The organism is Pseudomonas sp. H3_C08 (assembly GCF_054669455.1).
On record NZ_CP162803.1, the window covers coordinates 5,583,187 to 5,697,917 of the forward strand.

The following is a 114,731-nucleotide window of genomic DNA, read 5'->3' on the forward strand; positions in this document are numbered from 1 at the left end:
AGTGTTGTTAAGACGACGAAACAGGCGCAGATATTGGATCCACGGCAAATCCATCAACAGAGTTATCCACAGGCTGTAACGTTTTGAGTGCGTTCGGCGAGCAGCAGTAAGTTACGCGGTGTGAGTGAGGTGTCGCAAAAGGTGCCGAGGCGTACGACGTATCCCTGTTCTTCGAGGAAAAGCGCCCGATCCAGATTCAGCCAAAGCTCCAGCGGTCGTCGGAACAATCCGCGAAGCAATTCTAGGTTGCGAACTTCGGCCAACCGCTGCCAACCAGCTGCTTCGAGTGCGGGCCAATCTGGCGAACCGATTGTGGATAACTCTTTCAGCGCTGCCAGATCACCGCAGTAATCGGCGAAGGTTTTGTCCAACCAGGCGCTGGGCAGGGACGGGGTGGGCAGGTATTCGTCAATTCCACGTACTTGCCGTTGCAGCAAATCGAAAGCCAAGCGCCGGGCCATGGAGGTGTCACGCTGACGTCGGACCCGTGCACCGGCGGTGACAGTTTCGCTCATGGGTAGAGCCAGATCTTCGAGCGAGAGCTGTAGGGCGGATCGCAAACCGACGGAGGACAACGCCTGGTACTCGTTGCGACTGATGCGGTTGTAACAGCAGGGCGCGATCGCCATTTGCTGGCAGTCGGCAGCGCTGGCCAGTTGCATCAAGCGCACATGCAGATCACCACAGGCGTGCAGGGCGACCGGGGTGTGTTGAGCGCTCAAAACGGTCGAGGCGTCTGTGGCCAGCACATCCTGTTCGACATGCAGCGCGTGCAGGAGATGGCGCTGGTTTAACGCCTGACCGCTGGCGACCAATGCCGGATCGTATTCAACGCAGGTCAACTGTTGGCCATCACTCAACAACCGCCGGCCCAAATGCCCCTTGCCGGAACACCAATCGAGCCAGTGCGTCGGTTGCGAGGAAAAAGACAAACGACTGGCAAACGCTTCAATCTGCTGCCACTTGCGCCCCGGTACATCGACTTTCAAGCGATGCGCCGCAGCTTCCAGCGCATGCCCCGGCAACTGACCGACATCGCTCAGCTCAGCCGATATCGCTGCCAATGAAGCAAATGGCTCCGGCGCTTCGGCAAGATCAGCAGGTTGGTTGTGTGCGTTTTCTGCATCGTCCAGCGACCGTCCTCGTAGCCACAAGGCCAACTTCGGGTAGGACGCTTCCCAGGGAAGCTGCAGATGAGTGAACGGACGAGGTTTCCACAGCGCCTGATGCTCAATCAAAAAAGCATCCAGCGCGGTGAAGCGGGCGAGTAACTCCTCGCCCGTCAGCACGCAGGAGGAGTCAACGCCCTTGGCAGGCATCGACGCGCAACCATCGCTCCAGCTGTTTGAATGCCTGAACGAGAACAAACGACATCAGCAGGTAGATGACGCCTGCGGTGAAGAACATATCCACGGTGAGGTAGTTGCGGGCAATGATCGTGCGGGTAATGCCGGTGAGTTCGAGCAAGGTCACCGTGCTCGCCAGAGAACTGGCCTTCAACATCAGGATGACTTCGTTGCTGTAGGCCGGCAGGCCGATGCGCGCGGCGCGCGGCAGGACGATATAGAACAATGCCTTGGCCTTTGACATGCCCAGTGCACGCGCGGCTTCGATCTCGCCCGGCGGGATCGCTTGAATGGCGCCACGCAGGATTTCGGCGATATAGGCGGCAGTATGCAGGGTCATCGTGGCGACAGCGCACCAGAAGGGTTCTCGCAAATACGGCCACATGAAACTGTCGCGTACGGCGTCGAACTGAGCCAGGCCGTAGTAGACCAGAAACAGTTGTACGAGCAACGGAGTGCCACGAAAGAAAAAGATGTAAGCGTAAGGAAATGCGCGAACAAACCAGAGCTTGGAGGAGCGCGCGATGCCCAGAGGAATCGCCAGCAACAACCCGAGAATAACGGCGATGCCCACCAGTTCGAGTGTCAGGACGGCGCCCTGAAAGAACTTCGGCAGCCACTTATAGATGACTTCCCATTCCATTACGTCGCCCTCACGAAGCCACGGGCGGCGCGTTTTTCCATGAAGTGCATGGTGGCCATCGCCAATATGGTCAGGCCCAGATACATGACGGCTGCGACCAGATAGAAGGTGAATGGATGCTTGGCGAAGGTCACGGCGTTCTGCGCATTGCGCATGATTTCTTCCAGGCCGATGACCGACACCAGAGCGGTATCTTTCATCAGGATCATGAACAGATTGCCCAGGCCGGGCAGGGCGATGCGCCACATCTGCGGCATGATCAACCGGGTGAAGATCCGCCATTTCGACAGGCCCAGGGCCTGACCGGCCTCACGGTGTCCTTTCGGAATGGCCAGGATGGCGCCACGAAATACCTCCGTGGCATAGGCGCCGAAGCAAAGTCCAAGTGCGGTTACGCCCGCCACAAAGGGGCTTAGCGCCAGGTCTGGATTGCCAAAGTATTCGCCAATGGCATTCATCGTCTTGACGGTGCCGAGGTAGATCAGCAGAACCCAAAGCAGCTCCGGCACACCACGTACGATGGTCGAGTAGGTTTCGCCAAGCCATTGCAGCGGCTTGTACGGGGAAGTCTTGGCCAAGGCGCCGAGCAGACCGAGCACCAGCCCCAGGCACAGGGCGGTGAGAGCCAGTTGGACGGTCATCAGCGCGCCGGCAGCGAGGGCCGGGCCGAATCCGTAGAGGTCGATAATCATGGGTTTCTGTTCAAATTGCGGCAGGCAAAGTCGGGAGCCGGCGCCGTGCAATCACGGCGCCAGTCCCACAGGTCAGGATCAATAGATGCTGAACGGGAAGTACTTGTCGTTGATCTTCTTGTAGGTACCGTCGGCGACGATTTCCTTCAGGGCAGCGTTCAGCTTGTTGCGCAGTTCGTTGTCACCCTTGCGCACAGCGATGCCGATCTTGTCGCTTTCTAGAACCGGGTCGCCCTTGAACTCGTAGTTCTTGCCCGCGTCGCTTTTCAGCCAGTCGTAGTTGGCGTACTTGTCGGCGAGGATCGCGTCGACACGACCGGACGTCAGGTCGAGGTAGGCGTTTTCCTGGGTGTCATAGAGTTTGACGTTGAGATCGCTGCCGTAGTTGTCTTCCAGCCAGGTGCCGGCCAGCGTGGCACGCTGGGTACCGATGGACTTGCCCTTCAGCGAGTCCTTGTCGGTTTTGAAGTCGACGTTTTTCGGTGCAATGAACTGCAGTTTGTTCGAGTAGTACGGGTCGGTGAAGTCGACCGCGCCCTTGCGCTCGTCGGTGATCGACAGCGACGAGATCAGGAAGTCGAACTTCTTCGCGTTCAGGGCCGGGATGATGCCGTCCCAGTCGGAAGTGACCACGGTGCACTCGACTTTCATCTTCGCGCAGAGGGCGTCGCCGATGTCTTTGTCGAAGCCGACCACGTTGCCGCTGGCGTCTTTGTTGTTGAACGGCGGGTAAGCCGCTTCGATGCCCATCTTCAGTGTTTCGGCCATGGCACCGGCGCTGAACGCCAGGGTGACGGCGGCGGCCAGGAAGACCTTTTTAAAATTCTGCATGCATGTTGCTCCGTTAGCGGTTGCTGGACATGAATTGTTTGCAGCGCGCCGAAAGCGGGTTTTCGAACACCTGCTGAGGCGATCCTTGCTCTTCTATAAGGCCCTGATGAAGGAACACCACTTCGCTGGAGACCTGACGGGCGAAACCCATTTCGTGGGTCACGAGCAGCATGGTACGGCCTTCTTCGGCCAATGCGCGGATGACACTAAGTACTTCCTGAACCATTTCCGGGTCAAGCGCCGAGGTGGGTTCATCGAACAGGATCACCTTCGGTTGCATCGCCAGCGTGCGGGCAATCGCCGCGCGTTGTTGCTGGCCACCGGACAGTTGCGCCGGGTAGGCATGGCGCTTGTCGGCGATGCCGACCTTGGCCAGCAGCGCTTCGGCGACTTCGATGGCTTCGGCCTTGCTCTGGCCGAGCACGCGACGCGGTGCCTCGATGATGTTGTCGAGGATGCTCATGTGCGGCCACAGATTAAAGTTTTGAAACACAAAACCAATCTCGGAACGCAGGCGGTTGATCTGTTTGCCGTCGGCGGCAATCAGTTCGCCATTTTTGGCGGATTTGAGCTTGAGTTCTTCGCCGGCCACCAGAATCTGGCCCTGATGTGGATTTTCCAGCAGGTTGATGCAACGGAGGAACGTGGACTTGCCGGAACCTGAGGAACCGAGGATCGAGATCACATCGCCGTCGCGGGCGGTCAGCGAGATACCTTTGAGTACCTCAAGCTGTCCGTAGCGTTTGTGCAAGTTGCGGATTTCAAGCGCGGGCGTGGCCTCAGCCATGTGCGTTCCTCATATATGTTGCGCTCCAGCTGTTGGATGGCCTTCCTGGCGAGGCGGCCAAGCTAGCATAGCGTTTCAATGGCAGCCAACAGCGCTACGAGCGGTTAACGGGTGGCATGTGGCAGGTTGTCGCATCGGCACAGCAGACTGTCGCCCCATCAACAACCGAACGGGTGTTTGATCGTGCAAACCCGTGGGTGTCGCGTAAAAAAAGGCGCGATGTTGCCAGCTTTGGCGGGGTGTTGGAAGCGCTATCCGGCCGAACGTTCCTGAATCGCCCTTTTATTGTGCATCCCACACTTTTTCGGTGTGTTTCTGGTGCGCTGTTTCGTTTGAAAAGTGAGTCGCAGGGTAACGCTCTGGCGGATTGCCATTAAATCCAAGGACTTGCGATGACTGTCCGGTCTCGCGCAAAACCGCAGCCCTGAAGAGTTTGAAACATTTTGGCGCATTTATTGCGTGCAGAATACGGAACGCCCCGTTGGTTTCTTTTTACGAGAAAGAAAATGCCAGACGGGCCGGACGCAATCGCTTTCCTCGCAAAGGTAGTTTCGATGAGCAGTACCCCAAGCTCCAATGGCCTCGAACAGGGGCTCAAACCGCGTCATGTGACCATGTTGTCGATCGCCGGTGTAATCGGCGCCGGTCTGTTCGTTGGCTCCGGCCACGCCATCGCTGCCGCCGGCCCTGCCGTGCTGCTGGCCTACGCCGCCGCCGGTACCCTGGTGGTTTTAGTGATGCGCATGCTCGGCGAAATGGCCGTTGCCTCGCCGGACACGGGCTCCTTCTCGACGTACGCCGACCGTGCCATCGGGCACTGGGCCGGTTTCACCATCGGCTGGCTGTACTGGTGGTTCTGGGTCTTGGTGATTCCACTGGAAGCCAACGCCGCCGCAACCATTCTCCATGCGTGGTTCCCTGATGTCGGCATCTGGGCATTCGCGCTGGTCATCACCTTGTTGTTGACCGTCACCAACCTGTTCAGCGTAAAGAATTACGGCGAGTTCGAATTCTGGTTCGCGCTGATCAAAGTGCTGGCAATCATCGGCTTCATCATCCTCGGCCTTGCGGCGATCTTCGGCTTTCTGCCGAACAGCCAGGTCAGCGGCGTTTCGCACCTGTTCGACAGCGGCGGCTTCCTGCCCAACGGCATGGGCGCGGTACTGGGTGCGATCCTGACCACCATGTTCTCCTTCATGGGTACCGAGATCGTCACCATCGCGGCCGCGGAATCGAAGAACCCGGGCAAGCAAATCTCCAAGGCCACCAACTCGGTGATCTGGCGGATCGGCCTGTTCTATCTCGTGTCGATCTTCATCGTTGTGGCCTTGGTGCCGTGGAACGATCCTACGCTGGCCAATCTCGGTTCCTACCAGACTGTGCTTGAGCGCATGGGCATCCCGAACGCCAAGATGATCGTCGACATCGTGGTACTGGTCGCGGTGACCAGTTGCCTGAACTCGGCGCTGTATACCTCGTCGCGCATGCTCTTTTCCCTCGGCAAGCGTGGCGATGCACCGGCCATGGCGACCCGCACCAACAAAAGCGGCACACCTTACTGGGCGGTCATGCTGTCCACCGGCGCTGCGTTCCTCTGCACCTTCGCCAACTACGTGGCCCCGGCGGCGGTGTTCGAATTCCTGCTGGCCAGCTCCGGCGCGATCGCACTGCTGGTGTACCTGGTGATCGCTTTCTCGCAACTGCGTATGCGTAAACAACGCATGGCGCGCGGCGAGAAAATCGTCTTCAGCATGTGGCTGTTCCCGGGCCTGACCTACGCGGTGATCATCTTCATCGTCGCAGCCCTGACCATCATGCTGTTCCAGGAAGCGCATCGCGTGGAGATCCTCGCGACTGGTTTGCTGAGTCTGATGGTGGTGGCTGCCGGTCTGTTGGTGGCACGCCGTCGCAAGCTGGAAAAACGTGGCGCGGTGGTGTTGAACTGATCCGTTACGCGTAACGCAAAACGGCCGCTGTCAGTGATGACGAGCGGCCGTTTTTGTTTCTGCTAACGGTTTCGAAATATTCTGCGCTTCAGATCCGAATCAGCTTTGCTCTCGCGAGAGCATGAAGTCTGAGCTGCATTTCTCTCCGTCGAACCATTCATCCCAAGTTGGTTGTTTGAGAGATTTAACAGGGTCGCTCTCGAGGTTCGCTGCTGAGTCTTCTGCTTTCGGGATCTGCCCGTCCTCGCGTGAGTCTGCTGTCTTCATCTGACTTCCTTTTCCTGATCGTGCGTGGACGTGAAGCGGAAAAAATTACTCGGACTTGGGTTCGGTGTCTTCAACCGACTTGCCATAAGCATCCAGCGCAACCCCGAAATCGGTGATGAACTGCGGTTCGCTCAGCCAGGCCTGGGCCTCTTCGATCGTTGCGCCTTCGGCCCACATGCGGTAGTCGATCAACATGTCGGCGGCCAGGTGAGTGGCGGCCATGCCTTCATTGTCGGCGTTTTCCATGTCCAGCAACTCTGGATGGTCAACGATGACGAACGCCAGTTCGCGCAGCAGGGTCAGCAGCATTTCGTTGCGGCTGACGGCTTCGGCGTCGCGCATTTTGCTGAACATCGCCAGGGTGTATTCCGGGATCGGCTCGGCGAGGTGGTCGAGGTCTTCGTCCTGTTCCAGCGGCTTGCGGCCGACCATACGGATTTGCTTGGCTTTGGCCTTGGCGCGTTTGGCGCGTTTCTGTTGCTTGTTCAGGGATGCCATGGGAACTCAGTTCTTCTGTTGGGTTTGCGCGGCGATCGCGTCGGACGCCGCCACATAGTCGGCCTGGAAGGCCGGGGATTCGATCCACGCCAGCGCGCCGGCCTCGTCGGTTTCCTGCGACCACTGGCGATACTCGATCAGCGCGGCGAGGATGAAATCCATCGCGCCTTCTTCGCCTTCCTGCTCGTAGACCAATTCCAGCAGCGGGTCTTCGAGGAACGCGGTGCACAGCGCTTGCTGGCTGATCTTCTCGGCGTCGATCATTTTCTTGAACAGCTCGGTCAGGTCCACCGATTCGAAGTCGATGCGATCATCGTTCGGGTCCAGCTCGACCGGCGCTTCGGCGCGTTTGGTACGGTTCTGTTTGGCCTTGGCTTTGGCCCGGGTGGCGCGTTTTTGCTGCTTGTTGGCGGAGGCCATGATGTGTTCCGTCGTGCGTTGAGAGGGGCTCAGCTGCGTGGCACTTGCCGCCCGGGAGTATCGGGGGCCAGTTCTCCGGTTTGCAGCCAGGTCAGAGCGATGGGCCATAGTGTGGCTTGGTATGCGCTGCGAAAAAAGGCGAAATGTCCGACTTGTTGTTCGCCGATGTCCTGCGGCTCGATGCGCAGGTGGTTTTTTTCAGCGTTGTCGAAGTAGCCGAGCAGGCGTTCGATGGCTGGAAGGGTGCCGTAGGGATCGTCGCTGATGCTGATGGCCAAGGTCTGCGCACGGACATTGGCGAAGGGCAATTTTGCATTTTTCGCCAACATCCTGCGGCCACTGGGACGCCGTTCATAGCGGGCGGCAGGCGTGCTCCAGTCGCGCACTACACCGGCCGGCGTATCTTCCAGCCAGCCAAGACGTTTGCCCGGGAAGTAACCGCAGACCAGCGTCAGCAGTGGCATCAACACATGCCATTTGCCGAACATTCGCCAGCGCTGTTCGGGGGCGTAATCGCGCCAGTAGGCGAACTGGGCACCGACGGTGACCAGCCGTCGGATAACCTTTCCCGACTCACCGAGGCCAGCGGCGCAGCCACCAAAACTGTGGCCGACCACATCGATCGGCTGACCGGGAAATTGCCGTTGTGCGCGTTTGAGCATCGCCTCGAAATCCAGCGCGCCCCAGTCTGTCCACGAGGCCTCAAGGCCTTTCATTGAGTCGGGTCGAGATTCGCCGATGCCACGGTAGTCGAAGATGATCACGTCGAAACCATTGGCGAACAGATAGGCCGCGAAACGCGAGTAATGGCGACAGCGCACGGACGTGGCGGCGTTGATGATCACCACCGGGCGCTGAAGGTCGGGCAGGGCATGGCGCCAGGTGAAACCGCCAAGGACAAAACCGTCGGCGGCTGTTTCCTTGAAGGCTTCATTTTGCAGCTCGGCGGCCAATAGCGGCTTGCGCTGCACAGCTGGCAATGGAGGCGTGTCCTGAAAACTCATGGCGCTCGACCTTCGCGGGTAGCTGGCAACAATAGTCTCAGTGCATCCAGCGGACAATCCGCAGCGCTTATTCAGTGGACTCGGTGAGCAAGCGTTCCTCGATCAATGCTTGCTCTCTTTGCAGCTCCGCTCGCAGTTCTTCCACACTTGGCAGCACCGTTTTATAGCTGCTGGCAAACAGTTGCTCACTGCCTTTGAGTATTGAGTAGCGCGCGACGGCCTCGTTGTCCTGTGAACACAGAATGATCCCTACAGTGGGTTTGTCGCCTTCACTGCGCTTGAGTTCGTCGTACATGCGCACGTACATGTCCATCTGTCCGACATCACGCGCACTGAGCTGGCCGCGTTTGAGATCAATGATCACGAAGCATTTGAGCAAGTAGTTGTAAAACACCAGATCGATGTACAGATCCGAGCCACCGGCGCTGATGCGTTGTTGTCGAGCGACAAAGGAAAACCCTTTGCCCAGTTCAAGCAGGAAGCTCTGCAGGTGATCGATGAGCGCTTGTTCAAGTCCTGTTTCGTTAACCTTGCCCGGAGAGGGCAAGCCTAGAAACTCGAGAATCACGGGGTCGCGGATGAACTCTCGGGGATTGCAGTTCATCGCTGCGATGTTGGTGGTAGCTTCCTCGATCACGCCGGCCTTGTCCTGGCTCATCAGCAGGCGTTCGTAGTAGAGCGTATTGATCTGGCGATCCAGAGCGCGGCTGGACCAGTTGAGGGTGGCGCACTCATCCATGTACCACTGGCGAGCCTTGTCACTTTCAACCCGCAGGAGCCTGCGATAGTGCGTCCAGCTCAATTCGGGACGCAGTGCGTCTCGAGTTGGGAAGGTCTGATAGAAAAGGCGCATCTTGCGCAGGTTGGTCTCATCAAATCCCTTCCCGAATTGAACCGTCAGATCCTTCGCCAGTATGGCCAGCAACTGCTTGCCATACCCCGCTCGCCGGGCGCCGTCCTGTTCAAACTCAACAATATGCCGGCCAATCTGCCAGCAGGTCTGAACCTGAATCGTATCGACCACTCGCAGCACTTTTTGCCGTGCCTGACGGATCAGTTCGCCAAGATCGCCCAGCAATGAATCGATTTTCGGGTCTTGCAGGTCAGCAGGTTTCAGCTGGCTCATCGAATTTTCCGCATCATTGAAAACAGAAGAGCCAGCATGCCGAGAACCGCTTGCGAAGGATGTCGGCCGAGCCTTGGAAGCCAGCAGGAAGACGGGATGGGTGTTGCAGGAAGTTGCTGGCCAGGGACGCTTTTGCGGGTTTTAGTCTGTAGTCCATTTCGTACACATCCCAAGTTCGAATCATTCTGAAACGTCACCCTCCTGCACTGAATCCAATACAGGGTAACGATTGGGTTCTGTCAGAGCCCGGGAGTCGCCATCATGAAAAGTGTCCTTTCCTGCCTGCTACCTGTCGTCGCGGTTGCTGCATTGTTATTTGCCGCGACGGCGCAAGCCGCCAGTCTTGAGCCTGTCGACAGCGCAGGCGTGCAAGTTCAACAGCAGCAACAAAACGGTATCAGCTATCTGGCCGGCGGGGTCGGCGAGGATGAAGCAAAAGCCATCCAGCAAACCGTCGGCTACAACCTGCACATGACCTTTTCGGTGGGCATGCAGAACGAGTACACCTCCGACGTCGATGTGACGATTGCAAATGCTGCAGGACAAAATCTGCTGGTTCTCAATCAGACCGGCCCGTTGCTGTACGCAAAATTGCCGACCGGCAAATACACCGTGGTTGCCACACGCAAGGGAGAGGTGCGGCGCGATGTGACCGATGTTGCAATCGGTACTGCGCGCAATCTGGTGTTTCACTGGAGCGACAGCGATTAATCACGGGTGCCAGGCGCGGAGGGCGCGGTTGATTGTGCGTACAATCGCGGCCCTCACGCTTTATGGTCAGAAGGATGTTGGCATTGAAAGGGATTTTGCTTTTTGGCTCCGTGGCGAGCCTTGTTGCGTTGTTGGCCGGTTGTGGAACGATGACGGGGCGCTTGAGTGGCGCCTCGCCAGAGCCTTACTACAAGGGGGTCGACGGTAATTTACGCCTGCTCGGCGTGAGGGATGACGACGGCAAGCCAACAGCGGTGATCTGTTATGTCACGATCGTTTGCCCTTTGATAACTGTCGTATCGCTACCGGTAGATGCCGCCGTGGATACCGTTCTGTTGCCCATCGACTACGTCAATACGCTCTGAAACCGCTCACCTGATTATCGTCGTATGCGCTTGCCTTTGGGCTTCTCCGCCGGCTCCTGCACTTTGCGATAAATCCATAGGCCGAACACCCCGGCAGCCAGCAGAAACACGGTTCCTAGGCTTTGCGAGACAAACTCGATCCAGAACCGTCGTGGTTGCACAGCCAGGTGATAAGTGTGCTTGGGGCCGCGGTTGGTGGTGGTGATGGCGCCGCTGATCCAGCTGTCGATCAGTATGTAGATCGATGCACAGAGGGCGAAGGCAATCAGTACGCCGACGAGCACGGTCAGCCAGAAGCTTGTCCGGCTCTGGCGATACGGCGGCGGATGGGGCAGGGGAATGCGGGTTCTTTTCTGATTCATGAAGTGTTACTGCAAACGTCCTTTTGCGCTCAGGAAACGGCGGTCTCTTGATGTTGCTCAGTCAGGTTTTGCCGTCCGTCAGAGGGTCGCCCGGCGAGGTGTGCGCTTTCGGCAATCACCTTGAGGATCTCGATCACTCCCGGAGTCAGCGCAGTGCCAAGGCAGATGCGCACACCCGTGGTTGCATGCCCGTCGGCGAAGAAGATGCCGTTGCCGGCCACGTGGCAGCCGCGTTCGCTGGCTAAATCCTGCAATGCCGACATGTCGGTGTGTAGCGGCAGTTCAATCCAGTGGATGAACCCTCCACGCGGCGGCACGTATACGGTGCCCGCAGGGAAATCCGTACGCACCAGCGCTTCGACAAAACTGGCCAGCGAAGACAGTTGCGAGCGGAGTCTGGCGCAGTGCTCTTCCATGTAGCCGCGCCCGATAAATTCGTTGAGGACATTTTGCGCAAGGCTGGAAACCGCCAGATTGCGCGAAAACATTTGCGCCAGGATGGCATTGCGGTACTTGCCAGCCAGACACCAGCCGACGCGATAACCCGGCGCGATGGTCTTGGAGAACGACGAGCAGTAAATCGTCTGCCCGCTGGTGTCGTAGCTCTTGATGGCGCGGGGGCGATCGCCTTCCGGCACCAGGTCGAAGAAGATGTCGTCCTCGATAATCGGCACGTCCGCTTCGCGCGCGATCTGTGACAGCCGTGCGCGAGTCTCGTCGGGCATGATGAAACCTCGCGGGTTCTGCAGGGTTGGGTTGAGAAAGATCACCGCGACCTTTTTCAGCTTCAACGCTTCTTCGAGGTGATCGACATCGAGACCGAGTTTGCCGTGCGTGCGGATGGGCAAGGCGCGCATGCCCAAGCGTTCGATGGTCTGCAGGATGCCGTAATAAGTCGGCGTTTCGATGGCGACCGTAGCGCCTTTCGATGCGACGGCTTCAAGTGCCAGCTCCAGAGCAATGGTGTCGCCCGACGTCACCAGAATATCGTCCGGCCCGCAGACCACGCCGCGGGTCAGCATAAGCCCGGCGATGCGTCGTCGCAGTGCCGGCAGACCGGGTGGTGCGACCAGTCCGGTCAGCGAGTTGTCAGCTTTGCCAGCCAATACCGACAGGCACTTGTTGAGCAGCACGTTGGGTGTCAGGTCGCTGTGCAACACCGCTGAATTCAACGACGCGGTGGTGCGCGAGGCCGCTTGGGAGAGCATCGCGACCACCGCATGATTGACGTTGACGGTGACACTGGAGAAGTCAAAACCCCTGGCGGGTTTTGCTTGTCCGGAGGCTGAGACGAAGTAGCCGATACGCGGTTTGGTCGAAACGTAAGCATCGGCTTCCAGATCCGCCAACGCGCGCTGAACGGTGGTGATGCTGGTTTCAAACATTCGCGCCAGCGTACGGATCGAGGGCAGTTTCGCTCCGGCTGCCCATTCACCGCTGTCGATCTGACGAATAATCCAGTCCTTGACTATCCGCCAGCGCTTGTCCGGTAGATCAAACCTGTCCATAAGTTCTCTGTGATGTTTCGAAACAATTCAGAGAAAGTAGAGCAAAACGATCCCCGTTGCAGCAACTATGACGATGTTGAGCGCAACCAGGCCGAAGGCGAATCGGATCAGGTTGTTTTCTTCATGCCGATTGGCGCCCGCCAGCCCGGTGATCAGCGACAGGATCGACAGCGACCCCAGCGCGCCATGCCCGGCGGCACTGTTGACCATCGCGGCCAGCCAGGCACCGTGTTCGCTGCTCAGCGCGGCGATGGACGGCATGACGAGGGTGTTGCCGCCGACGTTGGAACCGGTGACGTAACCGGCGAGCCCCGCCAGCACTGCGATGGTTGGCGCCAGGGAAATCCCCGACAACGATTGCAGTGTGCGCTGTGCTTCGACGAGGAAACCGGCGTTGACCATCACCTGCGACAGCAGCAGGAACAGGAAAATCGTCGTGACCGGAAATTTCGCCCGGTTGAACAGTGCTCGCCACGGGAAACCTGCGGCGGCGCTTTGCTTGATTGCCATCAACAGCGTAACGATCAATAGCGCGAGCCCCGGGGAGGCCAATGGCTTCCACGAAACATGCTCGCCTTTGATGATCCACAGCCCATCCCAGCCCGACAGGACGAACAGCCCGCGTGACGCAACGATTACCCCCAGCAAGGCCAGATAGGGCCAGGCTGCGTTCGGCCAGCGCACCAGTTTCTTCCGTTGTGCATAAGAGATCCCCAGGCCGACGCAAGCCACCGCCAGACCGGCCAGCACACCGGAGACTTCCGGGCCGATCCACAGGTTGATGGAAAACAGCACCGCGACGAACAGCGCCGTCACCACGATCAGTCCAAGCCACGGCGAAACCGTGCGGATGCCACCCTGCCACAGAGCAATCGCCGCCAGGCAGAGGAACACTGGCGCACTGATCAGCGCCGAATGACTGCCAAGGGTTTGTGCCGGCAAGTGCGCCAACAGCGCGCCGATCACGGTGGCCAGACCCAGTGTGCCCCACGGCATGATGACCATCCCGGCGAGGGCGATTTTCATCCCCGACTGGCGGGTGAACAGCCCCATCAGCAACGGCACGGTTGCGATCAGCGAAACGCCGAAACCGGTCATTGCTTCAAGCAGCGGTGCGAGGCCGAGCACGATGAAGATGACTTGCGCCGGCGGTGTCCAGCCGAGCTCTTTGACCCAGGCGCCGATGGCCTGCGGCGCACCACCGCGCTCGACCAGGATGACGAAGGCCAACCCCGGGATGATCACGCACGCCGTGCTGAGAAACAGGATGGTGGTGTCCTGAAAGATCGCCGTGCTGATTGCCGCCGACACCGGCCCGGCTGCGCCCAAGGCCCACAGCACGAGCACCAGCACTACGCCGGCCAGTGCCGCTTGCACTGGCGGTCGGCGGACGATCAGGATCAACGCGATCACCAGCGCGATCGGTGACATTTGCAACAAGAGAGAACTCATACCCGGTTTTCCTTAACTTAATCGTGAGTCTGCCCGCTGTACTCGGTCGCCCGCATGGACGCCCGCTCACAAAAAGTCTGATACCACTCGGTCAGGCGTGCTTGAGCGGAAAAGTCCGAGAGTTGGCGAAAGGCGATCCAGTCGAGCGCGGTCGCCAGGGCGATGTGGCCGAGGGTGATCGGGCCATTGAGGTCGACGTGTTCCTCGATGAAGCGGTAAGCCTCCTTGAGTTTGAACGCCTGACCGTCGGCGTAGGCCGGATAGCGCAAGGCCTCGGGGCGGCGCTCGACTTCCCAGCGCAGCTTGATGCCGACATCGCACATGCCCTGCGCCAATGCTTGCAGACGCAGCGCCTTGTAGCGCTCAGGGCCGTTTGCCGGGATGAGTTTCGGCCCGTCGCTCAGGTCGTCGAGGTATTCACAGATCACGATGGAATCGAACAGCGCCGTGTCGTCAGGCAGGATCAGCACCGGCACTTTGCCCAGCGGATTGGCCTTGTAGATGGTCTCGTTTGGCGACGTCGGGCTGGTCTCGTGATGGATCACTTCCAGGCTCGACGCGATGCCCAGTTCGTGAGCCAGCACCAGCACCTTGCGGGCGTAGGGTGAATGCGTCTGGTAGAAAAGCTTCATGCTGAAGTCCCTGTCTCAAGGATGGCAGTGGCTGCTCGATGGGCGTCCATGAACAGACGCGAAGGCGCGCCCGCCGAGGTGACGTAGTGGTTGTAGTAGCAAGAACCTTCGGCGAGCGGGCCGAGTACCCAAATGTTGCGCACCGGTTCGCCGGCGCTCGATTTCGGGTGGCACGCGGCGTCGACATCGATGCCGTCGATGCCCGGTTCGTCGGTTCTCGGGCGGATCAGGCCCAGTCGCGCCAGATCACGCACCGGCGCGCAGTCGCTGTTGCTCACGCCGCTGCTCTGGACATAACCGGCGACGCGTTTGAAGTCGTTGATCGCAGGACGCGAGCCGGGCTTGAGGAATGTCAGCAGACCGGCGTCACACAGGGCGAGCAGGTCGGCGTGGCGCTCTTTTTGCGGGCCCGCAACGAGGCGGTTGATCGCCTTGTGCCAACGGCCATAGAACTGCCGATGCGACGCGTCGGTCAGCCCGTCGAAATCGACGGCCTCACGCAGGCGGTCACGCAGATCGCGCCAGACTTCGATGGCGGCTTTGATCGCCGATCCTCCGCGCCCCAGTCGCGACTCGTGCAAATCGGCTTCGAGGGTGTCGTAGATCCAGGCGTGATAGTTGTAGGTCTGCACGTCGTCCGGCAGTGCATGCCAGATCAGCGCTTGCGGATCGATCGAGCCGCTGGTCGCTTCGTACTCACGCAGTAACGTCTCACAGGCGACAACCCCGGGTTCGCCAGCAACGCTAACGGCCCTGAGTCGCTCCAGCACCTGCTCTGGCGCTGATGGGCTGTGTACGACGGCGACGGCCGCCGCCCGCATCTCCAGCAGCATCAGCGGCAGGATGTCCTGTTCGAAGTCCAACTGTCGGTTATTGCTGCTTGCCCGCAGGGATTCGATGCGCGCACTCGTCAGCAGTACGGCGCGATGGCGCGGGCATTCAATCAGACCGTTGGGCCGGGTGCGAAACGGCAGCCCTTCCCGCGACTGGATAAAGATCACCGGCTCCTGGCCCGAGGGCTGATAGGCGTGACTGCCGTCGGCCATGCGCCTGTAGCGACCGCCCCTGCCGGAGGTCAGCGCCGCCAGGGTGTCCATCGCACCCAGCCCGAGCCCTTCGACCAGCACGGTTTCGCCCGGCTCGATGGTGGCGAGGCTGCCGGGCAGCGGATAGACATCATCAACGCGGTTGCGATCCGCCGAGCGCAGGCGACCGGTATGGCCGACCGTCAGAATCAGCCGATCCACGGTGACCGCAGCCCCCGAAGCGGTCTGCAGCAGGTATTGCTGACCGGCGTTGCTCTCGACTGCGGTGACGGCCTGCTGATGCAGGTTCACGCTCACCCAGTGCGGTGCCGTCGCGAGGATTTGCGCGAAGGCATCCGCCAGATAGGCGCCGAGCAAATGGCGTGGCAGGAAGTCCTGCGGCTCAACGTCACGGCCGTCGGCGGCGAGCAGTCCGCTGTCCGCGTCGACCTTGATGCGCTGCTCGTGGCACCACGTCAGGAAATCCGCGCCCGGCCGTTCCCGCGCACCCGTCAGGTCTCCGAATGCCGCTGCGTCGGGAAAAACTCCGAGCTGGCCAGCGACTGTGTTGAGCAACAGATAGTCCGGTTGATCCGGCCAATGCGCGCCGCTTCCGAGCACGTTCGGATCGAAAATATCGATGACGACTGGCTGCTCCGCAAGCGTTTCAGCAAGGCTTAACAGACGTTCGAAAATCGACAGCCCGCGTGAGCCGCAGCCCACCAGGCCGATGTGCAGAGGCGCCTTCACCATCTGCGCTCCTCCCCGAAGAAGGATGGGATGGCGACCGCCGAACCGTCCTTGACCGCGATGTCGTGGATCATCCGGCCAATTGCCAGATCGAGGATGCCCATGCCGAACGGCGAATAAATCAGCGGCTTGTCCGTGGCAACCTGCAGGTCGCCGCGAATCAATTGCCCGACGGTGCCGGTAACGAAATCACGATGCCCGTACTTTTGCTCGGCCAGATGCGGCGAGGTATTAGCTTTCAGGCAATGGGTCACGTCGTCAAAGTAGTTGTAACTTTCTTCGATGATCTCTGCGCCGATATCCCGCAGCGAGATGTTCAGCACGATCTGCCCCGGGCGGAAGGTGCCGCTGCCGTTGACGTAGGGTTCGCCGGCACTGGTGGCGAACACCACGATGTCGGCGCTCAGTGCCTCGTCCAGCGACAACAGCTGTACATCCGGCACCCCGAGCTGTTTGCCGAAGGACGACAGCGCTTGCGCTGACTCTGCGTTGAGGTCGTGAATACCCACGCTGTCGAACGACCAGTCATCGGCGATGAACGTCTCAAGGATGTTCCGCGAAATCACCCCGCCGCCAATGATCGAGAGTTTCTGTGCGCTCTTGCTCTGGCCATTCAGCCACCAGGCACCGAGCACCGCCGACGCTGCGGTGCGCACGGCACTGATCAGCGCGCCTTCAAGCAGCGCGTAGGGATAGCCGGTGTCCGGATCGTTGAGGATCAGCACCGCCGAAGCGCGCGGGATGCCCGACTTGATGTTGTCGGGATAGCTGGCAATCCACTTGATCCCGGAGACGGACTGATCGCCCTCGCTGTCGACGATCGCCGCCGGCAAGGCAATGATCCGGTTCGCCGGTTGCGCCGCAAAACGCAGGAAGTAGCTATCCGGGTTAACGGTTTCGCCGCGCTCGTGGGTCAGGTAGGTCTGGGCGACCATGTCGATGGTTTCGTGACGCAGTCCTTTGAGAATGTCCTTGACGACGGCGCCTGGGATGACATGGAACGGTTGAATCGGGTTCTGTGTGGTCATGGGGATTACGCCGAAAGTGCCAGAGCGATTTCTGGGAAGAGTGATTGCAAAGCGCTTGCGCCGATTCGCTGGGTGACCCAGTCATCGGAGTAGATGGTTTCGAGGTAGCGCTCACCCATGTCGGGGGAGATCGCCACAACGACATCGTCAGGACGGATGTGCGGCGCCCATTGCTGGATGCCCGCCAGGACAGTGCCGGTGGAGCCACCAAAAAGCAGGCCGTAGCGTTGCGCCAGCCAGCGGCAGACCTTGATCGTCTGTTCCTCGGCGATCGATACGAAGTCGTGAATCCCCGACGGCTCGAAGATCTCTGGCAGACGGCTGGTACCCAGCCCCGGGATATGCCGCGTACCGCCCGGCAGACCGAAGGTCACCGAGCCGACCGTATCGACGGCAATCACTTTGGTGTGCGGATGGTGTTCGGCGAAGTAGTTCTTGCAGCCCATCAAAGTACCGGTGGTACCGGCGCCGACGAACAAGTAGTCCACGTGTGGAAACTTATGGGCGATGGACTTCGCGGTCGCTTGATAGTGAGCGAGGGGGTTGGTCGGGTTTTTGTATTGATTGAGCCAGATGTAGTCGGAGTTCTCTGCGACCAGTTGCTCGATCAAACGGATACGCGAATTCAGGTAGCCGCCGTTTTCGTCACGCTGATCGACCATGATCATTTCGGCACCCAGTGCCTGCATGAGTTTTCTGTTCGGCGCAGAAATGTTCGGGTCGATCACACAGACAAACTTGTACCCCTTGGCGGCGCAGACCATGGCCAGCGCGACCCCCAGATTCCCCGAAGAAGACTCGACCAGGCGGGTCTTATGGTGAATCCGGCCCTGGTTTTCCAGATCCGTGATCAGGGCATGTGCGGTTTTGAGCTTGATCGATCCGGCAGGATTCAGTCCTTCGATTTTCAACTGAATCGTTGCGCTGCACAGATCGCCAATCTGCACATAACTGTCTTCATTGATAAGTTGCTTGATCATACGTCGTCCGTTTCGCTCTTTTGCCGGGCGCACAGGGGCGCCAGCATTCATCCTGGAATGTTTGAAAAGCAGTAAATGCAGTTCGCCTGTTGGGTTTGTTTTTAGATTTTTTAGCTGGACAGGAAGTGACCTTGCGGTGGACGCCGATCTATTCAAAAAATCAGGTTTTGCGCTCTGAGGGCTTCAGAGGCCCAGAGTGTTGCGGGGCGCAAAGTAGAGCCAGTCATTGGCTCGCCAAGGCTTGGAGGAATACTGGCGAATTTTCCTACACGGGGAGAGATACAGATTTTGGGTATTTTTCAGTACAGGCGGGTTTGAGGTGTATCGAGAGGAGGGCGTTGCGGGGCGCAGAGAGAGGCGTGATCAAATCGCAGGCATAAAAAAACCCTGAATCTTGCGATTCAGGGTTTTCGGTATTTGGTGCCCAGAGACGGAATCGAACCGCCGACACGGGGATTTTCAATCCCCTGCTCTACCGACTGAGCTATCTGGGCAACGGGGCGCATTAAAAGGGTTTTTCGGATTTACGTCAACGACTTTTTTAAAATTTCTTAAATTAATTCCGTCGCTTACGATCCGGCCCCCGATTTTGCAGGGTTTACTCAGCAGGCGGAACGTAGCCTTCGGCCTTGGCGTATTCCTCACCGGAGAAGTACTTGTCCATTTCGCCCTGAAGATATTTGCGGTCTTCGGCGTTCATCATGTTCAGACGCTTTTCGTTGATCAGCAGGGTTTGGTGTTTCTGCCAGTCAGCCCAGGCCTTGGCCGAGACGTGGTCAAAAATATCCTGACCTTTGGCGCCCGGGAAAGGGGCGCGGTCCAGCGCGGGCAATTCTTCTTTGTACTTGCGGCACATTACGGTGCGGGTCATGGCGACTCTCCTGCATTCAAGACGACGGCCGCGCGTTCGAGCAAGGTTTTGACCGGGGCGGCGAGGCCCAGGCGCGGCGGGGTGGCGAGGTTATACCAGAGCCAGTCGGCCTCGGCCACGTGATGGGCGGCCTCCTGCACCTGAACCAGCCAGGGTTCGATGGACAGCTGGAAATGGCTGAACGTGTGAACGAGGTTCGGCAGCGCCTGCTGCTCGCCCATGGTCAGCGAGTGCTGATCGGCGAGATGTTGCAGGTCATCTAGGTCGTCGAGTTCCGGCAGGCTCCACAGACCGCCCCACAAACCGCTCGAGGGGCGACGGTAGAGCAGAATCGCGCCGTCGCCGTTGGCGAGCATCGGCATCAGCGTGCGCTTCTGCGGAATGGCTTTGCGCGGCTTGGGAATCGGGTAGCGGGTTTCCAGGCCGAGCATGTGCGCTTCGCAGCCACGTTCCAGCGGACACAGCAGGCAGCTCGGTTTGCTACGCGTGCACAGTGTGGCGCCGAGATCCATCATCGCCTGGGTGTAGGCGTTGACCCGATCCTGCGGCGTAAAGCGTTCAGCGGTGGCCCACAGTTGTTTGGCGACCTTCGGTTCGCCGGGGTAGCCCTCTTGCGCGGTAAAGCGTGCCAGCACGCGTTTGACGTTGCCGTCGAGGATCGGCGCGCGCAGGCCCATGCTGATGCTCGCGATGGCGCCGGCAGTGGACAGACCAATGCCTGGTAGATCGGTAAGCTTTTCAACGTCACGCGGAAACTCGCCAGCGTATTGGCTGACGACGATCTTCGCAGTCTTCTGCAAATTGCGCGCGCGGGTGTAGTAACCCAGCCCGGTCCACAGGTGCAGCACTTCGTCTTCGGGGGCTTCTGCCAGCGCTTCGACCGTCGGCAGCGCGGCCATGAAACGGTCGAAGTAATTGAGCACGGTGCTGACCTGGGTCTGCTGCAACATGATCTCCGACACCCACACCCGATACGGGTTGATGTTCTGCTGCCAAGGCAGATCGTGGCGGCCGTGGCGGTCGAACCAATCCAGCACCGCCGTGGAAAATTGCTCCGCTCTCATCGCTTGAACAGCCCCTTCAATGCGTTTTTCAGTTCCGGGCTGACCTTGTCACCGAGTTTTTCGTCGATTTTTTCACTGAGCTTGTCGCCGGCCAGTTTGGTCGCGACCTGACCTAGACGATCGTTGTCGACACGGCAGGCCTTGGCGCCCAATTCCAGCGGGCCACGGCAGCGCAGTGGCCATTCGATGCCGACGAATTTTTCGCCGACCTGACAAGCCGGATCCGGCATGGCGCTGGTGTCGCCCTCGACGATGATGCCGACGCGATAGTCCATGCCTAGCACGCGCAAGTCGATGTCGCCGTCACCGTTGACGGTCATGCCGGGGATGCGCACTTTCAGGTCCGGGTTGCTGGCAATGCCATTGCGGAAAGTCAGGTTGCCCTTGAGTTCCTGGAATGGCGTGTCTTTACCGCGTGGTTCGCCGCTGAGGGTTTTGCGGTTAAGCGTGGCGATGCCTTTGCACAGTTGCTGTTCAAGATTGGCGTTGAGCAGCACGCCGTTGTTGATCACGAAGCTGGCGTTGCCGTTAAGCGTATCGATCAGTGCCTGCTGGCTGTTGCCGCTGCCAGTGACATTGCTGGTGAGGGTTACCAGGCCTTTGACGGGCGGGTTCTTGCCTTGGCTTTCGAGGATTTTTTCTACAGGCACGCGATTGAGCTTGGTCTGCAGGTTCAGCACAGGCGCGCTCGGGCGTACATCGAGGGTGCCATTGGCGGCGAAACCGCCGTTGTACAGTTCGCCGCTCAGGTTGGTCAGGGTCAGCAAGCCGCCTTGGCCGGTGGCTTTCAGTGCGGCGTTCTGGATCGGCAGTTTGTCGAGGGTCAGTTGGCCGAAGGTCAGATCGGCATCGACGTCGAGTTTGGCCAGGCGTTCAACCGGCAACAGGCGCTCGGTGCTCCAGGCGGTTTTGCTCGGTTTGTCCGGCAGTGGGGTAGAGCCGGCACCGGCCATGGCATCGGCTTCGGTGCTGGCGACTTCGGCCTGACGCACTTGCGTGGCGCTGTTGGCTTGTGCCGATTTCGGCGGCAGGTAGCGGTCAGCGTTGAACGTATCGGCCTTGAGAATTGCCCGCAGCGATTGCTTGGCGAAATCCTCGACGGCGATGCGGCCGCTGAAGCTGCTGTCGTCGAGTTTCAGATTGATATTGTCGAACGCGATGCTGGTTGGCGTGGCGGCAACGCGGCTGACCAATTCGACTTTGCTCAGACTGCCCTCGGCCATGGCCGGCAGTTTCTGACCGATGCTGTCGACGAATTTCGCCAGATCGAACTGGGCGATGGAGAGCCCGCCAGTGATTTGCGGGGTCTTGTCGAGGTCATTGGCTTTCAGCTCACCCAAGGCGCGCAACTGGTTGGCAGAGATCTTGATACCGGTCCATTCGGCGACGTTCGCCGCTTTATCCAGCGATAACTGGCCCTGAGCTGCGAAGGTCATGGTCTTGCCTTGCAACGGATCGCCGGCCAGTTCGCCGGACAGCTTCATGTCTTCGAATTTGTAGCGCTGCAGTGCGCGCTCGATGCGCAGCTCGCCAGTGAGCTCGGTACGCACGCGCAGTACCGGCTGGTTGGTGCCGAGGAATGCCGTGGCTTTCACCGGAATATTCGTCGAATCGTGTACCGGGCCGGTGCTCAACTGGATGCTTTCGGCGCTGAATTGCTTGCCGGTCAGCTCGTCGTTGTATTCAACGCGGGCGTTGTTGACGGTCAGGCTGTCGATGTCGAGGCGGATCGGCTGTGGCGGTTTTTCCGGTTGGGCAGGGGCTTGTGCAGTGGCTGCGCTGGCCGGTGCCGGGCTGCCGGCAGGTGCGGCGGCTGTCGGCACCTTGCCGATGTCTTCCCAGTTGCCGTGGCCGTTTTTGTCGCGTTTCAGGCGCAGGTTCAGCCCTTCAACGCGGACATCGCTCATTTGCACTTCGCGGCGCAACAGCGGCAGCACCCGCACGGACAGGCCGAGCATCTGCAAATCGGCATACGGTTCAGTCGGATTGATCAGGGTGGCAACGCTGGCCTCGTGCAGTTCCAGGCCGAGCCACGGGAACAGGCTCCAGCCGATGTCGCCATTGAGCGTCAGCTCGATGTGGGCCTTGTCGCGGGCTATCTGGCGAATCTCGTCTTTGTAATCGTTGGGATCGAAGAGGTGGGTCAGGGCAAAACCTGCCGCCACAATGATCAGCAACAATCCGAGAAGTACCAGACCCAGGATTTTGCCGAACGCTTTCATGGGCGAGTCCTTGTAGTTAGTCGAATTCGTAATTTAGCCGGGGAGTATAGCGCTGCAATTGCCCGGTTCGGTGTGGCTTCATGTTGCCAGTACCTCCAGCGGGAGGTGTAACTTCGCTGCGATTGCCAAGGCTTCAGGATGCCCGGCAGGCGCCAGCAGACGCAGTTCAGCCCCCGCTTGCGACGCCATTTTCTGCGCTTGGTTCACCAGCCGTTCAGCAACCCCACGGCGACGGGTAACTTTTCGTACGCATAAATGGGACAAGTACCAAACGTCGTGGTGCCTCTGTAGACGAGCGGCACCGAGCAGGCGGTCGTTGAAACGCCCGGCAATAAAACTTCCCTCGGCGAGAGTGCGGTCGATCAGATTGTTTTCACCGGAAAACGGCGCAAACAGCCAGTCCGGCGCGTCGCGATAAATCTTCCGCAAATCCTCCTGATCCTGATAATTGGCGGCGTTCAGCGCTTGTACGACGATTGGCATGGCGTTTTCCTGAGTGATACGAGATCAGACGACAGAAAAAAGGTGATATCAGTTTGGTTTTTCTGTCACGTGCAAATGGTAACCTTCGCCCGTTCGTCCGTCCTTCTGCGACTTAACGTCGCGCCTTCAAGGAGCTTCACCCAAAAAAACGGTCATGCCTGCGTGCATAAAGGCCGGGGGTGAACAGTGGCTGGCGAACCATACTAATAATTGGGGGATACACAATGAGCACGAGCATCACGGCGGACGGCCTCAAAGCCGATCAGCCCGCGTTCCTGTCCAAGGAACGCATCATCGCCAAGCCCGGTTTCAACCGTTGGCTGGTGCCACCGGCCGCTCTGGCCATCCACCTGTGCATCGGCATGGCCTACGGCTTCTCGGTGTTCTGGTTGCCGCTGTCCAAGGCGCTGGGCGTCACCGCTCCGGTGGCTTGCGCACCGGACATGAGCTTCATCACACAGGTCTTTTCCTCGCAATGCGACTGGCCGATCTCGATGCTCGGCTGGATCTACACGCTGTTCTTCATCTTCCTCGGCTGCTCGGCAGCGATCTGGGGTGGCTGGCTGGAACACGCCGGGCCACGCAAGGCCGGCGTTGTATCGGCGCTGTGCTGGTGCGGCGGTCTGCTGATCTCGGCGCTGGGTATTTATACCCACCAGATCTGGCTGATGTGGCTCGGTTCGGGCGTGATCGGCGGTATCGGTCTGGGTCTGGGCTATATCTCGCCGGTCTCGACCCTGATCAAGTGGTTCCCGGACAAGCGCGGCATGGCTACCGGCATGGCAATCATGGGCTTCGGTGGCGGCGCGATGGTTGGTGCACCGCTGGCAACCGCGCTGATGAGCCACTTCGCTTCGCCAACCGGTGTCGGCGTCTGGCAGAGCTTCGTCGCCATGGCCGCGATTTATTTCGTGTTCATGATCGGTGGTGCTCTGGCTTACCGCGTTCCGCCAACCGGCTGGAAACCTGAAGGCTGGACCGCTCCGGCGAAGAAAGCCTCGAACTCGATGATCACCCACCGTCACGTGCACGTGAATGTGGCGTGGAAAACCCCGCAATTCCGTCTGGTCTGGCTGGTGCTGTGCCTGAACGTGTCTGCCGGCATCGGCATCCTCGGCATGGCTTCGCCACTGCTGCAGGAAGTGTTCGGCGGCAAACTGCTGGGTGTCGATGTGCCGTTTGGTCAGCTCGACGCCGGGCAACTGGCCTCGATCGCTGCGATTGCTGCCGGTTTCACCGGTCTGCTCAGCCTGTTCAATATCGGTGGCCGCTTCTTCTGGGCTTCGTTCTCGGACTACCTGGGCCGCAAAAACACCTACTTCGTGTTCTTCGCCCTGGGTTTTGCCCTGTACGCGCTGATCCCGAACATGGGCCATTTGGGCAACGTTGCGCTGTTCGTGGCGGCGTTCTGCATCATTCTGTCGATGTACGGCGGCGGTTTTGCCACGGTGCCGGCGTATCTGGCCGACCTGTTCGGTACGCAGATGGTCGGTGCGATCCACGGTCGTCTGCTGACCGCTTGGGCTGCGGCCGGCGTGCTCGGTCCGGTGCTGGTGAACTACCTGCGTGAGTATCAGTTGAGCATCGGCGTTGAACGCGCTGCCGCTTACGACATCACCCTGTACATCCTCGCAGGCCTGCTGGTGCTGGGCTTCCTGTGCAACCTGCTGGTGCGTCCGGTGGCTGACAAATACTTCATGACCGACGCTGAGCTGGCTGCCGAACAGGCGCTGGGTCACGACAAAGGTGCTGATGCCAGCACGGTCCTGGAGTGGAAAGCCGCCCCGGGCAGCAAGCCGCTGGCGATCGCTGCGTGGCTGGTGGTGGGTATTCCGTTGGCGTGGGGTGTTTGGGTGACCCTGCAGAAAACGGCGGTACTGTTTCACTAAGGTGTTAGCTGGATAAACACCGAACCTGTGGGAGCGAGCCTGCTCGCGAAGACGGAATATCAGTCAACTTAATTGCTGGCTGACCCACCGCATTCGCGAGCAAGCTCGCTCCCACATTTGTTTTTGCGCTGCCTGTAATGGCTTGTATGGACATGTCTACCCGCGACAGCCGGGCGTTCTATCCGTCAGCCATCTCACCTCTCGTGTTTCTGTTTGCGCCTCGCGTGCCTATAATGGCTGCCTTTTTCGCCCAATGATTTTGCGGAGCTGGTGATGGCCGAACGTAAGGCGTCTGTCGAGCGCGACACTCTGGAAACCCAGATCAAAGCCTCGATCAACCTTGATGGCACCGGAAAGGCCCGATTCGATATCGGTGTTCCTTTTCTTGAGCACATGCTGGATCAGATCGCCCGTCACGGGTTGATCGACCTGGATATTGAATGCAAGGGCGATCTGCATATCGACGACCACCATACGGTGGAAGATGTCGGTATCACCCTCGGCCAGGCGTTTGCCAAAGCCATCGGCGATAAAAAAGGCATCCGTCGCTACGGTCATGCCTACGTGCCGCTCGATGAAGCGCTGTCGCGCGTCGTCATCGACTTCTCCGGTCGTCCAGGCCTGCAGATGCACGTGCCGTACACCCGCGCCACCGTCGGCGGCTTCGACGTTGACCTGTTCCAGGAGTTCTTCCAGGGCTTCGTCAACCATGCGCTGGTCAGTCTGCACATCGACAACCTGCGTGGCACCAACACCCACCACCAGATCGAAACCGTGTTCAAGGCTTTCGGCCGCGCGCTGCGCATGGCTGTCGAGCTGGATGAGCGCATGGCCGGGCAAATGCCATCGACCAAAGGCGTTCTGTAATGCAGACGGTTGCAGTTATCGATTACGGCATGGGCAACCTGCACTCGGTGGCCAAGGCCCTCGAGCACGTCGGCGCCGGTAAAGTGCTGATCACCAGCGATGCCGCCGTGATTCGCGAAGCTGACCGCGTGGTGTTCCCCGGTGTTGGCGCGATTCGCGACTGCATGGCGGAGATCCGTCGTCTCGGTTTCGACTCACTGGTGCGTGAAGTCAGTCAGGATCGTCCGTTCCTCGGTATCTGTGTCGGCATGCAAGCGTTGCTCGACACCAGTGAAGAGAACGACGGCGTCGACTGCATCGGCCTGTTCCCGGGCGCGGTGAAGTTCTTCGGCAAAGACCTGCATGAAGACGGCGAGCACCTGAAAGTCCCGCACATGGGCTGGAACGAGGTGAAGCAGAAGGTCAGCCACCCGTTGTGGCACGACATTCCGGACATGGCGCGTTTTTACTTCGTGCACAGCTACTACATCGCCGCCGCCAACGCGCGGCAGGTGGTCGGTGGCGGTCATTACGGTGTCGATTTCGCTGCGGCGCTGGCCGATGGCTCGCGCTTCGCCGTGCAGTTCCACCCGGAGAAGAGCCATACCCATGGCCTGCAATTGCTGCAGAACTTCGCTGCGTGGGACGGTCGCTGGTAAATGGCTGCCAAGAAGTCCAAGCCGCCGATTCTGACCCTCACTCCCGAACAGGAGAACGAGGCCAATCGCAAGATTCAGCGGTTCATGGAAGACCGTTTCGAACTGGACCTGGGTTCGTTCGAAGCGGCGGAAATTCTTGAGCTGTTTACCCGCGAAATTGCTCCGCACTATTACAACAGGGCGATTTTCGATGTGCAGACCCACCTCAAAGAGCGGTTTGAAAGCATCGAAAGCGACCTGTGGGCGCTCGAGAAAAACTGATTTCCGAGCCAAGCTGAACATTCAAATTTGAAGGTTTGCCAGATGCTGATTATTCCCGCTATCGATCTTAAAGACGGTGCCTGCGTACGTTTGCGTCAGGGCCGCATGGAAGATTCCACGGTGTTCTCCGATGACCCGGTGAGCATGGCTGCCAAGTGGGTGGAGGGCGGTTGCCGCCGTCTGCATCTGGTCGATCTGAACGGCGCGTTCGAAGGCCAGCCAGTCAACGGCGAAGTGGTGACTGCGATCGCCAAGCGCTATCCGACTTTGCCGATCCAGATCGGTGGCGGCATCCGTTCGCTGGAAACCATCGAGCACTACGTCAAGGCTGGCGTGAGCTACGTGATCATCGGCACCAAAGCCGTGAAAGATCCAGCGTTCGTCGCTGAAGCCTGCCGCGCGTTCCCGGGCAAGATCATCGTCGGTCTGGATGCCAAAGACGGTTTTGTCGCCACCGATGGCTGGGCTGAAATCAGCACCGTGCAGGTCATCGATCTGGCCAAGCAGTTTGAAGCCGACGGCGTCTCCTCGATCGTTTATACCGACATCGCCAAAGACGGCATGATGCAGGGTTGCAACGTGCCGTTCACCGCTGCGCTGGCCGCTGCGACCAAGATCCCGGTGATCGCTTCCGGCGGCATCCACAATCTGGGTGACATCAAGTCGCTGCTCGACGCCAAAGCACCAGGCATCATCGGCGCCATCACCGGCCGGGCGATTTACGAAGGCACCCTCGACGTCGCCGAAGCGCAAGCTTTCTGCGATTCGTACCAAGGCTGAGGACTGACCATGGCGCTGGCCAAACGCATCATCCCTTGCCTGGACGTGGACAACGGCCGGGTCGTCAAAGGTGTGAAGTTCGAAAACATTCGTGACGCCGGTGACCCGGTGGAAATCGCCCGTCGTTATGACGAGCAGGGTGCCGACGAGATTACCTTTCTCGACATCACCGCCAGCGTCGATGGTCGCGACACCACGCTGCATACTGTCGAGCGCATGGCCAGCCAGGTGTTTATCCCGCTGACCGTCGGCGGCGGCGTGCGCACCGTGCAGGACATCCGCAACCTGCTCAATGCCGGTGCGGACAAGGTGTCGATCAACACCGCTGCCGTGTTCAACCCGGAGTTCGTCGGTGAAGCGGCGCAGCATTTCGGCTCGCAGTGCATCGTTGTCGCCATCGACGCGAAGAAAGTCTCCGGCCCGGGCGAAACCCCGCGCTGGGAAATCTTCACCCACGGCGGGCGCAAGCCAACCGGCCTCGACGCGGTCGAGTGGGCGAAGAAAATGGAAGGCCTCGGTGCTGGTGAAATCCTGCTGACCAGCATGGATCAGGACGGCATGAAAAACGGTTTCGATCTCGGCGTGACCCGCGCGATCAGCGATGCGCTGGGCATCCCGGTGATCGCTTCCGGCGGCGTCGGCAATCTGCAGCACTTGGCTGACGGCATTCTCGAGGGCCATGCCAGTGCGGTGCTGGCGGCGAGTATTTTCCACTTCGGCGAATACACCGTGCAGGAAGCCAAGGCCTATATGGCGCATCGCGGGATCGTGATGCGTTAAGCGTCACGATCGATACAGGCCAGTGGACAGCATGGCGCACCCAAGGCACTCTTGGGCACGCCATGGATTCCGGTAGCCCGACATGATCAAACGCCTGCTTCTTGTTCTCGCCAGTGCATCGATGTTGCTCATCAACACCGCCCGCGCCGAAAACAGTCCCGACACCGATCTGGTGCTCCTCACCGAAAATTTCCCGCCGTATAACATGGCGAAAAACGGCAAGAACTTCGCCCAAGGCGAGAACATCAATGGCATCGCCACCGACATCGTGCGCGAAGTGTTCCAGCGTGCCGGCATCACTTACAGCCTGACCCTGCGCTTTCCTTGGGAGCGCGTCTACAAACTGGCTCTGGAAAATCCCGGTTATGGCGCCTTCGTGATGGCGCGTCTGCCGGACCGCGAAAAGCTCTTCAAATGGGTCGGCCCGATCGGTCCGGATGACTGGATCATGCTGGCCAAGGCTGACAGCAAGATCACCCTCGAAACCCTCAATGATGCGCGCAAGTACAAGATCGGTGCCTACAAGGGCGATGCGATTGCCGAGACACTGACCAAACAAGGTCTGAAGCCGATAGTAGTGCTGCGCGATCAGGACAACGCGAAGAAACTGGTCAATGGTCAGATCGACCTGTGGGCCACCGGTGATCCTGCCGGGCGTTATCTGGCGCGGCAGGACGGTGTCACCGGTCTCAAGACCGTGCTGCGCTTCAACAGTGCAGAACTGTATCTGGCGCTGAACAAGGACGTCTCCGACGAAGTGGTCGCCAAGCTTCAGGCTGCGCTGGATCAGTTGCGCAAAGAAGGCGTGGTGGACGAAATCATGGGGCGGTATCTATAACGACATCCAGGCCCGATGCTGGCTGCTCTTTAGCGTTGGCGCCATCGGTGCCAGATATTGCCGGGGTGTCTGTCGTCAGCGGCGGACACGCGCTGGCGAGCTCAACGGACTCCGGCGGATATTGCGTCAGCAGAACGCTTGAATCATCGGTATAACCAAAGTCGACCGCCACTTGAGTACCGTCTTCCCGTACCAACTCGTAATGGCTTTGCATCTGATAAACCGCGACGGCTGTTTGCTTCGGCGCCATGGCAACAACCACTTGAGATCGTAGCTCGTTCCAACCGTTGGAAGACGTTTCGGTGCGGGTCAAACTTTTTGGCAGGCAGGCCGAGAATTTTGTCATGCGGATATCGCTGAGAGGCACGGTCGGCCAGGCTTTGACGATTTCCATGGCGGTAAAACTATGGAACATGCGCATTGTCACCGCGCTCTGCAGACGTGGTGCTGTCCATTTAACGGCCCGATGCTTGTCCGATTCATTGCGCTCGTGACCAATGAGCACATATTCGTCAGTTCTCTTCAGTTCGTAGTAAGGCGAATTGCGAAACTGTTCGCGGGGATGAGCATGATCTCGCACTGCGAACCAAGGCAGGCGGGCAATCTGGGTGACGGTGGCGGGTTCGTTCACTACGGGCTTCGTGTATCCGGTGAGGGTCGGAATTTGCGGCGATGCGCTGACTTGCAGCGGAATTTGCATGCGCAAGCCATACGCCGTCGAAGGTGCTGCAGGCTTGCTGTAGCCCTGGATGCCCACGAAGGTGCCGGGCGCAAAATGGATGTCGCCTGCGGCGGCAGTCGACGGTTCGATGCCAAAGGCGCTGAAACTGAGCTTGGCACCGCTGCCCTTGTCATTCCAGATCAGATCACCGACGTTCGCTACTATGACCAGGTCGAGCCTGACGCAGCGCACCGAGTTCAACGAAGGTTTGCAGTGATCGTTGGAGCATACGAGCCCCAGAGCGACGTAACCGACGGGTGCCAGAGGTCGCCAGATCGACATGCGAGTAACACCGGGCGCTCCGGTTTCTTTCCAGACCAGTTCAAAATCGGCAGGGCGGGCCAGTGCCTTTCCTTTAGTGCTTAAGGACCCTGCCATATCTTTCTCGCAGACCACGGCTGCGACCATTTCGCCATTGATATTGGCGTCGCCGGGAAAGAGCACGTCGCCCAGCGGAAAGTAGCCCGGCAATGCATCCGGAGCAGGAGTGGGGCGCCAGAATGTGGCAGGTTTGGCTTTTGAGCCGTTAGTGCTCCAGACCCGGTGAAACTCCGTGGTGAAGTTGATCAGCAGATTGTCCTGCATGATCGGTTCCATTGGCATGGGATGCGCTGCGGTGTTGTCTTCAATAGTCATGATGATTCCTGATAGTTGAAAGCGACGCGAGGGCGTCGCGACCTGTTGCAGGTCGCACTATCGGGAATGGGGACGGTTTCCGGGTGGTAACTATGTATGTGCTAGCGTCACAGGGTCTTACCGGTAAACCCCGTCTTTACCATGACTGGCCATGGCGCGATTGCTGCGCACGCTGATCATCTGTTTGATATCGATCCAGTCGATTCCCTGGCCCTTCAACTTCGGCAGTTCGCGCTCGAGCACCGCCAGTGTCTGCGGATAGGGATGGCCGATCATCACCGCCGAACCCTGCTTGCGCGCCAGGCTGATCGCGGTCTGCAACTGCGTGTAGATCGCTGCCTCAGTGCGCTCGTCATCAAGAAACACGTCCCGCGAGACACTGGCCAGATCGATCTTCTGTGCCTGTTGCGCTGCCACGGTTTGTGCGCTGGTACGGCTGTCGACGAAGAACTTGTGCCGGCGCTGCAGTTCGCCCATCAACCAGGCCATCGCCACCGGTTGCGCAGTCATGCGGCTGCCCATGTGGTTATTGATGCCGGCAGTGTAGGGGACCATTTTGAACGCGGCGTTGAGGCGTTTTTCCAGTTCTTCGATGGGCAGTTCGGGGTGCCAGGCATAGGGACCGGTGGCCGGGTCCATGGGCATGTGCAGGATAACGATCTTGCCGGCGCGATGGGCTTCGCGGGCAAACTCGGTGGCGTGCGGGGTGTCCGGCATGATCGCCGTGGTCACCGGGCCGGGCAGGGCCAGCACGCGGCGATCCCGGGGCAGGTTCTGTCCCAGGTCGTCGATGATCAATGTCAGATAGGCTTTGTGTGGCTTTGGGCTGGCGGGCTCTGCGTGAGCAGCACCCGCCAGACAGCACAACAGAACGAGGGCGAAACGCAGCGACATCCTCAACGGCCGGACGTGATGCTCAGCCCTTTGAGCAGGCTCAGGGCCTGGGCCAATTGATAGTCATCATCCTGCGGCATGGCTTTGGGCTTGGCGCCGGAGCCGGTTGGTTTGTCCGCGCCGCCGTTGCCGTTGCCCAGGTGACCTTGCAGGTCGGCTTCCTTGAAGTAGTCGCCATCGGCCTCGTTGGTGATCTTGGCCTTGCGCACTTCGATGTCCGGAACGATGCCCTGCGCCTGAATCGAACGACCATTCGGCGTGAAGTACAGCGCGGTAGTGATCTTCAATGCACGGTCATTGTTCAGCGGCAGTACGGTTTGTACCGAGCCTTTGCCGAAACTGGTGGTGCCCATGACCACCGCGCGTTTCTGGTCCTGCAGGGCGCCGGCGACGATTTCCGAAGCCGAGGCACTGCCACCGTTGATCAGCACGACCATCGGCACGGCTTCACTTTCGTCTTTGCCGGTGGCCGAGAAACGCAGTTCGGAATTGGCGATGCGGCCTTTGGTGTAAACGATCAGACCTTTGGTGATGAAATGGTCGACCACTTCCACCGCCGCTTGCAACACGCCGCCCGGGTTGTTGCGCAGGTCGAGAATGATGCCGTTGAGCTTCTTGCCGTTGTCCTTGCGCAGCTTGGCCAGGGCCTTGGAAACCTCTTCGCCGGTCTTGACCTGGAACTGGGTGATGCGGATGTACGCATAGCCGGTTTCCAGCAACTGCGCCTTGACGCTCTTCACCTGAATCACCGCACGGGCCAGGGTCACGTCGAACGGCGTGCCGCCGTCGCGTACCAGGGTCAGGGTGATTTTCTGGCCGATCTTGCCGCGCATTTTGTCGACGGCTTCGGTCATGGTCTGGCCGCGCGTCGGCTGGCCGTTGATCTTGACGATGAAGTCGCCGGCCTGAATGCCGGCCTTCGACGCCGGGGTGTCATCGATTGGCGAGACGACTTTGATGAAACCGTCTTCGGCGCCGACTTCGATGCCCAGACCACCGAACTCACCGCTGGTGCTTTCCTGCAGTTCGGTGAAATCTTCAGGGCCGAGGTACGCCGAGTGCGGATCAAGGTTGCTGAGCATGCCCTTGATCGCGTTTTCCAGCAGGGTCTTGTCGTCCACCGGCTCGACGTAAGCGGCTTTGATCCGGTCCATGACCTCGGCAAAGGTGCGCAATTCTTCCAGCGGCAACGGTGCCTTGGAAGTCGCGGCAGTGCCTGCCGGAGCGACGGCCGGGGCCGGTTGAGCGGCGAACGCCAGAGGCGCGCCGATCACCAGGGCGATCGTCAGGGCCAGCGAGGTAAGGCGGGACAAATGCAGCATGTCGAACGAACTCCTGAATTAGGCGGCACGCTTATCCTTGCGCGCGGCACCATTGTGCTGGATCACTCGGGTGACCCTGCTGACGAATTGCGAAATACAGCGCTGATGTGTCCTGGCCGCCACTGTTACCGACAGTGGAGATGGACTCACCGGCTTTAACCACGTCACCGGCTGACTTGAGCAGTGTCTGGTTGTGACCGTAAAGACTCAGAAAACCGTTGCCGTGGTCGAGGATCACCAGCAGCCCGGCGCCGCGCAGCCAGTCGGCGAACACCACGCGACCACCGTGTACGGCATGCACCTGGCTGCCGGCGGAGGCGCTGATCATTACGCCGTCCCACTTGGTGCGGGCGTCGTCGCCACGGGATTCGCCGAAGCGTGCCAACAATCGACCATCAACCGGCCAAGGAAGTTTTCCCCGGGTTGCAGCAAAAGGGCCACCGAAGGTCTCGCCGCTGCTGGAGACCAGCGCGCCGGGAGTGGATCTGGCGGGTTTTCGTGGGGCGTCGCTGTTTTCAGCCTGCGCCTCACGCAAACGCTTTTTTTCCGCTTCCTGCTGGGCGATCAGCGCTTTCTGCCGCGCTTCTTCTGCCTCACGGGCCTGGCGGGCCAGGGTTTCTTCAATGGTTTTAAGGACTTTAGACAGGTCTGCCTGATCCTGCTCGCGGGCGGCGAGTTTCTGGTCGCGGGCCTTCACGTCATCGTTGAGCTTGGCGAGCACTTGCTGGCGTTCCTTGCGGACATTTTCCAGTTCGTCGCGCTGGGTATCGAGGCTGCTTTTCTGTACCAGCAATTGCGCCTGTTGGGCGGCAATGTCTTTTTCGACATTGGCCAGTTGGCGCAGGGTTTCGTTGAAGTTCTTCAGCTGTTCCAGGCGGGCCTGGCTCAGGTAATCGTAATAGGTGAGGGTGCGGGCGAATTTCTCGGGATTCTGCTGGTTGAGCAGCAGCTTGAGGTATTCCTGCCGACCGTTCTGATAGGCCGCGCGGGCCTGAATGGCGATCAGTCGCTGCTGCTCAGTGCGCGCGCTCTGGAGTTTTTTTCTCTGCATCGAGTCGCTGCAGCTCGGATTCGCTTTTCTGCAGTTCTTTCTGCAGCGCATCGACCTGCTTCTGCAGTTTACCCAGCTCGGTTTCAGTGCCCTTGAGCTCTTTCTGTACGCCGGACTTTTCTTCCTGGACTTTGCTCAGCAGCTTTTTCAGCTCGGCAATGTCCTGACGCGTGGCGTCCAACTGTTGTTGGGTTTGCGCGCGCTCGTCAGCGAAGGCCGGTTGGAGCAGGCAGGTCAGAGCGAGGGCGATCAGGACGCGGAGCATAGAGGCGGGCGGCACCAGGGTAATGGACGGCCTAGTATGCCCGCCCGAGGCTGCAAAAAAAACGCCCAATTGGGGCTGTGTGATAACTGGCCTGAAAAACACCACAAACCAATGTAGGAGTGAGCCTGCTCGCGATGGCTTACTGACATTCAACAGAGTAGTTGACTGTCAGATGGCTATCGCGAGCAGGCTCACTCCTACAGGGTTTTGCGGTGTTTTGGTGATTCGGGTCAGACCAGAATCGAAGTGCCAGTCATTTCCGCCGGTTTTTCCAGGCCCAGCAGCTTCAGCATGGTTGGTGCCACGTCCGCCAGCACGCCGCCTTCACGGACCTTGAGGTCGCGCTTGCCGACGTAAATGAACGGTACCGGCTCGGTGGTGTGTGCGGTGTGCGCCTGGCCGGTGGATTCATCGGCCATTTGCTCGACGTTGCCGTGGTCAGCGGTGATCAGCGCTTCGCCGCCAACCTTCTCCAGCGCTTCGACAATGCGCCCGACGCAGGTATCAAGGCATTCCACAGCCTTCACCGCCGCGTCGAACACGCCGCTGTGGCCGACCATGTCGCCGTTGGCGTAGTTGACCACGATCACGTCGTAACGCTGGTTTTCGATGGCGTCGACGATGCGGTCTGTGACTTCCGGCGCGCTCATTTCCGGCTGCAAGTCGTAAGTGGCGACTTTCGGCGATGGAATCAGGATGCGCTCTTCGCCCGGGAACGGTTCTTCACGACCGCCGGAGAAGAAGAAGGTCACGTGGGCGTATTTTTCGGTTTCAGCGATGCGCAGCTGGGTTTTGCCGTTTTTCGCCAGATAGTCGCCGAGGACGTTTTCCAGGCTGCCCGGGGCGAACGCCGAGGGTGCAGGGATGCTCGCTGCGTATTGGGTCAACATCACAAAACCGGCCAGTTTCGGCTGGCGCGCGCGTTCGAAATCCTTGAAGTCGTCTTCGACGAACACGCGAGTCAGCTCGCGGGCGCGGTCGGCGCGGAAGTTCATGAACACCACGGCGTCGCCGTCTTCGACTTTCACCGGCTCACCGATGGTCGTGGCTTTGACGAATTCGTCGCTCTCGCCGCGCGCATAAGCGGCGTCCAGACCTTCCTGCGCAGTGGCGGCGTGGAATTCGCTGTTGCCGTCGACGATCAGGTTGTAGGCCTGAGCCACACGGTCCCAGCGGTTGTCACGGTCCATGGCGAAGTAGCGGCCGATGATGCTGGCGATGCGGCCCTTGCCCAGTGCCTGGAAGGTCGCATCGAGTAGTTCGATGGACGACGCAGCGCTTTTCGGTGGGGTGTCGCGACCGTCAAGGAAAGCGTGCAGGTAGATTTTTTCGGCGCCGCGCTTGAAGGCCAGTTCGGCCATGGCGATCAGGTGATCCTGGTGGCTGTGTACGCCGCCATCGGAGAGCAGACCCATGAAGTGCACGGCTTTGCCGGCGGCCACGGCTTTGTCCACAGCGGCGCAGATGGTCGGGTTCTCGAAGAACTCGCCGTCGCGGATCGCTTTGGTCACGCGGGTAAAGTCCTGATACACCACGCGGCCGGCGCCAAGGTTCATGTGGCCGACTTCGGAGTTGCCCATCTGGCCGTCCGGCAGGCCGACGTCCATGCCGCTGCCCGAAATCAAGCCGTTGGGCACGGTGGCCCACAGGCGATCCAGAACAGGCTTCTTCGCCGCAAAAACGGCGTTGGATTCGGGGCTGTCGCTGTGACCGAAGCCGTCGAGAATCATCAGGACCAAAGGTTTAGGCGTGGTAGTCATGGAATCCACTCGTGGCTAATAAAGAAGAGGGCGATGGAAAAGGGAGTTGGAGTTTAAAGCTAAGTTCCGGCCGCGTCACCGCCGGACGGGGTTTGGTCGACCATAGTGGCTGTGTATACTGGCCGACATTTTAACGCCCTGGAACCTCCTTCGATGGTTGCTCACCTGATTGAATTTGCCACTAACCACTACATTCTTGTCGGTATCTTCGTCGTACTGCTGGCTCTGCTGCTGGCGCACACGATGCAGGGCGGCGGTAAAAGCCTGAGCACCGGCGAGCTGACCGCGTTGGTCAACAAAGACGCAGGCGTGGTGGTGGACATCCGTCCGGCCAAGGATTTTGCTGCCGGCCACATCGTTGGCGCGGTGAACATTCCCCAGGACAAACTGGCTGCGCGTATCGGCGAGCTGGAAAAACACAAGGCCAAGACCATCATTCTGGTCGACGCGCTGGGCCAGACCGCTGGCACCCACGCCCGCGAGCTGATGAAATCCGGCTTCACCGCCGCCAAGCTGTCCGGCGGGATCTCCAGCTGGAAAGGCGACAACCTGCCGTTGGTGAAGTGATATGAGCGAAGTCATCGTCTACTCCAGCGATTACTGCCCTTATTGCTCGCGAGCCAAGTACCTGCTCGAGAACAAAGGCGTGGCCTTCAAAGAGATCAAGGTCGATGGCAAGCCGCAAGTGCGCGCTGAAATGACCCAGAAAGCCGGACGTACGTCCGTGCCGCAGATCTGGATCGGCAGCAAGCACATCGGCGGTTGTGACGATTTGTATGCCCTGGAACGCGCCGGCAAGCTCGACGCGCTGCTCAAGGCCTGAACGGCTGCACCCACGTACAGCACTCCCTAAAAGACCCAAGATCGATAAGGATCTGAGATGACTGACCAACAGAACACTGCAGCCAGCGAAGAAGAAACCGCACCGCAATTCTCCTTGCAGCGCATCTACGTACGCGACCTGTCCTTCGAAGCCCCGAAAAGCCCGGCGATCTTCCGCCAGCAGTGGGATCCGGCGGTCGCTCTGGATCTGAACACTCGTCAGAAAGCACTGGAAGGTGATTTCTACGAAGTCGTGCTGACCCTGTCCGTGACCGTGAAAAACGGTGAAGAAGTCGCCTTCATCGCTGAAGTGCAACAGGCCGGTATCTTCCTGATCAAGAACCTGGACGCGGCTTCGATGAGCCACACCCTGGGTGCGTTCTGCCCGAACATCCTGTTCCCGTACGCGCGCGAAACCCTGGACAGCCTGGTGACCCGTGGTTCGTTCCCGGCCCTGATGCTGGCCCCGGTGAACTTCGACGCCCTGTACGCGCAAGAGCTGCAGCGCATGCAGGAAAGCGGCGAGACGCCAACCGTTCAGTAAGACGGTTCAGCAACACCCCATGTGGGAGCGAGCCTGCTCGCGATAGCGGTCTGTCAGACACATCAATGTTGCCTGACACTCCGTAATCGTGAGCAGGCCAGCTCCCACATTTGTTTTGTGGTGTTACTTGAAGTCGTTTTGGCGCCAGGCTTCGTACACAGCGACCGCCACGGTGTTGGACAGGTTCAGGCTGCGGCAGCCTTCGCGCATCGGCAGGCGCAGGCGCTGTTCCGGCGGCAGTGCGTCGAGCACTTCCGGCGGCAGGCCACGGCTTTCCGGGCCGAAGATGAACGCATCGCCAGGAACGAACGCGGCATCATGAAACGGTCGCGAACCCTTGGTGGTGAACGCAAACAACCGCGGGTTGCCCAGGCTTTCCAGGCAAGTGGCCAGGTCCGCGTGACGTTGCAGCGTGGCATATTCGTGGTAATCGAGACCGGCACGGCGCAGGCGCTTGTCGTCCATCTCGAAGCCCAGCGGTTCGATCAAATGCAGGTGGCAGCCGCTGTTGGCGCATAGCCTGATAACGTTGCCGGTATTCGGCGGAATTTCTGGTTGAAAAAGGATGACGTGAAACATGCACGGCTCCGAAGGTAAAGATGAGCGGCATTCTACGCCGCCTGTGGACAACCGTTCGAAACTATTCCCGCGCGTCATCGGTTCGCTGGCGATTGTCGGCTTGATGATCGGCTTGATGATCGGCCGCCTGACCACGCCGGACCCGAGCATATTGCAGCAGGTTGAAATGACCGATGGCGGTTTGGTGGTGTGGTTCAACAACGAACCCAAACTGCACGGCGAAATCATCGATGGCACCGTGGCGTTGCTGTTTCAGGCCGAAGGCCGGGCGCAGAAGGGCCAGTTCAAACTCAACGGCAGGGATGTGAACTGGCGTACACGCATGAGCGATGGCGGGTTGTTGTTGACCATACTGGCAGCGCGGCCGTTGCAGGGTAATTGGGTCGGCAGTGAGGCCGATGACCGCTGGCGGCTGGAGATCCGTTTGCAAACGAACTGATCGTAATCCCGCCGTCCTTCTCGAGTACTCCTACGCTTCTTGACGTCGTTTCCCACTGCGCCTGTCTGCCTTTCCACTCTCCTTGAATACTTGCGCACGCTATCGTGCGCTCCTCTTTTAGACCGGCAGGATGCCGAAAGCCTTCGTCCCTGGCACGACAGCCAGGGCGACTTTTTCAAGGATGAAAAACATGCCAGTAAAACCACCTACCGGTGGCAGCACCCACGTCAAAGTAGATGCTTCTACCAGCCCGACTCGACCGGCCGACGTGGACATTCCGCTCCCCGGCTTATTGAATCGCAGCGGTTTTGATTCAGGCACCTCTCGCGATGATTCGCAGCCGCGAGCCGGGTCGTCCAGGGCCGTTGAGGCAGATGCCACTCGTGCAACGCCGTCGATCATTGTTCACGCGGCCCCTGTTGAAGCTCGTTTGCTTGCGCCTCAACCGACGCTGGACGATTACGTAATCAATGCTCGGTCGTTACTTCCTGAAACCAACGGCGAAGGCTTAAGGGTTTTTAACAATCGTACCTACGCTGAGGTGGCCGATGGCGCTTTCGTTCTTGTCGCCGTAGATCCGGCGACTGGATTGCATCGTGCCCGACGGCCAAGTGAGCTGCTCCCAGGTCCGGTGATGCTGCGTAATGTCGATAACGGTCTTTGGTACCAGCGTACGCTCGTAAAGCCAACCACCCGAGCGCAGGTCCAAAGATACCTTCCGGAAACGACGGACCTGGACGCTGATGCCTTCATCGCCCGGTTTGGCGACAAGGATGTGGCAGAGGTGGAGCTGAAGCGTATCGAGCGTGGGCTCTCTGAGCTGGAGAGGACGAGCTTTAGTGTCAGTGAGGAAATGGCGAGCAAGCTACGCAGACTTTACATGTGGCAGGGCGAACCCAGTGAGCGCGTCTATCACGAAGGCCGACTATTGGGTTTCAAGATGGATATCGAGCTTGGGGCTCGGCAATACGGTGTTCCTGTCTCAACAAAATTCAACGCTGTTGTCGCCCTTACTCTGAGAGTGGGTGGAGATCTAAACTCGTATCGTTTATCTGCGCAGTTTCCCAACATTGAAAGTCTGACGGTGGTTGGCTGGCCACCCATTCTCCCTGGCGGTAATCCTTTTCGGACTGCCTCGAGGCACAACATTGAGCGAGGTTTCGTTGAAGAATTGGCAAAGCTTCCCCATTTACGCGAGCTGCACCTGCAAAACTGCAATTTGCCAGCCGAGTTCTCGCTGACAGGCATGACCGGCCTGCGAGCTCTGACTCTTGGCAACATTCAGGGGGTGGCGGATCTGAATGCCGTAGTGAATGGCCTGCCAGGGCGGTTGAGCTTGCAGGTCCTCGACCTGCACCAGAATCCGTCCTTGAAAGTGGCACCTGACGTGACGGGGATGACTCAGTTGCGCGTATTGGATCTGACGCAGACCGGTATAGAACAGCTCCCGCTCGGGCTTGATGCTGATAACGGGCCGTTACGATTGGAAGTATTGAAGCTCGGCAACAATCCGCTTTCTGTCATGCCTTCACTAAAAGTCAGGACTGCGCTGCAGGAGCTGCACCTTCCCAACACCGGTTTAGACCGGTTTCCGGAGGGCGTCACGTCCGAAATTCCCGGAAAAATGCTGAATCTTTCGAACAACCGTATTGCATCGATCCCTGAGTCCGTTGAAATCAGAGCGAGCTTTGATCTCTTTGGCAATCCCATAACAGATCTGGCGACTCTCCGGCGGCTGAGGGACGCGCGGATAAAAACAGGCATTGACGTTTGGCTGGGAGAGCGAAGTACTGATCGCTCGCCAAATGCCTGGTTACGACATTCGCCGCTAGAGGAACTCGCTGAAAATTTGAAGCTCTGGGACAGTGTTGACGTTGACGCATATTGGTTCGTGGCGAGGAGAATCGTCTGGGATCTGGCGCGTGCACCCGAGTTTCACATTGAGCGGCCGCTTTTGCAGCAACGAGTCTGGCGGTTTTTCGAGCACTACCGTAAGGCTGAGCCTGGCGTTCAGGTCAGGCTGAGGGCCATTCAGGATGATGTAATCAGTCCCTTGAACAAGCTGGAAAGGCTGGAGGCAGAAGCAGGGCTGTCAAGCGAATCACTGCCGGCGGGCTTGGTGCTGCGCAGCGATACCGGCAGCGACGTTGGGTCCTTGCTCGATGCCGCTGCGCTAACCACCCGAGCGCAGGTCCGAAAATACTTGCCGCAAGTGACCGATCAACAAGCAGATCACTTTCGCCTGCACTTCGGTGACAAGGATGCGGCAGAGGTGGAGCTCAAACGACTCCAGCTTGGACTTGCTCAACTGGACCAGGACCTCAGCTCTGGGGTCTACGGAAGTGAGTTGGGTTCCACGTTGCGCCGTCTGTACACGTGGCAAGGGGAGCCTGACGAGCTGGTCTTTCACGATAAGCGGCCGGTGGGTTTCAAGCTGTCTTCGAGTCTTTCGATATGGCCAAGCCATCGGCCACTCTCAACACCCTTCAACGCCATCGTTTCCTTGAGCTAAGGGGGGCAAGCGTGCCTCTTCCGGAAGGTTTTTTTTCAGCTTTCCCCAATCTTGAAAGTCTGAGGGTGGTTAATGGACGTGCATTGCTTTCTGATAATCGCGGGCTGCGGCTCACCGAGGGGCCAGCCAGTGTTGATGAATTGGCAAGGCGTGCGCGATTACGAGAGTTGACGCTGCAAAGGACCAACCTGTCGCCTGATTTTTCGGTGGCCGGCATGACCGGGTTGCGTGTATTGGAGCTGGAGCAGAACGGAATACTCCATCTTCCAGGGCTTGATGCCGATAACGGGCCGTTGCGATTGGAAGTATTGAAACTCAGTAATAACTCACTCACGGTTGCGCCTTCTGTCAAAGGGAGGACCGAGCTGCAGGTGCTGGAGCTTTCCAATGCAGGGTTAGACAGATTTCCGGAGGGCATCACCAACGAGATTCCCGGGAAAGTGCTGGATCTGACGAACAATCGAATTACATCGATTCCCGAATCCATTGAAATCAGAGCCGGATTCAAGCTCAGTGGTAATCCAATTACCGATCCGGCTTCCCTCCGGCGGTTGATACATGCGCGTATAAAAACAGGCACCGACATCTGGCTGGGAGAGGAAAGTACTGATCGGTCGGCAAACCTGTGGCTACGAAATGTGCCGCCCTTGGAAATACCTGAAAAAATTAAGCTCTGGGACAGCTTTGGCGGGGCTGGAAGTGACGTTATCAATGGGATTCGCAAACTGAGTCGCACGCCTGAATTTCACGTCGAGCATCCGCTTTTGCAGCGGCGGGTGTGGTGGTTCCTGGATATCTATGCGAAGGCTGACCCAGGCGATCAGGCAAGGATGAAGGGCATTCTGATCAATGAATCCAGCCCCGGAAAAATGCTGGACAGGCTGGAGGCCGTGATTCGGGAATATGACTCAGGGCGGCAAAATCAGCCCCTGCATCATTTACCCAAACGGCCCAGGCTCAATTGACGTCGGACTCGATGTCTCGGCGAACGGTGTAAAAGCGGGAATCCCTGACCTGCCTGTATCAGGGTTCCCAAAACGGGTGGACTTCGCTGCTAGCGTCGGTCCGGTGTAAAGAGGGAACCCCCGGCCTGCCTGTACCAAGGATCCCAAAAGGGTGGGCTCGTCGCGTTGCGGTATGAGCCCGGTGTAAAGAGGGGAATCCCCGGCCTGCCTGTACCAAGGTCCCCGAAACGGGTGGTGAATCGAATCACCTGTAAGGGATATTGCAGGGGGCGTGCCAGGTTTTCATTTGCTGAAACAAAAAAGCTGATCAGAGACATCAAAGCCCCGAAATTCGGGGCTTTGATGTTTATGAAAACGGGTTTATCAGCGTTTTCAGGGTTGAGTTGTGGCGATGCGGCTGTGCGCGATCGCGGGTCATTGTGCATTGATGCGGTGCACGGTGGCCCTCACCCTAACCCTCTCCCAGAGGGAGAGGGGACTGACCAAGTTGTCTGGGAGAGCTACGCCGACGTGAAATACCGAGTCGAATTCAGGTTTCGAAAACATCCGGGATCTGCGCCCTCTCCCTCTGGGAGAGGGCTGGGAAGGATCCTGAGCACGCAGCAATCCTCAAGCGAACAATTCGTTAACCCTCATCCCCCTCATCATCATCCCCGCCATCGACCTTCATCCCCAATTCCTTGATCTTGCGCGTCAGGGTATTGCGCCCCCAGCCCAGCAACACGGCGGCATCGCGACGACGCCCGGCGGTGTGCTTCAAAGCCGTCTCGATCATGATCCGCTCGAACGCCGGCACCGCGCTGTCGAGCAGGCTCGACTGGCCACGCGCCAAGGCCTGGTCGGCCCACTGACGCAATGCTTGCTCCCAATTGGTCACTGGCGCCGAGTCCTGCGGCAGGTTCAGCAGTTCTGGCGGCAGGTCGCTGATGTGCACTTCGCGCCCGGACGCCATCACGGTGATCCAGCGGCAGGTGTTCTCCAACTGACGCACGTTGCCGCCCCACGGCAGGTTCTTCAGGTATTCCTCGGTCTCGCTCTTCAGCAGCTTCGGTTCCACCGCCAGTTCTTGCGCAGCGCGGCTGAGGAAGTGCTTGGCCAGGGTCGGGATGTCTTCACGACGATCCGACAGGCGCGGGATGTGGATACGGATTACGTTGAGGCGGTGGAACAAGTCCTCGCGGAACTTGCCGGCGTGCACCAGGGTTTCCAGATTCTGGTGTGTCGCGGCGATGATGCGCACATCGACTTTGACCGGCACGTGGCCGCCCACACGATAGAATTCGCCATCGGCGAGAACCCGGAGCAAGCGGGTTTGGGTGTCGGCCGGCATATCACCGATTTCATCGAGGAACAGTGTGCCGCCGTCGGCCTGTTCGAAACGCCCGCGACGCAAATTTGCTGCGCCGGTGAACGCGCCTTTCTCATGGCCGAACAGTTCGGATTCCATCAGATCCTTGGGGATCGCCGCCATGTTCAGCGCGATGAATGGCGAGGCCGCGCGCGGACTGTGGCGGTGCAGGGCGTGGGCCACCAGTTCTTTACCGGTACCGGATTCGCCGTTGATCAACACGGTAATGTTGGAGTGGCTCAAGCGGCCGATGGCGCGAAACACTTCCTGCATCGCCGGCGCTTCGCCGATGATTTCCGGGGTGCGCGTCAGTGCCGGCACCACTTCCAGGCCTTGCTGCTCTTGCGCATGCTGATTCGCGCGCTTGACCAGCGACACCGCTTCATCAACGTCGAACGGCTTCGGCAGGTACTCGAACGCGCCGCCCTGATACGAGGCGACAGCGCTGTCCAGATCGGAGTGAGCGGTCATGATGATGACCGGCAACCGTGGATGCTGTTCGCGGATCCGCGCCAGCAGATCCAGACCGCTGGCACCGGGCATGCGAATGTCGGAAATGATCACGTCCGGCTGCTGACGGGCCAAGCGACTCATCACGCCATCGGCGCTGTCGAAGCTCTGGGTGGTCATGCCTTCCTGCTGCAAGGCTTTTTCCAGAACCCAACGGATAGAACGGTCGTCATCGACGATCCACACGGTTTCACTACGGCTCATGTCGATGTGGCTCCTTGTTCCAGTGGCAGAAAGACCGAGAAGGTGGTGTGGCCTGGATGGCTGTCACACTCGATCAGGCCCTGGTGCTGGCTGATGATGTTCTGGGTAATGGCCAGGCCCAGCCCGGTACCGTCCGGACGACCGCTGACCATGGGAAAGAAAATGGTTTCCTGAAGTTCCGCCGGGATCCCCGGGCCGTTGTCGATGATCTCGATCTTGGTCACCAGCCGATGGCGGACGTGGCCGATGGTGAACTGGCGCATGGTTCGGGTACGCAGGCTGATGCGGCCAAGGCGCAATTCGTTCTGGCTGCTGATCGCTTGCATCGCGTTGCGTACGATGTTCAACACCGCCTGAATCATTTGTTCGCGGTCGATCAGTACGTCGGGGATGCTTGGGTCGTAATCACGCACCAAGGTGATGCAGCCCTGGCTTTCCGCTTCGACCAGTTGGCAGACGCGCTCGAGCACTTCATGAACGTTGCACATCGCCAGCGACGGCAGTTTGTTCGAGCCGAGCATGCGGTCGACCAGATTACGCAGGCGGTCGGCTTCTTCAATGATCACGTTGGTGTAATCGCGCAGGCTGTCTTCCGGCAGCTCGCGGGCCAGCAATTGCGCGGCGCCGCGGATGCCACCGAGCGGATTCTTGATCTCGTGAGCGAGGCCGCGTACCAACATCTTGCTGGTTTCCTGCTTGGACAGCTGCGCCTCCTCCTTGGTGATCCGCAGCAAGCGGTCACGCGGATGGACCTCCAGCAGGAGCATGGTCGCGCCATTGCTGAGGATTGGCGTCACCGCGTAATCCACGGTCAATGTCTGGCCAGTGAGGGCGGTAAGCATCGCCTCGCGCTTGGTGAAGGGATGCGCCTGCTCTACGGCCTGACGCAGTGAATTCAGCGCCTCGGTGGATTCGGTGAACAGCTCGCTGATGAACTGCCCATGGCTGCGCTGCCCGCTGATGGCGAGCAGCATCTCCGCCGCCGGGTTCATGTACTCGAGGCGCAATTCGGCGTCGAGCAGGATGGTGGCGGTGGTCAGGTTGTCGAGCAGCAAACGGTGGATTGCGTCGCTAATAGTCATCGGAGCCTCTTTTGGGGGCGGAGCGTGCGCAACAAGCAAGCGTCGGTGAACGGAAAATGCAAAAACCAAACCAAGGCTCCGAAAAGAAGCGTTCGTCGCCTGAAACAGGCGTTTGACGCTCGTTTGAGTGGCAGGGTGCCAGCTCGAACGGGAAGTTTCGAACCAAAATGGGTTGGAATGTGAGTACGGTGCAGTCAGTTGCACCAATATAGTGCGCAAAGCTGGGCGGAGTTAGAAGAAACGCAGGAAGGGGTTTTTCGGCTCGGGCGGTTTGTCTTTCAGCGGGCATTCCGGGCGCACGCCGTAGTCGTCGGCGACGCAGGGTTTGACTTGGCGTTTCTGCGCTAGGGAAATGCGTAGCATGTGGAAGGGCTGGTTGGCGGTGCGTTCGACGGTACGTCCTTCCATGTCGAGGATTTCAACCGAGAGATTGTGGCTGCCACGGTCGATGTTGCTGAGCGGGAAGACCGGGCTCAGGCCGGGCTCGCCGGTGGCTTGGCCATCCAGTAGCAGTCGATAACGATGGCCTTTTTGCAGACCCGGTTCGCTGGTGACGCTGACGATGATTTCGCCGGCGCTGCTGCGAATCGTTGCATCGGGTTCAGGTACCAGAATGCGCAGCATGTCGTAGTGGAAGGGTGGTTGCTCTGGGGTTTTTTTTGCAGTTGTGACTGGCACGGCGACGGTGGGGTTTGCGGACATGCGATTGCTGTTCGCGATCGGTACGCGCTTGGCATTGCCACGCGGCTGGTCGGTGTAGACGCGATTGCCTTGGGCATCGATATAAGTGAACACCTCAGCCGATGCTTGCAGCGTGAGCAGCGCCAGCCCCGCAATCAGCCACGCACGAATCATGGCTTGTGCACCCGCTGTACGCTGAGAGGGACTGGCGCGCTCTGCTGGATGACCGTCTGCCCGTCAATCACCTGCACCGCTAGACGATGTTCGCCGCGATCAACGTTCACTAATTGCAGGATCGGCACGTTGCTCGGCTGGCCGTAAGGCTCATCGTCCAATACCAGCCTTAACTGATGCGGCGGTTGCAGACGCGGCTTGATCAGCACTTGGACGGTGAACGTGCCGTTATTGGCGCGCAGGGCCTCTTCGGTGGGTAGACCAGCGAGTTCAAGAATGTCGTAGGCGTTGCGCACAGGCTCGCGGGTTTCGGTGCTGGATGGAGGCGGTGTGCTCGGTGTTTGCGGCTCGACCCTGTTAAGCGGCGGCAACTCCACTGGCTGTGCTTGCACGCCGTCTGGCGAGTGATCGCTGTACACCGTGTTGCCGTTGGCGTCGGTGTACTTGTAGATCTGCGCGACGGCGGGCAGGGCGATCAGCAGCAGTATGTAGAGAAAGGTGCGACCCATGAAATCGACCGGGATTGAAAGCGATGGGGTGCAGCATAGGCCAGACGCGGCGGTTGGCCCAACCCGGCACACATCCGGAGATCATTCAGACACCACAATTCCCCTGTAGGAGTGAGCCTGCTCGCGATGGCGTCGTGTCAGTCAGCATTACCTCCAATGATCCACCGCTATCGCGAGCAGGCTCACTCCTACAGGGATCCTGGTCGACCTTAAAATCCGGGCAATAAAAAAGGCCTCCCGAAGGAGGCCTCTTTCACTCACGCCGCGTAGCGCAGCGCTACCGGATCAGCAGCTGTAGTACAGCTCATATTCCAGTGGGTGTACGAAGGTGCGAACCTTGATTTCTTCTTCCGATTTCAGCGCGATGTAAGCGTCGATGAAGTCGTCGGAGAACACGCCGCCCTTGGTCAGGAACGCGCGGCCCTTGTCCAGCTCTTCCAGGGCTTCTTTCAGGCTGCCGCAAACTTGCGGGATCTCTTTCGCCTCTTCAGGCGGCAGGTCGTACAGGTTTTTGTCAGCTGCGTCGCCTGGGTGGATCTTGTTCTGGATACCGTCCAGACCGGCCATCAGCAGAGCTGCGAAGGCCAGGTACGGGTTGGCAGCCGGATCCGGGAAGCGTGCTTCGATACGGCGGGCTTTCGGGCTCGACACGTAAGGAATACGGATCGAAGCGGAACGGTTGCGGGCCGAGTAGGCCAGCATTACCGGAGCTTCGAAGCCTGGTACCAGACGCTTGTAGGAGTTGGTCGCCGGGTTGGTGAAGCCGTTCAGGGCCTTACCGTGTTTGATGATGCCGCCGATGAAGTACAGAGCGGTATCGGACAGACCGGCATAGCCTTCACCGGCGAAGGTGTTCTTGCCGTCTTTCCAGATCGACATGTGTACGTGCATGCCCGAACCGTTGTCGCCGTACAGTGGCTTCGGCATGAAGGTCGCGGTGCGGCCGTAAGCGTCAGCCACGTTGTGCACAACGTACTTCAGGGTTTGGGTTTCGTCGGCTTTCTTCACCAGGGTGTTGAACTTGACGCCGATTTCGTTCTGGCCGGCAGTCGCCACTTCGTGGTGGTGAACTTCGACGGTCAGACCCATTTCTTCCAGTGCGTTGCACATGGAGGTACGGATTTCGTGGTCGTGGTCGAACGGCGGAACCGGGAAGTAGCCGCCTTTGACGCCTGGACGGTGACCTTTGTTGCCGCCTTCGATGTCCTGGTCGGACATCCACGAACCTTGCTCGGAGTAGATCTTGAACATCGAGCCGGAGATGTCCGACTTGAATTTCACCGAGTCAAAGATGAAGAACTCAGGCTCAGGACCGGCGAACACAGTGTCACCGATACCGGTGGCTTTCAGGTGTTCTTCGGCGCGCTTGGCGATCGCACGTGGGTCGCGGTCGTAGCCTTGCATGCTCGAAGGTTCGATGATGTCGCACACCAGGATCAGGGTGGCGTCTTCGGTGAACGGGTCGAGAACCGCAGTTTCGTCAACCGGCATCAGGATCATGTCGGAGGCTTCGATGCCTTTCCAGCCAGCAATGGAGGAACCGTCGAACATCTTGCCGACTTCGAAGAAGTCTTCATCCAGCGCATCGCGAGCCGGCATGGTCACGTGGTGCTGAGTGCCTTTGGTGTCCGTGAAGCGCAGATCAATCCACTTGACGTCATGATCTTTGATGAGTTGAACCGTCTTCGACATATGTCCTCCGGGTGGCTTCGGGCTTGGTAGTGGATGCCCTTGAATTTGGGTGATGCCGGCGCGAATACTCTGCCAAGGCAACCTGCCTCACAAGGGAGCAAATTGCATGCCAGTGCCCCAGCATGGGTTTTTTGCCCCAAATTCACGCTTATAAAGGTGCAAAGCACCTGATTGTGGAAAATCTCGCCCTCTAATGTAGCGTCTTGAGTCAGAAATGACCTGTTTTGGTGCGCGCTAAACCTTCTGCACATTAACTGGTTAAACCTTGAGCAATTTCCGCTATAATCCGCGCCCCCCTTTTTCGGCTGGCCGTTCGCGCGCTGTTTTCATGAAACTAATCGTAAAAGTCTTCCCCGAGATCACCATCAAAAGCCGACCTGTCCGGACGAAGTTCATCCGCCAGTTGGCCAAGAACATCCGCACCGTGCTCCGTGACCTGGACCCGGCCGTGGTGGTGAACGGTGTGTGGGACAATCTCGAGCTGGAAACCCGCGTTACCGACCCCAAAGCCTTGAAAGAGATGGGTGAGCGCCTGACCTGCATGCCGGGCATCGCGCACTTTCTGCAGATCGACGAGTACCCGCTGGGCGACTTCGACGACATCACCGAGAAGTGCAAACAGCACTACGGCGATGCACTGGCCGGGAAGATTTTCTCGGTGCGCTGCAAGCGCGCGGGCAAGCACACCTTCAGCTCGATGGACGTCGAAAAATACGTCGGCAGCAAGCTGCGCCGTGAGTGCGGTGCTGCCGGTATCGACCTGAAAGCACCGGAAATCGAAGTCCGCATCGAAGTTCGCGACAAACGGTTGTTTGTGATTCACAGCCAGCACAACGGCATCGGCGGTTACCCGCTCGGTGCGTTGGAGCAGACTCTGGTATTGATGTCCGGCGGCTTTGACTCAACCGTTGCGGCGTACCAGATCATTCGTCGTGGCCTGATGACGCACTTCTGCTTCTTCAATCTGGGCGGTCGTGCCCATGAATTGGGCGTGATGGAAGTCGCGCATTTCATCTGGAAGAAGTACGGCAGCTCGCAACGCGTGCTATTTGTCAGTGTTCCGTTCGAAGAAGTGTTGGGCGAAATTCTCGGCAAAGTCGATAACAGTCATATGGGCGTCGTATTGAAGCGTATGATGTTGCGCGCGGCTTCCAACATCGCCGATCGCCTGCACATCGAAGCGCTGGTCACCGGCGAGGCGATCTCCCAGGTGTCGAGCCAGACCCTGCCGAATCTGTCGGTGATCGACTGCGTGACCGACAAACTGGTCCTGCGTCCGCTGATCGTGGCGCACAAGCAGGACATCATCGACACGGCCAACGAGATCGGCACCGCCGATTTCGCCCGGCACATGCCGGAGTACTGCGGGGTCATTTCGGTCAATCCGAAGACGGCCGCCAAACGCGGTCGCGTTGAGCACGAAGAGAAAGAATTCGACATGGCGGTGCTCGAGCGTGCGCTCGAAAACGCCAAACTGGTGCCGATCGATCGGGTGATCGACGAATTGGGCCAGGACGTACAGATTGAAGAAGTCAGCGAAGCACTGGCCGGTCAGATCGTGATCGACATCCGTCACCCGGATGCCGCCGAGGATGAGCCGCTGGAACTCGCTGGCGTAGAAGTACAGACGATGCCGTTCTACGCAGTGAACGCTCGTTTCAAGGAGCTGGATCCGACTCGCCAGTACCTGCTGTATTGCGACAAAGGCGTGATGAGTCGCCTGCATGCTCACCATTTGCTCAGTGAGGGGCATGCCAATGTGCGCGTTTATCGACCGAGCTAAGTGCCCGGGGCTGTTTGCCTGTGGCCTGCGTCACCGGCCCCCCGACACCGCCGTCAAGCTGTAACGGCCATGCCGGACACTACTGCTAATCGCTGCCAAGACTTGTCAGCAAACCGAATCCTCTGATCGAGATACACAAGTGATCGAAAATCTACGCAACATCGCCATCATTGCCCACGTTGACCATGGTAAGACCACCCTGGTAGACAAACTCCTGCGTCAATCCGGCACCCTGGAGCGCAACGAGCTCAACGACGAGCGCGTGATGGACTCCAACGACCAGGAAAAAGAGCGCGGTATTACCATTCTGGCGAAAAACACCGCCATCAACTGGAACGGCTACCACATCAACATCGTGGACACCCCGGGCCACGCCGACTTCGGCGGCGAAGTTGAACGTGTAATGTCGATGGTTGACTCCGTTCTGCTGCTGGTTGACGCTCAAGACGGCCCTATGCCGCAAACCCGTTTCGTGACCAAGAAGGCTTTCGAAGCCGGCCTGCGTCCAATCGTGGTAATCAACAAGGTTGACCGTCCAGGCGCACGTCCGGACTGGGTTCTGGACCAGATCTTCGACCTGTTCGACAACCTCGGTGCGACCGAAGAACAACTGGACTTCCAGGTTGTTTACGCTTCGGCCCTGAACGGCATTGCCGGTCTGGATCACACCGCCATGGCTGAAGACATGACCCCGCTGTACCAAGCGGTAGTCGACCACGTTCCGCCTCCGGCCGTTGACCGTGACGGCGCGTTCCAGATGCAGATCTCCGCTCTGGACTACAACAGCTTCCTGGGTGTTATCGGCGTTGGCCGTATCGCTCGTGGCCGCGTCAAGCCGAACACCCCGGTTGTGGCGATCGGTGCCGACGGCAAGCGCCGTAACGGCCGTATCCTGAAACTGATGGGTCACCACGGTCTGCACCGCATCGACGTTGAAGAAGCTGCAGCAGGCGATATCGTTTGCATCAGCGGTATGGACTCGCTGTTCATCTCCGACACCCTGTGCCACCCGGACACTGTCGAGGCGATGAAGCCTCTGACCGTTGACGAGCCAACCGTTTCGATGACCTTCCAGGTAAACGACTCGCCATTCTGCGGTAAAGAAGGCAAGTTCGTGACGTCCCGCAACATCAAGGACCGTCTGGACAAAGAGCTGCTGTACAACGTTGCACTGCGCGTTGAAGAAGGCGACACCGCTGACAAGTTCAAGGTTTCCGGCCGTGGTGAGCTGCACCTCTCGGTACTGATCGAAACCATGCGTCGCGAAGGCTTCGAGCTGGCCCTGGGCCGTCCTGAAGTGATCATTCGTGAAGTGAACGGCGTTAAACAAGAACCGTTCGAAAACGTGACCATCGACATCCCTGAAGAAGCTCAGGGCAAGGTCATGGAAGAGATGGGTCTGCGTAAAGGCGACCTGAGCAACATGGTGCCGGATGGCAAGGGCCGTGTTCGTCTGGAATACAACATCCCTGCTCGCGGTCTGATCGGTTTCCGTAACCAGTTCCTGACCCTGACCAACGGTGCTGGCATCCTGACCTCGATCTTCGATCGCTACGACACCGTCAAGTCGGGCCACATGTCCGGCCGTCAGAACGGCGTTCTGGTTTCGGTTGAAACCGGCAAGGCACTGACCTACTCGCTGGAAACCCTGCAGGCTCGTGGCAAGCTGTTCGTAGAACACGGCCAGGAGATCTACAACGGTCAAATCGTTGGTCAGAACAGCCGCGACAACGACCTGGGTGTAAACCCGACCAAAGGCAAGAAGCTCGACAACATGCGTGCTTCGGGTAAAGACGAAACCATCGCTCTGGTACCACCTGTTCGCTTCACTCTGGAACAGGCTCTGGAATACATCCAGGAAGACGAGCTGTGCGAAGTTACTCCTAAGTCCATCCGTCTTCGCAAGAAGATCCTGGACGAAAGCGAGCGTACCCGCGCTGCCAAGAAAGCCAAGGCGTAATTTAGCCTGAGCTTGAAAAAACGCCCCCGGTCGCGAGACCGGGGGCGTTTTTGTTTGTTTGGGATAAGTGTGTTGAAGCTGAAAAGCCCCTCACCCTAGCCCTCCCGAAACGTCGGACCGCCCGTAGGGAGAGGGGACTGACCGAGTTGTTCTTTGGCTTTGCATCGACCTGAGTAATCGAGTCGACCTCAGGTTTGGAAGCGACAGAGATCGGCTCCCTCTCCCTCGGGAGAGGGCTGGGGTGAGGGGCTGGGGTTTAACGGCTACCGAAGAACTCAGCGTCGTTCAGAAGCGCTCTATCGCGCGGAAATTCTGCACGCGCTCAACTTCCTTCGGCTTATAAGCGCAATACCCCGGACGCGGTCCGATCTTCGGGTGATTGCGGCAGGTATCCGGGCGCTTGTCATAAATGGTGCACAAGCGGCTCTTACGATCCAGGTAGTAGCAATCGTTGTTGCTCATGCGCTGCAGGGTAAAGATGCCGGACTTCTGGTTGAAGCGCTCGACCAGGCCTTCCTTTTGCAGACGCTTGGCGATGTTCTTCGGCGGATCGCCCAGTTCGAATTCGTCGACCACGCCGATGCGCACCAGATCCTTGATCTTTACTTCGACCGGCAGCGTGCAGCAGCTGGACATGCAGGAACCGCACATCGGGGCCGAATATTTCGCCCACGTATCGAGACGATCGATCTCGGCGGCGGCAATCAGGTTGGGCTTCATCATCGGGAGTTACCAGGCGTGTGTGCATCAGGGCGCGCGATCATACCGGGACTGGTGGATTTTTGAACAACCTTTCGCCAGATTTTTTCTCCATGCAGGCACATTGCCGGACAATTCGGCACGGCCCCTGCATTCATTAGCCCATCCGCCAGGGTAATGCCGGGCCATCGCACCGTCTCAGGAAAAACTGCCGAACCAGCGCCGCGACCGTCGGTCAGACCGTCTAGGCTCAGACAATTCCCGCTCGCTCGAGGTCCTATTGATGACTCAAGAACCACTAGTTCGCGAAGCAGAGGTGGCCGCATTCCGCGACGCCGTCCTGACCAAGCTCACCTACGCGGTGGGCAAAGACCCCGACCACGCCTTCGACCATGACTGGTTCGAAGCCATCGCTTTGGCGGCGCGTGATCATATGGTCGAGCACTGGATGGACCACACCCGGCAGATCTACCGCAAAGGTCAGAAACGGGTGTATTACCTCTCGCTGGAATTCCTCATCGGCCGCTTGCTCTACGACAGCCTGAGCAATCTTGGCTTGCTCGACGTCGCCCGTGAAGCGCTGACTGAACTCGGTGTCGACCTGGAGCGTATCCGTTTGCTGGAACCTGATGCAGCGCTCGGTAACGGTGGCCTCGGTCGTCTGGCCGCGTGCTTCATGGAAAGCATGTCGACCCTCGGTATCGCCGGCCACGGTTATGGCATTCGGTATGAGCACGGCTTGTTCCGCCAGGCCATCGTCGACGGCTGGCAGCAGGAACAGACCGAGCACTGGCTGGATTTCGGCAACCCGTGGGAGTTCGAGCGGCCAGAGGTCGTCTACTCCATCGGCTTCGGCGGCAGCGTCGAAACCGTCACCGACATCTCCGGCAAGTCCAAACAAGTCTGGTCGCCGGCAGAAACTGTCCGCGCGATCGCTTATGACACGCCGGTCGTTGGCTGGCGCGGGGCGAGCGTCAATACACTGCGCCTCTGGCGTGCGCGCGCCATGGAAGATTTGCACCTGGAGCGTTTCAACGCCGGTGACCACTTGGGCGCTGTCGCCGAAGTGGCCCGGGCCGAAAGTATCTCCCGCGTGCTCTACCCGGCGGACAGCACCGAAGCGGGGCAGGAGCTGCGCCTGCGTCAGGAATACTTCTTTGTCGCCGCTTCGCTTCAGGATCTGCTGCGCCGTCATCGCAACATGCACACCTCGGTGCTGACCCTGGGTGATCACGCGGCGATTCAGCTCAACGACACGCACCCCTCGATTGCTGTCGCCGAATTGATGCGCCAACTGGTCGACGTCTACGACGTGGCTTGGGATGCGGCGTGGCAAGTCACCGTCGACACGCTGTCGTATACCAACCACACGTTGCTGCCGGAAGCGCTGGAAACCTGGCCGGTGGGCTTGATGGAACGCATGCTGCCGCGACATATGCAGATCATTTATCTGATCAATGCTCAGCACATCGACTCGCTGCGCGCCAAAGGCATTCACGATTTCGACGTGCTGCGCGCGGTGTCGCTGATCGAAGAAGACAACGGTCGCCGTGTGCGCATGGGTAACCTCGCGTTCCTCGGTTCGCACAGCGTCAACGGCGTGTCCGGACTGCATACGCAACTGATGCGCAAAACCGTGTTTGCCGAACTGCACAAGCTCTATCCCGAGCGGATCAACAACAAAACCAACGGCATTACCTTCCGCCGTTGGCTGTTCCAGGCCAACGCTGAACTGACCTCGATGCTGGTCGACTCGCTGGGTCCCGAGGTGCTGGATAACCCCGAAGAGCGCCTGCTCGATCTCGAACCGTTCGCCGAGAAAACCGCATTCCGCAAAGCCTTTGCCGAGCAACGGCTGCACAGCAAGAAAGCCCTGGCGTATCTGATTCACGAACGCTTGGGCATCGCGGTCAATCCGGCGGCGATGTTCGATGTACAGGTCAAACGCATCCACGAATATAAACGTCAGTTGCTCAACCTGATGCACACCGTGGCGCTGTATCAGGCGATCCGCGCCGAGCCGGAAGTCGACTGGGTGCCGAGGGTGAAAATCTTCGCCGGTAAAGCGGCGGCGAGTTATCACCAGGCCAAACTGATCATCAAACTGACGAACGATATCGCTCGGGTGGTGAACAACGATCCGACCGTGCGCGGCCTGCTGAAAGTGGTGTTCCTGCCCAACTACAACGTCAGCCTGGCGGAGAGCATCATTCCGGCGGCGGACTTGTCCGAGCAGATTTCCACTGCCGGCTTCGAAGCATCAGGCACCAGTAACATGAAGTTCGGCCTCAACGGCGCGCTGACCATTGGCACACTGGACGGCGCCAACGTGGAAATGTGCGAACGCATCGGGGCCGAGCACATGTTTATCTTCGGTCTCAGCGCGCAGCAGGTGGAAGCGCGTAAACAGAATCATGAGTTCAGCGCAGTGCCAGACATCGCTGCATCCCATCGCTTGAACGATGTGCTGCAAGCGATTCGCGGTGGGGTGTTTTCGCCGGATGACACCTCGCGCTATACCGGGCTGATCGATTCGCTGGTGGATTACGACCGCTTCCTGGTCTGCGCCGACTTCGACTCCTACTGGGAAGCGCAGAAACGCGTTGAGGCGCACTGGCACGACTCCAACAACTGGTGGCGTTCAGCAGTACTCAACACGGCGCGGATGGGCTGGTTCTCGTCTGACCGGACGATTCGTGAGTACGCCACGGATATCTGGAAAGCGTTGGAGTAACTTTCCGCAACAAATCTGCGCAAGGCCCAACGTTTGTTGGGCCGGATCGATATACTGAGCGCCGGTTACCGGTAGCTCCAGTCACCACCAATCCAATGTAGGAGTGAGCCTGCTCGCGAAGCGGTTGTCTTGTTAAACAGAAATGTTGGCTGACAAACCGCTTTCGCGAGCAGGCTCGCTCCCACAGGGTTTGTGCCTAGACTGAAGCAATCGCCGGACTCGCCCCGTCTTGGGGCTGCTTAGGGATATCGACCATGCAATGGATGTTCATGTTGATCGGGCTGGTGCTCGGCTGGCTGCTCGACGAGTCGTTCAGTGATGCGCTGTTGGGCGCGTTGTTGGGGCTGGCAATCGGGCAGACGATCCGCATCGCGCGGCTTGGCTCGTTGGCGGCGGCGCAACAGCAGCAACTTGAGCAGGCGAAGGTCGCTTTGCAAGGCGTCGAGCAACGTCTGTTTTTGCTCGAAGGCGCGCCCCTTCATGCTGCGCCGCCACCGACTTCGGCGCCGGCCGCCGAACCTGTCGTCGAACCCCTCAAAGCAGTCGAAGAAGCCCCGGCCCCCGAACTGATCTGGGAGCTGCCGCCCGAACTCGAACCGATTTCCGCCGTCGCCAGCGAAACCAGTCAACCGCTGCCCGCCGATGTCTGGCGCCTTGATGCCGTGACGCCCGAACCGCAACAACCTGCCGAACCCCGTGGCCCGAACCTCATCGAACGCGGCATAAGTGCTGCGCGCAATTGGCTGTTTGGCGGCAACACCGTGCTGCGGGTCGGCGTGGTGTTGCTGTTTTTCGGTCTGGCATTCCTGTTGCGCTACGCCACCGAAGGCATGGTCGTGCCGATCGAGTTGCGTTACGCCGGTGTCGCGGCGGCCGCGTTGGGCCTGCTCGCGCTGGGTTGGTGGCTGCGCCGGCGCAACAGCAATTACGCGCTAATGTTGCAAGGCACCGGGATCGCGGTGCTGTATTTGACGGTGTTTGCGGCCATGCGCCTGCACCCGTTGCTCGATCCGTCTGCTGCGTTGGGATTGCTGGTCGCGGTGACGGTGTTCTCGGCGATTCTGGCGATCACTCAGGATGCTTTAGGGCTGGCGGCTGCGGCGGCATTGGGCGGTTTCGCGGCGCCGATCCTGACCTCGACCGGCGCCGGCAACCACGTCGCGCTGTTCAGCTATTTCGCGCTACTCAATGCTGGCATTCTTGCCATCGCCTGGTTCAAGGCCTGGCGTCTACTCAACCTGATCGGCTTCGTCGGCACCTTTGGCATCGGCTTCGCCTGGGGCCTGCGTTCGTACGCGCCGGAGCTGTTGTGGAGCACCGAGCCGTTCCTGATCCTGTTCTTCCTGATGTACCTCGCCATCGGCCTGCTGTTCGCCCGCCGCAAGTTGCTCGACATGCCCGATGCACCTGCGGATGGCGATCGCGAAGCGTTGCTGCACTGGTCGGCGCGCAAGGGCGATTACGTCGACGGCACGATGTTGTTCGGACCGCCGATCATTGGCTTCGGATTGCAGTTTGCGTTGGTGCAGCATCTGGAATTTGCCGCAGCGTTCAGTGCGCTGGCGCTAGGCATGATCTACATGGCACTGGCCAAGGTGTTGATGGGTGGCCGGGCGGTTCTGCTGGGCGAAACCTGTCTGGCGCTCGGAGTGATTTTTGCCAGTCTGGCGATCCCGCTGGGACTCGATGCGCGCTGGACCTCGGCGGCATGGGCAGTGGAAGGCGCGGGGATTTTCTGGCTCGGTTTGCGTCAGCATCGACCGTTCGCTCGGGCGTTTGCCTTGCTGCTGCAACTGGGGTCGGCACTGGCGTTTCTCAGTCAGTTGCGCGTCGGCGAGAGCAGTCTGCTTGACGGTGCTCCGCTGGGTGCGCTGATGCTCGGCATTGCGTTGCTGTTCAGTTTCTATCAATTGCGCAAGGCCACGCCGGAACAAGCCTCGCCTTGGGAGCGTCAAGGCTTGCCGGTGTTGGCGTGTCTGGGCCTGACCGTCCTCTATCTGCTGGCGCCGCTGTTCTTCTTCGTTCAAGCCGCGGCGATCAGTTGGGCGCTGGCCGGGCTGGCAACTCTGTTGGTCGGTCTGCGCATTCAATCGCGCACGTTCCTGTTCAGCGCGTTTGCCGTGCAGTTGCTCGGCGGTGCGTTATTCCTGTTGCGTCTGCAAGGCGCGGGCGAGGATTCGGCGGCGGTGTTCAGCGCCGGCTGGAGCGGGTTGCTCAGCGCGTCGTTGATCGGGCTGGCGTTGATCGCCGGCATGCTGTTGGCGGCTCGCGATGAAATGGTGCGTGGCGATGTGCGTCTGTTACGCGGTTTGTCGGTGGTGCTGCTGGCCGGTCTGGTGCTGATCAATCTGGCGGTGCTGTTCGTGCTGCCATGGCAAACGGCGAGTGCGGTGTGGGCCGCGAGTGGTTTGCTGATCATCTGGCTGAGCCTGTACCTCAAGCAGCGCGTAAGTTTTGTCTTTGGTCTGCTGTTGCAGTTGATTGGTGGCGCGGCGTTTTTGCTGGCCGGCCCCGAGTTGCTTGGGCCACTGTCCAGCGAAGGCCTGAAACCGTTGGCCCATGGCGGATTCTGGACACCGCTGGTACTGGGCTTGGCTGCGATGATCGGTGCCTGGCGCCTGCAACTGGGCAATCACGCCTCGGCATTCGATGCGTTGAGTTTGCAGCGCTTGTCAGAAGTGTTGCTGCTGTGGGGGGCCGGTTGGTGGGCGTTGGCGTGGGTCAGCGAGGTGCTGCGTTTTGCTGCGCCGAATCTGCAAGGCCCGTTGTTGCTGCTGGTCGCCGCTTTGAGCGTGGCGCTGTGGACGCTGTTGTCGCTGCGCTTGAAATGGCCGGCGCTGGGCCTGCTTTGCACCTTGTTGATTCCGGCTGCGGCGCTGGTGCTGTTCGGGGCCTGGCATTCGCGTTATCACCCGGCGGCCGATTTCGGTTGGCTGGCGTGGGCAGCAGTGTTCGCCGTGCATTTCTTCAGCTTGCGACGTTTGGCGCCGATGTTGCCGGCGCGCGCCTTGAGCGCGGCGCATGTGCTCGGCTGCTGGCTGCTGATTGGCGTGCTGGCGTTGGAGTTGCGCTACGGTCTGCTGCTGTTGTCCGAGCAATACAACGCCTGGCGTTGGCTGGGCTGGGCGATTCTGCCGAGCCTGTATCTGCTGCTGGCGGCGGCACCGCGCAGTTGGCCGTGGCCGGTGGCGGCATTCCCTCGCGAGTACCGTTTGTACGCCGCTGCGCCGTTGGCGGTGTTGATGCTCGCATGGTTCTGGCTGGCGAATGGTGTCAGCGATGGCAACGCCGAGCCGCTGCCATACGTGCCGCTGCTCAATCCATTGGAGCTGGGTTTGTTGTTCGCATTGTTCGGTGTTTACGTCTGGTCGCGTAGCGCGGTTTCGCAGCTGTCGATTCGCCAGGACTACGCCGATTACGCGACGCAACTGGTCGCCGGGGTTTCGCTGTTCGCCTTTTGCACCGCGTTGGTCACCCGCGCGGCGCACCATTGGGCCGGCATCCCGTTCGAGCTGGATACGTTGCTCGCCTCAATGCTGGTGCAGGCCGGGTTGTCGATCGTCTGGACGCTGATGGCGCTGGGGTTGATGATCGGCGGCCATCTGCGCCATCGCCGCGAAGTGTGGCTGATCGGCGCGGCGCTGATTGCGTTGGTGGTGGCCAAACTGATTTTTGTCGAATTGAGCAACCGTGGCGGTCTCGCCCGGATCGTCTCGTTTATCGGTGTCGGCGTGTTGCTGCTGGTGGTCGGCTATTTCGCGCCACTGCCGCCCAAACGCGTCGACGCTGAACCGGCGGTGGACAAACCGGCCCCGGACACCGAAGGAGTTTCATCTTGAGTCGCATGCGAAATCTGGGTTGGTTGGCGTTGGGCGTGGTGATGGCGGCCGGCGCTCAGGAAAAACCGGCGGACTTCGCCACGCAGGTGTCGCTGTCAGTCTCTGGCAACGGTCCGTGGTACCGCCTCGAATTGCCGTTGAGCGTGCAATTGCAGGCACGCCAGACCGATCTCAGTGATCTGCGTGTGTTCAACGCTGCCGGCGAAGCGCAGGCCTACGCCTTGGCGCGCGAATCAGCGCAGACCCGCGACGACGGCCGCTTGCATGAGGTGAAATGGTTCCCGCTGTACAACGCCGCCGACGCCAGCGAACGCGCGCCGAATGTGCGTGTGCAATCGACCACCAACGGCACGCTGGTCGAGGTGCAGCCGTCCAGTCAGTTGGAAGCGGGTGAAGAGGTGCTGCGTGGCTGGCTGCTGGATGCCAGCGCGATCAAGGCGCCGTTGCAGCAGTTGATCCTCGACTGGACCAGCGAGCGCGACGGCTTCCAGCGCTTCAGCATTGAAGCCAGCGACGATCTGCAACACTGGCAAGCGTGGGGCGAGGGGCAGGTCGCGCGGCTGACCTTTTCCGATGAGCGCATCGTGCAGCACGAAGTGACGCTGCCGGGGCAGTCGGCGCGTTATGTGCGGTTGTTATGGGAGTCGCCGAACTCGGCGCCGATCCTGACGTCGGCGCAGCTGAAAAGCAGTGATCCGCGCAATGTGCCGCTGCCTTTGGTCTGGTCGCCGGCGTTGGCCGGCAGCAGCACCAAGACCGGTGAATACACCTGGCAGTTGCCGATGGGGCTGAATGTCGAGCGCGTGCAGGTCGAGCTGAAACAGCCGAACAGCCTGGCGCCGGTGACGCTGGCGGGGCGTCGCGAAAGCAGCTTGCCGTGGCAGACGTTGGGCAATGGCTTGCTCTATCGCCTGAGCCAGAATGGTCAGGATGTGGTGCAGAACGAATTGCCGCTCTACGGGCAGACCGTGCAGCAGTTGAAACTGAGCGTGGATGAGCGTGGCGGTGGTTTGGGTGAGCAGGCGCCGGGTCTGAAATATGCGGTGCGGGCGACGCAGGTGGTTTTCCTCGCGCGGGGCGAGGGGCCGTACAGTCTGGCGGTGGGCAATGCGACGGTGAAGACAGCGAACTTGCCGTTGGCGACGCTGATTCCGGATTTCAAACCGGAGAAGCTGGCGGGGTTGGGTAAGGCGATGGTCCAGGGTGAGGCGGTTGTCACGCAAACTTCAACCGCAACAGCGGCGGCGGTGGCCGAGACCAATTGGAAGAAGATCGGCCTGTGGGCGGTGTTGTTGTTGAGTGTGGTTTTTCTCGGGGCGATGGCGTTCAGCCTATTGCGCAAGCCGCCTGCCAAATCCTGAAAAGGCGGGTGCTGCGCACCCGATCGCGAGCAGGCTCACTCCTACAGTTGATTGCATTTCTCCAGATGGAATGCGATCAACTGTAGGAGTGAGCCTGCTCGCGATAGCGGCCTACCAGCCAATACATATTCCGAACTGATCAATTAACCCCCAGCCACACCCGTCCGATTTCCAACTACGCTAAACCCGCTACCTGAACTCTCCCCCGACAATCACGTCTCATACAGGCAAATACACCCCAACGCACGTTACCGGGCGTCTTCGCTCGCTACGTTTTCAGACTCCCTGTAAACTGCGCGGGTTTTTAGCCCCCATTCCACCGGAGCCGTCCATGTCCCGCGTTACCCTGAGTCGCTATTTGATTGAGCAGACCCGCAGCAATAACACTCCTGCCGATCTGCGTTTCCTGATCGAAGTGGTCGCGCGTGCTTGCAAAGAAATCAGCCACGCCGTGTCCAAAGGCGCCCTGGGTGGTGTTCTGGGCAGCATGGGCACTGAAAACGTCCAAGGCGAAGTGCAGAAGAAGCTCGACGTGATCTCCAACGAGATCCTGCTCGAAGCCAACGAATGGGGCGGTCACCTGGCCGGCATGGCGTCCGAAGAAATGGACAACGCCTACCAGATCCCGGGCAAATACCCGAAAGGCGCGTACCTGCTGGTATTCGACCCACTGGACGGCTCGTCGAACATCGACATCAACGCCCCGGTCGGCACCATCTTCTCGGTACTGCGTTGCCCGAACGAATACCTGAGCCAGAACGAGCCGCTGAACGAAAAAGCCTTCCTGCAGCCAGGCACCCAGCAGGTTGCTGCCGGTTACGCGATCTACGGCCCGCAAACCATGCTGGTACTGACCTTGGGCGACGGCGTGAAGGGCTTCACCCTCGATCGTGAAATGGGCAGCTTCGTGCTGACCCACGAAGACATCACCATTCCTGAATCGACCCAGGAATTCGCGATCAACATGTCCAACCAGCGTCACTGGGAAGCCCCGGTACAACGTTACGTTGGCGAGTTGCTGGCCGGCGAAGAAGGTCCGCTGAAAAAGAACTACAACATGCGTTGGGTCGCGGCGATGGTTGCCGACGTACACCGCATCCTGACCCGTGGCGGTCTGTTCATGTACCCGCGCGACAGCCGCGAGCCATCCAAACCAGGCAAACTGCGTCTGATGTACGAAGCCAACCCGATGTCGTTCCTGGTGGAACAAGCGGGCGGCGCGTCCACTGACGGTCACCAGCGCATCCTCGACATTCAGCCGGACGGTCTGCACCAGCGTGTAGCGGTGTTCCTCGGTTCGAAAGAAGAAGTCGCCCGCGCTACGGCCTACCACAAGGAATAAACCATGACCGCGCCCTGGCAGCCGTTGCTCGATTGGTGGTTCGGACATGCCGAATCCCCCGACGAGATAGCGGCTGACAAGGGCAAGTTGTGGTTCGGTAAGCGAGACAGCCAAGACCTCGAAGCGCGTGAGCGTTTCGGGGTCTTTGTCGATCAGGCCCTGGCCGGCGAATTGACCGCGTGGACGCAACGTCCCGAAGGTTGGCTGGCGGTGGTGTTATTGCTCGATCAACTGCCGCGAATGATCTTTCGCGACACCCCAAAAGCGTTTTCCGGCGATCTGCGCGCGCAGAAACTCGTTGCCCAAGGCATTGCGGCGGATTTTGATCGGCAGTTGAAACCGATTCAGCGTGTGTTTATTTATCTTGTGTTTGAGCACTGCGAGAATCTTGCGGTGCAGAACGAGGCGGTTTCCAGGTTTATCGAACTGGTGGCTGAACAGCCGGAAGCGGAGCGGGCGGTGTTTGCGGATAATCTGGATTATGCCGAGCGGCATCGGAAAGTGATTGCGCGGTTTGGCCGGTTTCCGCATCGCAATGCGGTGTTGGGGCGGGAGTCTACGGCGGAGGAGTTGGTGTTTCTTTCCGAGCCGGGTTCACGGTTTTAAGAGCTTTCCCTCACCCTAGCCCTCTCCCGGAGGGAGAGGGGACTGACCGAGTTGTCTGGTCTTGATACATCGACCTGCAATTTCTGAGTCGAACTCAGGTCTGGAAAATCCCCCGATCGGCTCCCTTTCCCCCTCGCCCCCCTTGGGGGAGAGGGCTGGGGTGAGGGGGTAAAGCCCTTGATCTTAAATGCGGAAACTACCCACCAATTGCTTCAGCCGCGCCGCCTGCTGCTCCAGATCCGAGCACGCCCGCAACGTCGCCTGCAAGTTCTCCACACCTTCCTGATTCAGCGTGTTGATCTCGTTGATATCGACATTGATCGACTCGACCACCGCCGTCTGCTCTTCAGTCGCCGTCGCTACCGACTGGTTCATCCCGTCGATCTCACCGATACGCTGAGTCACGCTACCCAATCGCTCACCGGCCTGGTTGGCGATACCGACACTGCTTTCACTCTCACGCTGGCTCTCGGTCATGATGCTGACCGCCTGACGCGCGCCGACCTGCAGCTCTTCGATCATCTTTTGCACTTGCTGCGCCGAATCCTGGGTGCGGTGGGCGAGGTTGCGCACTTCATCTGCGACCACGGCGAAACCACGCCCAGCTTCACCGGCACGCGCTGCTTCGATCGCGGCGTTGAGCGCGAGCAGATTGGTCTGCTGGGAAATGCTGGTGATCACTTCGAGAATCTGGCCGATGTTCACCGTGTTGCTGTTCAGGGTTTCGATGTTGCCGCAGGAATCGCTGATCTTCGCCGACAGCTGTTGCATGGCCTGGATGGTTTTATCCACAACCTGCTGACCGTCGACCGCGAGGCTGCGGGCATCGCTGGAGTGCTGCGAGGCGAGGGCGGCGTTCTGGGCGATTTCCTGGGCGGCGGCGCCGAGTTGGTTGATCGCGGCGGCGACGCTGTTGGTACGGCTGGACTGCTGATCGGAGTTGTACATCGACGAGTTCGACGCCGCGACTACGCGCAGGGCGACTTCGTTGACCTGGCCGGTGGCCGAAGACACTTCACGGATCGAGGTGTGAATGCGCTCGACGAAACGGTTGAACGAGGTGCCTAGCGCGCCGAACTCGTCGTTGCCGTGGATCACCAGACGTTTAGTCAGGTCGCCTTCACCTTCGGCGATGTCGTGCATCGCTCGGCCCATGGTCAGCAACGGTTGCATCAGCACGCGAATGAGCATGCCGAGCAGGGCGATGATGATCACCACGGCAATAACCATGGCGATCAGCGCCGAGGTGCGGAATTCGCTGAGCATTGCGAACGCGGTGTCTTTATCGAGTACCAGCGCCACGTACCAGTCGGCCGACGGCACGCCGTTGATGTGGGTGAAGGAGATCAGTTGGGTTTTGCCGTCGAACTCGACTTCTTTCAGACCCGGGCTGACTTTCGGCGCACCATTGGGATAGGCCTCGGCAAGGGTCTTGAGTACCAGTTTGCTGTCCGGGTGGATCAGGATCTTGCCGTCGGCACTGACGATGAATGCGTGACCGTGGCCACCGAAGTTCAGCGAGTTGATGATCGCGCTGACGCTGGTCAGGTCGATGTCGGCACCGGCGACGCCGAGCATCTGGCCCTGGCGCTGAACAGGTGTTGCGACAGTGATCACCAGTTTGCCCGAGGACGCGGCGATGTACGGTTCGGTGACAATGGTCTGTTGCGCGCTGTTTGCCGCTTTGTACCAGCCACGGGCGCGTGGATCGTAATCCGGCGCGCGATTGCCGGCCGGCACCGAGAACATCACGCCGTCAGCGCCGCCGAAATAGCTGAGCTGAAAATTGCCGGTGTAGGCGGGCAGGTCGATGATGCGTTTCAGGCTGGCGGGAGCGTTACCGTCGACGGCGACTTGCTGCGACAGCGATTGCAGCAATTGAATGCGGCTTTCCAGCCAGGTCTGGATGTTGCTGGTGGTCAGGCTGCCCAGCTCCTGCATCGAGGCTTCGGTGCTGCTGTTCAAGGCTTCGCGCTGTCGATAGTCGTTGAAGAAAATGAAACAGGCGAACGCAATGGCCACCACGAGGGCGGCAGCCAACAAGATCTTGTGGCTGAATTTCATGTTTCTGGTCATCGAATGAACTACCGCGAAGGGGCTGGTCAAGAAGGGGCGGCAATTTGCCACACTCTGGGGCTTTGCGCTGCTTTTATGTCGACCGCGTTGCGCCAAAGATTAGGCGTCTTTGGCGAAATGCGACGAAATGCTCAATAGCCCTACAAAGTGTCTGATTTATCGGCAAATGCCAGACGGGCGGCCTGATAAATAGCCGTTCGGCCACGGAACCAGATGAGGGTTTTCTCTTCTAAGCTTCTGGTTGGCACCATGCCATCCCCCCTCGTTCCAGGAGTTACACCATGTCGCTGCGATCTATCGCCCTTCTGACGTTTTGCGTGCTGTTGGCCGCATGCAGCAAGGTCAATCAGGAAAACTATTCGAAGCTCTCGGCCGGTATGGCCAAGGCCGAAGTCGAGACTCTGCTCGGCAAGCCCACCGATTGCTCGGGCGCGCTCGGCATGTCCAGTTGCACTTGGGGCGACAAGAACAGCTTTATCAGCGTGCAGTACGCCGGTGACAAAGTGCTGATGTTTTCCGGCCAAGGCCTGAAGTAAACCGGGGCTTCGCGCCCACGGAGAAGAAAAATGAAGCGGTTATTGCTGATCCTTTTTGCCGGCCTGGTACTGGCCGGCTGCGCCACTTCCGGCGTCGACCCGTTGGCGCCGAAAACCGTCAACAGCGTCAATCTCAAGCGCTATCAAGGCACCTGGTACGAGCTGGCGCGCTTGCCGATGTACTTCCAGCGCAATTGCGCACAGTCCGAAGCCCATTACACCCTCAAGCCGGACGGCAATGTCGCGGTGCTCAATCGCTGCCTGACTCCGGACTGGCAGTGGGAAGAGGCCAAGGGCACGGCTTATCCACAGGTGCCGGGCAAGACCGACAAGCTCTGGGTCGAATTCGATACCTGGTTCTCACGTCTGATTCCGGGTGTGGCGAAAGGTGAATACTGGGTGTTGTACGTCAGCGATGACTACAAGACCGCCATCGTCGGCGACCCGAGTCGCAAGTACATGTGGTTGCTGTCGCGCACACCGACCGTCAACGGGGTGGTCCGTGAAGAGCTGCTGAGCAAGGCGCGTCAGCAGGGTTATGACACCACGCGATTGATCTGGCGAGCGTCGGATCGGCAGATGGCCAAGACCTCAAACTAAAGAACACCACAAAACCAATGTAGGAGTGAGCCTGCTCGCGATAGCGTTGTGTCAGAGCACCAATAAGTGACTGACACACTGCGATCGCGAGCAGGCTCACTCCTACATTTGGTTATGCGTCAGCCGAGGAGGTCGCGCAGGACTTGGGTGAACGCTCGCGCACTGGCTTCTTCCCCGGCATGTCGACCATCGCGCACCACCCACTGACCATTGACCAACACGTCGCGCACCTGCCGATCGCCACCGGCAAACAACCAGCGATTCAAAATCCCGTCGCCATTGGCCGTCGCCAGATACGGGTCATTGCCATCGAGCACGATCCAGTCTGCACGCTTGCCCACTTCCAGCGCCCCGATCGGCTGCCCCAACGCCTGCGCACCGCCATCCAGCGCCGCGTCATACAGCGTGCGCCCGACCATCGGTTGATCTGCACCGTACAAACGGTTACGCCGCTGATCGCGCAGGCGCTGGCCGTATTCCAGCCAACGCAATTCCTCCACCACGCTGAGCGACACATGGCTGTCGGAACCGATACCCATGCGCCCACCCTGAGCGAGGAAATCCACCGCCGGGAAGATCCCGTCGCCCAGATTTGCTTCGGTGGTCAGACACAGACCGGCAATGGCGCGACTCTTGGCCATCAGCGTGACTTCTTCAGGGTTGGCATGAGTGGCGTGGACCAGGCACCAGCGCTGATCGACTTCGGCATTTTCATACAGCCATTGCAGCGGACGCCGACCGCTCCAGCTCAGGCAGTCGTCGACTTCCTTCTGCTGTTCGGCGATGTGGATGTGCACCGGGCATTGCTTGTCGCTGGCGGCCAGTACTTCGCTGATCTGCTGCGGCGTTACCGCGCGCAACGAGTGGAAGCACAGGCCCAGCGATTGCGCCTTTTGCTGCGCCAACATTGGCTGCAGGCGCGATTGCAGATTCAGGTAATTTTCGGTGCTGTTGATAAAGCGGCGTTGGCCATCGTTGGGCGTCTGGCCACCGAAACCGGAATGGCTGTAGAGCACCGGCAACAGGGTCAGACCGATGCCGCTTTCACTCGCAGCCTGGCTGATGCGCAAGGCCAGTTCAGCCGGGTCGGCGTAAGGCTGACCATTGCTGTCGTGGTGCACGTAGTGAAATTCAGCGACGGAGGTATAACCGGCCTTGAGCATTTCGATGTACAGCTGACGGGCAATCACGCCGAGTTGATCCGGGCTGATTTTTCCGACGAGCCGATACATCAGATCGCGCCACGTCCAGAAACTGTCGTTCGGATTGCCGGCCACTTCAGCCAGACCCGCCATCGCCCGCTGGAAGGCGTGGGAGTGCAGATTCGGCATGCCCGGCAGCAGCGGGCCGCTCAGCCGTTCGGCGCCGTCTGCGGTGGAATCGGCCTGAATCTGGGTCAGCAGGCCATCGGCGCTGACCTCAAGACGTACATTGTTGGCCCATCCGTTAGGCAGCAGCGCGCGTTCGGCAAAGAAGGCGGACATGGTTCGGCACCCCATCGTGTGTTATTTGTATATACATATACAGACGTTTGCCTGCCCGGTAAACTCCGGCAAGCTAGCCACTTTCACCAATGAACAGGGATCAACCGTGCCGACTCCGCCTCCAGTCTCCCCGTTGGCCGCGAACATGGGCGACAGTCCGGCGCCCTTGTACGCCCGCGTCAAACAGATGATCACCCAGCAGATCGACAGCGGAAACTGGCCGCCGCACTACCGCGTGCCGTCCGAAAGCGAGCTGGTCAATCAACTCGGTTTCAGCCGCATGACCATCAACCGCGCCCTGCGCGAGATGACTGCCGATGGTCTGTTGGTGCGCATGCAAGGCGTCGGCACCTTTGTCGCCGAACCGAAGAGCCAGTCTGCGCTGTTCGAAGTGCACAACATCGCCGACGAAATCGCCTCCCGTGGCCATCGCCACACCTGCCAGGTCATCACTCTTGAAGAAGAGGCTGCTGGTTCCGAGCGCGCGCTGGCGCTGGACATGCGTGAAGGGCAGAAGGTGTTCCACTCGCTGATCGTGCATTACGAAAATGATATTCCGGTGCAAATCGAAGACCGTTTCGTCAACGCACTGGTCGCGCCGGAATACCTCAAGCAGGATTTCACTCTGCAGACGCCTTACGCGTATCTCAATCAGGTGGCACCGCTGACTGAGGGCGAGCACGTGGTTGAAGCGATTCTGGCCGAGCCCTCCGAGTGCAAGTTGCTGCAGATTGAAAAAGGCGAGCCGTGTTTGCTGATTCGTCGCCGCACGTGGTCGGGGCGCCAGCCGGTTACCGCTGCTCGACTGATTCACCCAGGTTCCCGTCATCGTCTGGAAGGACGCTTTCATAAATGACTCAAGTGAAGGTTTTACGCGCCGAAGGCTACCCGCGCATGCCGTGGAAAAACGGTGGCGGCAGCACTGAAGAAATCACCCGTGACGCGGGTGCCGGCCTGGACGGTTTTGGCTGGCGCCTGTCGATTGCCGACATTGCTGAGTCGGGCGGTTTTTCGACGTTCGCCGGTTACCAGCGGGTGATTACCGTGTTGCAGGGTGACGGCATGACCTTGTGCGTTGACGGCGACGATACGCGGCCGCTGTTACCGCTCGACCCGTTTGCTTTCAGTGGTGAGAGCCAGGTGTCGTGCACGCTGTTAGGCGGTGCGATTCGCGATTTCAACCTGATCTATGCACCGCAGCGTTACAGCGCGCGGTTGCAGTGGCTGGATGGCGAGCAGCGATTCTTCAGCTCGGCGGGAACGGTGCTGGTGTTCAGTGTCAGTGAGCTGCTGCAAGTGCAGGTTGGTGACAGTGTTTCTCAGTTGGGGCGACATGACTGTCTGCAACTGGACGGCAACAGCGGGCTGGTCGAAGTTGCCGTTGATGCGGGTTGCTGTGTCATTGAGCTGACTGCCCGCTGATTGAAAAATCTTAAAAGATCGCAGCCTTCGGCAGCTCCTACAATGGGATTGATGTACGCCCTGTAAGAGCTGCCGAAGGCTGCGATCTTTTGCTTTTGGGGTGTTCCCAACCCACGCACCAACTTGTTACCGAACGCCCCAGCGTGGCGCAAAACCACGCTCACGTAACAAAGTCCCGTCGCCCTGAATCATCCCCACGAAAAAATTTCATCCACGCCCGAACCCTTGATTCAGGCGCCCTCCAGCCGTGCCCAGGATTTTTCTTGAACACCCCTCCAACAAGTTGGCCGCTTGATTGCATATGCTTGTATGTACAAGTAAAGACGTATGCGTATGAGTCGCTCGAGACTCTCCGCAGCGTCCACTGATTCGCTTGTCGCGCAGCGAAGCGCACAGGCTGCTTGCCCACTGCCAGGGTTGGTTTGAATTGATCGCTGAGGAGTCTTTTTCGTGACTGACAATAAGCCTACAAAGTTTCGTAACGTCGAGATCCGCGCTGCCCGCGGTAATAAGCTGACCGCCAAGAGCTGGCTGACTGAAGCGCCGCTGCGCATGCTGATGAACAACCTTGACCCGGAAGTCGCCGAGAACCCGAAAGAGCTGGTGGTTTACGGTGGTATCGGTCGCGCCGCGCGTAACTGGGAGTGCTACGACAAAATCGTCGAGAGCCTGACCAACCTGAATGACGACGAGACCCTGCTGGTGCAATCCGGCAAGCCGGTCGGCGTGTTCAAGACCCACAGCAACGCCCCGCGTGTACTCATCGCCAACTCCAACCTCGTCCCGCACTGGGCGAGCTGGGAACACTTCAATGAGCTCGACGCCAAAGGCCTGGCCATGTACGGCCAGATGACCGCGGGCAGCTGGATCTACATCGGCAGCCAGGGCATCGTTCAAGGCACCTACGAAACCTTCGTCGAAGCGGGTCGCCAGCACTACAACGACAACCTCACCGGCAAGTGGGTGTTGACCGCTGGCCTCGGTGGCATGGGCGGCGCGCAGCCGCTGGCGGCAACCCTGGCCGGCGCTTGCTCGCTGAACATCGAATGCCAACAAGTCAGCATCGATTTCCGCCTGAAAAGCCGTTACGTCGACGAGCAAGCCAAAGACCTCGACGACGCCCTGGCACGCATCGACAAGTACACCAAAGAAGGCAAAGCGATCTCCATCGCGCTGCTGGGTAACGCCGCCGAAATCCTCCCGGAACTGGTCAAGCGCGGCGTACGCCCGGACATGGTCACTGACCAGACCAGCGCCCACGACCCGCTCAACGGTTACCTGCCGGCGGGCTGGACCTGGGACGAATACCGCGCCCGCGCCAAGACCGAACCGGCCGCTGTGATCAAAGCCGCCAAGCAGTCGATGGCCGTGCACGTCAAAGCCATGCTGGAATTCCAGAAGCAAGGCGTTCCGACCTTCGACTACGGCAACAACATCCGTCAGATGGCGCAGGAAGAAGGCGTCGAAAACGCCTTCGACTTTCCGGGTTTCGTACCGGCCTACATCCGTCCGCTGTTCTGCCGTGGCATCGGCCCGTTCCGTTGGGCGGCGCTGTCGGGCGATCCACAAGACATCTACAAAACGGACGCCAAGGTCAAAGAGCTGATCCCCGACGACGCCCATCTGCACAACTGGCTGGACATGGCCCGCGAGCGCATCAGCTTCCAGGGGCTGCCGGCACGTATCTGCTGGGTTGGTTTGGGCCTGCGCGCCAAGCTCGGTCTGGCCTTCAACGAAATGGTCCGCAGCGGCGAGCTGTCGGCGCCGATCGTGATCGGTCGCGACCACCTCGACTCCGGCTCGGTCGCTAGCCCGAACCGTGAAACCGAATCGATGCAGGACGGTTCCGACGCTGTGTCCGACTGGCCACTGCTCAACGCTCTGTTGAACACCGCGAGCGGCGCGACCTGGGTTTCCCTGCACCACGGCGGCGGCGTCGGCATGGGCTTCTCGCAGCACTCGGGCATGGTGATTGTTTGCGACGGTACGGACGAAGCGGCCGAGCGTATTGCGCGCGTACTGCACAACGACCCGGCCACCGGTGTCATGCGTCACGCCGATGCCGGTTACCAGATCGCCATCGACTGCGCCAAGGAACAGGGGCTGAACCTGCCGATGATTACCGGCGGTAAGTAACACGCTTTGGCTTTATGTGGGAGCGAGCTTGCTCGCGAAAGCAATCTGTCAGCCAGCACAGATATTGACTGTGCTGGCCTATTCGCGAGCAAGCTCGCTCCCACAGAAAAGCAGCACTACCGAAGCTCAGTGAACTATTAAAACAATCCACAGAGGTTGAATCATGGCTGTTAACACCGATCGTGCAAGCAACAAACCGTTGATCGAGAGGCGTTCGATCGACTACATCCCGGAAGCGGAAAGACACGGTCGTCTGTTTAGCCAGTTCACCCTGTGGATGGGTGCGAATCTGCAAATCACCGCGATTGTCACCGGGGCCTTGGCCGTGGTGCTGGGCGGTGATGTGTTCTGGTCGTTGATCGGTCTGTTGATCGGCCAACTGCTCGGCGGCGGGGTGATGGCGTTGCACGCTGCGCAAGGACCGAAACTGGGTCTGCCACAGATGATTTCCAGCCGCGTGCAGTTTGGCGTTTACGGCGCGGCAATCCCGATCGTGCTGGTGTGCCTGATGTACCTGGGTTTCACCGCGACGGGCACCGTGCTTTCCGGTCAAGCGTTGGGCCAGTTGTTTAACGTCAGTGACAGCGTCGGCATCCTGATTTTTGCCAGCGTCATCGTGCTGGTGACGGTGCTCGGTTATCGGGTGATCCACTGGATCGGCCGTGTTGCCAGCGTGATTGGCGTGATCGCTTTCGTCTTCCTGTTCTGGCGCCTGATGAGCCAGACCGACGTCGGCGCACTTCTGCAAATTCGTCATTTCAGCTGGAGCAGCTTCCTCCTCGCGGTGTCGCTCGCGGCCTCCTGGCAGATCGCTTTCGGCCCCTACGTGGCTGACTATTCCCGTTACCTGCCGAGCAACACCTCGGCGGTAAAAACCTTCTTCGCCGCCGGTGCTGGTTCAGTGGTCGGCGCGCAAGTGGCGATGATCCTCGGCGTGTTCGCTGCGGCTTCGGCCAACGGCCAGTTCGCCGGTCATGAAGTTGCTTACATCGTCGGTCTGGGCGGCACCGGTGCCACCGCTGCGCTGCTGTACTTCAGCATCGCGTTCGGCAAGGTGACCATCTCGACGCTGAACTCCTACGGCAGCTTCATGTGCATCGCGACCATCATCAGTGGTTTCAAAGGCCACCTGACCGTTACGCGCATGCAGCGTCTGGTGTTCGTGCTGGTGATTGTCGGCGCAGCGACCCTGATTGCACTGCTTGGTCAGCACTCGTTCCTCGGTGCGTTCAAGTCTTTCATCCTGTTCCTGCTCGCGTTCTTCACCCCGTGGAGCGCGATCAACCTGGTGGATTACTACTGCATCACCCGCGAGCGCTATGACGTGCCGGCGCTGGCCAATCCGAACGGTCGCTACGGGCGCTGGAACCTGCTCGGCATCAGCGTCTATGTGTTCGGTGTGCTGGTGCAGTTGCCGTTCATCTCCACCAAGTTCTACACCGGCCCGCTGGTGGCGGCCCTCGGTGATGTGGACATTTCCTGGATCATCGGTCTGGTGCTGCCGGCTGCCGTCTACTACGTGTGTGCAAAAAAATGGCACAGCGCGGTACCTGATCAACTGATTCTGCCGGTCGAGCAGAACAGCGTTGTACCACCTGAAAAAAGTGGGGCCGGGCGCGCTGCGGCGCAGGCCTGATTGGACGTGGACAGGGCTGGATGCCTCTTGACTGCCGTAAGCCAATTCATGATTAGGAGCGTCGAAACAATGAAATCGAACAAGACCCTGCTCACCACACTGCTGTCCATGGGCCTGCTGGCCAGTGCCGGTGCGACCCAAGCCGCTGGCTGGTGCGAATCGGGCAAACCGGTGAAGTTCGCCGGCCTGAACTGGGAAAGCGGCATGCTGCTGACCGACGTGCTGCAAGTGGTGCTGGAAAAAGGTTACGACTGCAAGACCGACAGCCTGCCGGGCAACTCCATCACCATGGAGAACGCCCTGAGCAGCAACGATATTCAAGTGTTCGCCGAAGAGTGGGTCGGCCGCAGCGAGGTCTGGAACAAGGCCGAGAAGGCCGGCAAGGTCGTCGGTGTCGGTGCGCCGATCGTCGGCGCCGTGGAAGGTTGGTATGTGCCGCGCTACGTGATCGAAGGCGACGCCAAACGCAAGCTGGAAGCCAAAGCCCCAGACCTGAAAAACATCGCCGATCTGGGCAAATACGCCGCCGTGTTCAAGGACGCCGAAGAGCCGTCCAAGGGTCGCTTCTACAATTGCCCGGCCGGCTGGACCTGCGAGCTCGATAACAGCGAAATGCTCAAAAGCTACGGTCTGGAAAGCAGCTACACCAACTTCCGTCCGGGCACCGGCCCGGCGCTCGATGCGGCGGTGCTGTCGAGCTACAAGCGCGGCGAGCCGATCCTGTTCTACTACTGGTCGCCAACCCCGCTGATGGGCCAGATCGACGCGGTGAAACTGGAAGAAAAACCCGGCGTCGACAAGACCGTAAGCATCAAGGTCGGTCTGTCGAAAACCTTCCACGACGAGGCCCCGGAACTGGTCGCCGTGCTGGAAAAGGTCAACCTGCCGATCGACCTGCTGAACCAGAACCTGGGCCGCATGGCCAAGGAACGTATCGAGTCGCCAAAACTGGCGAAAATCTTCCTCAAGGAACATCCTGAGGTCTGGCATGCGTGGGTCAGTGCAGACGCAGCCAAGAAAATCGACGCGGCGCTGTAGGTCGATACCTCCCGGTCAACCGTGAGGCTGGCCGGGGGATATGCCGTAAACGCTTGATTGAGATTTCTGATTGAGAGCCGCTTATGTTTCCCGAAAGCTTTACCTTTTCCATCGCCGACTGGGTCAACGGTTGGGTCGATTCGCTGGTCACCAACTACGGTGATGTGTTCCGCCACATTTCCGACACCCTGCTCTGGGCCATCGTCAACCTCGAAGGCCTGCTGCGTGCCGCGCCGTGGTGGTTGATGCTGGCCATCGTCGGTGTGGTTGCCTGGCACGCCACGCGCAAAGTCGTGACCACGGCAGTCATCGTCGGTCTGCTGTTCCTCGTCGGCGCCGTTGGCCTGTGGGACAAGCTTATGCAGACGCTGGCGCTGATGATGGTCGCGACGATCATTTCGGTGCTGATCGGCATCCCGCTGGGGATTCTCTCGGCGCGCAGCAATCGCCTGCGTTCGGTGCTGATGCCGCTGCTCGACATCATGCAGACCATGCCCAGCTTCGTGTATCTGATCCCGGTGCTGATGCTGTTCGGTCTGGGCAAGGTCCCGGCGATTTTCGCCACGGTAATCTACGCCGCGCCGCCGCTGATTCGCCTGACTGATCTGGGTATTCGCCAGGTCGACGGCGAAGTGATGGAAGCGATCAACGCGTTCGGCGCCAACCGCTGGCAGCAACTGTTCGGCGTGCAATTGCCGCTGGCCCTGCCGAGCATCATGGCCGGGATCAACCAGACCACCATGATGGCCCTGTCGATGGTGGTGATTGCCTCGATGATCGGTGCCCGTGGCCTCGGTGAAGATGTGTTGGTGGGGATTCAGACCCTCAACGTCGGGCGTGGCCTTGAGGCCGGTCTGGCGATCGTGATTCTCGCAGTGGTCATCGACCGCATTACTCAGGCGTACGGTCGGCCACGGCATGAGGTGAGCAAATGAGCAACGCAACCGTGAGCAAGATCGAAGTCAAAAACGTCTTCAAGATTTTCGGCAACCGGGCCAAGGACGCACTGGCGATGGTCGGCCAGGGCAAGACCAAGGATCAGGTGCTGAGCGAGACCGGTTGCGTGGTCGGCGTGAACGATCTGTCGCTGAGCATCGGTACCGGCGAGATCTTCGTGATCATGGGCCTGTCCGGCTCGGGCAAGTCGACGCTGGTGCGCCACTTCAACCGGCTGATCGACCCGACCAGCGGCGCGATCCTCGTCGACGGCGTGGACATCCTGCAATACGACATGGACGCCCTGCGCGAATTTCGCCGGCACAAGATCAGCATGGTGTTCCAGAGCTTCGGCCTGCTGCCGCACAAGAGCGTGCTCGACAACGTCGCCTACGGCCTGAAAGTGCGTGGCGAGAGCAAGCAAATGTGCTCGGAACGCGCGCTGCACTGGATCAACACCGTGGGCCTCAAAGGCTACGAAAACAAATATCCGCACCAGCTCTCTGGCGGCATGCGCCAGCGTGTCGGCCTGGCTCGAGCCTTGGCGGCGGACACCGACATCATCCTCATGGATGAGGCGTTCAGTGCGCTGGATCCACTGATCCGCGCGGAGATGCAGGACCAGTTGCTGGAACTGCAAAAGACCCTGCACAAGACCATCGTCTTCATCACTCACGACCTCGACGAAGCGGTGCGTATTGGTAACCGCATTGCGATTCTCAAGGATGGGAAGTTGATTCAGGTTGGTACGCCGAGAGAGATCCTGCATTCGCCGGCTGATGAGTACGTTGACCGGTTTGTGCAGCGGCGGGCGGCGGTGGTTTAACAGACTTGCGGTGAGGCTGCCGGCCCCTTCGCGAGCAAGCTCGCTCCCACAGGAGACTGCATTCCAATGTGGGAGCGAGCTTGCTCGCGAAAGGGCCGGCAGAGCTGCATCAATATTACGGTTGAGGTTTTAGATGTCCCAGGCTGAAAAAATCGTTATCACAGGCAGCCCCTTGCGTTGGCAGGACGTGGTCGCCGTCGCTCGTCACGGCGCTCAACTTGAGCTGTCCAGCGACACCTGGGCGCGCATCGAAAACGCCCAAGGCATCGTCCAGCGCATCGTCGAAAGCGGCGAGCGCGCCTATGGCGTCAACACCGGTCTGGGCGGTTTGTCCAACGTTTCGCTCAAAGACGAACAACTCAGCCAGCTCTCGCGCAACACCTTGCTCAGCCATGCCTGCGGTGTCGGCCCGGTACTCGCCGACGAGCAGACTCGCGCGATCATCTGCGCGGCGATTCACAACTACAGCCACGGCAAATCCGGCATCCATCGCCGGGTCGTCGAAGGCCTGCTGGCGCTGCTCAATCGCGGTATCACCCCGCAAGTGCCGTCGCAAGGTTCGGTGGGTTATCTGACGCACATGGCGCACATCGGCATCGCGTTGCTCGGCGTCGGTAATGTCAGCTATCGCGGCCAGATCACCTCGGCGCAACAGGCATTGGCAGAAGAAGGCTTGAAACCGGTGCAGCTGGGTGCAAAGGACGGTTTGTGCCTGGTCAACGGCACGCCGTGCATGACCGGCCTCAGTTGCCTGGCGATTGCCGATGCGACGCGGCTGCTGCAGTGGGCCGACGTCATCGGCGCCATGAGTTTCGAAGCCCAGCGCGGCCAGATCGATGCGTTCGATGCTGAGATCATCGCACTGAAACCGCACCCGGGCATGCAGCAAGTGGGGATCAATTTGCGTGCGTTGCTCGATGGCAGTGAAGTGATTGCGTCGAGCAAAGGCATTCGCACTCAGGATGCGCTGAGTATCCGTTCGATTCCGCAGGTGCACGGCGCTGCACGCGATCAATTGGAACATGCGATCAGACAGGTCGAAGCCGAACTCAACGGCTGCACCGACAACCCGCTGTTGCTCGGCACACCGGACAATTTCCGGGTGATGTCGCAAGCCAACCCGCACGGTCAGTCGGTGGCAATGGCAGCCGATCTGCTGGCGATTGCCATGGCCGAAATCGGCTCGATTGCCGAGCGTCGCCTCGACCGTTTGGTGAACCCGCACGTCAGCGGTCTGCCGGCGTTTCTGGTGGCCAATCCGGGGGTGAACTCCGGGATGATGATCGTGCAATACGTCGCCGCATCGCTGTGTGCGGAAAACCGCCAATTGGCGCAACCGGCGGTACTCGATAACTACATCACTTCGGGCCTGCAGGAAGATCACTTGAGCATGGGCACCAACGCCGTGCTGAAGCTGCATCGTGCGCTGGAAAACTGCACGCAGATTCTCGCCATTGAGTACCTGCTGGCGGCGCAGGCGTTTGAATTCCTCAAGGAACAGCGCTTTGGCGTGGGCACCGATATCGCTTGGCGACTGCTACGCGAAAAAGTCCCGGCCTACGATCAGGATCGCTGGCTGGCGCCGGACATCGCTGCCGCTGCGAGCGTGTTGAAAACCCCGAATCTGCCGCACAACGTTTTACCGAATTTGCACTGAAAAATATCCACGCCAGCGTGCCAAGGCGCGACTCCCCAAAAGGCGAGACGCGACGGACAACGGATATCTCCGGAGCGTCTGGCGAGTTAATAACAAACTCTCAAAAGGAGCACAAAATGACTGCGCTGAACCTGATTCCCGGCCAACTGAGCCTGGCCCAACTGCGTGACGTCTACCAGAACCCGGTTAAGCTGACTCTCGATAACAGCGCATCGCAGCAGATCGAAGCCAGTGTTGCCTGCGTCGAGCAGATCCTCGCCGAGAATCGCACCGCCTACGGCATCAACACCGGTTTCGGCCTGCTGGCCTCGACCCGCATTGCCAGCGAAGACCTCGAGAATCTGCAGCGCTCGCTGGTGTTGTCCCACGCCGCCGGTGTTGGCGTGCCGATCAGCGATGAGTTGGTGCGTCTGGTCATGGTGCTCAAGGTCAACAGTCTCAGCCGTGGTTTCTCCGGCATTCGCCGAGTGGTGATCGATGCGCTGATCGCGCTGATCAACGCCGAGGTTTATCCGCACATTCCGTTGAAAGGTTCGGTAGGTGCTTCGGGCGATCTGGCGCCGTTGGCGCACATGTCGCTGGTGCTGCTCGGTGAGGGCAAGGCGCGCTATAAGGGCGAGTGGATGGAAGCCACCGAAGCGCTGAAAGTTGCTGGCCTGACCCCGCTGACACTGGCCGCGAAAGAAGGCCTGGCGCTGCTCAACGGCACTCAGGTCTCCACCGCGTTTGCGTTGCGTGGTCTGTTTGAAGGTGAAGATTTGTTCGCTGGTGCACTGGCGCTGGGCGGTCTGACGGTTGAAGCGGTATTGGGTTCGCGTTCGCCGTTCGATGCACGCATTCACGCGGCTCGTGGCCAGAAAGGTCAGATCGACGCTGCTGCCGCTTACCGCGATCTGCTCGGTGAACGCAGTGAAGTCTCCGACTCGCACCAGAACTGCGAAAAGGTTCAGGATCCGTATTCGTTGCGCTGCCAGCCGCAAGTCATGGGCGCTTGCCTGACGCAGTTCCGTCAGGCCGCAGAGGTTTTGGCTGTTGAAGCCAACGCCGTTTCCGACAATCCGCTGGTGTTTGCTGCTGAAGGCGACGTGATTTCCGGCGGCAACTTCCACGCCGAACCGGTGGCCATGGCCGCTGACAACATGGCGCTGGCTATCGCCGAAATCGGCTCGCTGAGCGAGCGTCGTATTTCGCTGATGATGGATAAACACATGTCGCAACTGCCGCCATTCCTCGTCGCCAATGGCGGGGTGAACTCCGGCTTCATGATTGCGCAGGTGACTGCAGCCGCACTGGCCAGTGAGAACAAGGCGTTGTCGCATCCGCATTCGGTCGACAGTTTGCCGACCTCGGCTAACCAGGAAGACCATGTATCGATGGCCCCGGCGGCCGGCAAGCGTCTGTGGGAAATGGCTGAAAACACCCGTGGGATTCTCGCGGTGGAATGGCTGGCCGCGGTGCAGGGTCTGGATCTGCGTAACGGTCTGAAGACTTCGGCGAAGCTGGAACAGGCGCGGGCGATTTTGCGCAAGGAAGTGCCGTTTTATGAGAAGGATCGGTTCTTTGCGCCGGACATCAATGCGGCGACTGAACTGCTGGCTTCGCGGTGTTTGACTGGATTGGTTTCGGCGAAGCTTTTGCCTAGTTTGTAAACTTTCAGGGGGAGCTTTGTTGTTAGTGAAATCGATCCCCCTCACCCCAGCCCTCTCCCCCAGGGGGGAGAGGGGGAAGGGAGCCGATCTTCGTGTTTTTCAAAGCCTGAGTTCGGCACAGGATTTTCAGGTCGATGTACCTCGACAGAACAACACGGTCAGTCCTGCTTCTTCCAGGCGAGAGCAGGGAGCCGATCTTCAAGTTTTTCAGTGCCTGAGTTCTGCACAGGATTTTCAGGTCGATGTAACTCGACAGAACAACCCGGTCAGTCCCCTCTCCCTCCGGGAGAGGGCTAGGGTGAGGGGCTTTTCAGGGCCACCCACCAAACCAGCCCCAACGGAGGCCAACAGTGAAAACCCTCTGGCAACACTGCCACGTCGCAACCATGGCGCAGGGCGTCTACTCGATCATCGAAGATGCGGCCATCGTGACGTCCGGTGCGCACATCGAGTGGATCGGCCCGCGCAATCAATTGCCGTCCGGCGAATACCCGGCGGTCAATGACCTGCAGGGCGCCTGGGTCACCCCCGGTCTGATCGACTGCCACACCCACACGGTGTTCGGTGGCAACCGTAGCGGTGAATTCGAAAAACGTCTGCAAGGTGTCAGCTACGCGGAAATCGCGGCATCCGGCGGCGGCATTGCCAGCACCGTGCGTGCGACTCGCGAAGCCACTGAAGACGAACTGTTTGCCAGCGCCGCCAAACGCCTGAAAAGCCTGATGCGTGACGGCGTGACCACGGTTGAAATGAAGTCTGGTTACGGTCTCGATCTGGCCAGCGAACGTAAGATTCTTCGGGTCATCCGGCGTCTGGCCAAGGAGTTGCCGATCAGCGTGCGCAGCACCTGCCTGGCGGCCCACGCGTTGCCGCCGGAATACAAGGATCGCGCCGACGATTACATCGATCTGATCTGCACGGAGATGCTCCCCGCGCTGGCTGCCGAAGGGCTGGTCGACGCCGTGGACGCTTTCTGCGAATACCTGGCGTTCTCGCCAGAGCAGGTCGAGCGTGTGTTCATCGCCGCACAAAAACTCGGCCTGCCGGTGAAACTGCACGCCGAGCAACTGTCGTCGCTGCACGGCTCCAGCCTCGCCGCGCGCTATAAGGCGCTGTCCGCCGATCACCTGGAATTCATGGACGAAGCCGACGCCATCGCCATGGCCGAAGCCGACACCGTCGCGGTGCTGCTGCCGGGCGCATTCTACTTCCTGCGTGAAACCCAATTGCCGCCGATGGACGCCCTGCGCAAGCACAAGGTGAAGATCGCCATTGCCAGCGATCTCAACCCCGGCACCTCGCCGGCGCTGTCGCTGCGCCTGATGCTGAACATGGCCTGCACTTGTTTGCGCATGACCCCGGAAGAAGCCCTGGCCGGCGCGACCATTCACGCCGCACAAGCGCTGGGCATGGCCGACACCCACGGTTCGCTGGAAGTCGGCAAGGTCGCGGATTTCGTTGCCTGGCACATTGATCGTCCGGCGGATCTGGCTTATTGGCTGGGTGGCGATCTGGACAAACGCGTCGTCCGTCACGGCGTCGAATCAAGTCTGTAGGAGAGCGGTTGTGGATAAGGTTCTGAATTTCAAACAAGGTCGCGTGCCGCTGCTGATCAGCATGCCGCATGCCGGCGTGCGCCTGACCCCGGCGGTGGCGGCCGGGCTGATCCCGGACGCGAAAAGCCTGCCGGACACTGACTGGCATATCCCCCAGCTTTACGACTTTGCTGAAGAACTGGGCGCCAGCACCTTGGCCGCCGAGTATTCGCGTTTTGTGATTGACCTGAATCGTCCGTCCGACGACAAACCGCTGTACGCCGGTGCCACCACCGGTCTGTACCCTGCGACGCTGTTCGATGGCATCCCGTTGTTCCGCGAAGGGCACGAGCCGTCGAAAGAAGAGCGCGCAACTTACCTGGAACAGATCTGGACGCCGTACCACCGCACGCTTCAGGAAGAACTGGCGCGATTGAAAGCCGAATTCGGCTACGCGCTGCTGTTCGACGCGCACTCGATCCGCTCGATCATCCCGCACCTGTTCGACGGCAAACTACCGGACTTCAACCTCGGCACCTTCAACGGCGCCAGTTGTGATCCGCAATTGGCCACGCAACTTGAAGCGATCTGCGCGCGTCACGACCAATACAGCCACGTGCTCAACGGACGCTTCAAGGGTGGCCACATCACCCGTCATTACGGCAACCCGGCCGAGAACATCCACGCCGTGCAACTGGAGTTGTGCCAGAGCACCTACATGGAAGAGTTCGAACCGTTCCGCTATCGCGCCGATCTGGCCGAGCCGACGCAGGTGGTGCTCAAGGAGTTGCTGCAGGGCTATCTGGCGTGGGCAAAATCTCACTACGCCGCGTAACCCCTGTGGGAGCGAGCCTGCTCGCGAAGGCGTCCGTTCAGCCAACATCTACGTTGAATGACACACCGCATTCGCGAGCAGGCTCGCTCCCACAGGATGGCCGACAGCCTGCGAAGTTTACGGCTGACAAACGGTGACTGCTCTGGAGCATGCTCATTGACGTAAATCGGGTTTATGATGCCCAACGGCAGAATAATAGAAGTCCCCCCAGGGATGACCTCGACCCCTTACGGAGCGCGCAATGCAGACTTTGTTTCCGCAGATCAAACCTCACGCCCGGCACGATCTGGCTGTCGATGACACCCATACGCTGTACGTCGACGAAAGCGGTTCACCGGAGGGTTTGCCGGTTGTGTTCATCCATGGCGGCCCCGGCGCCGGTTGCGACGCGCAGAGCCGTCGCTATTTCGATCCGAACCTCTATCGCATTGTCACCTTCGACCAGCGTGGTTGCGGACGCTCCACGCCGCACGCCAGCCTGGAAAACAACACCACTTGGGATCTGGTCGCCGACCTTGAGCGCATCCGCAAACACCTGGGCATCGATAAATGGGTGCTGTTTGGCGGTTCGTGGGGTTCGACCCTGGCGCTGGCTTACGCACAAACCCACCCGGAACGTGTGCACGGTCTGATCCTGCGCGGGATCTTTCTCTGCCGCCCGCAGGAAATCGAATGGTTCTATCAGGCGGGGGCCAGCCGTCTGTTCCCTGATTACTGGCAGGACTACATCGCGCCAATTCCGCTGGACGAGCGCGATGACCTGCTCAGTGCATTCCACAAGCGCCTGACCGGCAACGACCAGATCGCCCAGATGCACGCGGCCAAAGCCTGGTCGACCTGGGAAGGTCGTACTGCAACCCTGCGGCCGAACCCGTTGGTGGTCGATCGCTTCTCCGAACCGCAGCGTGCGCTGTCGATTGCGCGGATCGAGTGCCATTACTTCACCAACAATGCCTTCCTTGAGCCGAACCAGCTGATCCGCGACATGGGCAAGATCGCCCATTTGCCGGGTGTGATCATTCACGGCCGTTACGACGTGATTTGCCCGCTCGACAACGCCTGGGAATTGCACCAGGCCTGGCCGAACAGCGAACTGCAGGTGATCCGTGATGCCGGCCACGCGGCCTCTGAACCGGGCATCACCGATGCACTGGTACGCGCCGCGGGCAACATGGCTCGACGCCTGCTCGACCTGCCGCCTGAAGAAGCATGAAGGGGCTGTTACAGCGCGTACGCGGTGCGCGGGTTGAAGTCGCCGGCGAGGTGGTTGGCGCGGTAGATCACGGTTTGCTGGTGCTGGTGGCGGTCGAACCCGACGACACGCGGACCAGCGCCGACAAACTTCTGCATAAGCTGCTTAACTATCGGGTATTCAGCGATGCGGAGGGCAAGATGAACTTGTCCCTCGCCGATGTCGGCGGTGGGTTGCTGCTGGTCTCGCAGTTCACCCTCGCGGCCGACACCAAAAGCGGGTTGCGCCCGAGCTTTTCGACGGCCGCGCCTCCAGCCTTAGGCGAGGAATTGTTCGACTATCTATTGAGCAGTGCGAAACAGGTGCATGGCACTGTGGCATCAGGTAGATTCGGCGCCGATATGCAGGTGCATTTGGTCAACGATGGCCCGGTTACCTTTTTGTTACAGACCTGAAAGCGCTTGAAACACCTTTTTAGGAAATTTCGACTGTTTTTAGGGTGTTTTCGCGATAAATACTTTGTTACCCCTGATGCGTTGTCATGCGGGCTACTAGATAATCGCGCGCACTGGGATCAGCGTTCGCTGATTCATTTTTGACTTAGGTAGAGACTTGTCTGGATCCGATTGGGGAATCATTTTGCCCCAGCGGAGTCGGAACAATGCTCGCCAACCTGGCATATAGATAGCTGGCCGTTGGTTTATTGATCTGTTTTCGGCGAGGGTTGCTCGTGATTGTTAGTCCCTGTAATGCAGCAAAAATGTCTGCCAAACGCATGCGAAGTGCCCTGGTAGCGGGTTCGGCGCTCCTGTGCCTGCTCAGCGCCGGTCAGCTTTGGGCGTTCAATCTTGACGATGTATCGGCCAAGGCCAAAGAGCTGGCCGGGCAGAAGTTCGAAGCCCCGCGCAGCAACCTGCCGAACGAATTCCGCGACATGAAGTTCGCGGACTATCAGAAAATCCGCTTCCTCACCGAAAAGGCTGAGTGGGCTGATCAGAAGACCCCGTTCAAACTGTCCTTCTATCACCAGGGTATGCACTTCGATACACCGGTGAAAATCAACGAAATCACAGCGAACACCGTCGAAGAGATCAAATACGATCCGACCCGCTTTGATTTCGGCGACCTGAAATTCGATCCGAAAGCCACTGAACAACTGGGTTATGCCGGTTTCCGTGTGCTGTACCCGATCAACAAGGCCGACAAGCAAGACGAAATCATGACCATGCTCGGCGCGAGTTACTTCCGCGTTGTCGGCAAGGGCCACACCTACGGCCTCTCGGCCCGTGGCCTGGCGATTGATACCGCGCTGCCGTCGGGTGAAGAGTTCCCGCGCTTTCGCGAGTTCTGGATTCAACAGCCGAAGCCGGGCGATAAGCACCTGGTGATCTTCGCCCTGCTGGATTCGCCGCGCGCTACCGGTGCCTACCGTCTGATCCTGCGTCCGGGCAGCGACACCATTGTCGACGTCAAAGCGCAGATGTTCCTGCGTGACAAGGTCGGCAAGCTGGGTATCGCACCGCTGACTAGCATGTTCCTGTTCGGCGCCAACCAGCCGTCGAAAGTCCTCAACTACCGTCGTGAACTGCACGACTCCAGCGGTCTGTCGATCCATGCCGGCAACGGCGAGTGGATCTGGCGTCCGTTGAACAACCCGAAACATCTGGCCGTGAGCAACTTCAGCGTCGAGAACCCGCGTGGTTTCGGTCTGCTGCAGCGTGGTCGCGACTTCAGTCACTACGAAGACCTCGACGATCGCTACGACAAGCGCCCAAGCGCTTGGATCGAGCCGAAGGGCGAGTGGGGCAAAGGCACCGTTGATCTGGTAGAAATTCCGACCGCCGACGAAACCAACGACAACATCGTTGCGTTCTGGAGCCCGGAAAAAATGCCGGAGCCGGGTCAGCCGCTGGACTTCGCCTACCGCATGCACTGGACCATGGACGAAGCGGCGATTCATGCGCCGGACAGCGCCTGGGTTTCGCAGACTCTGCGTTCGACCGGTGACGTCAAGCAATCGAACCTGATCCGTCAGCCGGATGGCAGCGTTGCCTACCTGGTCGACTTCGAAGGTCCGTCGCTGGCTGCACTGACTCCGGATGCTGACGTACGCAGTCAGGTCAGCGTCGGCGACAACGCCGAGCTGGTCGAGAACAGCGTGCGCTACAACCCGGAAACCAAGGGCTGGCGTTTGACCTTGCGCATGAAGATCAAGGACGCGAGCAAGTCGACCGAGATGCGTGCCGCCCTGGTTCAGCCAGTCGTGACTGCTGATCTGGCGAAATCGGTGCCGGCGTCCAACTCGTCCGTCGCCAAGGCCGACAAGGTTGCCGCCAAGCAACAAGAGAAACTCGACAAGGAAGCCAAGGCCGCCGAGGCCAAACAGGCCGACGCCAAGCCAGCTGCAGATGCCAAGGACAAGGCTAATAAAGACGCCAAGCAGCCAGCCGCTGCGGACGCGGCCCCAGCCACACCGGAATCGGCACCGACTGAAGAAGTCCTGACCGAGACCTGGAGCTATCAGTTGCCTGCCGATGAGTAACTCTCAAGTACAGCCAGAGACTCTGTCCGAGTATCTGGCGCATCTGCCGATGACCGACGAGCAGCGCGCGGAACTCGCGGGCTGCCAGTCGTTCAGCGAGCTGCATGAACGCCTGTCGTCTTCAACGTTCGACGCACCTGCCGAGGCCGCCCAGGCTTCGGTGGGCAAGCGCCTGATCCTCAGCACCGCCGAAGAGCTTGAAGACGCGGAGATGCTGGTGCTCGACGCCAGCGGTCGCGTCAGCATGAAGGCAACGCCGCCGATCCGTCGGACCAAGGTCGTGCCGGAGCCGTGGCGCACCAATATTCTGGTGCGTGGCTGGCGCCGTATGACCGGTCGCACCAATCCGCCGCAGCCGCCAAAGGACGAAAACGTCCTGCCGGCCGCGCGCTGGCGCACCGTCGGTTCGATCCGTCGCTACATTCTGTTGCTGCTGATGCTTGGCCAGACCATCGTCGCCGGCTGGTACATGAAAGGCATCATGCCGTACCAGGGCTGGTCGTTCGTCGACCTCGAAGAAGTCCTGCACCAGCCGCTGCTGCAAACCGCTACGCAAGTGCTGCCGTATGCGCTGCAAACCAGCATCCTGATTCTGTTCGGGATTCTGTTCTGCTGGGTATCGGCGGGTTTCTGGACCGCGTTGATGGGCTTCCTCGAGTTGCTCACCGGTCACGATAAATATCGTATCTCCGGCAAAAGCGCCGGTAACGAGCCGATTGCCAAAGACGCGCGTACCGCGCTGGTCATGCCGATCTGCAACGAAGACGTACCGCGCGTATTCGCCGGTTTGCGGGCGACGTTCGAGTCGGTCGCTGCCACCGGTGATCTGGACCGCTTCGACTTCTTCGTTCTCAGCGACAGTAACGACACCGACATCTGTGTCGCCGAGCAACAGGCCTGGCTGGATGTCTGCCGCGAAGCCAAAGGCTTCGGCAAGATCTTCTATCGCCGTCGTCGCCGTCGTGTGAAACGCAAGAGCGGCAACCTTGACGACTTCTGCCGTCGCTGGGGCGGTGACTATAAGTACATGGTCGTGCTCGACGCTGACTCGGTGATGAGCGGCGAGTGCCTGACCAGTCTGGTGCGCTTGATGGAAGCCACGCCGGACGCCGGGATCATCCAGACCGCGCCGCGTGCGTCGGGCATGGACACCCTGTATGCGCGCATGCAGCAGTTCGCCACCCGCGTTTACGGCCCGCTGTTTACCGCCGGTCTGCACTTCTGGCAGTTGGGTGAGTCCCATTACTGGGGTCACAACGCGATCATCCGCATGAAGCCGTTTATCGACCACTGCGCCCTGGCGCCGTTGCCGGGTAAAGGTGCGTTCTCCGGTGCGATCCTGTCTCACGACTTTGTTGAGGCCGCGCTGATGCGCCGTGCCGGTTGGGGCGTGTGGATTGCCTACGACCTGCCGGGCAGCTACGAAGAACTGCCGCCAAACCTGCTCGACGAACTCAAGCGTGACCGTCGCTGGTGCCACGGTAACCTGATGAACTTCCGGCTGTTCCTGGTTAAAGGCATGCACCCGGTGCACCGTGCGGTGTTCCTGACGGGCGTAATGTCGTACCTGTCGGCGCCGTTGTGGTTCTTCTTTCTGGTGTTGTCGACCGCGCTGTTGGCGGTGAACACGCTGATGGAGCCGCAGTACTTCCTCGAACCGCGACAGCTCTATCCGCTGTGGCCACAATGGCACCCGGACAAGGCGATCGCGCTGTTCTCGACGACCATCGTGCTGCTGTTCCTGCCGAAACTGTTGAGCATCATTCTGATCTGGGCCAAGGGCGCGAAAGAGTTCGGCGGCAAGTTCAAGGTGACCTTGTCGATGCTGCTGGAGATGCTGTTCTCCATGCTGCTGGCGCCGGTGCGGATGATTTTCCACACCCGTTTCGTCCTCGCCGCGTTCCTCGGCTGGGCCGCGACCTGGAATTCGCCGCAACGTGACGACGACTCGACGCCTTGGAGCGAAGCGGTCAAACGCCACGGTCCGCAGACCCTGCTGGGTTTCTGCTGGGCGCTGCTGGTGATCTGGCTGAACCCGAGCTTTCTCTGGTGGCTGGTGCCGATCGTCGGTTCGCTGATGCTGTCGATCCCGGTGTCGGTGATCTCCAGCCGTGTCGGTCTGGGCCTGAAGTCTCGTGACGAGAGCCTGTTCCTCATCCCTGAGGAATACAATCCGCCGCAGGCGCTGCTGGCAACCGACCAGTACACCCACGAAAACCGTTACCACGCCCTCAACGACGGCTTCGTCCGCGCGGTGGTCGATCCTCAGCAGAACGCTTTGGCGTGCTCGCTGGCGACTTCCCGTCATGGTCAGGCCGAGCCGATCGAGTGGTTGCGTCAGGAGCGTGTGCGCCACGCGATCAAGGTTGGCCCAGCCGGGCTGAACAACCATGATCGTCTGCAACTGCTGAGCGATCCGGTTGCTTTGGCGCGTTTGCATGAGCAGGTCTGGGCCGAAGGTCACGCTGAGTGGCTGGATGCTTGGCGGGCGTCGGTGAAAGCTGATCCGCATGCGCCGTTGCTGCCGCTGCGACCGGTTAGCCTGCAGGCTCAGCCGGCCTGATGAAAAAACCCCGCTGATTCAGCGGGGTTTTTTTATGGCCGCCGAAATCCCCTCACTGTAGAGACCGGTACATCCTTTACAAATTAGACCGGGGACATCGTTTACACCTTTACAGGCTTGAAACGCGTTTGGCGCCTCTTTCAAGCCTGCCTAAACAGTGGCTGCAAAGGTACAGTTCCCAAGCGTCATCAGCCACTTCCTTCAACGCGATGTCCTCTCCAATTAGAGCCTCTCCTAGAAAAATCAGCTGTCCTTTCCATTTAATTTCCCCATTTGACCGAACCTTACGTACTTCAACATCGGAACCGTATTCAAGCGCAGGCAAGTAACCGGGATAAGCGCGTATCGACGGGCGATAGACAGATGCCGGCGGTTTCATGCCCAGCGCGGTGTGCGGTCGGTGGTGGTTGAAGTCTTGGATGAAATCCTGAAAAGCCAGCTGCTGGCGCACCAGGTTTTCCGCCGGTGGCACTGCTGCCTTTAGCGTTCGATGCATCCGTTCATGTCGACCATTTTGGTCGGGACGGCCAGGTGTAATCGTTTCGACATGGATTCCGAGCCTGATGAACCAAACCGATAACTTCGAAAGTCGCGCCAGACCTGTCGACGCAAAAGGAGCGCCATTATCAGTGCGGATCACATCCGGCAGCCCATATTCTCGAAAAGCCCACTCGAAGCCTTCCCGCGTCGGCGCTCCGTGCGTACTGGGCAAAGCGCGACAGACGAATAAAAAGCGGCTCATCTGATCGGTAATGGTCAGCGGATAGCACCAATTACCGTCCTGCATTTTGAACTGCCCTTTGTAATCAGCACACCAAGTCTGGTTGGGCGCGTCGACCGGACGCAAATGTGTTGGAGCACGGGGACGCGGGGGATAGGGCCGTCGCGCCACCACCAAACCAGCTTTCTTCAACCACTCCCCGGCGGTACTCGCCGCCGGCCATTGGATATGCGGATCGGAATCGCGCAGGCGACCAATGATCTGCTTGGGTCCCCGATCGGGATGTTCGTTTTTCTTGGCCAGCAACTTGGCGATGATTTCATCGGAAGTTTGGTGAGGGCAATTCAGCGGCTTACGCGACTGCTCTTTCAAGCCATCCACGCCCAACGCTGCATACCGTTCCAGCCACTTGTCGATGGTTGGACGACTGACGCCATACCGCCGGCTTAATTGGCTTTTGGTGTAGCTGCCGCTGAGCCAATCGCTAATTAACTTCACTCGTTGATCCATTGGGGACTCTTGTTTCCAGGGCATGGTCAGCACCTCCTGACCATGATTGATACCTGTAAACCATGTCCCCGGTCTCAAACGTAAAGGATGTACCCGGTCTTTACCCACCCCAGCCCTCTCCCAGAGGGAGAGGGGGCCGACCGAGGTGTCTGGCGCTATCCGTCGACCTGAAGCATCGAGTCGATTATGGATTCGGCAAATCCGATTCAGGTCGGCGTACCTCTGAAGCATCCCCCGATCGGCCCCCTCTCCCTCGGGGAGAGGGCTGGGGTGAGGGGGGTAGCTCTTGATTGTTAAACAAATCGTCCATTAAACCTTGTGCAAAAAAACGAGTGCGTTAGCATCCGTCCCCGAATTGGCGCACCCGGGCTTTTTTGCCCGTCACTGTTGGTTTTCGCGCCGCAAACGCAATGGTTTTGGGGACTTGAAGATGAAGAAGTATCTGTCGATGCTGCTGGTCGGCGTCACGGCACTGGTTGCAGTCAATGCGGCGCAGGCTGGCGCAATCGATGACGCGGTCAAGCGCGGCACGTTGAAAGTCGGTATGGATCCGACCTACATGCCGTTTGAAATGACCAACAAACGCGGCGAAATCATCGGTTTCGAAGTCGACATCCTCAAAGCCATGTCCAAGGCCATGGGCGTCAAGCTGGAACTGGTTTCCACCGGTTACGACGGCATCATCCCGGCGCTGATGACCGACAAATTCGACATGATCGGCAGCGGCATGACCCTGACTCAGGAACGTAACCTGCGCCTGAACTTCAGCGAACCGTTCATCGTTGTAGGCCAGACCCTGCTGATCCGCAAGGAGCTGGAAGGCACCATCAAGTCGTACAAAGACTTGAACAGCGCCGACTACCGCATCACCTCCAAGCTTGGCACCACCGGTGAAATGGTCGCCAAGAAGCTCATCTCCAAAGCCAAGTACCACGGCTACGACAACGAGCAGGAAGCCGTGCTCGACGTGGTCAACGGCAAGGCTGACGCCTTCATCTACGACGCGCCGTACAACGTCGTTGCGGTGACCAAGGTCGGCGCCGGCAAACTGGTGTTCCTCGACAAGCCATTCACCTACGAGCCTTTGGCCTTCGGTCTGAAGAAGGGCGATTACGACAGCCTCAATTTCATCAACAACTTCCTGCACCAGATCCACGAAGACGGCACCTACGATCGTATCCATGACAAGTGGTTCAAGAGCACCGAGTGGCTCAAGGACATGGAATAACGCCGGTCTGCCAGACCGCGTCGCCCCATTCGCGAGCAAGCTCGCTCCCACAGAGGAATGCATTCCAATGTGGGAGCGAGCTTGCTCGCGAAGGGGCCCTCCAGAGCAACACAAAATCCGGAACCTGCAATGAAACAGAAAAAAGCCCAATGGCCCTGGCACGTCCTCACCGTGCTGGTGCTGGTCGGCCTCGCGGGCGCGTTGTATTACGCGACGTCGCTGATGTCCTACGAATGGCGCTGGAATCGCGTGCCGCAGTACTTCGCCTATCAGGCCGAGGAAACCCAGCGTGCCACCGACATTTCCACCGTCACCGAACTGGTGCGCAAGGGCAGCAGCGCGCAAGTCACCCTGCGCAACGACGCCGGTGATGAGCAGCACCTGACCGTCGACGAGAACAGCCTGCAATTCGCTCAGGGCGACGATGTCGCCGAAGGCGACGTCGTGGGCGTGACTCGGCATTGGGCGGCAGGCCCGCTGTTGTGGGGGCTGTGGACGACGCTTTGGCTGTCAGTAGTTTCCGGTGTCCTGGGTTTGCTGATCGGTCTGGTCACCGGCCTCTGCCGGCTGTCGAACAACCCGACCCTGCGCGACCTCTCGGCGATCTACGTCGAACTGGTGCGCGGTACGCCGTTGCTGGTGCAGATCTTCATTTTCTACTTCTTCATCGGCACGGTGATGAACCTGTCCCGCGAGTTCGCCGGGATCGCCGCGCTGTCGCTGTTCACTGGCGCTTACGTAGCCGAGATCATCCGTTCCGGCGTGCAGTCGATTGCCCGTGGCCAGAACGAAGCGGCACGCTCGCTCGGTCTGAGCGCCGGCCAGTCGATGCGTCACGTGGTGCTGCCGCAAGCGCTGAAACGCGTGCTGCCGCCGTTGGCCGGGCAGTTCATCAGTCTGGTCAAGGACACCTCGCTGGTGTCGGTGATCGCCATCACCGAGCTGCTGAAAAGCGGCCGTGAAGTCATCACTACGTCGTTCTCGCCGTTCGAGATTCTGTTCTGCGTCGCCGGCCTGTACCTGTTGATCAACCTGCCGCTGTCGAAAATCGCCAGCCGACTTGAGCGGAGGCTCGCGCAAAGTGATTGAAGTCCGCGATCTGGTAAAAGTCTTCGACACCCGTGGGCAAGTGGTGCGCGCGGTGGATAACGTCAGCACCACGGTCGCCAAAGGCGAAGTGCTGGTGGTGATCGGCCCGTCGGGTTCCGGCAAGTCGACCTTCCTGCGCTGCCTCAATGGCCTGGAAGAATTCGATTCCGGCTCGGTGAGCATCGACGGTCTGCAACTGGCCGACCCGAAAACCGACGTCAACGCCTACCGCCGTGAAGTCGGCATGGTGTTCCAGCATTTCAACCTGTTCCCGCACATGACGGTGCTGGAAAACCTCTGTCTGGCGCAGAAAGTCGTGCGCAAGCGCGGCAAGCAAGAGCGCGAAGCCAAGGCGATGGAGTTGCTGCAAAAGGTCGGGATTGCGCAGAAGGCCAACGAATTTCCGTCACGCCTGTCCGGTGGTCAGCAACAGCGCGTGGCGATTGCCCGGGCGCTGGCGATGGAGCCGAAGGTCATGCTGTTCGATGAGCCGACCTCGGCGCTCGACCCGGAAATGGTCGGCGAGGTGCTGGACGTGATGAAGAACCTGGCCGTGGAAGGCATGACCATGGTCTGCGTGACCCACGAAATGGGCTTTGCCCGGGAAGTGGCGGATCGGGTGTTGTTTTTCGATCACGGCAAGTTGCTGGAAGATGCCGCGCCGGCGGAGTTCTTCGATGCACCGAAGGATCCGCGCGCGCAGGCCTTCTTGCGTCAGGTTCTGTAATTTCAGCGCCTGTCAGTAAGCCTTCGCGAGCAGGCTCGCTCCAACAGTGAATGGGTCGAATACAACCTTTGTGATCGACACAAATCCTGTGGGAGCGAGCTTGCTCGCGAAGGCATCACCTCGATTCTGAATGAATCGAGGTTTTCGGATCACCTCAAACCTTGAACCGCCCCACCAGCATCTGCAGATGCGTCCCCAGCCGCGCCAGCTCAACGCTGGACGCCGCCGTCTCTTCACTCGCCGCCGATGTCTGATCCGACACGTCCCGCACATTCAGCACGCTACGGTTGATCTCTTCCGCCACCGCGCTCTGCTGCTCGGCCGCTGCCGCAATCTGCTGGTTCATCGCCTGAATCGCCGACACGGTACGGGTGATGCTTTCCAGCGAACCGCCCGCGCGACGGGTCAGCTCGACGCTGCTGTCGGTCAGGGTGCGGCTGTTGTCCATGATCGTTGCCACTTGCTGGGTGCCGTTTTGCAGGCCGACGATCAGCTCTTCGATCTCTTCGGTGGATTTTTGCGTGCGCTGGGCGAGGCTGCGCACCTCGTCGGCAACTACCGCGAAACCACGTCCGGCTTCACCGGCACGCGCGGCTTCGATGGCGGCGTTGAGGGCCAGCAGGTTGGTTTGTTGCGCTACCGACTTGATCACGTCGAGGACGCTGCCGATCTTGTCGCTTTCGCGCTTCAGTTCACCCATGGCTTCGGTCGAGTGACCGACTTCAGCGGCCAGCCGCTCGATCTGCGCGATCGCTTCGCCCACCACTTTGTCGCCTTCGCGAGCCTGTTGGTCGGCTGCGACGGCGGCCTCGGAAGCTTCTTCGGCATTACGCGCGACTTCCTGCACGGTGGCGGCCATTTCGTTCATGGCGGTGGCGACCTGGTCGGTCTCGATTTTCTGATTGTTGACCCCGGCGCTGGTCTGCTCGGTCACCGCCGAGAGTTCTTCAGCGGCGCTGGCGATCTGGGTGACGCCATCGCTGATCCCGCCGACCAGTTCACGCAGGCCTTGGGTCATGCTCTGCATCGAGCGCTGCAATTGGCCGAGTTCGTCGCGACGCTGGGAAACCAGGTTGTGGGTCAGGTCGCCGGCAGCCACGCGCTCGGCGACTTTCAGGGTCTGGTTCAGCGGGATGATGATCTGCCGGGTGATTGCCCAGGCGGCAAGCAAGCCGAAAGCCACGGCGAGCAAGGTAGCGATGATCAGCATGTTTTTGGCGTGGGCGGCATCGGTATCACGAACGATGGTCTGCGATTCAGTGAGTTTCTTGCTGACGTCGATAAGGATGTCGCCCTGCGTCGACATGCGCGCGGCGGCCTTGGCATTGTTGACCTGCGAGTCGCGGAACTGCGCAACTGCTGCGCGATAGGCTTTGATCGAGGCGGTAGCCTGTTGCAGGTTGGCGATGTGCTGCTCCGGCAATTTCGCCGGCAGGCTGTCGAGGTTTTTCAGGGCGTTGTCGATGGCGTCGAGCGCTGGTTGCTCGGCTTCGGCCTTGCCGCTGTAGGTGTAGCCGCGCACTTGGTAGCGGGCTTGCTGCAGCAGTTTGCTCAGCTCGATCACGCTGTTGAATTGCGCGACGCTGTCACCCGCCAGCATGGATTTTTCCACTTCGGCGACTTTCGCCACGGCATTGTCGGCACTGGCGCCGAGCTTGCTGCGGGCGTCTTCGCGCTGCACGGTGGCTTGGGTCATGTCGGCAAAAGCGCGTTTGTATTCGGCAACGGCGGCCAGTTGTTGATCGACCATCGCCGCGTCGGACGGCTGTTCAATCAGGCTGCGCGCGGTTTGCAGGCCGCTGTCGAGTTTGCCGAGCAGGTCGTTGACCACGCCCGGACCTTGTTCGCCACGGCGCGCTTCGTAGTCCAGACGCGCGAGGCGCAGGTCCTTGGTCAGTTCGTTGAGACTGGAGATAAAACCGAGCTTGTCACCGCGGCTGATAATACCGCTCATGCCAGTCCAGCCGGTAAAGGTGATCAACAGTGTCAGCAACAGCACCAGGCCGAAACCGATTCCCAGCTTGCGTTTGACGCTGACGTTTCCAAGACTCTCGGCTAACCAACGGTACATGCGACGACTCCCCGACCACTAATTGGACTTATGGAGAGGTTATCGGCCGGGTGATGGCAATCTGTAACACCATTTATCCGATGCGCAGAATCAGAAGAGCCGGGCGAGCAGGGCGGTGACGGCGGTTTCGACGCGCAGGATGCGCTCGCCCAGTTGCACCGGTTGCAGACCGGACTTGGCCAGCAGGTCGATTTCGTAAGGAATCCAGCCACCTTCGGGGCCGATGGCCAACGTCACCGGTTCGCTCAAGGCGCGTGGGCACGGCGGATAGTTGCCGGGGTGGCCGACCAGACCGAGGGTACCGTCGGTGATCGCCGGCAACCGGTCTTCCACGAAAGGCTTGAAGCGCTTTTCGATGATGATTTCCGGCAGCACGGTGTCGCGGGCCTGTTCGAGGCCGAGGATCAGTTGCTCTCGAATCGCTTCAGGTTCCAGAAACGGCGTCTGCCAAAAACTCTTCTCGACCCGATAGCTGTTGACCAGGATCACCTTCGGCACGCCCATGGTCGCCACGCTCTGAAACACCCGACGGAGCATCTTCGGGCGTGGCAGAGCGAGTACCAAGGTCAGCGGCAGCTTGGCTGGTGGTGGCTGATCGAGGCTGACGCGCAGCTCGGCTTCACCTGCTTCGAGGCGCAGCAGCTCAGCCGAACCCATCAGCCCGTTGATACGGCCAACGCGCAGGCTGTCACCGACTTCCGAGCGGTGGACTTCCTGCATGTGGGTCAAGCGGCGATCACGCAGCACCACGCGGTCGGCCGCAATGAAATCGGCCTCTTCGAGCAACAGCAGGTTCATGCCTGGGTCGCTGGCGGCTGGTCGTTGTGGTCGTCGGCCGGGTTCTCTTCCGGACGTTCGCGCTTGCTGATCAAACCACCGAACAGAATGCCGATTTCAAACAACATCCACATCGGCACGGCCAGCAGAGTCTGCGAGAAGATATCCGGCGGCGTCAGGATCATGCCGACCACGAAGCAGCCGATGATCACGTAAGGGCGGATTTTCTTCAGGTATTTGACGTCGACCACGCCGATCCACACCAGCAGCACCACAGCCACCGGGATCTCGAACGCCACGCCGAAGGCGAAGAACAGCGTCATGACGAAATCGAGGTAACTGGCGATGTCGGTCATCATTTCCACTCCGGCCGGGGTGGCGGCAGCGAAGAACTTGAAGATCAGCGGGAACACGAAGTAATAGGCGAACGCCATGCCGGTGTAGAACAGCAGAATGCTGGAGACCAGCAGCGGCACCGCAATGCGCTTCTCGTGTTTGTACAGGCCCGGCGCGATAAAGCCCCAGATCTGATGCAGGATCACCGGGATCGCGAGGAACAGCGAAACCATCATCGTCAGCTTCAGCGGCGTCAGGAACGGCGACGACACGTCGGTGGCGATCATCGTCGCGCCGACCGGCAGGTACTGGCGCAGCGGGGTCGAGACAAAGGTATAGATCTGCTGGGTGAACGCAAACAGCCCGGCGAAGATGATGAAGATCGCCGCCACACAACGCAGCAGGCGGGTGCGCAACTCGGTGAGGTGCGAAACCAGCGGCATGTGCTGGTCGTTTTCGGGGAGATCGCTCATGGGGCTCGCGGCGGCAATGTTGGGTCGTGAGGCGCTGGTGTGATCGGCGCGGCGGTTGGGGACACGTGTTCAACCGAAGTTTCTGCGGCCACCGGTTCTGTCGGCGCTACAACGGCAGTAGGTGCAGGTGCAGGTGCAGGTGCAGGTGCAGGTGTCGGTGCTGGCGCAACGGGTGCAGCTGGCGCATGAATCGTCTGCTGCCCGACATGTTCAACTTCAACCGGCGTCGGCTCTTGCTGAACCGGATTGAAAATCTTCCGCGCCTCTTGCTCAAGCGACAGAATGTGCTCGTTGTGCAGTTGCCGACGGATTTCGTCGGCACCGATTTCACGTTCAACTTCCTGTTTGATCGCGTTGAAGCTGCGCTTCAGCCGTCCGACCCACAGGCCGGCGGTACGCGCAGCGCCCGGCAGACGCTCGGGCCCCAGCACCAGCAGGGCGACGAGGCCGACGAGCAGCAGTTCAGAGAAGCTGATACCAAACATTAGTCAGTGCTCACACGTCTTTGCGGATCGGCTCTTCGACTTTCTGCGCCTGCACGTCGATAGTGTGCGGCGGATTGGCCTGAGCGGTGGCTTGCGGCTGCACCGGTGGCACCGGTTGCGCAGGCGTCACGGTTGGATCGGCAGCCGGTTTTTCATCGTCGTTCATGGCTTTGCGAAAGCCCTTGATCGACTCGCCAACGTCGGTGCCGAGGTTTTTCAGTTTCTTGGTGCCGAACACCAGCACCACGACAACCAGAATGACGATCCAGTGTTTCCAGTCAAAAATGCCCATGTTGCTGTTCCTCTCTAAAAGTTGTTCAGGCGGACGGACGCGAGGCTTTCTCGACGTGTCCGGACAGGCCGAAGCGACGATCCAGTTCATCCAGCACGGCCTGCGGATGCTGCCCCAGTTGGGCGAGCATGACCATACTGTGGAACCACAGGTCGGCGGTCTCGTAGATCACGTCGCTGCAGTCGCCGCTGATGGCGGCATCCTTGGCGGCAATAATGGTTTCGACCGACTCTTCGCCGACTTTCTCCAGAATCTTGTTCAAACCCTTGTGATACAGACTAGCTACATAGGAGCTATCGGCGGCTGCGCCTTTGCGCTCTTCAAGTACCTGAGCGAGGCGGGTCAGGGTGTCACTCATGTTTGTGTCCTGCGGAATAAATGGCGTGCGGGTCTTTCAGAACCGGGTCGACGGTTTTCCAGTCGCCGTTTTCGAAGACACGGTAAAAGCAGCTTTGACGGCCGGTATGGCAAGCGATGTCGCCGATCTGTTCAACCATCAGGATGATCACGTCGGCGTCACAGTCCAGACGCATCTCATGCAAGGTCTGTACATGGCCGGACTCTTCGCCCTTGCGCCACAGCTTGCCACGGGAACGTGACCAGTAGATTGCACGGTTTTCCGCAGCGGTCAGTTCGAGCGCTTCGCGGTTCATCCAGGCCATCATCAGCACGCGTCCGGTCTTGTGATCCTGGGCAATCGCCGGCACCAGGCCATCAGCGTCCCATTTGATCTCGTCCAGCCAGTTTTTCATCTTCGACTCCGACAGCGAACCCCACACTTCAATAGTCGGGTTCAGGCATTGAAACAGTGTGCCAGTCGATCACGAAACTGGCTATCGGCGAACGACCAGATACAAGCCGACTGCCACCATGATCCCAGCCGGCCAATGCCCCAATTCGTGCAGCGGGCCACCGAGGGCGAGGATCACCCCGCCGGCCAGATGCGCGCAACCGAGCAGGCGCAGGAACCAGTCGTCCTTGCGTTTGTGCCACGGTGGCGGCGGGTCGTAGGCGTGCGGCTGCGACATGCGTTCGAGCAGATCACGGGCCATATTCGCCAGGTGCGGCAGTTGTTCGAACTGGCTCTGCACGTTGCCCAGCAAGGCTTTCGGGCTGACGCGCTCGCGCATCCAGCGTTCGAGGAACGGCTGCGCGGTGTTCCACAGATCCAGATCCGGGTACAGCTGACGGCCGAGGCCTTCAATGTTCAGCAGGGTCTTTTGCAGCAGCACCAGTTGCGGCTGCACTTCCATGTTGAAGCGCCGTGCGGTCTGGAACAGGCGCATCAGCACCTGGCCAAATGAAATATCTTTTAACGGTTTTTCGAAGATCGGTTCGCACACAGTGCGGATCGCCGCTTCGAATTCGTTGAGTTTGGTTTCCGCCGGCACCCAGCCCGAATCGATGTGCAGTTGCGCCACACGGCGGTAGTCACGCTTGAAGAAGGCGAACAGGTTGCGCGCCAGATAATCCTGGTCTTCCGGGGTCAGGCTGCCGACGATGCCGCAATCGATCGCGATGTACTGCGGACTCCAAGGATTGACGGTGCTGACGAAGATGTTGCCCGGGTGCATGTCGGCGTGAAAGAAACTGTCGCGGAACACTTGGGTGAAGAAAATCTCCACACCGCGTTCGGCAAGCATTTTCATGTCGGTGCGCTGGTCGGCGAGGGTCGCCAGATCGGTGACCTGAATGCCGTAGATGCGCTCCATCACCAGCACTTTCGGCCGGCACCAGTCCCAATAGACTTGCGGCACGTAGAGCAGCGGCGAACCTTCGAAGTTACGCTTCAACTGGCTGGCGTTGGCCGCCTCGCGCAGCAGATCGAGTTCGTCGTAGATGGTTTTTTCGTAGTCCTGGACCACGTCGACCGGGTGCAGCAGACGCGCGTCGGCCGAGAGCTTTTCGGCGGCGCGGGCGAGGATGAACAGCCACGCCAGATCCTGCGCAATGATCGGCTTCAGGCCCGGGCGGATCACTTTGACCACGACTTCTTCGCCGGTTTTCAACTGCGCGGCATGCACCTGCGCCACCGAGGCCGAGGCCAGCGGTTCGACGTCGAAACGGCTGAACACGTCGCTGATCTTCTTGCCGAGCTGTTCTTCGATCAGCTTGATCGACAGCTGCGAGTCGAACGGCGGCACGCGGTCCTGCAACAGCATCAGCTCATCGGCGATGTCTTCCGGCAACAGGTCGCGGCGGGTCGAAAGAATCTGCCCGAACTTGATGAAAATCGGCCCGAGATCCTGCAACGCCAAGCGCAGACGCGCGCCCCGGCTCAGGTCCAGCGGCTTGCGCGGGAACCAGCGCCACGGCAGCACATAGCGCAGCGCCAGAAGGAACCACGGCAACGGCAGATCGAACAGCAGGTCATCGAGGCGGTAGCGGATCACGACGCGCTGGATGCGCAACAGACGGCGGACGGCAAGCAGCTTCATGCGTTATCGCTTGGGTCGAGGGATCGGGAAAGGCGCTCGAAACGCGCCTCGAGACGTTCCAGATCAAGTTTGATCCGGTCCAGTTCGCTGAATCGCGCTTCGGCTTCGCGCTGCCCGACGAGGGTGCGCGATTCTTCGGCGAGGTATTCGGCGAGGTTCTGGTTGAGGCTGGCAAATCCTTGTTGATACCAGCGTGCGCGGCTGCGCAGATGGCCACCGACCAGTTGCGTGGCGACCGGGCCGAGCCAGCGCGAGAGTTCGTACTCCCAGTCCAGCTCAAGGTCTTGCAGCACACCGGCCAGCTTCAGCAGCACGCCGCTGTCGCCATCGAGCTCGACTTCCGGGGCATGCAGCACTGCGGTCTTGTCTTTGCTCACGGCCAGCTTGATCAGGCTCGAGGCCGGCGCACGCAGGGTGCAGTCGACACCGGTTTCCCAATGCGAGGCCAGCATCAGACCTTCGTCACTCGGCAGGATGAACAGTTGCAGCGCCGGGCTGCGGCAGTCGACGGCAATCACCTTGCCGGTCAAATGCGCCAGCCGCGGCAGCGCCGTGCTGTCGAGACGCAGCACCCGGTTGAGGCCGAGTTCAACGCTGGCGAGCAGCCCGGTGAGCAACATCAGGGCTTGATGCCACGGTGCAGGGCGACGATGCCTGCGGTCATGTTGTGATAGGTCACGCGGTCGAAACCGGCGTCGACCATCATCGACTTCAGGGTTTCCTGATTCGGATGCATGCGGATCGATTCGGCCAGGTAGCGATAGCTTTCCGAGTCGTTGGTGATCAGCTTGCCCATCAGCGGCATGAAGGCGAACGAATAAGCGTCGTAGGCTTTCGACATCAGCGCGTTGGTCGGTTTGGAGAATTCCAGCACCAGCAGACGACCGCCGGGCTTGAGTACACGCAGCATCGAGCGCAGGGCGTCTTCTTTGTGCGTCACGTTGCGCAGGCCGAAAGCGATGGTCACGCAGTCGAAGTGGTTGTCCGGGAACGGCAGTTTTTCCGCGTCCGCCTGAACGAATTCGACGTTGCCGGCGACACCCAGATCGAGCAGGCGGTCACGGCCGACCTTGAGCATCGATTCGTTGATGTCGGCCAATACCACCTGACCGGTCGGGCCGACCAGGTGCGAGAACTTTTTGGTCAGGTCACCGGTACCGCCGGCGATGTCCAGCACGCGGTTACCGCTGCGTACGCCCGACAGTTCGATCGCGAAACGCTTCCACAGGCGGTGCATGCCGCCCGACAGAAGGTCGTTCATCAAGTCGTATTTCGCGGCTACCGAGTGGAAAACTTCAGCGACTTTTTCCGCTTTCTGGCTTTCCGGAACGTTTTTGAAGCCGAAGTGAGTGGTGGGTTCGGCATCGCTGCCTTTGCGCTGATCAGTCATATCGCTGTCACCAAAAGAGAATGCGCGACATTCTAATCCCCAAGCCATGCTTTGTCTTGGAATGGCTAAAGGTAAGATGGGCAACCTTCGGGACGATTTGCCGCAGCGGCGGTCAAGATTTACCGACACATCTTTTTAAATCAGGAGTCATGCAATGGCCAAAATCACTGTTGAGCGTGCCCACAACCTGGGTAAGGAAGCCGCCCGCGAGAAGGCCGACAAGCTGGCGCAAAAACTCTCCGATCAATATGGCCTGGAGCCGCAATGGTCCGGCGATACCCTGAACCTCAAGCGCTCGGGCGTGAAAGGCGCGGTGCATGTGGCGGACGATTCGATCAAGGTCGATGTGGAGTTGGGCATCATGATGTCGGCCATGAGCGGCATGATCAAAGCCGAGATCGAGAAGGCCCTCGATAAAGCGTTGGTCTGAAATACGGTCCCCTGTAGGAGTGAGCCTGCTCGCGATAGCGGTCTGTCAGTCACCAGAAATTTGATTGAAAGACCGCTATCGCGAGCAGGCTCACTCCTACATTTTTTTGCGCTGCACCCGAGCTTTTATGTCAGTTGTTAGGGTGCCGTTTCTAATTTATCTCCTTACTTTGTGCCTGAGCCCGACACTTTCGCGGGCAGTTCCTCAAACCTTCTGCGCGTGAGGTGCACCATGGCCAAAGTCATTTTGAAGAAAAAAATCGACGCTTCGACTTCTGCTCTGAGCGACGTCAAATCCTATGCCCGCAAGATCTGGCTGGCAGGCCTGGGTGCCTACGCCAAGGTCGGCCAAGAGGGCAGCGACTACTTTCAAGAGCTGATCAAGGCTGGTCAAACTGTTGAAAAGAAAGGCAAAAAAGCCGTCACCGAAAAACTCGAAGCGGCCAACGCCGAGATCGATGAAGCCAAGAGCGAAGTCAGCTCGTTCAAAGGTCGTGTCGAAGTTCAGCTCGACAAGGTCGAGAAGGCGTTCGACTCCCGTGTAGCAAGCGCCTTGAATCGTATCGGCATTCCGTCTAAACATGACGTTGAGACACTCTCTGCTAAGCTCGATGAGCTGACGGCATTGCTCGAACGCGTCGCGCGTAAATCTTAAGGAGAACGGGATGGCTGGTAAAAAGAACACCGATAAAGAAGGCAGCTCGTGGATCGGGAAAGTCGAAGACTACTCCCGCAAAATCTGGCTGGCTGGTTTAGGCGTGTACTCGAAGATCGACACTGACGGCAGCAAGCTCTTCGATACATTGGTCAAAGACGGCGAGAAAGCCGAGAAGCTCACCAAATCCGCAGTCGGCAAAAAAGTCGACGCTGCCAAGGATTCCGCTTCTTCGGCCAAGTCGCGCATCAGCGGCGTGAAAGATCGCGCACTGGGCAAATGGGACGAGCTGGAAGGGGCTTTCGACAAGCGCCTGAACAGCGCAATTTCGCGCCTGGGTGTACCGAGCCGCAATGAGGTCAAAGCACTGCATAGCAAGGTGGAAACCTTGACCAAGCAGATCGAAAAACTCACCGGTCTGAAAACCCAACCGGTGGCGGCGAAAACCGCTGCGGCAAAACCGGCCGCGAAAACGGCTGCGGCCAAACCAGCAGCCAAGTCGGCAGCCAAGCCACTGGCCAAAGCGGCAGCTAAACCTGCTGCTAAAGCCGCGGCCAAGCCAGCAGCGAAAACCGCAGCCGCCAAGCCTGCAGCCAAAGCCGCAGCCAAACCGGTTGCCGCCAAAGCCGCTGCCAAGCCGGCAGCTAAACCTGCGGCCAAAACTGCAGCGAAACCCGCCGCCAAGCCAGCAGCGAAAACTGCTGCCGCCAAGCCTGCAGCGAAACCTGCTGCGGCGAAAAAGCCGGCAGTGAAAAAACCGGCCGCGCCGAAAGCCGCTGCGCCGAAACCGGCCGCACCTGCTGCAGCCAAACCTGCCGCTCCGGCAGCTCCGGTGAGTGCGTCGAATTCCGCCGCAGCACCGACTCCGGCGGCCACCCCGACTGCTGCATCGACCCCGTCGACGCCAACCAGTCAGTCCTGATTTTTCAGGGCAAAACAAAACGCCCGGCCTGTGAAGGTCGGGCGTTTTTGTATCTGAATTCCAACAGCCCCTCACCCTAGCCCTCTCCCAGAGGGAGAGGGGACCGAACGAGGTGTCTTGCGTCGTACGTCGACCTGAACGATCGAGTCGATTATGGATTCAACAAAACCCTTTCAGGTCGGTGTAGCTCATCAGCATCCCCCAATCAGTCCCCTCTCCCTCCGGGCGGTCCGACGTTTCGGGAGGGCTAGGGTGAGGGGCTTTTGATTTCAGTCGTGATCTTCAAGATATTGCAGAGCCATCCTTTCGGTCGCGACTTTCACCGGCGGCAGCAAGTGCGGCGCTACCAGCATCATGATCTGGTACACGACCAAGCGAACCTCGCCTTCACGATCCAGAATCCGCTGATAATCCAGCGAAAACAGCAACGTCATGGTGATCTGCTCCACCAGTTGCCCCAACGCCTGTGTATCACTGACCAGTTGCCCCGAAGCCTTTAACCGCGCGAGCAACGACGCCAGTGTGCGCTTCAGTGCATTGAGCAAATGGCGAATGCCCTTGGCCAGTTTTGGCAAGCGCCCGGCGAGGTTCGACAGGTCCTGGAACAGAAAGCGGTACTGCGCCAACCGCTCGACGATCAAATGCAAAAACAGCCAGTAATCTTCCGGCGCCAGTTCCACATCCGAGGGTGGATCGAGCAGTGGCGCCAGTTCATTCTGGAAGCGTTCGAACAAGCCGAGAATCAGCGGTTCCTTGCCATGGAAGTGGTAGTAGAGATTGCCCGGGCTGATCCCCATTTCGTTCGCCACCTCCATGGTGGAGACGTTCGGCTCGCCCTTTTCGTTGAACAGTTGCAAAGCACATTCGAGAATCCGGTCGCGGGTTTTCATCCAGTCTTCTTAGAAAAGTTCGGTTAAGCGTCAGCGCACACGCACGTAAGTACCGGGCGCTGCCTCCATCGGTGGATAGTTCGGGTTGCCCAGGGTAAACGTGGTTTCGTGCTGGGCGCCGGAGCGCTGTTGAATCCACTCCAGCCACTGCGGCCACCAACTGCCATCGACGTGTTTGCCGTCGTAGTACCAGGCGCGTGGATCGCTGCTCATTTTGCCGTTCTCGACGTAGGCGGCTTTCGGGTTGCTCGGCGGGTTGAGGATGCTCTGCACATGGCCGCTGTTGGACAGCACAAAACGCCGCTCGCCACCGAGTAGCAGGGTCGAGCGATACACCGCATCCCACGGCGTGATGTGGTCGTTCATGCCGGCGACGCTGAAGCTGTCGACGGTGACTTTCTGCAGGTCGATCGGCGTGCCGCACACTTCCAGCCCGCCCGGATGGGTCAGCGGGTTGTGCTTGAAGAAGTCCAGCAGGTCGCCGTGAAATGCCGCTGGCAGACGGGTGTTGTCGTTGTTCCAGTAGAGGATGTCGAAGGCCGGCGGCTCTTTGCCCAGCAGGTAATTGTTGACGAAGTAGCTCCAGATCAAATCGTTGGGGCGCATCCAGGCGAAGACCTTGGCCATGTCGCGCCCGTCGAGCACGCCTTTCTGGTACGAGCGGCGTTTGGCGGCTTCGAGAGTTTGTTCATCAGCGAAGAGGGTGGCCGGAGTTTCGATCTGGCTGTCGAGCAGGCTGACCAGGTAGGTCGCACTGGAGACGCGGCGCAGTTGCCGCTTGGCCTGCAAATGCCCTTGCAGGGCGGCGATGGTCAGGCCGCCAGCGCAGGCGCCCATCAGGTTGACTTCGCGGGCACCGGTGATCGCCCGGCAGATGTTCATCGCCTCTTCCACCGCCTCGACATACGTCGACAGGCCCCATTCACGATGGCGTACATCCGGGTTGCGCCAACTGATCATGAAGGTTTGCAGGCCGTTTTTCAGTGCGTACTGGACGAAGCTGTTGTGTGGGCTGAGGTCGAAAATGTAGTACTTGTTGATTTGCGGCGGCACCACCAGCAGCGGCTTGGCGTACTGCTTTTCGCTCATCGGTCGATACTGGATCAGCTCAAGCAAATCGTTGCGAAACACCACCGAGCCGGTGGTGGTGGCCACGGTCTTGCCGACCTCGAAAGCCTGTTTGGTCACCTGACGTGGCAGGCCGTCGTTGTGCAGCAAGTCATCGAACAAATGACTGAGGCCGCGTACCAGACTGTGCCCACCGGAGTTGAACAGCTCCTTGACCGCCAGCGGGTTGAGCAAGGTGTTCGACGGCGCCACAGCGTCGTTGAGCAGGGTGAAGGCGAAATGCGCGCGGGCGCGATCGTCATCGCTCATGTTGCTTTCATCGATCCAGCTTTTGACCTGTTTTTGCCAGGCCAGATAGGCCTGCAGGCTGCGCCGGTAGAACGGATTGAGGCTCCACGCCGGGTCAGCGAAACGGCTGTCGTTCGGATTGGTCGGGTGCAGGGTTTCGCCGAGCAGCACGCGGCCCAATTGACCGCCGAGTTTCAACGCGTGCTTCGCACTGTGGATCGGGTTACGCAGGCCATGGGCTGCCACACTGCGCAAGGTCGAGATCAGGTCCCGGCCACGCAGGCCGGTGATCGCACTTTGTGCGTTGATGAACACGGCGGGGCTGGGCACTACGCCCGTCGCTGGTTTGTCGCGCATGACTCAACACTCCTTCGTCTTCAGGCCAAAAACAAACTCACCGAACCAGAACACCATAGACGCTGTTACGGGTTGCTGCCTGCGCGGCGTCCTGCCGCGCACTCTTTACTAAAGGCCTGCATAAAGCCTGCCGCCGGGGTTAGCCGCCGAGCGGTGTCGGATGCGGGTGCATCACCGCCCGCTGACGTTCCTCCTGGAGGAATTTCATGATGATCGGCGCCACAGCTTCGGCGCGGGTAATCAGGAACAGGTGGCCGTCGTCGATGATGTGCAGTTGCGCGTTGGGAATGCGCCAGGCGAGCATGCGCATGTTGATCAGCGGGATCAGCGGATCGTCGTCGCCGGCCAGCACCAGCGTCGGCTGATGGATCTTGTGCAGCCAGTGAATGCTGGTCCAGCCGAGGCCGGCGAACAGTTGCCAGTAATAACCGAGCTTGCCCGCCGAACGCACTTTCGCCGCGTGGCTGGCCGCCAGCGTCGGGTCGCGACGGAACGAGCCACCATAGATCAGCGGGGCGATACGGATCACGTGGGACGGCTGAATGTAGCGCCGCGGACTGGCCATCATCCACAGCACTTTTGGCTTGCCCGGCACCATTACTGCGCCGGCCGCGGTCGCCGCCAGCACCAACTTCTTGCAGCGCTCGGGGTAGTCGTAGGCGAACTGCTGCGCGAGTGCGCCGCCCCACGACACGCCGATGACGTTGACCTGCCCGTAGTCGAGATAATCGAGCATGCGCGACGTCAGCTTGGCCAGACCGGGAAAACGATATGGCCGGTTCGGCGTCGAGGAGCCGCCGACACCGGGCACGTCAAAGGCGATCACTTCCAGATCCGGGTCCAGCGCCGCGACAAACGGAAATACCAGCTCCAGGTTGGCGCCAATGCCGTTGAAAATCAGCAAGGGCGTCAAGTGAGGCTTGCCGGGGCGCACCGCCGTGCGGAGGGTCTGGCCATCCAGATCGACGGTACGGAATATGAACGGTTGCGGCATGCGTCAGGCCCTGTGGATTTCAAGTACACCCCGCCCCCCGTGGGAGCGAGCCTGCTCGCGAAGGCGTCGTGTCAGCCAACATCGATGTTGATTGAATGAGCGCTTTCGCGAGCAGGCTCGCTCCCACAATGACGGGGTGGTGTCAGTTACCGCTCGTGAACGTAAGTGCCCGGCGAAGCTTCACCCGCCGGGTACGCTTTGTTGCCCAGTTTCAGCGGGGCCTTTTTCAGGTTGCCCGAGCGCTCGGCCTGCCACGCCTGCCAGTACAGCCACCAGGAATCGGTGTGCTTGGTCGAGTTCTCTTGCCACTCATCGGCATTGGCCGCCATTTCTTCGCCGGTCATGTAGCGCGATTTCGGGTTGCCCGGCGGGTTCAGAATGCTCTGGATATGCCCGCTGCTCGACAACACGAATTCCACCTTGCCACCGAACAACTGCGCCGACTTGTAGCAGGACTTCCACGGCGTGATGTGGTCGTTGGTGCCGGCCAGCGAGAATATATCGGCGGTGACCTGCTTGAGGTCGATCGGCGTACCGCACACTTCCAGTGCATTGGGGCGAATCAGTGGGTTGTTTTTGAACATCTCGATCAGGTCGCCATGGAACGCGGCGGGTAGGCGGGTGGTGTCGTTGTTCCAGAACAGGATGTCGAACACCGGCGGCTCGTTGCCGAGCAGGTAGTTATTGACCCAGTAGTTCCAGATCAGATCGTTCGGACGCATCCAAGCGAAGACCTTGGCCATGTCTTTGCCTTCGAGCACGCCGGCCTGATACGAGTGGCGCTTGGCGGTTTCCAGGGTCTGCTCGTCGACGAACAGGGCGACGTCGCTGTCCAGCGTCGTGTCGAGCACGCTGACCAACAGCGTGAGGGCATTGACCTTCTTCTCGCCGATCGCCGCGTAATGGCCGAGCAGGGCGGTGCAGGTGATGCCACCGGAGCAGGCACCGAGCATGTTCACGTCTTTGCTGCCGGTGATCGCGGTGACCACATCGACCGCTTCTTTCAGCGCATCGATATATGTCGACAGACCCCACTCACGCTGGGCCTTGGTCGGGTTGCGCCAGCTGACGATGAACGTCTGCACGTTATTGCGCAGGCAAAAGCGCGCCAGACTCTTGTCCGGGCTCAAATCGAATACGTAGAACTTGTTGATCTGCGGTGGCACCACCAGCAATGGACGCTCGTGGACTTGCTCGGTGATCGGCTTGTACTGGATCAGCTCCAGCACGTCGTTGCGAAACACCACCGCACCTTCGGTCACGCCGAGGCTTTTGCCGACTTCGAACGCGCCCATGTTGACCTGACTCGGCATGCCGCCGTTGTGCACCAGATCCTTGGCCAGATGCGAGAGGCCGTCGAGCAGGCTTTTGCCGCCGGTTTCGAAGAAACGTTTGACTGCTGCGGGGTTGGCCGCCGTGTTGGTCGGGGCCATGGCCTCAGTCATCAGGTTGATGACGAAGTGGCCGCGGGCGATGTCTTTGGGTGAGAGGCTGCTGTCATCGATCCAGGCATGGAGTTCCTTGCGCCACGCCAGGTAAGTTTGCAGATAACGTTTGTAGAGCGGGTTCTGGCTCCACGCAGGATCAGCGAAGCGACGGTCATCGCCTGCCGGTTGCAGTTCGGATTTGCCGAACAGCACGTTCTTCAGTTCGAGGCCGAAATGGGTGACGTGCCTGACGCTATGGATCGGTTGTTTGATGGCCTGTTTCAGCACCATACGAGCAGAGGCCAGCAGATCCTTTCCGCGTAGCCCAACGACGGGATTAAGCCCCAGGGTGTTTTCCGAGGCTTGGTACTTCAGGTCATCGTTATTCTTGTTACTCATCTACGACGCTCCATTGTCCTGAGACGAGTACCCGGTTTTCTGCTGTGCAGTTCCACAGCCAATGCCAGGTACTACTGCTCGGGTGACCGTTAATTCTGCATAGCTGCTTTACAGTCGTAGAGCACTGCAGGGAACTTGCCAGCTCCATTGGTTACCCGAGTTTAATTTTTTTCGCAAGCAGGCCGATCCTCGGCCACACAGCAGAGCATTCAAACAGATGAATTTAGAAAATGCCCTCTAATGAGCGCAAGGCTCGGACTAGAGCATCAGCTTGACGATCGACTCGCTCGGGTCGCGGGTTTTTCCGGCGGCTTTGAGCTCGGCCAGATAATCGGCCCAGAGTGCGTCATAACGTCGCCCCAGCTCGTAGAGATAATCCCAGGTGAACAAGCCACTGTCGTGACCATCGTCGAAGGTCAGTTTCAGTGCGTAGTGACCGGCCGGTTCCAGCTTGCTCAGACCAACGTTGAGCTTGCCAAATTGCAGGATCGGTTTGCCGTGGCCCTGGACCTCGGCGGAGGGGGAGTGCACGCGCAGGAATTCGGCGGGCAGGGTGTATTCCTCGCCGGACGCGTAGGTGAGCGTCAGGGTCTTCGAGGCTTTGTGCAGTTTGATGTCGGTGGGGATTTGAGTCATGGGCTGGCGTCCGAAGTGTGGGCGACCCTTGAGCAAATGTGGGAGCGAGCTTGCTCGCGAAAGCGGTGTGTCAGACAACATTGATGTCGACTGACACGGCCTCTTCGCGAGCAAGCTCGCTCCCACAGGGTCCGCTACCGCTGTAAGTATGGCTTACAGGATATAACGGGACAGGTCTTCGTTCTGCGCCAATTCACCGAGGTGGCTGTTGACGTATTCGGCGTCGATCAGAATCGGCTTCTCATCGTGGGTGCTGGCCAGATCGCCGGCACTGAACGACACCTCTTCGAGCAGACGCTCAAGCAGCGTGTGCAGACGACGGGCACCGATGTTTTCGGTTTTCTCGTTGACCTGCCAGGCGATCTCCGCCAGACGCTTGATGCCTTCCGGCTGGAACTGGATATTCAGGCCTTCGGTTTTCAACAGCGCGCAATATTGCTCGGTCAGGGAGGCATGCGGTTCGCTGAGGATGCGTTCGAAGTCCGACGGGCTCAGGGCCTTGAGTTCAACGCGGATCGGCAGGCGACCTTGCAACTCAGGCACTAGATCGCTCGGCTTGCTCAGGTGGAACGCACCGGAGGCGATAAACAGGATGTGGTCAGTCTTGACCATGCCCAGTTTGGTGTTGACGGTGCAGCCTTCGATCAGCGGTAGCAGGTCGCGCTGTACGCCTTCACGGGACACATCAGCGCCACCGACGTTACCGCGCTTGGCGACTTTGTCGATTTCGTCGATGAACACGATGCCGTGCTGTTCAACGGCTTCCAGCGCCTTAGCCTTCAGCTCTTCTTCGTTAACCAGACGCCCGGCTTCTTCGTCGCGCACCAGCTTCAGCGCTTCTTTGACCTTGAGCTTGCGCGCTTTCTTTTTGCCCTTGCCCATGTTGGCGAACAGCGACTGCAACTGGTTGGTCATCTCTTCCATGCCAGGCGGCGTGGCGATCTCGATGCCGGCAACTTCGGCGACTTCGATTTCGATTTCCTTGTCATCCAGCTGACCTTCGCGCAGGCGCTTGCGGAACAGCTGACGGGTGTTGGAATCGGAGCTCGGCGCTTCTTCATTGCTGAAGCCCATGCGGGCCGGCGGCAGCAGTGCGTCGAGGATACGATCCTCGGCAGCGTCTTCGGCGCGGTGGCGCACGCGGGTCATTTCCTGCTCACGGAGCATCTTGATCGCGGCGTCGGCCAGATCACGGATGATCGATTCGACGTCACGACCGACGTAGCCGACTTCGGTGAACTTGGTCGCTTCGACCTTGATGAACGGTGCGTTGGCCAGTTTCGCCAGGCGACGGGCGATCTCGGTTTTACCGACACCGGTCGGACCGATCATCAGGATGTTCTTCGGGGTCACTTCAACGCGCAGCTCTTCAGGCAGCTGCATGCGGCGCCAGCGGTTGCGCAGGGCAATCGCGACGGCGCGCTTGGCATCGTCCTGGCCGATGATATGGCGGTTGAGTTCGTGGACGATTTCGCGGGGAGTCATGGACATAATAATTGACGGTCCTCAAGCAGAAAAAAGCCGTGGCACAGGGCCGCGTCAGGCTTATTCAGCGAGATCCTGCTCCTCAATGGTCTGAGTGTGGTTGGTGAATACACAGATGTCGCCGGCGATACCGAGAGCGGTTTCGACGATTTCACGGGCCGACAGATCGGTCTTTTTCAGCAGGGCGCTGGCCGCGGCTTGCGCGTAGCCGCCGCCGGAACCCATGGCGATCAGGCCATCTTCGGGCTCGACCACATCACCGTTGCCGGTAATGATCAGCGAGGCGTCCTTGTTGGCGACCGCGAGCATGGCTTCGAGGCGGCTCAGGGAGCGGTCGGTGCGCCATTCTTTGGCGAGTTCGACAGCGGCGCGCACCAGGTGGCCCTGATGTTTTTCAAGTTGGCCTTCGAAACGTTCGAAGAGGGTAAAGGCGTCGGCGGTGGCACCGGCAAAACCGGCGATGACCTGGCCGTGGTACAGGCGACGAACTTTTTTCGCGTTGCCTTTCATCACGGTATTGCCGAGAGAAACCTGGCCGTCGCCGCCCATGACGACTTTGCCGTGACGGCGGACTGAAACGATGGTGGTCAAGGGAAGAGTCTCCACACAGCGGGGCGAAAGTGCCTTATGCCCATTCATATGGGGGTGCTGGAGAGGATTTCAACCGGGGAGGATGCGGAGGGACGAACGGCGGGGACTGATCAGGGATATGTGGTGTTGCAAACATTGCCTTCGCGAGCAGGCTCGCTCCCACAGGGACTGCGTTATTCCTGTGGGAGCGAGCTTGCTCGCGAAGAACGATGACGCGCTGGTTTGGCGAATCAGCGGCTCTGGCGTTGTTGTAACAACAGGTTGCTGAAGCCGGCGCCAGCCAGTTGTTTCTGTGCAGTAGTTAGTTGCTCACGGTTGCTGAACGGCCCGACCAATACGCGATACCAGGTTTCATCCTTCACCGTGCCGGACTCAACCGCCACCGCCTGACCGAGCAGAATGATCTGCGCGCGGACCTTGTCGGCATCGGTTTCCTTGCGGAACGATCCGGCCTGCAAGAAGAACTTGGTTACCGGCGCCGCTTTGCTCACTGGTGGCGCTGGCGGTGGGGTGATCCCGGCCAGCGCGGCCTGCGCGCGTGCGGTGTCGATCTTCGCTGCTTCCGCCGGAGTAACTGGCGTGGTCGGGATGGCCGGCACTTGTGGCGTCGGCAACGTCTTCTCCGGCACCGCGTCTGGCGGCACGATCACTTCCGATTCCGGCAGCAGGGTGTAGAAGTCGTACTTCGGCTTCACCGGTTGCGTCGGGCTCGGCGGGGTCTTGTTGGCCTCGGCGATCTTCGATGCTTTCTGCTGTTGCGCCTGTTCGACTTTCTCGCGCTTGACCGTGTCGCTGCCCTTGCCCGGCTCCAGCTTCATCAGAAACACGATGAACGCGCCGACCGTGAGGCCGATGGCCATCCACAGCCAACCCGGAATCGGTTGCTTCGCAGGAGCTTGGTAACGGCTGGCGCCACGCTTGGGTGCAGGTTTTTCTTGGCAGCCAACTTACATACGCTCCAGAGTTTCCAGACCCAACAGCTCCAGGCCTTGCTTGAGGGTGCGACCGGTCAGCGCGGCCAGACGCAGACGGCTCTGCATCTGGGCCGGGGTTTCGGCGGCGAGGATCGGGCAGTTCTCGTAGAAGCTGGAGAACAGACCGGCAACGTCGTACAGATAAGTGCAGAGAATGTGCGGCGTGCCTTTGTCGGACACGTTGTTCAGCACTTCACCGAACTGCGCCAGTTTCGCCGCCAGCTCAAGTTCGTGCTCGGCTTCGAGAACGATCTGACCGTCGACTTCGCTGAAATCCTTGCCCAGCTTGCGGAACACACCGGCCACGCGGGTGTAAGCGTAAAGCAGGTACGGCGCGGTGTTGCCTTCGAAATTCAGCATCAGGTCGAAGTTGAAGCTGTAGTCGCTGGTGCGGTGCTTCGACAGGTCGGCGTATTTCACCGCGCCGATGCCGACGACTTTGGCGATGTTGCGCAGCTCGTCTTCGGCCAGTTGCGGGTTCTTCTCTTTCACCAGGTTGTAGGCGCGTTCCTGCGCTTCGGTGAGCAGGTCGATCAGCTTCACGGTGCCGCCGTCACGGGTCTTGAACGGACGGCCATCGGCGCCGTTCATGGTGCCGAAGCCCATGTGCTCCATTTCCATCGGATGGGTGACGAAACCGGCCTTGCGCGCCACAGCGAACACTTGCTGGAAGTGCAGGGCCTGACGCTGGTCGACGAAATACAGTGCGCGGTCGGCTTTCAGCTTGCCACTGCGGTAGCGCACGGCGGCGAGGTCAGTGGTGGCGTACAGGTAACCGCCGTCAGCCTTGACGATGATTACCGGCAGCGGATCGCCGTCAGCATTCTTGAATTCGTCGAGGAACACGCACTGGGCGCCGTTGCTCTCGACCAGCATGCCAGCGGCTTTCAAGTCGTTGACCACGTTGATCAGGTCGTCGTTGTAGGCGCTTTCACCCATCACGTCGGCCATGGTCAGCTTGACGTTGAGCAGTTCGTAGATCTTCTGGCAGTGCGACAGCGAGATGTCCTTGAACCGGGTCCACAGCGACAGGCACTCGGCATCGCCGGCCTGCAACTTGACCACCAGGCCACGGGCGCGGTCGGCGAATTCTGCGGATTCGTCGAAACGCTGCTTGGCGGCGCGGTAGAAGTTTTCCAGGTCCGACAGCTCATCGCTGGTGATCGGGTTTTCCTGCAGATACGCCATCAGCATGCCGAACTGGGTGCCCCAGTCGCCGACGTGGTTCTGACGGATCACTTCGTCGCCGAGGAATTCAAGAACACGGGCTACGCCGTCACCGATGATGGTCGAGCGCAAGTGGCCGACGTGCATCTCTTTGGCCAGATTCGGTGCCGACAGGTCGACCACGGTGCGCTGCGCCGGGCCAGCCTTGCGCACGCCAATGTGAGCATCAGCCAGTGCGGCATCGAGGCGGTTGGCCAAGGCCTGGGTGTTCTGGAAGAAATTGATGAAGCCCGGGCCGGCGATTTCGGCCTTGGTGACGTTCTCGTCGGCAGGCAGTGCGGCAATGATTTTTTCCGCCAGATCGCGCGGCTTCATGCCCGCAGGCTTGGCCAGCATCATGGCGATGTTGCTGGCGAAGTCGCCGTGGGTCTTGTCACGGGCGTTCTCCACCTGGATCGCCGGCGACAGGCCTTCAGGCAACACACCTTCGTTGACGAGTTGGGTGAGGGCTTGTTGGATCAGCTGGCGAATGGTGTCTTTCATGGTCTTCTCTTTCGACCGCAAGCGCGGCGGGCGCATCGATGCGCGGGTGGAAAAACTGGGCATTATCCGTTGCGAAGACGGGCTTGCCAACCTTAGCAGGCAGCTTATGGATATGTGGTGACATTCAGATCAAAAGATCGCCGCCTGCGGCGGCTCCTACAAGGGGATAGGCGTTTTCCTGCAAGAGTTGCCGCAGGCGGCGATCTTTTGATCTTCAATACAAATCGACGGGATCGACATCCAGCGACCAGCGCACCGCCCGCCCGCTTGGCATCTGCTCCAGCACCAGCAACCAACTGGCCAGCAACCGATGCAGCGGCGCCCGTGCTGTCGCCTGCAACAGCAGCTGCGCGCGATAACGCCCGGCGCGGCGTTCCATCGGTGCTGGCACTGGCCCGAGCAATTCGATCCCGCTCAGGTTCTGCTCTGCCAGCAAACGCTCGGCTTCGCTACACGCCTCATCGAGAAAACCTTCCGCTTGCCCGGGCTTGTGCGCTTCAGCACGCAACAGCGCCAGATGCGCAAACGGCGGCAACCCGGCGGCGCGGCGCTCGCTCAAGGCCTGTTCGGCGAAGGCGAAATAGCCCTGTTCGGTGAGTTGCACCAATAAAGGATGGTCAGCGAGGTGTGTCTGGATAATCACCTTGCCCGGTTCCTCCGCTCGCCCGGCACGACCTGCGACCTGCACGATCAACTGCGCCATGCGCTCGCTGGCGCGGAAGTCGCCGGAGAACAGACCGCCGTCAGCATCCAGAATCGACACCAGCGTCACCCTTGGAAAATGGTGACCCTTGGCCAACATCTGCGTGCCGACCAGAATGCACGGCTGGCCCTTCTGAATCGTTGCGAACAACTGATTCATCGCGTCCTTGCGCGAGGTACTGTCGCGGTCGACGCGCAGCACAGGGTAGTCAGGGAATAGAATCGCCAGCCGTTCTTCGGCGCGCTCAGTACCCGCGCCGACCGGTCGCAGATCGACCTTGTTGCACTTCGGACATTGGCGCGGCGTGCGCTCGACGTAGCCACAGTGGTGGCAGCGCAGTTCGCCGTAACGCTGGTGCACGGTCATCCGCGCATCGCAGCGCGAACACTCGGACATCCAGCCGCAGTCGTGGCAGAGCAACGTCGGTGCGAAGCCGCGCCGGTTGAGGAACACCAGCACCTGTTGGCCATTGGCGAGGGTCTGGCCGATGGCTTGTTGCATCGGCCCGGAAATACCGCTGTCCAGTGGACGGCTTTTCACATCCAGCCGCAGGAAGCGTGGCTGCTTGGCACCGCCAGCACGTTCATTCAGGCGTAGGAGGCCGTAACGGCCGGTGTAGGCGTTGTGCAGGCTTTCCAGCGATGGCGTCGCGGAACCGAGAACGATCGGGATGTTTTCCTGCCGTGCACGCACCAGCGCCAGATCACGGGCGTGGTAGCGCAAACCTTCCTGCTGTTTATAAGAGCCGTCGTGCTCTTCATCGATGATGATCAGCCCCGGGTTTTTCATCGGCGTGAACAGCGCCGAGCGGGTGCCGATAATAATGTCGGCCTCGCCATCACGTGCGGCGAGCCAGGCTTCGAGGCGCTCGCGATCATTGACCGCCGAGTGCAGCAGGGCGATGCGCGCATTGAAGCGCTGCTCGAAGCGCGCCAGGGTCTGCGGGCCGAGGTTGATCTCCGGGATCAGCACCAGCGCCTGTTTGCCGGCTTCGAGGGTTTCGCGGATCAGTTGCAAATAGACTTCGGTCTTGCCACTGCCGGTGACCCCGGCGAGCAGGAACGCGTGATAACTGTCGAAGCCGGCGCGGATCGCCTCGTAGGCGGCGCGCTGTTCGGTGTTGAGCGGCAATTCCGGTTGCGCCAGCCAATGTTCGTGGCGCACGCCGGGTGCATGCCGGCGGATTTCCACTTGCACCAGATTTTTCGCCAGCAGCAGATCAAGGCTGTCCTTGCTCAGCATCAGTTTGCTCAGCAACTGATGGGCGACGCCGTGCGGGTGTTGAGCGAGGGTGGCGAGTGCTTCCCGCTGGCGCGGGGCGCGGGCGATGCGCGGATCATCAAGGCTGGCGCCCGGGACGATCGACCAGAAACGTTCCTGTCGCGCCTCTGCCAGCTCGCCTTGGCGCAACAGGACTGGCAGCGCCCAGCTCAGGGTGTCGCCGAGGCTGTGCTGATAATACTGCGACGTCCACAGGCACAGCTTGAACAGCGCCGGTGGCAGTGGCGCTGTGGCGTCGAGCAGGGCCAGTGCTGGTTTCAGTTTCTCCACCGGCACTTCGCTGGTGTCCGTGACCTCGACCAGAATCCCGATCATCTCGCGTCGACCGAACGGCACTCGCAGGCGCATGCCCGGCTGCAATTGCTCACGCAGCACGCCGGCCGGCGCTCGATAGTCGAACAGGCGGCGCAAGGGTGAAGGCAGGGCTAGGCGCAGAATGGCGTCGGGCACGCGGGGGGATCTCTATAAACGGGCGGTATGGCTCGGCACATAACCTTGTAGGAGTGAGCCTGCTCGCGATGGCGGTCTGTCATTCAGCATTTATGTCGTCTGAAATACCGCTCTCGCGAGCAGGCTCACTCCTACAAGGGAATCGCGTATTGGGCCGGGAGCCTAGCAGACG

100 protein-coding genes, 1 tRNA gene and 4 pseudogenes are annotated in these 114,731 nt (G+C 59.7%); 47 read left to right on the forward strand and 58 right to left on the reverse strand.

Annotated features, from left to right (window positions below; all coding sequences use genetic code 11):
* Positions 1–62: 62 nt before the first annotated feature.
* From AB4N74_RS25495 to AB4N74_RS25515, 5 genes are all read right to left on the reverse strand, one after another.
* Positions 63–1,319, reverse strand: a complete 1,257-nt coding sequence (locus tag AB4N74_RS25495; protein WP_460097601.1) for a methyltransferase — start codon at positions 1,317–1,319, stop codon at positions 63–65.
* Positions 1,300–1,989: an ABC transporter permease gene (locus AB4N74_RS25500; RefSeq protein WP_099757735.1), complete on the reverse strand. Its 690-nt coding sequence runs from the start codon at positions 1,987–1,989 to the stop codon at positions 1,300–1,302. The genes AB4N74_RS25495 and AB4N74_RS25500 overlap by 20 nt, the downstream gene beginning before the upstream one ends.
* A complete protein-coding gene (locus AB4N74_RS25505) occupies positions 1,989–2,681 on the reverse strand; it encodes an ABC transporter permease (protein ID WP_460097603.1) in 693 nt (230 codons plus the stop codon). The genes AB4N74_RS25500 and AB4N74_RS25505 overlap by 1 nt, the downstream gene beginning before the upstream one ends.
* Positions 2,682–2,759: 78 nt before the next feature.
* Positions 2,760–3,512: an ABC transporter substrate-binding protein gene (locus AB4N74_RS25510; protein WP_257356816.1), complete on the reverse strand. Its 753-nt coding sequence runs from the start codon at positions 3,510–3,512 to the stop codon at positions 2,760–2,762.
* A gap of 13 nt (positions 3,513–3,525) precedes the next feature.
* The gene (locus AB4N74_RS25515) at positions 3,526–4,299 is read right to left on the reverse strand and encodes an ABC transporter ATP-binding protein (RefSeq protein ID WP_093430016.1); all 774 of its coding nucleotides are present in this window, start codon (positions 4,297–4,299) and stop codon (positions 3,526–3,528) included.
* A gap of 554 nt (positions 4,300–4,853) precedes the next feature.
* Between AB4N74_RS25515 and gabP the strand changes: the two genes are divergently transcribed.
* On the forward strand, positions 4,854–6,245 hold the full coding sequence (gabP, locus tag AB4N74_RS25520; protein WP_093430017.1) for a GABA permease: 1,392 nt from the start codon (positions 4,854–4,856) through the stop codon (positions 6,243–6,245).
* A gap of 312 nt (positions 6,246–6,557) precedes the next feature.
* On the opposite strand, the gene AB4N74_RS25525 is transcribed toward gabP, so the two are convergent.
* The 4 genes from AB4N74_RS25525 to AB4N74_RS25540 all read right to left on the reverse strand — a co-directional run bounded on the left by AB4N74_RS25525 (position 6,558) and on the right by AB4N74_RS25540 (position 9,560).
* Positions 6,558–7,010: a hypothetical protein gene (locus AB4N74_RS25525; RefSeq protein WP_257356818.1), complete on the reverse strand. Its 453-nt coding sequence runs from the start codon at positions 7,008–7,010 to the stop codon at positions 6,558–6,560.
* A gap of 6 nt (positions 7,011–7,016) precedes the next feature.
* On the reverse strand, positions 7,017–7,430 hold the full coding sequence (locus tag AB4N74_RS25530) for a hypothetical protein (RefSeq protein WP_008080543.1): 414 nt from the start codon (positions 7,428–7,430) through the stop codon (positions 7,017–7,019).
* A gap of 29 nt (positions 7,431–7,459) precedes the next feature.
* The gene (locus AB4N74_RS25535; protein WP_460097605.1) at positions 7,460–8,434 is read right to left on the reverse strand and encodes an alpha/beta hydrolase family protein; all 975 of its coding nucleotides are present in this window, start codon (positions 8,432–8,434) and stop codon (positions 7,460–7,462) included.
* 67 nt (positions 8,435–8,501) lie between these two features.
* On the reverse strand, positions 8,502–9,560 hold the full coding sequence (locus AB4N74_RS25540) for a PDDEXK nuclease domain-containing protein (protein WP_257356820.1): 1,059 nt from the start codon (positions 9,558–9,560) through the stop codon (positions 8,502–8,504).
* A gap of 261 nt (positions 9,561–9,821) precedes the next feature.
* Here AB4N74_RS25540 and AB4N74_RS25545 point away from each other — a divergent pair, with 261 nt between their 5' ends.
* Positions 9,822–10,271 (forward strand): carboxypeptidase regulatory-like domain-containing protein, encoded by a 450-nt coding sequence (locus tag AB4N74_RS25545; RefSeq protein WP_257356822.1) that lies wholly within the window; start codon positions 9,822–9,824, stop codon positions 10,269–10,271.
* A 74-nt stretch (positions 10,272–10,345) separates the two neighbouring features.
* Entirely contained in the window at positions 10,346–10,636 is a 291-nt protein-coding gene (locus AB4N74_RS25550) for a YceK/YidQ family lipoprotein (RefSeq protein WP_257356823.1), read from the forward strand.
* A gap of 14 nt (positions 10,637–10,650) precedes the next feature.
* On the opposite strand, the gene AB4N74_RS25555 is transcribed toward AB4N74_RS25550, so the two are convergent.
* From AB4N74_RS25555 to AB4N74_RS25610, 12 genes are all read right to left on the reverse strand, one after another.
* On the reverse strand, positions 10,651–10,998 hold the full coding sequence (locus AB4N74_RS25555) for a hypothetical protein (RefSeq protein ID WP_460097607.1): 348 nt from the start codon (positions 10,996–10,998) through the stop codon (positions 10,651–10,653).
* 29 nt (positions 10,999–11,027) lie between these two features.
* The gene (locus tag AB4N74_RS25560; protein ID WP_460097608.1) at positions 11,028–12,506 is read right to left on the reverse strand and encodes an aminotransferase-like domain-containing protein; all 1,479 of its coding nucleotides are present in this window, start codon (positions 12,504–12,506) and stop codon (positions 11,028–11,030) included.
* Between the two features lie 27 nt (positions 12,507–12,533).
* Positions 12,534–13,958 (reverse strand): L-lactate permease, encoded by a 1,425-nt coding sequence (locus AB4N74_RS25565; protein WP_093430025.1) that lies wholly within the window; start codon positions 13,956–13,958, stop codon positions 12,534–12,536.
* Between the two features lie 17 nt (positions 13,959–13,975).
* Entirely contained in the window at positions 13,976–14,590 is a 615-nt protein-coding gene (locus AB4N74_RS25570; protein ID WP_034153023.1) for a glutathione S-transferase family protein, read from the reverse strand.
* On the reverse strand, positions 14,587–16,368 hold the full coding sequence (locus tag AB4N74_RS25575; protein ID WP_460097610.1) for an FAD/NAD(P)-binding protein: 1,782 nt from the start codon (positions 16,366–16,368) through the stop codon (positions 14,587–14,589). The genes AB4N74_RS25570 and AB4N74_RS25575 overlap by 4 nt, the downstream gene beginning before the upstream one ends.
* On the reverse strand, positions 16,362–17,393 hold the full coding sequence (sbnB, locus tag AB4N74_RS25580; RefSeq protein WP_460097612.1) for a 2,3-diaminopropionate biosynthesis protein SbnB: 1,032 nt from the start codon (positions 17,391–17,393) through the stop codon (positions 16,362–16,364). The genes AB4N74_RS25575 and sbnB overlap by 7 nt, the downstream gene beginning before the upstream one ends.
* A 5-nt stretch (positions 17,394–17,398) precedes the next feature.
* Positions 17,399–18,373, reverse strand: a complete 975-nt coding sequence (gene sbnA / locus AB4N74_RS25585) for a 2,3-diaminopropionate biosynthesis protein SbnA (RefSeq protein ID WP_367617439.1) — start codon at positions 18,371–18,373, stop codon at positions 17,399–17,401.
* A 418-nt stretch (positions 18,374–18,791) separates the two neighbouring features.
* Positions 18,792–18,867 (reverse strand) — tRNA-Phe (locus AB4N74_RS25590).
* A gap of 104 nt (positions 18,868–18,971) precedes the next feature.
* Complete coding sequence (locus tag AB4N74_RS25595; RefSeq protein WP_016986336.1) at positions 18,972–19,244, reverse strand: oxidative damage protection protein; 273 nt, start codon at positions 19,242–19,244, stop codon at positions 18,972–18,974.
* Positions 19,241–20,308 (reverse strand): A/G-specific adenine glycosylase, encoded by a 1,068-nt coding sequence (gene mutY, locus AB4N74_RS25600; RefSeq protein ID WP_099757744.1) that lies wholly within the window; start codon positions 20,306–20,308, stop codon positions 19,241–19,243. Before mutY ends, AB4N74_RS25595 begins: the two co-directional genes overlap by 4 nt.
* A complete protein-coding gene (locus tag AB4N74_RS25605; protein WP_099757745.1) occupies positions 20,305–22,530 on the reverse strand; it encodes an AsmA family protein in 2,226 nt (741 codons plus the stop codon). Before AB4N74_RS25605 ends, mutY begins: the two co-directional genes overlap by 4 nt.
* A 78-nt stretch (positions 22,531–22,608) precedes the next feature.
* On the reverse strand, positions 22,609–23,013 hold the full coding sequence (locus AB4N74_RS25610; protein ID WP_093430030.1) for an acetyl-CoA sensor PanZ family protein: 405 nt from the start codon (positions 23,011–23,013) through the stop codon (positions 22,609–22,611).
* Positions 23,014–23,237: 224 nt separating this feature from the next.
* Here AB4N74_RS25610 and AB4N74_RS25615 point away from each other — a divergent pair, with 224 nt between their 5' ends.
* The 7 genes from AB4N74_RS25615 (at position 23,238) to AB4N74_RS25645 (ending at position 29,066) form a co-directional block, all read left to right on the forward strand.
* Complete coding sequence (locus AB4N74_RS25615) at positions 23,238–24,902, forward strand: OFA family MFS transporter (protein ID WP_460097615.1); 1,665 nt, start codon at positions 23,238–23,240, stop codon at positions 24,900–24,902.
* Positions 24,903–25,175: 273 nt separating this feature from the next.
* Positions 25,176–25,769: an imidazoleglycerol-phosphate dehydratase HisB gene (gene hisB, locus AB4N74_RS25620; RefSeq protein WP_007909204.1), complete on the forward strand. Its 594-nt coding sequence runs from the start codon at positions 25,176–25,178 to the stop codon at positions 25,767–25,769.
* A complete protein-coding gene (gene hisH, locus AB4N74_RS25625) occupies positions 25,769–26,407 on the forward strand; it encodes an imidazole glycerol phosphate synthase subunit HisH (RefSeq protein ID WP_007909206.1) in 639 nt (212 codons plus the stop codon). Before hisB ends, hisH begins: the two co-directional genes overlap by 1 nt.
* Positions 26,408–26,668, forward strand: coding sequence for a DUF2164 domain-containing protein (locus AB4N74_RS25630; RefSeq protein WP_003220751.1), 261 nt, complete (start codon positions 26,408–26,410; stop codon positions 26,666–26,668).
* A 42-nt stretch (positions 26,669–26,710) separates the two neighbouring features.
* Positions 26,711–27,448 (forward strand): 1-(5-phosphoribosyl)-5-[(5-phosphoribosylamino)methylideneamino]imidazole-4-carboxamide isomerase, encoded by a 738-nt coding sequence (gene hisA / locus AB4N74_RS25635; RefSeq protein WP_003220753.1) that lies wholly within the window; start codon positions 26,711–26,713, stop codon positions 27,446–27,448.
* Positions 27,449–27,457: 9 nt separating this feature from the next.
* Positions 27,458–28,228: an imidazole glycerol phosphate synthase subunit HisF gene (hisF, locus tag AB4N74_RS25640; protein WP_007897430.1), complete on the forward strand. Its 771-nt coding sequence runs from the start codon at positions 27,458–27,460 to the stop codon at positions 28,226–28,228.
* Between the two features lie 82 nt (positions 28,229–28,310).
* The gene (locus AB4N74_RS25645; protein WP_093430032.1) at positions 28,311–29,066 is read left to right on the forward strand and encodes a substrate-binding periplasmic protein; all 756 of its coding nucleotides are present in this window, start codon (positions 28,311–28,313) and stop codon (positions 29,064–29,066) included.
* Here AB4N74_RS25645 and AB4N74_RS25650 read toward each other — a convergent pair.
* From AB4N74_RS25650 to gpmI, 5 genes and pseudogenes are all read right to left on the reverse strand, one after another.
* Complete coding sequence (locus tag AB4N74_RS25650; RefSeq protein WP_460097618.1) at positions 29,047–30,423, reverse strand: Vps62-related protein; 1,377 nt, start codon at positions 30,421–30,423, stop codon at positions 29,047–29,049. The two genes, AB4N74_RS25645 and AB4N74_RS25650, sit on opposite strands and share 20 nt — an antisense overlap.
* A gap of 117 nt (positions 30,424–30,540) precedes the next feature.
* Positions 30,541–31,317: a divergent polysaccharide deacetylase family protein gene (locus tag AB4N74_RS25655; protein WP_460097620.1), complete on the reverse strand. Its 777-nt coding sequence runs from the start codon at positions 31,315–31,317 to the stop codon at positions 30,541–30,543.
* Between the two features lie 2 nt (positions 31,318–31,319).
* A complete protein-coding gene (locus tag AB4N74_RS25660) occupies positions 31,320–32,639 on the reverse strand; it encodes a S41 family peptidase (protein WP_053116593.1) in 1,320 nt (439 codons plus the stop codon).
* A 31-nt stretch (positions 32,640–32,670) separates the two neighbouring features.
* Positions 32,671–33,955: pseudogene (locus AB4N74_RS25665) on the reverse strand (murein hydrolase activator EnvC family protein).
* 230 nt (positions 33,956–34,185) lie between these two features.
* The gene (gene gpmI / locus AB4N74_RS25670; protein ID WP_093430035.1) at positions 34,186–35,715 is read right to left on the reverse strand and encodes a 2,3-bisphosphoglycerate-independent phosphoglycerate mutase; all 1,530 of its coding nucleotides are present in this window, start codon (positions 35,713–35,715) and stop codon (positions 34,186–34,188) included.
* 153 nt (positions 35,716–35,868) lie between these two features.
* Between gpmI and AB4N74_RS25675 the strand changes: the two genes are divergently transcribed.
* The 3 genes from AB4N74_RS25675 to secB are packed head-to-tail and all read left to right on the forward strand — an operon-like array spanning position 35,869 to position 37,081.
* A complete protein-coding gene (locus tag AB4N74_RS25675; RefSeq protein ID WP_083367280.1) occupies positions 35,869–36,282 on the forward strand; it encodes a rhodanese-like domain-containing protein in 414 nt (137 codons plus the stop codon).
* A 1-nt stretch (position 36,283) separates the two neighbouring features.
* Positions 36,284–36,538, forward strand: a complete 255-nt coding sequence (gene grxC, locus AB4N74_RS25680) for a glutaredoxin 3 (protein ID WP_038359971.1) — start codon at positions 36,284–36,286, stop codon at positions 36,536–36,538.
* A 57-nt stretch (positions 36,539–36,595) separates the two neighbouring features.
* The gene (gene secB / locus AB4N74_RS25685; protein ID WP_007909233.1) at positions 36,596–37,081 is read left to right on the forward strand and encodes a protein-export chaperone SecB; all 486 of its coding nucleotides are present in this window, start codon (positions 36,596–36,598) and stop codon (positions 37,079–37,081) included.
* A 123-nt stretch (positions 37,082–37,204) separates the two neighbouring features.
* Here the strand turns inward: secB and AB4N74_RS25690 are convergent, their stop codons facing one another.
* Positions 37,205–37,660: a tRNA (cytidine(34)-2'-O)-methyltransferase gene (locus tag AB4N74_RS25690; RefSeq protein ID WP_093430036.1), complete on the reverse strand. Its 456-nt coding sequence runs from the start codon at positions 37,658–37,660 to the stop codon at positions 37,205–37,207.
* Between AB4N74_RS25690 and AB4N74_RS25695 the strand changes: the two genes are divergently transcribed.
* From AB4N74_RS25695 to AB4N74_RS25705, 3 genes are all read left to right on the forward strand, one after another.
* Positions 37,659–38,099, forward strand: a complete 441-nt coding sequence (locus AB4N74_RS25695) for a hypothetical protein (RefSeq protein WP_460097622.1) — start codon at positions 37,659–37,661, stop codon at positions 38,097–38,099. The genes AB4N74_RS25690 and AB4N74_RS25695 overlap by 2 nt on opposite strands.
* 190 nt (positions 38,100–38,289) lie before the next feature.
* On the forward strand, positions 38,290–40,611 hold the full coding sequence (locus AB4N74_RS25700; RefSeq protein ID WP_460097624.1) for a leucine-rich repeat domain-containing protein: 2,322 nt from the start codon (positions 38,290–38,292) through the stop codon (positions 40,609–40,611).
* Between the two features lie 11 nt (positions 40,612–40,622).
* Positions 40,623–41,576, forward strand: coding sequence for a leucine-rich repeat domain-containing protein (locus AB4N74_RS25705; RefSeq protein WP_460097625.1), 954 nt, complete (start codon positions 40,623–40,625; stop codon positions 41,574–41,576).
* A gap of 625 nt (positions 41,577–42,201) precedes the next feature.
* Here the strand turns inward: AB4N74_RS25705 and ntrC are convergent.
* From ntrC to glnA, 5 genes are all read right to left on the reverse strand, one after another.
* Positions 42,202–43,638 carry a nitrogen regulation protein NR(I) gene (gene ntrC / locus AB4N74_RS25710; protein WP_007909238.1) on the reverse strand — a complete coding sequence of 479 codons (1,437 nt, stop codon included), beginning with the start codon at positions 43,636–43,638 and terminating at the stop codon, positions 42,202–42,204.
* Complete coding sequence (glnL, locus tag AB4N74_RS25715) at positions 43,635–44,720, reverse strand: nitrogen regulation protein NR(II) (protein ID WP_460097627.1); 1,086 nt, start codon at positions 44,718–44,720, stop codon at positions 43,635–43,637. Before glnL ends, ntrC begins: the two co-directional genes overlap by 4 nt.
* Before the next feature lie 231 nt (positions 44,721–44,951).
* On the reverse strand, positions 44,952–45,575 hold the full coding sequence (locus AB4N74_RS25720; protein WP_257356845.1) for a DUF4124 domain-containing protein: 624 nt from the start codon (positions 45,573–45,575) through the stop codon (positions 44,952–44,954).
* Positions 45,572–46,084: a DUF4124 domain-containing protein gene (locus tag AB4N74_RS25725; protein WP_257356846.1), complete on the reverse strand. Its 513-nt coding sequence runs from the start codon at positions 46,082–46,084 to the stop codon at positions 45,572–45,574. The genes AB4N74_RS25720 and AB4N74_RS25725 overlap by 4 nt, the downstream gene beginning before the upstream one ends.
* 285 nt (positions 46,085–46,369) lie before the next feature.
* The gene (glnA, locus tag AB4N74_RS25730; RefSeq protein WP_007909254.1) at positions 46,370–47,776 is read right to left on the reverse strand and encodes a type I glutamate--ammonia ligase; all 1,407 of its coding nucleotides are present in this window, start codon (positions 47,774–47,776) and stop codon (positions 46,370–46,372) included.
* A gap of 328 nt (positions 47,777–48,104) precedes the next feature.
* On the opposite strand from glnA, the gene thiI reads away from it, so the two are divergent.
* Both thiI and typA read left to right on the forward strand, forming a co-directional pair.
* On the forward strand, positions 48,105–49,559 hold the full coding sequence (thiI, locus tag AB4N74_RS25735; protein ID WP_095047172.1) for a tRNA uracil 4-sulfurtransferase ThiI: 1,455 nt from the start codon (positions 48,105–48,107) through the stop codon (positions 49,557–49,559).
* Positions 49,560–49,698: 139 nt separating this feature from the next.
* The gene (typA, locus tag AB4N74_RS25740) at positions 49,699–51,519 is read left to right on the forward strand and encodes a translational GTPase TypA (protein WP_034153003.1); all 1,821 of its coding nucleotides are present in this window, start codon (positions 49,699–49,701) and stop codon (positions 51,517–51,519) included.
* Between the two features lie 285 nt (positions 51,520–51,804).
* Here the strand turns inward: typA and AB4N74_RS25745 are convergent, their stop codons facing one another.
* Complete coding sequence (locus tag AB4N74_RS25745) at positions 51,805–52,242, reverse strand: YkgJ family cysteine cluster protein (RefSeq protein WP_093430042.1); 438 nt, start codon at positions 52,240–52,242, stop codon at positions 51,805–51,807.
* Positions 52,243–52,501: 259 nt separating this feature from the next.
* Here AB4N74_RS25745 and AB4N74_RS25750 point away from each other — a divergent pair, with 259 nt between their 5' ends.
* The 5 genes from AB4N74_RS25750 (at position 52,502) to AB4N74_RS25770 (ending at position 62,100) form a co-directional block, all read left to right on the forward strand.
* Positions 52,502–54,952, forward strand: a complete 2,451-nt coding sequence (locus tag AB4N74_RS25750) for a glycogen/starch/alpha-glucan phosphorylase (protein ID WP_116256343.1) — start codon at positions 52,502–52,504, stop codon at positions 54,950–54,952.
* A 254-nt stretch (positions 54,953–55,206) separates the two neighbouring features.
* Positions 55,207–58,791, forward strand: a complete 3,585-nt coding sequence (locus AB4N74_RS25755) for a DUF2339 domain-containing protein (RefSeq protein WP_460097631.1) — start codon at positions 55,207–55,209, stop codon at positions 58,789–58,791.
* On the forward strand, positions 58,788–60,152 hold the full coding sequence (locus AB4N74_RS25760) for a DUF3999 domain-containing protein (protein WP_460097632.1): 1,365 nt from the start codon (positions 58,788–58,790) through the stop codon (positions 60,150–60,152). Before AB4N74_RS25755 ends, AB4N74_RS25760 begins: the two co-directional genes overlap by 4 nt.
* Before the next feature lie 331 nt (positions 60,153–60,483).
* A complete protein-coding gene (locus AB4N74_RS25765) occupies positions 60,484–61,494 on the forward strand; it encodes a class 1 fructose-bisphosphatase (RefSeq protein WP_093430046.1) in 1,011 nt (336 codons plus the stop codon).
* Positions 61,495–61,497: 3 nt separating this feature from the next.
* Positions 61,498–62,100: a DUF924 family protein gene (locus AB4N74_RS25770; RefSeq protein ID WP_093430047.1), complete on the forward strand. Its 603-nt coding sequence runs from the start codon at positions 61,498–61,500 to the stop codon at positions 62,098–62,100.
* A 183-nt stretch (positions 62,101–62,283) separates the two neighbouring features.
* Here AB4N74_RS25770 and AB4N74_RS25775 read toward each other — a convergent pair whose 3' ends face one another.
* Both AB4N74_RS25775 and AB4N74_RS25780 read right to left on the reverse strand, forming a co-directional pair.
* Positions 62,284–63,048, reverse strand: coding sequence for a methyl-accepting chemotaxis protein (locus AB4N74_RS25775; protein WP_371748298.1), 765 nt, complete (start codon positions 63,046–63,048; stop codon positions 62,284–62,286).
* Positions 63,049–63,189: 141 nt separating this feature from the next.
* A pseudogene (locus tag AB4N74_RS25780) lies at positions 63,190–64,176 on the reverse strand (cache domain-containing protein); the annotation flags it as partial.
* Between the two features lie 281 nt (positions 64,177–64,457).
* Here AB4N74_RS25780 and AB4N74_RS25785 point away from each other — a divergent pair.
* Positions 64,458–64,712, forward strand: a complete 255-nt coding sequence (locus AB4N74_RS25785; protein ID WP_003220802.1) for a hypothetical protein — start codon at positions 64,458–64,460, stop codon at positions 64,710–64,712.
* Positions 64,713–64,742: 30 nt separating this feature from the next.
* Positions 64,743–65,312, forward strand: a complete 570-nt coding sequence (locus AB4N74_RS25790) for a lipocalin family protein (protein ID WP_093430049.1) — start codon at positions 64,743–64,745, stop codon at positions 65,310–65,312.
* Between the two features lie 119 nt (positions 65,313–65,431).
* Here the strand turns inward: AB4N74_RS25790 and AB4N74_RS25795 are convergent, their stop codons facing one another.
* Positions 65,432–66,796 (reverse strand): formimidoylglutamate deiminase, encoded by a 1,365-nt coding sequence (locus AB4N74_RS25795; RefSeq protein ID WP_257356850.1) that lies wholly within the window; start codon positions 66,794–66,796, stop codon positions 65,432–65,434.
* Between the two features lie 145 nt (positions 66,797–66,941).
* Here AB4N74_RS25795 and hutC point away from each other — a divergent pair, with 145 nt between their 5' ends.
* From hutC to mdoH, 15 genes are all read left to right on the forward strand, one after another.
* On the forward strand, positions 66,942–67,652 hold the full coding sequence (gene hutC / locus AB4N74_RS25800) for a histidine utilization repressor (protein WP_163013658.1): 711 nt from the start codon (positions 66,942–66,944) through the stop codon (positions 67,650–67,652).
* On the forward strand, positions 67,649–68,218 hold the full coding sequence (locus AB4N74_RS25805; RefSeq protein ID WP_460097635.1) for a HutD/Ves family protein: 570 nt from the start codon (positions 67,649–67,651) through the stop codon (positions 68,216–68,218). Before hutC ends, AB4N74_RS25805 begins: the two co-directional genes overlap by 4 nt.
* 450 nt (positions 68,219–68,668) lie before the next feature.
* Positions 68,669–70,354, forward strand: a complete 1,686-nt coding sequence (gene hutU / locus AB4N74_RS25810) for a urocanate hydratase (protein ID WP_460097636.1) — start codon at positions 68,669–68,671, stop codon at positions 70,352–70,354.
* Between the two features lie 163 nt (positions 70,355–70,517).
* Positions 70,518–71,990, forward strand: a complete 1,473-nt coding sequence (locus AB4N74_RS25815; protein ID WP_257356851.1) for a purine-cytosine permease family protein — start codon at positions 70,518–70,520, stop codon at positions 71,988–71,990.
* Between the two features lie 69 nt (positions 71,991–72,059).
* On the forward strand, positions 72,060–73,028 hold the full coding sequence (locus tag AB4N74_RS25820; RefSeq protein ID WP_093430054.1) for an ABC transporter substrate-binding protein: 969 nt from the start codon (positions 72,060–72,062) through the stop codon (positions 73,026–73,028).
* Between the two features lie 83 nt (positions 73,029–73,111).
* On the forward strand, positions 73,112–73,963 hold the full coding sequence (locus tag AB4N74_RS25825; RefSeq protein ID WP_007949591.1) for an ABC transporter permease: 852 nt from the start codon (positions 73,112–73,114) through the stop codon (positions 73,961–73,963).
* Positions 73,960–74,790, forward strand: a complete 831-nt coding sequence (locus AB4N74_RS25830; protein ID WP_093430055.1) for a quaternary amine ABC transporter ATP-binding protein — start codon at positions 73,960–73,962, stop codon at positions 74,788–74,790. The genes AB4N74_RS25825 and AB4N74_RS25830 overlap by 4 nt, the downstream gene beginning before the upstream one ends.
* Positions 74,791–74,923: 133 nt before the next feature.
* Entirely contained in the window at positions 74,924–76,447 is a 1,524-nt protein-coding gene (locus AB4N74_RS25835) for an HAL/PAL/TAL family ammonia-lyase (RefSeq protein ID WP_460097638.1), read from the forward strand.
* 116 nt (positions 76,448–76,563) lie between these two features.
* Positions 76,564–78,096, forward strand: a complete 1,533-nt coding sequence (hutH, locus tag AB4N74_RS25840; RefSeq protein ID WP_460097640.1) for a histidine ammonia-lyase — start codon at positions 76,564–76,566, stop codon at positions 78,094–78,096.
* Positions 78,097–78,446: 350 nt separating this feature from the next.
* On the forward strand, positions 78,447–79,652 hold the full coding sequence (gene hutI, locus AB4N74_RS25845) for an imidazolonepropionase (RefSeq protein ID WP_186621342.1): 1,206 nt from the start codon (positions 78,447–78,449) through the stop codon (positions 79,650–79,652).
* A gap of 10 nt (positions 79,653–79,662) precedes the next feature.
* Complete coding sequence (gene hutG, locus AB4N74_RS25850; protein WP_093430059.1) at positions 79,663–80,466, forward strand: N-formylglutamate deformylase; 804 nt, start codon at positions 79,663–79,665, stop codon at positions 80,464–80,466.
* A 241-nt stretch (positions 80,467–80,707) separates the two neighbouring features.
* On the forward strand, positions 80,708–81,679 hold the full coding sequence (gene pip, locus AB4N74_RS25855) for a prolyl aminopeptidase (RefSeq protein WP_008080611.1): 972 nt from the start codon (positions 80,708–80,710) through the stop codon (positions 81,677–81,679).
* Positions 81,676–82,113 (forward strand): D-aminoacyl-tRNA deacylase, encoded by a 438-nt coding sequence (dtd, locus tag AB4N74_RS25860; protein WP_007909321.1) that lies wholly within the window; start codon positions 81,676–81,678, stop codon positions 82,111–82,113. Before pip ends, dtd begins: the two co-directional genes overlap by 4 nt.
* A gap of 305 nt (positions 82,114–82,418) precedes the next feature.
* Positions 82,419–84,200: a glucan biosynthesis protein G gene (locus AB4N74_RS25865; protein WP_175559550.1), complete on the forward strand. Its 1,782-nt coding sequence runs from the start codon at positions 82,419–82,421 to the stop codon at positions 84,198–84,200.
* A complete protein-coding gene (gene mdoH / locus AB4N74_RS25870; protein ID WP_016984611.1) occupies positions 84,193–86,763 on the forward strand; it encodes a glucans biosynthesis glucosyltransferase MdoH in 2,571 nt (856 codons plus the stop codon). The genes AB4N74_RS25865 and mdoH overlap by 8 nt, the downstream gene beginning before the upstream one ends.
* A gap of 109 nt (positions 86,764–86,872) precedes the next feature.
* On the opposite strand, the gene AB4N74_RS25875 is transcribed toward mdoH, so the two are convergent.
* Positions 86,873–88,018, reverse strand: a complete 1,146-nt coding sequence (locus AB4N74_RS25875) for an integrase core domain-containing protein (protein WP_116256756.1) — start codon at positions 88,016–88,018, stop codon at positions 86,873–86,875.
* A gap of 406 nt (positions 88,019–88,424) precedes the next feature.
* On the opposite strand from AB4N74_RS25875, the gene AB4N74_RS25880 reads away from it, so the two are divergent.
* The 3 genes from AB4N74_RS25880 (at position 88,425) to AB4N74_RS25890 (ending at position 91,038) form a co-directional block, all read left to right on the forward strand.
* Positions 88,425–89,222 (forward strand): transporter substrate-binding domain-containing protein, encoded by a 798-nt coding sequence (locus AB4N74_RS25880; protein ID WP_093430341.1) that lies wholly within the window; start codon positions 88,425–88,427, stop codon positions 89,220–89,222.
* A 129-nt stretch (positions 89,223–89,351) separates the two neighbouring features.
* Complete coding sequence (locus tag AB4N74_RS25885) at positions 89,352–90,311, forward strand: amino acid ABC transporter permease (protein ID WP_460097644.1); 960 nt, start codon at positions 89,352–89,354, stop codon at positions 90,309–90,311.
* On the forward strand, positions 90,304–91,038 hold the full coding sequence (locus AB4N74_RS25890) for an amino acid ABC transporter ATP-binding protein (protein ID WP_093430062.1): 735 nt from the start codon (positions 90,304–90,306) through the stop codon (positions 91,036–91,038). The genes AB4N74_RS25885 and AB4N74_RS25890 overlap by 8 nt, the downstream gene beginning before the upstream one ends.
* A 154-nt stretch (positions 91,039–91,192) precedes the next feature.
* Here AB4N74_RS25890 and AB4N74_RS25895 read toward each other — a convergent pair whose 3' ends face one another.
* The 11 genes and pseudogenes from AB4N74_RS25895 to ubiE all read right to left on the reverse strand — a co-directional run bounded on the left by AB4N74_RS25895 (position 91,193) and on the right by ubiE (position 99,300).
* Positions 91,193–92,065, reverse strand: coding sequence for a methyl-accepting chemotaxis protein (locus AB4N74_RS25895; RefSeq protein ID WP_371748299.1), 873 nt, complete (start codon positions 92,063–92,065; stop codon positions 91,193–91,195).
* A gap of 30 nt (positions 92,066–92,095) precedes the next feature.
* Positions 92,096–93,109, reverse strand: a pseudogene (locus AB4N74_RS25900) (methyl-accepting chemotaxis protein); the annotation flags it as partial.
* A gap of 90 nt (positions 93,110–93,199) precedes the next feature.
* Positions 93,200–93,907: a 16S rRNA (uracil(1498)-N(3))-methyltransferase gene (locus tag AB4N74_RS25905; RefSeq protein ID WP_460097646.1), complete on the reverse strand. Its 708-nt coding sequence runs from the start codon at positions 93,905–93,907 to the stop codon at positions 93,200–93,202.
* Positions 93,904–94,695: a twin-arginine translocase subunit TatC gene (tatC, locus tag AB4N74_RS25910; RefSeq protein WP_093430065.1), complete on the reverse strand. Its 792-nt coding sequence runs from the start codon at positions 94,693–94,695 to the stop codon at positions 93,904–93,906. The genes AB4N74_RS25905 and tatC overlap by 4 nt, the downstream gene beginning before the upstream one ends.
* On the reverse strand, positions 94,692–95,180 hold the full coding sequence (gene tatB / locus AB4N74_RS25915; RefSeq protein ID WP_460097647.1) for a Sec-independent protein translocase protein TatB: 489 nt from the start codon (positions 95,178–95,180) through the stop codon (positions 94,692–94,694). Before tatB ends, tatC begins: the two co-directional genes overlap by 4 nt.
* Positions 95,181–95,190: 10 nt before the next feature.
* A complete protein-coding gene (locus tag AB4N74_RS25920) occupies positions 95,191–95,472 on the reverse strand; it encodes a twin-arginine translocase TatA/TatE family subunit (protein ID WP_003220847.1) in 282 nt (93 codons plus the stop codon).
* A 25-nt stretch (positions 95,473–95,497) separates the two neighbouring features.
* Entirely contained in the window at positions 95,498–95,830 is a 333-nt protein-coding gene (locus AB4N74_RS25925; protein WP_003220849.1) for a phosphoribosyl-ATP diphosphatase, read from the reverse strand.
* Complete coding sequence (gene hisI, locus AB4N74_RS25930) at positions 95,823–96,224, reverse strand: phosphoribosyl-AMP cyclohydrolase (protein ID WP_007909357.1); 402 nt, start codon at positions 96,222–96,224, stop codon at positions 95,823–95,825. The genes AB4N74_RS25925 and hisI overlap by 8 nt, the downstream gene beginning before the upstream one ends.
* A gap of 81 nt (positions 96,225–96,305) precedes the next feature.
* Positions 96,306–97,910 carry a ubiquinone biosynthesis regulatory protein kinase UbiB gene (gene ubiB / locus AB4N74_RS25935; protein WP_016984603.1) on the reverse strand — a complete coding sequence of 535 codons (1,605 nt, stop codon included), beginning with the start codon at positions 97,908–97,910 and terminating at the stop codon, positions 96,306–96,308.
* Positions 97,907–98,530 carry a ubiquinone biosynthesis accessory factor UbiJ gene (locus AB4N74_RS25940; protein ID WP_460097650.1) on the reverse strand — a complete coding sequence of 208 codons (624 nt, stop codon included), beginning with the start codon at positions 98,528–98,530 and terminating at the stop codon, positions 97,907–97,909. Before AB4N74_RS25940 ends, ubiB begins: the two co-directional genes overlap by 4 nt.
* Entirely contained in the window at positions 98,530–99,300 is a 771-nt protein-coding gene (gene ubiE / locus AB4N74_RS25945; RefSeq protein ID WP_008080626.1) for a bifunctional demethylmenaquinone methyltransferase/2-methoxy-6-polyprenyl-1,4-benzoquinol methylase UbiE, read from the reverse strand. The genes AB4N74_RS25940 and ubiE overlap by 1 nt, the downstream gene beginning before the upstream one ends.
* Before the next feature lie 154 nt (positions 99,301–99,454).
* Between ubiE and AB4N74_RS25950 the strand changes: the two genes are divergently transcribed.
* The 3 genes from AB4N74_RS25950 to AB4N74_RS25960 all read left to right on the forward strand — a co-directional run bounded on the left by AB4N74_RS25950 (position 99,455) and on the right by AB4N74_RS25960 (position 101,306).
* Complete coding sequence (locus tag AB4N74_RS25950) at positions 99,455–99,730, forward strand: polyhydroxyalkanoic acid system family protein (RefSeq protein WP_093430067.1); 276 nt, start codon at positions 99,455–99,457, stop codon at positions 99,728–99,730.
* A gap of 231 nt (positions 99,731–99,961) precedes the next feature.
* Positions 99,962–100,384: a phasin family protein gene (locus AB4N74_RS25955; protein WP_034152971.1), complete on the forward strand. Its 423-nt coding sequence runs from the start codon at positions 99,962–99,964 to the stop codon at positions 100,382–100,384.
* 10 nt (positions 100,385–100,394) lie between these two features.
* Entirely contained in the window at positions 100,395–101,306 is a 912-nt protein-coding gene (locus tag AB4N74_RS25960) for a phasin family protein (protein WP_460097652.1), read from the forward strand.
* A gap of 269 nt (positions 101,307–101,575) precedes the next feature.
* Here AB4N74_RS25960 and AB4N74_RS25965 read toward each other — a convergent pair whose 3' ends face one another.
* The 9 genes and pseudogenes from AB4N74_RS25965 to argS form a co-directional block, all read right to left on the reverse strand.
* A complete protein-coding gene (locus AB4N74_RS25965) occupies positions 101,576–102,196 on the reverse strand; it encodes a TetR/AcrR family transcriptional regulator (protein ID WP_095187463.1) in 621 nt (206 codons plus the stop codon).
* Positions 102,197–102,226: 30 nt separating this feature from the next.
* Positions 102,227–103,909, reverse strand: coding sequence for a class II poly(R)-hydroxyalkanoic acid synthase (phaC, locus tag AB4N74_RS25970; protein WP_220557397.1), 1,683 nt, complete (start codon positions 103,907–103,909; stop codon positions 102,227–102,229).
* A gap of 139 nt (positions 103,910–104,048) precedes the next feature.
* Positions 104,049–104,903: a poly(3-hydroxyalkanoate) depolymerase gene (gene phaZ, locus AB4N74_RS25975; protein WP_034152967.1), complete on the reverse strand. Its 855-nt coding sequence runs from the start codon at positions 104,901–104,903 to the stop codon at positions 104,049–104,051.
* Between the two features lie 146 nt (positions 104,904–105,049).
* Entirely contained in the window at positions 105,050–106,729 is a 1,680-nt protein-coding gene (gene phaC, locus AB4N74_RS25980) for a class II poly(R)-hydroxyalkanoic acid synthase (protein ID WP_093430071.1), read from the reverse strand.
* A 258-nt stretch (positions 106,730–106,987) separates the two neighbouring features.
* The gene (locus AB4N74_RS25985; RefSeq protein WP_116255730.1) at positions 106,988–107,365 is read right to left on the reverse strand and encodes a gamma-butyrobetaine hydroxylase family protein; all 378 of its coding nucleotides are present in this window, start codon (positions 107,363–107,365) and stop codon (positions 106,988–106,990) included.
* Positions 107,366–107,518: 153 nt separating this feature from the next.
* Positions 107,519–108,856: an ATP-dependent protease ATPase subunit HslU gene (gene hslU, locus AB4N74_RS25990; RefSeq protein ID WP_064388878.1), complete on the reverse strand. Its 1,338-nt coding sequence runs from the start codon at positions 108,854–108,856 to the stop codon at positions 107,519–107,521.
* Positions 108,857–108,910: 54 nt separating this feature from the next.
* Complete coding sequence (gene hslV / locus AB4N74_RS25995) at positions 108,911–109,441, reverse strand: ATP-dependent protease subunit HslV (protein WP_016984593.1); 531 nt, start codon at positions 109,439–109,441, stop codon at positions 108,911–108,913.
* A gap of 230 nt (positions 109,442–109,671) precedes the next feature.
* Positions 109,672–110,376 (reverse strand): annotated as a pseudogene (locus AB4N74_RS26000) (SPOR domain-containing protein); the annotation flags it as partial.
* A 12-nt stretch (positions 110,377–110,388) separates the two neighbouring features.
* Complete coding sequence (gene argS / locus AB4N74_RS26005; RefSeq protein WP_460097656.1) at positions 110,389–112,125, reverse strand: arginine--tRNA ligase; 1,737 nt, start codon at positions 112,123–112,125, stop codon at positions 110,389–110,391.
* On the opposite strand from argS, the gene AB4N74_RS26010 reads away from it, so the two are divergent.
* Entirely contained in the window at positions 112,124–112,246 is a 123-nt protein-coding gene (locus AB4N74_RS26010; RefSeq protein WP_256579857.1) for a hypothetical protein, read from the forward strand. The genes argS and AB4N74_RS26010 overlap by 2 nt on opposite strands.
* A 93-nt stretch (positions 112,247–112,339) precedes the next feature.
* Here AB4N74_RS26010 and AB4N74_RS26015 read toward each other — a convergent pair whose 3' ends face one another.
* Positions 112,340–114,559 (reverse strand): primosomal protein N', encoded by a 2,220-nt coding sequence (locus AB4N74_RS26015; protein ID WP_460097658.1) that lies wholly within the window; start codon positions 114,557–114,559, stop codon positions 112,340–112,342.
* Between the last annotated feature and the right edge of the window lie 172 nt (positions 114,560–114,731).

Coding starts and splice junctions, on each gene's coding strand:
- hisI (WP_007909357.1), bottom strand. CDS start 96,224: ATGAAAAACTGGCTGGACGAGATCAAATGGGACGCTGATGGCCTGGTG.
- AB4N74_RS25530 (WP_008080543.1), bottom strand. CDS start 7,430: ATGGCCTCCGCCAACAAGCAGCAAAAACGCGCCACCCGGGCCAAAGCC.
- AB4N74_RS25495 (WP_460097601.1), bottom strand. CDS start 1,319: ATGCCTGCCAAGGGCGTTGACTCCTCCTGCGTGCTGACGGGCGAGGAG.
- AB4N74_RS25960 (WP_460097652.1), top strand. CDS start 100,395: ATGGCTGGTAAAAAGAACACCGATAAAGAAGGCAGCTCGTGGATCGGG.
- AB4N74_RS25505 (WP_460097603.1), bottom strand. CDS start 2,681: ATGATTATCGACCTCTACGGATTCGGCCCGGCCCTCGCTGCCGGCGCG.
- sbnA (WP_367617439.1), bottom strand. CDS start 18,373: ATGATCAAGCAACTTATCAATGAAGACAGTTATGTGCAGATTGGCGAT.
- AB4N74_RS25820 (WP_093430054.1), top strand. CDS start 72,060: ATGAAATCGAACAAGACCCTGCTCACCACACTGCTGTCCATGGGCCTG.
- thiI (WP_095047172.1), top strand. CDS start 48,105: ATGAAACTAATCGTAAAAGTCTTCCCCGAGATCACCATCAAAAGCCGA.
- AB4N74_RS25940 (WP_460097650.1), bottom strand. CDS start 98,530: ATGTTGCTCACCGGGCTGCTCGCCAGCGTTGAACTCGGCCTCAACCGG.
- ubiB (WP_016984603.1), bottom strand. CDS start 97,910: ATGAAGCTGCTTGCCGTCCGCCGTCTGTTGCGCATCCAGCGCGTCGTG.
- AB4N74_RS25535 (WP_460097605.1), bottom strand. CDS start 8,434: ATGAGTTTTCAGGACACGCCTCCATTGCCAGCTGTGCAGCGCAAGCCG.
- secB (WP_007909233.1), top strand. CDS start 36,596: ATGACTGACCAACAGAACACTGCAGCCAGCGAAGAAGAAACCGCACCG.
- tatB (WP_460097647.1), bottom strand. CDS start 95,180: ATGTTTGGTATCAGCTTCTCTGAACTGCTGCTCGTCGGCCTCGTCGCC.
- AB4N74_RS25825 (WP_007949591.1), top strand. CDS start 73,112: ATGTTTCCCGAAAGCTTTACCTTTTCCATCGCCGACTGGGTCAACGGT.
- AB4N74_RS25655 (WP_460097620.1), bottom strand. CDS start 31,317: ATGTCGCTGCGTTTCGCCCTCGTTCTGTTGTGCTGTCTGGCGGGTGCT.
- glnL (WP_460097627.1), bottom strand. CDS start 44,720: ATGACTATTAGCGACGCAATCCACCGTTTGCTGCTCGACAACCTGACC.
- tatC (WP_093430065.1), bottom strand. CDS start 94,695: ATGAGCGATCTCCCCGAAAACGACCAGCACATGCCGCTGGTTTCGCAC.
- AB4N74_RS25700 (WP_460097624.1), top strand. CDS start 38,290: ATGCCAGTAAAACCACCTACCGGTGGCAGCACCCACGTCAAAGTAGAT.
- hutC (WP_163013658.1), top strand. CDS start 66,942: ATGGGCGACAGTCCGGCGCCCTTGTACGCCCGCGTCAAACAGATGATC.
- AB4N74_RS25985 (WP_116255730.1), bottom strand. CDS start 107,365: ATGACTCAAATCCCCACCGACATCAAACTGCACAAAGCCTCGAAGACC.
- phaC (WP_093430071.1), bottom strand. CDS start 106,729: ATGAGTAACAAGAATAACGATGACCTGAAGTACCAAGCCTCGGAAAAC.
- AB4N74_RS25950 (WP_093430067.1), top strand. CDS start 99,455: ATGGCCAAAATCACTGTTGAGCGTGCCCACAACCTGGGTAAGGAAGCC.
- AB4N74_RS25795 (WP_257356850.1), bottom strand. CDS start 66,796: ATGTCCGCCTTCTTTGCCGAACGCGCGCTGCTGCCTAACGGATGGGCC.
- dtd (WP_007909321.1), top strand. CDS start 81,676: ATGAAGGGGCTGTTACAGCGCGTACGCGGTGCGCGGGTTGAAGTCGCC.
- hisF (WP_007897430.1), top strand. CDS start 27,458: ATGGCGCTGGCCAAACGCATCATCCCTTGCCTGGACGTGGACAACGGC.
- AB4N74_RS25510 (WP_257356816.1), bottom strand. CDS start 3,512: ATGCAGAATTTTAAAAAGGTCTTCCTGGCCGCCGCCGTCACCCTGGCG.
- AB4N74_RS25630 (WP_003220751.1), top strand. CDS start 26,408: ATGGCTGCCAAGAAGTCCAAGCCGCCGATTCTGACCCTCACTCCCGAA.
- AB4N74_RS25880 (WP_093430341.1), top strand. CDS start 88,425: ATGAAGAAGTATCTGTCGATGCTGCTGGTCGGCGTCACGGCACTGGTT.
- AB4N74_RS25830 (WP_093430055.1), top strand. CDS start 73,960: ATGAGCAACGCAACCGTGAGCAAGATCGAAGTCAAAAACGTCTTCAAG.
- glnA (WP_007909254.1), bottom strand. CDS start 47,776: ATGTCGAAGACGGTTCAACTCATCAAAGATCATGACGTCAAGTGGATT.
- AB4N74_RS25755 (WP_460097631.1), top strand. CDS start 55,207: ATGCAATGGATGTTCATGTTGATCGGGCTGGTGCTCGGCTGGCTGCTC.
- AB4N74_RS25645 (WP_093430032.1), top strand. CDS start 28,311: ATGATCAAACGCCTGCTTCTTGTTCTCGCCAGTGCATCGATGTTGCTC.
- AB4N74_RS25955 (WP_034152971.1), top strand. CDS start 99,962: ATGGCCAAAGTCATTTTGAAGAAAAAAATCGACGCTTCGACTTCTGCT.
- AB4N74_RS25875 (WP_116256756.1), bottom strand. CDS start 88,018: ATGCCCTGGAAACAAGAGTCCCCAATGGATCAACGAGTGAAGTTAATT.
- AB4N74_RS25835 (WP_460097638.1), top strand. CDS start 74,924: ATGTCCCAGGCTGAAAAAATCGTTATCACAGGCAGCCCCTTGCGTTGG.
- pip (WP_008080611.1), top strand. CDS start 80,708: ATGCAGACTTTGTTTCCGCAGATCAAACCTCACGCCCGGCACGATCTG.
- AB4N74_RS25660 (WP_053116593.1), bottom strand. CDS start 32,639: ATGCTGCATTTGTCCCGCCTTACCTCGCTGGCCCTGACGATCGCCCTG.
- AB4N74_RS25805 (WP_460097635.1), top strand. CDS start 67,649: ATGACTCAAGTGAAGGTTTTACGCGCCGAAGGCTACCCGCGCATGCCG.
- AB4N74_RS25575 (WP_460097610.1), bottom strand. CDS start 16,368: ATGGTGAAGGCGCCTCTGCACATCGGCCTGGTGGGCTGCGGCTCACGC.
- hisH (WP_007909206.1), top strand. CDS start 25,769: ATGCAGACGGTTGCAGTTATCGATTACGGCATGGGCAACCTGCACTCG.
- grxC (WP_038359971.1), top strand. CDS start 36,284: ATGAGCGAAGTCATCGTCTACTCCAGCGATTACTGCCCTTATTGCTCG.
- AB4N74_RS25775 (WP_371748298.1), bottom strand. CDS start 63,048: ATGTACAACTCCGATCAGCAGTCCAGCCGTACCAACAGCGTCGCCGCC.
- AB4N74_RS25550 (WP_257356823.1), top strand. CDS start 10,346: ATGTTGGCATTGAAAGGGATTTTGCTTTTTGGCTCCGTGGCGAGCCTT.
- argS (WP_460097656.1), bottom strand. CDS start 112,125: ATGAAAGACACCATTCGCCAGCTGATCCAACAAGCCCTCACCCAACTC.
- AB4N74_RS25720 (WP_257356845.1), bottom strand. CDS start 45,575: ATGATTCGTGCGTGGCTGATTGCGGGGCTGGCGCTGCTCACGCTGCAA.
- AB4N74_RS25865 (WP_175559550.1), top strand. CDS start 82,419: ATGTCTGCCAAACGCATGCGAAGTGCCCTGGTAGCGGGTTCGGCGCTC.
- AB4N74_RS25605 (WP_099757745.1), bottom strand. CDS start 22,530: ATGAAAGCGTTCGGCAAAATCCTGGGTCTGGTACTTCTCGGATTGTTG.
- AB4N74_RS25925 (WP_003220849.1), bottom strand. CDS start 95,830: ATGAGTGACACCCTGACCCGCCTCGCTCAGGTACTTGAAGAGCGCAAA.
- gabP (WP_093430017.1), top strand. CDS start 4,854: ATGAGCAGTACCCCAAGCTCCAATGGCCTCGAACAGGGGCTCAAACCG.
- AB4N74_RS25815 (WP_257356851.1), top strand. CDS start 70,518: ATGGCTGTTAACACCGATCGTGCAAGCAACAAACCGTTGATCGAGAGG.
- AB4N74_RS26010 (WP_256579857.1), top strand. CDS start 112,124: ATGGTCTTCTCTTTCGACCGCAAGCGCGGCGGGCGCATCGATGCGCGG.
- AB4N74_RS25610 (WP_093430030.1), bottom strand. CDS start 23,013: ATGCCAATCGTCGTACAAGCGCTGAACGCCGCCAATTATCAGGATCAG.
- AB4N74_RS25555 (WP_460097607.1), bottom strand. CDS start 10,998: ATGAATCAGAAAAGAACCCGCATTCCCCTGCCCCATCCGCCGCCGTAT.
- AB4N74_RS25525 (WP_257356818.1), bottom strand. CDS start 7,010: ATGGCATCCCTGAACAAGCAACAGAAACGCGCCAAACGCGCCAAGGCC.
- AB4N74_RS25560 (WP_460097608.1), bottom strand. CDS start 12,506: ATGGACAGGTTTGATCTACCGGACAAGCGCTGGCGGATAGTCAAGGAC.
- AB4N74_RS25540 (WP_257356820.1), bottom strand. CDS start 9,560: ATGAGCCAGCTGAAACCTGCTGACCTGCAAGACCCGAAAATCGATTCA.
- phaZ (WP_034152967.1), bottom strand. CDS start 104,903: ATGCCGCAACCGTTCATATTCCGTACCGTCGATCTGGATGGCCAGACC.
- AB4N74_RS25965 (WP_095187463.1), bottom strand. CDS start 102,196: ATGAAAACCCGCGACCGGATTCTCGAATGTGCTTTGCAACTGTTCAAC.
- AB4N74_RS25765 (WP_093430046.1), top strand. CDS start 60,484: ATGTCCCGCGTTACCCTGAGTCGCTATTTGATTGAGCAGACCCGCAGC.
- hutH (WP_460097640.1), top strand. CDS start 76,564: ATGACTGCGCTGAACCTGATTCCCGGCCAACTGAGCCTGGCCCAACTG.
- AB4N74_RS25785 (WP_003220802.1), top strand. CDS start 64,458: ATGTCGCTGCGATCTATCGCCCTTCTGACGTTTTGCGTGCTGTTGGCC.
- AB4N74_RS25905 (WP_460097646.1), bottom strand. CDS start 93,907: ATGAACCTGCTGTTGCTCGAAGAGGCCGATTTCATTGCGGCCGACCGC.
- AB4N74_RS25615 (WP_460097615.1), top strand. CDS start 23,238: ATGAGCACGAGCATCACGGCGGACGGCCTCAAAGCCGATCAGCCCGCG.
- AB4N74_RS25565 (WP_093430025.1), bottom strand. CDS start 13,958: ATGAGTTCTCTCTTGTTGCAAATGTCACCGATCGCGCTGGTGATCGCG.
- ubiE (WP_008080626.1), bottom strand. CDS start 99,300: ATGACTGATCAGCGCAAAGGCAGCGATGCCGAACCCACCACTCACTTC.
- AB4N74_RS25690 (WP_093430036.1), bottom strand. CDS start 37,660: ATGTTTCACGTCATCCTTTTTCAACCAGAAATTCCGCCGAATACCGGC.
- phaC (WP_220557397.1), bottom strand. CDS start 103,909: ATGCGCGACAAACCAGCGACGGGCGTAGTGCCCAGCCCCGCCGTGTTC.
- AB4N74_RS25650 (WP_460097618.1), bottom strand. CDS start 30,423: ATGACTATTGAAGACAACACCGCAGCGCATCCCATGCCAATGGAACCG.
- hslU (WP_064388878.1), bottom strand. CDS start 108,856: ATGTCCATGACTCCCCGCGAAATCGTCCACGAACTCAACCGCCATATC.
- AB4N74_RS25750 (WP_116256343.1), top strand. CDS start 52,502: ATGACTCAAGAACCACTAGTTCGCGAAGCAGAGGTGGCCGCATTCCGC.
- AB4N74_RS25895 (WP_371748299.1), bottom strand. CDS start 92,065: ATGCAGAGCATGACCCAAGGCCTGCGTGAACTGGTCGGCGGGATCAGC.
- gpmI (WP_093430035.1), bottom strand. CDS start 35,715: ATGACTACCACGCCTAAACCTTTGGTCCTGATGATTCTCGACGGCTTC.
- AB4N74_RS25595 (WP_016986336.1), bottom strand. CDS start 19,244: ATGACCCGCACCGTAATGTGCCGCAAGTACAAAGAAGAATTGCCCGCG.
- hisA (WP_003220753.1), top strand. CDS start 26,711: ATGCTGATTATTCCCGCTATCGATCTTAAAGACGGTGCCTGCGTACGT.
- AB4N74_RS25745 (WP_093430042.1), bottom strand. CDS start 52,242: ATGATGAAGCCCAACCTGATTGCCGCCGCCGAGATCGATCGTCTCGAT.
- mdoH (WP_016984611.1), top strand. CDS start 84,193: ATGAGTAACTCTCAAGTACAGCCAGAGACTCTGTCCGAGTATCTGGCG.
- ntrC (WP_007909238.1), bottom strand. CDS start 43,638: ATGAGCCGTAGTGAAACCGTGTGGATCGTCGATGACGACCGTTCTATC.
- AB4N74_RS25500 (WP_099757735.1), bottom strand. CDS start 1,989: ATGGAATGGGAAGTCATCTATAAGTGGCTGCCGAAGTTCTTTCAGGGC.
- hisB (WP_007909204.1), top strand. CDS start 25,176: ATGGCCGAACGTAAGGCGTCTGTCGAGCGCGACACTCTGGAAACCCAG.
- AB4N74_RS25570 (WP_034153023.1), bottom strand. CDS start 14,590: ATGAAGCTTTTCTACCAGACGCATTCACCCTACGCCCGCAAGGTGCTG.
- AB4N74_RS25545 (WP_257356822.1), top strand. CDS start 9,822: ATGAAAAGTGTCCTTTCCTGCCTGCTACCTGTCGTCGCGGTTGCTGCA.
- AB4N74_RS25790 (WP_093430049.1), top strand. CDS start 64,743: ATGAAGCGGTTATTGCTGATCCTTTTTGCCGGCCTGGTACTGGCCGGC.
- AB4N74_RS25920 (WP_003220847.1), bottom strand. CDS start 95,472: ATGGGCATTTTTGACTGGAAACACTGGATCGTCATTCTGGTTGTCGTG.
- AB4N74_RS25885 (WP_460097644.1), top strand. CDS start 89,352: ATGAAACAGAAAAAAGCCCAATGGCCCTGGCACGTCCTCACCGTGCTG.
- AB4N74_RS25515 (WP_093430016.1), bottom strand. CDS start 4,299: ATGGCTGAGGCCACGCCCGCGCTTGAAATCCGCAACTTGCACAAACGC.
- sbnB (WP_460097612.1), bottom strand. CDS start 17,393: ATGACCACACAGAACCCGATTCAACCGTTCCATGTCATCCCAGGCGCC.
- AB4N74_RS25725 (WP_257356846.1), bottom strand. CDS start 46,084: ATGGGTCGCACCTTTCTCTACATACTGCTGCTGATCGCCCTGCCCGCC.
- mutY (WP_099757744.1), bottom strand. CDS start 20,308: ATGAGAGCGGAGCAATTTTCCACGGCGGTGCTGGATTGGTTCGACCGC.
- AB4N74_RS25770 (WP_093430047.1), top strand. CDS start 61,498: ATGACCGCGCCCTGGCAGCCGTTGCTCGATTGGTGGTTCGGACATGCC.
- AB4N74_RS25695 (WP_460097622.1), top strand. CDS start 37,659: ATGCACGGCTCCGAAGGTAAAGATGAGCGGCATTCTACGCCGCCTGTG.
- AB4N74_RS25675 (WP_083367280.1), top strand. CDS start 35,869: ATGGTTGCTCACCTGATTGAATTTGCCACTAACCACTACATTCTTGTC.